Here is a 113828-nt window from a genome sequence, read left to right as displayed (position 1 = left end):
GTGCTGCCCATAGGCCGGAGGTCTACAAAATACCCAAGGTTAGAATGTTTGCAAGATAACTGACGAAAACCGCGGATGTACGGGTCTATACCATGACAGCATAGAAATGTGCTGGTAGCGTTAATCGCTAGCCAGTGTGGTGGAGTAAAAATGTACGTTATGAAACACCATAGCAGGTTACAGGCCTGCTCAAGCTGGCAGGACCAAAGCGGAAACCTAAAGGTATATGGAGAGATAGGATTGTTGGAACGAGGAAAGGCAGTGAGCTTTCTCATTTGAAAGCAAGAGGACGAATCATATAAGCCTTTGAATCACTGCTGAAAAGCAGAGGTCGAACCGATAATGCTTTTTGCGAAAAAGAGAAAAGCACAGGAATGGCCTCAAGTCAGTTAAACAGAAACTCTTAGCACTTAGTCGCAATTAGGATTGCGAGTATGACCAAAAGAAGTCACTCGCCGCAAAGGAGAGTGATGCCTAATGCCAAGTGAGAAACATCCCAAAGCAAAAAGCGTGGAATCCCTCCGCCACGCAGAATACTATGACATGCAGCGTACCTTTGATGAACTATATACCAGGAGTCAGGCCAGAGAAGTATTCGATAACCTGATGGAACTGATTTTGTCGAAAGATAATATCATGCTGGCGTATCGGAACATTAAGTCCAATTCCGGAAGTGCAACCCCGGGAACGGACAGACTGCGAATAACAGATATTGGCAGACTTCCTGCTGATGAAGTTGTTGCAAGGGTACGAAAAATTGTCAGAGGAGGAATAAACGGCTATACCCCCAGAAGCGTAAGAAGAAAAGAAATCCCGAAGCCGAACGGAAAGACCAGACCACTGGGAATCCCGTGCATTTGGGACAGGCTGATACAGCAATGTATTAAGCAAGTCATGGAGCCAATCTGCGAAGCAAAATTCAGCAGTAATAGCTATGGATTCCGTCCGAATAGGTCGGTTGAAAATGCAATCGCTGCAATCTATCGCCTTATGCAGAGGTCAGGACTTTACTATGTAGTAGAGTTCGATGTGAAAGGCTTCTTTGACAATGTAGACCACTCGAAACTGATACGGCAACTGTGGTCGATGAATATTCGAGATAAAGAATTGCTCTACGTTATCCGCAGAATCCTAAAAGCCCCAATTCAGATGCCCGATGGACATCTGGAAAATCCCAAGAAAGGAACACCGCAAGGTGGAATAATATCTCCCCTGTTGGCAAATGTTGTGCTGAATGAGCTTGACCACTGGGTCGAAAGTCAATGGCAGAACCATCCGGTTATAGAGAAATACTCCTACAGGGAAAATGCAGCAGGATGCCCGATACACAGTCATGCGTACCGGGCTATGCGGAATACAAACCTGAAAGAAATGTATATCGTGCGATATGCGGATGACTTTCGGATTCTTTGCAGAACAAAAGAACAAGCGAATCGAACGCTGATAGCGGTAACAAAATGGTTGACCGAACGCTTAAAACTTGAAGTTTCACCAGAGAAAACGAGAGTTGTCGATGTCAGAAGGAGCTATTCAGAATTTCTCGGATTCAAAATCCGATTGCGCAAAAAAGGGAAAAAGCATGTTGTGCAGTCGCACATGTGCGATAAGGCATACAAGCGGGTCAAAGCCGACCTTGTAAAGCAGGTTGGAAATATTAAGTTTCCAAGAGCCTGCCGAGGAGAATCGGGTGAAGTCCACCTGTTCAACTCTATGGTCATGGGAATCCAGAACTACTACCGACTAGCAACAGATATTAGTCTTGACTGCAACAACATTGGCAGAGCAGTCGATATTGTTCTTAAGAACAGGCTGAAAGCCGGAAAATCCCATCGTCTGAAAAAAGAAGGCCGCGACCTGACGAAAAGCGAAATCCAACGATATGGAAAATCTAAAAGGCTGAGATACCTTGCTCAATCCAAGGAGCCGGTTTACCCGATAAGCTATATCCGGTGTAAAAAACCGATGGATTTGAAGCGGAATGTGTGCGCTTATACACCGCAGGGGCGAAGTGAAATCCACAATGATTTGCAAATGGACACCACCCTGCTTTTACAGCTTATGAAAGCTACAGCATACAGCCGCAGCGCAGAATATATGGATAACCGTATCTCACTTTTCTCTGCCCAGCAGGGAAAATGTGCAGTTACCGGGAAAACGTTTGAAAGCGTGTCAGATATTCACTGTCACCACAAAAGGCCGAAGAGCCTTGGAGGAACGGACTGCTATGGAAACCTTGTGCTGGTCTTAGCACCAGTGCATGAATTGATTCACGCAACGAACAAAAGTGCCATTGATTCGCGTCTTTCTGTCTTAAAGCTAAATCGGCAACAACTGGCAAAACTGAATAGGCTGAGGATTTCGGCAGAAGTGAAACCTATTGATTCGGAAGAAATCGCTTTAGAACTCAATTCTCACAATGGTATGACTAAGGAGATTAAGAAAACTGTTTAATTGATGGAACGCCGGATGCGGTGAAAGTCGCTTGTCCGGTGTGAAGCGAGGGAAAAATCGGAGATAATTTCAAAGGTTTACCTATCGCTATTGCCCAGCGACCTTGCCACCTACGGCGAGGATGCCAAAAAGCTGCTGAACAAATTGCAGACCCGGAACGAACGGCTTTTCATGCTGACCTTTCTGGTGCTGAACGTAGCCGACACCAAGCAAAAGCTGGGCAACGATGTGTTCCAAGCGGCAGGTGTGGCCCAGAAGTATAACTGCTCCCTTATCCGGCTGGACTACCAGCAGGAACAGGGCCTTGTGTCCAGCCTGCCGCTGGGCATCAACCAGATAAAGATTCAGCGCAGCCTTACCACCTCCAACGTGGCGGTGTTCGTGCCCTTTGTCACGCAGGAGCTTTTCCAGAGCGGTGCGGCCATGTACTACGGCATCAACGCAAAATCTCACAACATGATCATGCTGGACCGCAAGCAGGCCCGGTGTCCCAACGGCCTAAAGCTGGGTACGCCCGGCAGCGGCAAATCCATGAGCTGCAAGTCTGAAATCGTCAGTGTGTTTTTAACGACTGCTGACGATATTTTTATTTCAGACCCAGAAGCCGAGTATTATCCGCTGGTCAAGCGGCTGCATGGGCAGGTCATCAAACTTTCGCCCACCAGCAAGGACTATGTGAATCCTCTGGACATCAACCTGAATTATTCCGAAGATGACAGCCCGCTGGCCTTGAAGTCGGATTTTGTGCTGTCGTTCTGTGAGCTGGTCATGGGCGGTAAAACAGGTCTGGAAGCGATTGAGCGCACCGTGATAGACCGTGCCGTGAAAGCCATCTACCGCCCCTATCTGGCGAATCCCTGCCCGGAGAATATGCCGATTTTGTCTGACCTCCACCAAGCCCTGCTCGACCAGCACTTGCCGGAAGCGGACCGGGTGGCACAGGCATTAGACCTGTATGTGTCCGGCTCGCTGAACGTGTTTAACCACAAAACGAATGTGGACATCCACAACCGGCTTGTGGCCTTTGACATCAAAGAGTTAGGAAAACAGTTAAAAAAATTGGGGATGCTCATTATCCAAGACCAGATATGGGGCCGCGTCACCCAGAACCGCAGCCAAGGCCGGGCCACATGGTATTTTGCAGACGAGTTCCACCTTTTGCTGAAAGAGGAACAGACCGCCGCGTACAGTGCCGAGATTTGGAAGCGCTTCCGCAAATGGGGCGGCGTGCCCACAGGTGCCACCCAAAATGTGAAGGACCTTCTTTCTTCCCCGGAGATTGAGAACATTCTGGAAAACAGCGACTTCATCACGCTGCTGAATCAGGCATCCGGCGACCGCAAAATCCTGTCGGAACGGCTGAACCTCTCCGCAGACCAGCAAAAGTACATCGACAATTCCGAACCGGGCGAAGGACTGCTGATTTTTGAGAATGTGGTGCTTCCGTTTTCCAACCCCATCCCGAAAAACACCCAGCTTTACAAAATTATGACCACCCGGCTCAGTGAGGTGGTGGAGCTATGAGCTTAACGCATTTCAGCTTGTTTTCCGGCATCGGCGGCATTGACCTTGCCGCAGAAGCAGCGGGTTTCACTTCGGTTTGTCAATGCGAGTGGGCAGCATTTCCCGCCGCTGTGCTGGCAAGCCACTGGCCGGAGGTGCCCCGTTTTCAGGACATCACCACCGTAACAAAGGAGGCTTTCTTTGAAAAAACAGGACTTCGCACCGTCACCCTCATTTCAGGCGGCTTCCCGTGCCAGCCGTTCTCCACCGCAGGGCGGCAGCGTGGCTTCCACGATGAACGCTACCTGTGGCCCGAAATGCTGCGGGTCATCCGGGAATTGCAGCCCCGTTGGGTGCTTGGAGAAAATGTTGCTGGCTTCCTCCGTATGGGGCTCGACAAAACGCTCATTGACTTGGAGCAGGCAGGTTACGATGTTCGGGTTTTCGTATTACCTGCTGCTGCCGTTGGCGCGTGGCACGAACGGAAACGGGTATTCATCATCGGTTCTTCTGCCAACACCTCTTGCCAGCGACACCGGGGATGTGGGCAAGGGGCTGAACATCCAAATCTCTGCGAACGGCAGTTACCGCAAGATGAACAAGGATGGCAAGGCGTGGACGGCGCGGCTTTCCCATGTGGTCTACCGCATGACACCTACCACGCTGGAAAAGCCCTACCTCAACCCGGACTGGGTAGAGTGGCTGATGGGTTTCCCGCGCAAATGGACGGACATTCCCTTTGGGCAGAAGAGCCTGCCGACATCCCGCGTCTGACCGAGGATGTGCCGAACCGCAGCAAGCGGATGAAAACACTGGGCAATGCGGTTTCGCCGCCGCAGGTGTTCCCGATTCTCAAATACATTGCGGACATTGAAACGGGCCGCTGTCCGATGGGAGGTGAAGAACCTTGAAAGAATTGCAGGCAAAAGCCAAAGTCACCCAGACCATGACCCGTGACGGTCTGGTGGTGGAAAATCAAGCGGACGCCACTGTAGAGAATGTTTCCAGTCGGGAGGCGGAACAGGACTACTCCACGGATGCCGAGGGCAAGGCTGAAAAAATCTTAGAACGGGCCGAGGACATCAAGGGCGGGCATAAAAATAAAAAGAAAGCGAAAAAGGCGGCAGAAACCGCAGCCACCGCTGAAAGTGAAGATGGTCTGCACGGTTCCGCTGCCCGTCTGGAACTGACCGAGGAAGAACGGGCAGACCCGGCGTTGCAGCCGTATATCCAAAAGGCGGAAGCAAAGGCCGACAAGCTGGATGCGGCCCGCGCCACTCTGCCGAAAAAGCGCGTCCCGGTCAAGGGAAAAGTCTACGATGCTGTCAGCGGCAAGGCAAAATCCACCCTGCGTTTTGAGCAGCAGGACAAAGGCCCACCCAGCCTGAAACCAAACCCGGCCAGCCGCCCGCTATCAGAAGTGTTGCTGTTCGCTCACGGAAAAATCCATGAAGTCGAACACGAAAATGTGGGTGTGGAGGGTGGCCACAAGGGTGAAGAACTGGTGGAGCATCAGACCGCCAAGGTCATCCGCAGCGGCATCCGGCACCACAAGATGAAGCCCTACAAGGCCGTGGAAAAGGCAGAGCGTCAGCTCATGTCTGCCAATGCAGAATACTTTTACCAGAAATCCTTGCGGGACAATCCGCAAATTGCACAGGCGGCCAGCAACCCCATTTCCCGGATGTGGCAGAAACGGCGTATCAAACAGCAGTATGCCAAAGCTGCACGGCAGGCCGGACAAGCCGCCGCGCAGGGTGCAGCCGCCACCGCAGAGAACGGTTTCCGGGTAACGAAGCTGGCGGCCGAGGGCGGCGAACGGGTAGCCGAATTTGCGGCCCGGAACTGGAAAACCATTCTGATCGTGGCGGTGTTCGGTCTGCTGGCTCTGCTCTTGATAACGGGTTTGCAGTCCTGCACCGTGATGGCGGGCACCGCTGGAACCGGCGTGACGGCATCTTCTTATTTTTCCAAGGACAAGGATATGCTGGGTGCAGAGAAAGCCTACGCCAAGCTGGAACAAAAACTGCAACGGTATCTCGACACCTACGAGGCCACCCACAACTATGACGAGTATCATTTTTATCTGGATGAAATCGAGCATGACCCCTATGTGCTGATCTCGATTTTGTCCGCGCTGCATGACGGCGTGTTCACACTGGCCGAGGTGCAGGGCGAACTTGAAATGCTCTTTGAAAAGCAATACATCCTGACCGAGACCGTGACCATGCAGATACGCTACCGTACAAAAATGATGGTCATTATTGGCCCGTATGGTGTGCCGCAGGTTATCACCTATCAAGAACCGTATGAATACTACATCTGCACGGTCAAGCTGAAGAACAAAGATTTGTCCCACCTGCCCGTGGAAGTGCTGACCGAGGAACAGCTCAGTGCCTATTCGCTCTATATGCGCACACTGGGCAACCGGCCGGATTTGTTCGGCAAAGCGCAGTACCCCAATGCGTCCACCATCAAGCAGCCCACCTACTACGATATTCCCCCGGAAGCACTTGAAGATGATAAGTTCGCTGCCATGATGGAGGAAGCCACGAAGTACATCGGCTACCCGTATGTGTGGGGCGGCAGTTCGCCCAGCACCAGCTTTGATTGCAGCGGCTACATTTCGTGGGTTCTGAATCACTCCGGCTGGAACGTGGGCCGTCAGACCGCACAGGGCCTTTACAACTTCTGTACTCCTGTTTCGACGGCGCAGGTCAAACCGGGTGACCTTGTGTTTTTCAAGGGAACCTACGATACCCCCGGCGTGAGCCATTGCGGCATCTATGTGGGCAATTCCATCATGCTGCACTGCGGCGACCCTATCTCTTACACAAACCTCAACTCAAAATATTGGCAGGAACATTTTTACAGCTATGGGCGTTTACCGTAACGCCAGAAAGGATTTTGTATGGCAAAAAGACTTTCCCGCATTGAGCGCGACATCGAACGGCTCAAAGAAAAAATCGGCGAATACCAGCAGCAGTTGAAAGAACTGGAAGCCGAAAAGACCGAACAGGAAAATCTGCAAATCATTCAGCTGGTGCGCAGCATGAACATGAAGCCGGACGAGTTCGCAGCTTTCCTGCGCAGCGGTGCGCTGAACGCTGCACCCACTGTCACCCCGTACCACAAACAGGAGGATGCCGCCGATGAAACCTGATTGGAGCTGCCGTTTTGCAGTTGGGCTGCTGGCTATCCTGCTCTGCCTCTGCTCCTTTTCCATGCCCGCTTTTGCAAGCGGCTCTGACCCTGCCCCGGAACCTCTGCCGGAGATTGTGGACGAGGAAGCGACTACGGGCGGCATGAAGCCGGAGGGCGTGCCCATCACGCCCAAGGGCAATGCAACACTGGTGGATGATTTTTACGGTGACAAGCAGCTTATCACTGTGACCACCAAGGCCGGGAATTATTTTTACATCCTGATTGACCGCGCCAATGAGGACAAAGAAACGTCTGTCCACTTTCTGAACCAAGTGGACGATGCCGACTTGCTGGCCCTGCTGGATGAAGAACCGCAGGAAGCCGAAGTCTGCACCTGCACGGTGAAATGTGAGGCCGGGAATGTCAACGAAAACTGCCCCTTGTGTGAAAAGAGCCTGCGCAACTGCACGGCCCCGGAAGCTGTGAAAACTGACACCGAAACGCCGGAGGAAAAGCCGAAATCCAGCATAGGCAGTCTGATGATCCTGCTGGTACTGGCTCTGGCGGGCAGCGGTGCAGCACTCTATTATTTCAAGTTCCGCAAACCCAAGGCCGACATCACCGGGCACGATGATCTGGACGAGTACGATTTTGGCGAGGACGAGGATGCAGACGAGGAACCGGCTGAAATTGAGATTCATTCGGAGGACGGACAGGAGGACGAAACATGAGTTTTCAGCTGGTGATTGCCGAAAAGCCCAGTGTGGCCCGTAGCATCGCCGCCGTGATCGGGGCCACTGAAAAGCAAAACGGCTATTGGCAGGGCGGCGGGTATCTGGTCAGCTGGTGCATCGGGCATCTGGTGTCCTTTGCCGAGGCGGGCCAGTACGATGAAAAATACTGTAAGTGGCGGTATGAGGATTTGCCCATCCTGCCCCAGCCGTGGCAGTTCATTGTCCCGGACGAAAAGAAACAGCAGTTTGAAATTGTGCGCTCTCTGCTCAACCGCCCGGATGTGGACAGTGTGACCGCCGCGACCGATGCAGGCCGGGAGGGAGAACTGATTTTCCGTTTCGTCTACCAAATGGCCGGCTGCACGAAACCCGTAAAGCGGCTCTGGATTTCCAGCATGGAGGATGCCGCTATCCGGGAGGGCTTTGCAAACCTGCGCCCGGATTCGGATTATGATGCTCTGTATCAATCGGCCCTCTGCCGTGCAAAGGCGGATTGGCTGGTGGGCATCAATGCAACGCGGCTGTTTTCGGTGCTGTACCACAAGACTCTGACCGTGGGCCGCGTACAGACACCGACATTGAAAATGCTGGTGGACCGGGATGCAAAAATCCTGCGCTTCCAGAAAGAAAAATATTACACGGTCGGTATCCAGTCCGGCAGCCTGAAAGCGGACAGTGAGCGAATTTCGGATGCAGAAGCCGCAAATTTGCTCAAAGAAAAATGCACGGGTGCAAATGCAGTCTGCGTATCCATTCGGCGTGAGAAAAAGACGGAACAGCCGCCCAAGCTCTATGACCTGACCACCTTGCAGCGGGAGGCAAACCGCCTGTTCGGTTTCACGGCCAAGCAGACCCTTGATTACGCTCAGCAGCTTTACGAAAAGAAACTGCTGACCTATCCCCGCACAGACAGCCAATATCTGACCGAGGACATGGGCCGGACGGCACAGCATCTTGTGTCTGACCTACTGGGGCTGCTGCCCTTTGCCCAAGGACTTGCGCTGACTGCGGAAGTAGGCCGGGTGCTGAACAGCAAAAAGGTATCGGACCACCACGCCATCATCCCCACGTCCGAATTTGTAAAGCAGGGTTTCACTGGTCTTGCCGAGAGTGAATGCAAGCTGATGAACCTTGTCTGCTCCAAGCTGCTCTGCGCCGTGGCTGCACCCCATGAGTACGAAACTGTGACTGCTGTGTTCTCCTGTGCAGGGAACGAGTTCGCCGCCAAGGGAAAGACCGTGCTTGTTCCCGGTTGGAAAGAGATCGACCAGAGGTTCCGCTCCACCCTGAAAACAGACGGCGAAGAAGAAACGGAAACCCTGAACACCCTGCCGGAACTGACCGAGGGACAGAACTTTTCCGTGACAACTGACATTTCGGAACATTTCACGTCCCCGCCAAAAGCCTACACCGAAGATACGCTCCTGTCGGCAATGGAGCGGGCAGGGGCCGAGGACATGCCGGAGGACAAGGTGAATTGCTCCGCAGGAGCAAGAGAGGGTGGCCTGGGCCAAGCGGAACGTAAGGGGCTGGGTACTCCCGCCACCCGTGCCGCGATTCTGGAAAAACTGGTGCAAATAGGCTTTGTGCAGCGCAAAGGCAAACAGCTTGTCCCCACCAAGGACGGCATCAATCTGGCGGTGGTTCTGCCGGAAAGCCTGACCTCTCCCGTCCTGACCGCCGAATGGGAAAATCGCCTGACCGAGATTGCCAAGGGCAATGCAGACCCGGACGAGTTCATGGCCGAAATTGAAGCGCAGGTGCGTCAGCTGGTCAAGACCTATTCTTGTATCAGTGCAGATAAGCAAAACCTGTTCCAGTCGGAACGGGTTATTATCGGCAAGTGTCCCCGGTGCAGTGAAAACGTCTATGAGGGCAAGAAAAACTTCTACTGCGGGAATCGTAGCTGTCAGTTCGTGATGTGGAAGAATGACCGCTTCTTTGAGCAGCGCAAAAAGGCGTTCACACCGAAGATCGCCGCTGCTCTGCTCAAAAACGGTAAGGCAAAGGTCAAGGGCCTCTATTCCGAAAAGACAGGCAAAACCTATGATGCAACGGTGCTTCTGGCAGATACGGGAGGCAAGTACGTCAATTACCGGGTAGAGCGCAAAGAGTAAGGCAAAAATACGAGGGCCGGTTATGGTAAGGTGAAGCATTCATTTTGCCATAACCGGCTCTCTCTATCCGTAGGATAGCAAAAAAGGAGTGTGACCAAATGAGCGAATTATTTTCCATCCAGCTGCAAAATCGGCAGCAGCAAGGCAGAGATGGCGTTTGGCTGGACCTGCCTACCACAACCGAACAGGTACAAGCAGCCCTGCGGCAAATCGGCATTTCGTCCGATAATCTGCAGGGCCTTTTCATTTCCGGCTATTTTGCCGAGGAAGAAAAGCGTTTTGCGATTCCCTACAACATGGTACTGGCATCCAATGTGGACGAACTGAACTTTCTGGCATCACGACTGGAAACGCTTTCTACCGGGGAACGCACAGAGCTGAACGCCGCCCTGCAAGTCCCGCAGAGTGAGCTTTCCAGCATCGGGAGAATCACCGACTTTCCCGAAAACGTGGACTATTATGTGCATCTGCCGGATGTGCGCGGCCCTGCCCAGCTGGGAGACTACTACTTGAACCGTTCCGGCATGGTGGATATGCCGGAGGAATGGAAAGGAGGCATCGACACGGCACAGTTTGGCCGGTATGTGGCCCAGCAGGAGCAGGGAGTGTTCACCCAGTACGGCTACCTTGTCAAAAGCGGGGACGAGTGGCAGAAAGTCCACGAGGGCCAGCCTGTGCCGGAAGAATACCGGGTGCTGTCCTTTCCTGTGCCGGAAATCCTGCGGGATGCAGCTAACATCCCGCCGCCTATGCAGAGCGAGCCGCAGCCGCAAAAGGTTCTCCCAATCATTCTGAACGGCAAAGATAGCGCAGAGCGAATGAAAGAAATTACAGACCGGCTGGAAACAGGGATTCAAGAGCTGTTCGACAGCGACCGCTACAAAGCCTACCTCACCACGATGGCGAAGTTTCACAATTACAGCTTCAACAACACCTTGCTGATCGCCATGCAGGGCGGACAGCTGGTGGCGGGTTTCAACAAGTGGAAAGACACGTTCCACCGCACCGTGAAAAAGGGCGAAAAGGGCATCAAGATTCTTGCTCCCGCGCCCTACAAGGTCAAGCAGAAAACGGAAAAACTGGACGAACAGGGCAAGCCCGTTTTGGACAAAGACGGTATGCCACTGACCGAGGAAAAGACGGTGCAGATTCCGGCCTTCAAAGTGGTTTCTGTGTTCGATGTCAGCCAGACCGAGGGCGAACCGCTGCCATCCATTGCGGTGAATGAACTTTCCGGCAGCGTGCAGGACTATCAAGATTTTTTCAAGGCATTGGAGCAGGCATCCCCGGTGCCCATCGGGTTTGAGGACATCGAGGGCGGCGCGCATGGGTACTTTCATCTGCTCGACAACCGCATTGCCATCCAAGAGGGCATGAGCCAGTTACAGACCATCAAGACAGCCATCCATGAGATTGCCCATGCAAAGCTGCACGCCATCGACCCCAACGACCCGGAACAGACCAGCCGCCCGGACAGCCGCACCCGCGAGGTGCAGGCCGAAAGCGTGGCCTATGCCGTCTGCCAGCACTACGGGCTGGACACGTCCGAGTATTCCTTTGGTTATGTGGCTGGGTGGAGTTCCGGCCGGGAACTGGCGGAACTGAAAGCATCTCTGGAAATTATCCGCAGCGCGGCCCATGAGCTGATCTCCGCGCTGGACGAACATCTGGCAGAACTTCGCCAGCAGCGGGAAGCAGACCTTTCCGCTGCACAGGAGGCCGCATTTGCACTGGACAATGGCAATACGCTGTTCATCCAGACCTGCGATTCTGGCTATGACTACACTTTGTATGGCCCGGACCACACGGCTCTGGACGGTGGGCAGCTGGACGCGCCCGGTCTGACCCTGCCGGATGCCGGGCAGGAAGCACTTAATCTGCTGGGGCAGACAGCCGCGGTGGCGGAAGTTCTGTTGGGCGATAAGCTGGCGGCGTTCCAAGAGGCGGCGGAAAAGGCCAACGAACTTCCCGCGCCTGTCAAAATTCCAGACCCTGCCGCAGAGCCCACGGTCACGATTCTGTGGAGCGAAAGCGACAAGCTGCAGGACGGCGAAATCATGCCGCTGTCCGTGGCGAATCGTGTTTTTGAAGAACTGGACACTGCTCAGCACACGGACCGGGAAAAGGACGGCTACACGGGCGGCTGGTACGACAAGACCGCATTCCGTATTGATTTTACCCTGAACGGCCAGCCCGACAACTACGAGGGACGGCAGGATTTTGGTGACGGAGAGGGTTCTTTGGTTCAGCATATCCAGAACTACCACGAATACTATGCCAGGGACGAGAACTGGAAAAATTTTGTTCTGCACAACAAAGGCCCGGAAGCGTGGGAGCAGGACAAGGCAGAGCGGGAAATGGTACTGACCGAGTTTATCCCGTACCTCAAACAGCATTGCAATCTTTCCGCTATGGAGCAGACGGCTACCGCCGCTTTGCGAGAGGGTCAGGATATTTCGCCGGAACAAGCCGCCTATTACAATGCCATTGTAACCTATGTGCAGGACTGCCGCCCGCTGCTCAACCAAGGCCAGTATGACTTGCCGGAACCGCCCAAGCTGGCCGACTTTGACCAGAGTTTGCAGGACTACAAGGCGCAGGTACAGTCCGAGATCGCGCAGGAAGCGGCGGCCGCCGGAATGACCGTAGAGGAATACGCGGCGGCAGGCTTTGAGGCACCGCAGCAGGATAGCTTTTCCATCTACCAGCTGCGCAATGAAGATTCCACCCGCGATTACCGTTTTGAGCCCTACGACCGCCTGCAGGCCGCTGGCCGAACCGTGGATAAGGCAAACTATATGGAGGTGTATGCCGCGCCGCTGACTGTTGGTACCACGTTGGAGGACATCTACCGCACATTCAATATAGACCATCCAGCAGACTTCAAGGGACACTCGCTGTCTGTTTCGGATGTAGTGGTGCTGCACCAGAATGGGCAGGACACCGCCCACTACTGCGACAGTGTGGGCTTCCAGCAGGTGCCGGAGTTCTTACGGGAAAATCCGCTGCGCACCGCAGAGCTTTCCACCGAACAGAACGAAAACATGATTGACGGTGTGCTGAACAATGCGCCCTCTTTAGGTGAGTTGGAAGCCAAAGCAAAGGCCGGAGAACAAATTTCTCTGACGGACCTTGCCGCCGCAGTCAAGGCCGAGGAAAAGGCACCGAAAGCCAAGAAGTCCCGCGCCGCAAAACCGAAAAAGCCGTCCATCCGGGCACAGCTGGATGCCGCAAAAAAAGAGCAGAGCAAGCAAACACAGCCACGGGAAAAGACAAAGGAATTGGAGGTCTGACCATGAATTTCAGCGTGGAAGAAGAAAATTTGATCTGTATGTACCACACCTCTGACCGCCGCCGGACGATGGCGCGGATGCTGGCCGCCCTGCCGGATATGGACACCGAAATGCGGCAACTGGCAAACAGCACCATTGCCAAGTTGGAGCGCATGACCGATGCAGACTTTGACGGGCAGAGGTTTGACTTTGCAGGTGAATAATCCTGCCAGCTTGACAGCCACACATTATTTTTAATCAAAGTAATGTGTCTTTGTCGGCATAGAAATAGCCGGACACGGTGGCCTTGTGGCCGCTGTGTCCGGCTATTTTCATGTATCACTCTTTATCTTTTTTCTCGGTGGGATTTTCTGGCAGTTCGGCGGCATCTTCTACAATGTCGGTCACAAGCTGCTGGAAGTCAAACGCATTTTTTTCTGTGATAACGGGTTTGCCGGTTTCCGCTTCAAGAGCCTGCCGCGCAATGCCGGCCACTTTGCCGCCACGCTTGGCAACCTGCTTGTTTTCTTCAAAGGTCTGCGGCTTTGCAGTCTTGGAAATATCCGTGGTGGAGGCTTCGGCCAGCATGGTCAACACAAGTTCCAAATCAGTCATATTGTCCCGGAGATTTTCTTTTGTCAGACCTTTCAGCCGCTTGTACTGCCCCGTGGTCATGCCGGACCATGCGCGGGAGATTTCATCGGTCAGGATAGCATACTCCTTGCCCTTTTGCACTCCACGCTTCTTCCATTCATCCGTCAGTTCGTTTCGGATGCGGATTGCCAAAAGCCGCTGATGAATCCATTCTTCGGAGTAGCCTTTTTTCAAATAGGTATCAAGCGCGCGGTCGATGGCCTGCTCCGGGTCGATGGTTTCCTCGATGCGTTCCTTGCCCACCATTGCCAGCCATGCCTTGAACGGTTCAGCTTTCGGAGACGGAATGGACTGGATAATGCGTAGGAGCTGTTCAGTGTTAGCAACATCCGTCTTATACCGTTTTCCATCAGGGGATAACATTTTCAGTTGTACGATTTTTTCGTACAACTCATTTGCTCCCTCAGTTTTCAGCTTACGTTTCAGGTCACTCCAATATCGCCGTGGATTTGCTGTTCCAGTTAAAACAGAAATAACATCAATAATTGAAAAATACCATTCTTCCTTTTCTGCATCCCATGCAGTACGGATTTTCTGATCTTCAAAAAGCTGGATAGAGCTGTTATCGTTCACTTCTGCCATAGAGGGTTCCTCGCTTTCGTTGTCTAAGTCTATTTTACATGATTTCGGGCGGAAACGCCACCCGGTCTAAGCGTTTTGGATTCAAAAATCCGAACAATATTTTGTGCAGATTTACCGTTCCTGCATCTGCTCCTTTCCCGGTGCTGTCCGCAGAATGCCGTCCACATTCTGCTTGATGATGTCATATTCCTGCATCTGGCGTTTGGCATCATTGTACTGCCGCTGCAGCTGGTCTTTCTGCTCGGCCAGTTGCTTATACTCGGCTTTCAGGGTGTAGAGGTCGGGCAGCTTTTGAAAGCCCTGTTCTTTCAGGGCCTTGGCCGCTGCTTCATAGAGAATCAGGGTGCCTTCATGCTTGCGCCGGAACTGCTTTTTGTCAGCGGCCCGCTGATACTCCTGCAACAGTGGGCGCAGTTCCTTACAGGTGGTGACATCCTTTATCAGCACGGCCATTTCTGCAAGCCGGCGTTCGGCCGCTTTCAGCGCGGCGGCCGCTTCGGTGCTGGCGGCGGCGATCTCGGCCACCCGGCTTTCCAAATCCGGGTAGCTTTCGATTTCATGCTCAGTCAGGAAGTTCAGCGTCCGGGCAACCTGTTTCAAGTTGTGGAGCTTTGCCCACTTCTCGTACCCTGCGGACTGTTGGACCTTGATGCTGTTTTCCAAATCAATCCGCAGCGAAATTTTGCGGTTTTCTTTGGGCTTCCGCTCCACGAACCGCCCTTTGATGCGCTCGGTGATGGCTTCTTCGGTGTAGGCTTCGCCCAGCGTTTTGCAGCGGGTGAACCGTCCCTGTCCGGGCGCACGGAACGAAACGTACTTGCCCCTCTTGACCTCATAGCTTTGCTCCTGCAGGAGCCGCAGAAAATCGTCAAAATCCTTGGCCTGCGGGATGGCTGCATCTATGGCAGCTTTCAGCTTCGCCTTCCAGCTTGTACCCTTGCGGTGTGCGTCCCACTCGGCATAGCTCTTGCCTCTGTCTTGGCCGGGCATTACCACGGACAGGCCGTGTTCCTTGCAAAGTCGGTCACTGGTGCGCCGGATGTAAGCATAGCTCCGCCGGTTGGAAACATACTTCCGCTGGTTCACCATGTCCACAGCACAGAAAATGATGTGGTTGTGGACATGCCCCTTGTCAATGTGCGTGGTCAGTACATAGGGATATTTTCCTTGCAGGACTTCATCTGCAAGCTGTCGACCAATCTCGTGGGCCTGCTCCGGCGTGGTTTCGCCCGGCGCAAAAGACTGTATCAAGTGGTGGGCCAGATTGTTGCCTTTCTGCATGGCCTGTGACAGCAGCAGTTCAAATTCGATGTCGGCGGTTTCGTAGGAGCAGGCAAAGGAGGACACCAGCATTTTTTCGTCCGTCTTGGCCGGATTCTCGATGTAGTCCAATGCCTTTTTCAGCGTTGACTTGATAGGATGTATCTTTGTAACTGCCATATCTGCGCCAATGCTCCCTTGATGTCCGCAACGTCTTGTGTGTACAGCGGCCCCATGCTGTTCAGCCGCCGCGCGATCTGATTGACGTTGACACCAATCTTTTGCAGTTCGGCGGTTTGCGCCCGGATGTCGGTGGTGTCGATGTGGACAACATAACCATCTATCGCCATCTTTCGCAGATAGGCGGCCATATTCCGGGTTGGTATCAATTTCATTTTTTCTCGAATCAACCTCCGTTCTTCTTCCGTCACATAAAATTTGACCTGCACGGTTCGTTTTCTGCTTTCCATTCGTTTTACTCTCCTTTCCGTTTTGAGGGTTTGGGACACTTCCCAACAAGCTGTTTTGCAGAGCAAAATACGGAAGTGGGTACACACTTCCTATGCTTGCTCTGTAAGTTCTCCCCTAAACCGTCCCCTCTACTAATACTACAATTCAAACCCTGTCTTTTGGCTACATCTTGACTGTGATGCAAAAATAAAGTATCATAATTAGCACAGACTAACCAAAATGGGAGGTGAACCTCATCCTATGACGCACGGAAGTCACTATCTTGGTAAGCTATACAACGACCTGATAGCCAATTCGCCCCAAACAATTTCAATAGATATTCCGTCTGATATGGGGAAAGGACGAATTGCACAGACCCAAATCAAGCACGGCATCATCTTTTCGGATTGGCAAATGTGTTACCAGTCGGATATGAATGTACAGGGAACCGTCAGTAAAGATTATATGCAGATTATCTTCTGCCTGAATGATGGAATCTCTTGGGGCATCATTGATGAAAAGCGTTCCATTACGATTCAAAAAAATGAATCCTGTATCTATGCGGGACATGGAGGAACCGAATATGCCTGCTATAAAAAGGATAGCAATTTTTCATTTAAGAGTATAAAAATTCCGATTGCCTATTTCTCGCAGCTGCTCACAGATTATTTTGATGGGCAGGAAGCAGCGGCTTACGAAAAGAAACTTCTTGATGGCATTTCAAAAGTTCCCGTGACCCCCATCATGGACCAAATTCTAGCGGAAACAAGCCAATTTACACAATACCGCGGAGGATTGGGTTACTTATATCTTGACGGAAAACTTCTGGAGCTATTGTCTATTTATTTAGGCGAAGTCCTTGAATTGGATATTCTAATGGGAAAAAATGTTTCCATGTCCAGAACGGAACGGACTGCCATTATGGAAGCTAAACGGATTATAGACAGTCAGCTTGCGTTTGCCCCATCCTGTGAAGAACTTTCCCATCTGGTGCATTTAAGCACAACAAAATTGACACGCGGTTTTTCATCATTTTATGGTATGCCTATTCATCAATACATAATTGAACAGCGTTTGACACAGGCAGCACAGCTGCTATTGGAGGGGGACCGAAATGTAAGCGAGATTGCAGCAATCGTTGGCTACGGAAAGCCCAGCAATCTTGCCGCCGCTTTCAAAAAGCGATATGGCGTGGCACCAAAGAACTACCGTGAAAGCCGATTTGATACCCATAAAAAGTAGCTTCTGACTGTTTTTGGGTCAAAACGGGTAGGTTTTGGGTTGGATTTGATAATCTAAATTGGTACAATTTGCGATATGGTTAGTTTCAAATAACCACATCGCATTTTTTATTTTCCGATAAAAGCGAGGAGGCATAAAAATGAAACAAAAGTTGAATGCGAAAGACTTTATTCTCATTGGCATCCTGACAGCGCTCATGTGGATTATCTGCATGATTATCAGCACTATTATGAGCGTGGCTGGCCCAGTGACCAACGTGTTTTATCCGTCCGTTATGGCTATTCCGAATGGCATCGTTATGATGCTTCTGCTGGCCAAAGTTCCGAAGAAAGGCGTGTTTACCATTTGTGCCGCAATTCAGGCTATCCTGTTCCTGCTGGTAGGTGCTTTCTGGTTCCTTCCCATCGGCTTGGTAATTGGCGGTGTCATCTGCGATTTTCTGATCATGGGCCGAAATGAAATCACAATGAAGTCCATGATGGCGGCCTATGCGCTGTTCAGTGCTATTTTTGCTTTTAGTGCTATCTGCCCCATCAAATTTCTTCAAAGTGCGTTTGTTGGCGCAATGGAGAAAAACAATATTGCCCCGGAGTACATTCAGGGAATGCTCAATATCACTTCTGTTCCCATGCTGGTAGTCATTGTTGCTGCTGGACTGGTGGGCGGCCTGATTGGCGGATTTATCGGCCAGAAAGCATTGAAAAAGCATTTCATCAAGGCTGGACTCGTTTCTGTAAAATAACAAGAACAGCCCCCTGAAAATCCATCATACAAACGCAGGCAAACGGGCTGCCTGATTTCAGAGCGCGGGGCTGGAAGTAGTCCCGCGCTCTGCTGTTGATAAGGAGGCATCAGAATGGATGAAACACAAATCAAACAAATTATTGAGCGACAGCCCCTTCATGGAACTGCGCTTCTGGACCCGCGCTGCAAAATTCTTCTCTTAGTCTGTATCGGTTTTGTCAGTTATTTTCTGGCCGGAGAAGTGGTCAGCCTTGCGCTCATGCTGGTTTATGGGCTGTTCATTGCCTTAGGTAATGGCGGAAAATGGGCCGCAAAAATGATAATAACTTATATCGTTGTGGCTTATCTTAATGCCTTGCTCCGCTATGTTCAAGTTCCAGTTTTGAGCGTGATTATGAGCGTATTTGGCGTGACCGTTCTGAAACTGATTCCCATTGTAATGATGGGGCTCTGGATATTGCAGACCACTTATATGGATGACTTGATGGTAGCCCTCCAAAGAATGCGGCTGCCGCAGGCAGTTACGATTCCGCTTGTGGTCATGTTCCGTTATATTCCTACCCTACGGATTGAATATCGGCAAATCCGAAGCACAATGGATATTCGCGGTATCAGCGATACAGTGTGGAAGCGGGTATGTCACCCATTAGCAACCATAGAGTACATTTTGATACCGTTGCTGATGCGCTGCTTGAAAGTTACCGATGAACTGGCGGCCTCCGGCACAACGCGTGGTCTGGAATTGGAATGTAAGCGGTATGCACTGCGCCCGATTCGTTTTGCATGGCCGGAAATTGTGGTATCACTGCTTGGTATCCTCTTTTTGGTCGGACTGCTTTTTATTGACCAGACTCAAATCGGCAAAATCATTTTATGGAGGGTATGACGATGATCTCATTCCAGAATTTCAGCTTTCGTTATGAAGAAAGCAAAAATTTTACCCTCCGCGGCATTGACATGACTGTACGGACCGGCGAGTTTATTCTTCTGACCGGGCGAAGTGGCTGCGGCAAGACAACGTTGATTCGTTCCCTCAATGGACTTATTCCACATTTTTACCCCGGTGAAATTAAAGGCGATCTGCTTATGGATGGACATTCGCTTTTGGAAATGAAGCCCTCCGAACTGGCCGGACAGGTAGGAACTGTCTTTCAAGACCCACGCTCACAGTTTTTTATGACCGATACCACACGAGAATTGGCGTTCGGCTGTGAAAATCTCGGACTGGCCCGTGAGGAAACCATTGACCGGATTGCACGAGCAGCCAAAGAATTGGAGTTGGTCGAATACCTGAATCGAAGTATTTTTGCGTTATCCAGCGGAGAAAAACAGCAGATTGTGATTGGCTCTGTTTATGCGCTTGCCCCAAAGGTCTACATCTTTGATGAACCATCGGCCAATCTGGACTATGCCGCCACCAAACGGCTTGCTGAAATCATGGAAAAGCTCAAGAGTGCCGGCTATACCATTTTTGTAGTAGAACACCGCTTTTACTATCTGCGAGATTTGATTGACAGAGCTTTTCTGATACAGAATGGAAAAATTGAGCATGAGTTTACAAGGGAACAGTTTTGCTCTTTGCCCGAAGAAACACGAATTTCTTATGGTCTGCGAACCGCATACCCGGAACGTGATGCAGAGCATTATCAGGAAAAGCCGCATTCTCAAAATACAACGCACTTACTAGAAGTCCACGATTTAGGCTTTGCCTACAAGAAAGGTCCAGAAGTATTCCAAAATGTCAGCTTTGAAGCTCATTCGGGGGACGTGATAGGCATTTTAGGCCATAATGGTGCCGGAAAAACAACGCTCCTGTCTATTCTGACTGGCCTGTTGAAACAGCGGCATGGAGAAGTTCGTCTTGATGGAAAAAAGCTCACACCCCGGCAGCGGCGGTCACTTTCCTATCTTGTTATGCAGGATACAGACTATCAACTCTTTGCCAGCAGCGTGGAAGAAGAACTTTCCCTTGGAATGCAGGAAGATTGCAAAGAAAAAATAGATGCAGTATTGAACGCATTGGAACTGTCGGACTATCGGGAAAGACACCCAGCATCGCTTTCAGGCGGTCAAAAACAACGGGTTACCATTGGAGTGGCAATCGTAAAGGACAGCCCCGTAATCTACTTCGACGAGCCCACCAGCGGCTTGGATTATGATTCTATGGTGCGTGTCAGCAAGCTGATTGAACAACTTTCCGATTCCGGGGTAATCGTGTTCGTGGTTTCTCATGATTTTGAATTTATTGTCCGTACCTGCACAGAGGTTGTGCAACTGGATGATGATGGAACAATTCAAAATCAGCAGTTATCGCCAACGGTTTTGAAATCTCTTTCTGAAAAATATTTCACATGATAGGAGGTTGGACTTATGTTCCAAAAAGTATTTGAATATGCCGGACCTCATAAAAAAGGCCTCTATGTTGCAACAGCCATCGTGCTGGTCAGTGTTCTGCTGGGTGTTTTTCCCTTTGTGCTGGCATATCAGGTAATTGCACCGCTGGTCATGGGGGAGGCAATCACTGCTTCCTTTATCATCCAGCATGTCATACTGGTCTTGGTATGTCTAGTGCTGCAAGCTCTTTTCTATGGCTGGGGCCTGAATCTCTCTCATAAAGCAGCTTATGACACGCTGCTCCGTCTGCGGACGGCTCTGCAAAAACGGTTTGAAAAACTGCCGCTGGGTGTTATTCAGGACAAAGGCACTGGCACCGTGAAAAAGCTGTTCGTGGACGATGTAGACAGTCTGGAAGTTCTGCTGGCACACTCTATGCCGGAGGGCATCGCCAACCTGATGGTTCCCATTGCAGTTTATGTGGCAATGTTCTTTGTAGACTGGAAGCTGGCATTGTTATCTTTGGCATCCATTCCGCTTAGCTTAGTTGCCATGATGACGATGTATTCCGTTGGTATGAAGAAAATGGGACCTTACTATATGGCCGGGCAAAAGATGAACAATACCATTATTGAGTACATCAACGGTATGGAAGTCGTCAAGGTTTTCAATAAAGACGCAGATTCTTACGAACGGTTCCGCAAAGATATATCAGATTATCGGAACTATACACTGGCATGGTATAGGGCGGCATGGCCGTGGATGGCGATTTACAGCAGCCTGCTTCCTTGTACCATCATCCTAACCCTGCCTGTGGGTGCATGGTTTGTCCTCTGCGGCTGGTCGGCTCTGCCCAATTTGATTTTGGTGCTGTGTCTTTCTTTGAGTATCGGTATGCCGCTGCTGAAATCTCTTGGCTTTCTGCCAACCATGCCCCAGCTCAACTATAAAATCTCCGCATTGGAGCAGGTGTTGGATGCGCCGGAACTTCAGCAGACGAATGATCTATTCCATGGAATAGATGACACCATTACTTACGACCATGTTTCTTTCGCTTACCAGACAACACAGCCCGGCCCGGATGGAAAGCCCGCGGTGGTTGAGGATGAAGTTCTCCATGATATTTCCTTTACGGCAAAGGCTGGACAAAAAACTGCTCTTGTCGGTGAATCTGGCTCCGGCAAGAGTACCTTGGCAAAACTGCTGATTCACTATTATGACCCGCAAAAGGGCAGCATTTCCATCGGCGGACAGAAACTTTGCGATATGAGCCTTGAAGCATTGAACAGTCGTATCTCCTATGTGGCGCAGGATCAGTATTTGTTTAATACTTCTCTGCTGGAAAACATCCGGCTCGGTCGGTTGACTGCAACGGATGAAGAAGTAATAGAGGCCGCAAAGAAAGCTCAGTGCATGGAGTTCATTGAAAAACTTCCGCAGGGCATTCACTCCATGGCAGGCGATGCCGGAAAAATGCTCTCCGGCGGTCAGCGTCAGCGTATTTCTCTGGCGCGAGCAATCTTAAAGGATGCCCCCATTGTAGTTCTTGATGAAGCAACAGCCTATGCTGACCCCGAAAATGAAGAAAAGATGGAAGCAGCCATTGCAGAACTTGTAAAAGGCAAGACCCTCGTGGTGATTGCTCACAAACTGCCCGCCATTATGAATGCCGATCAAATTTGTGTCATCGACCACGGAAAATTGGTAGCAGCGGGTAAGCATCAGGATTTGATTCGCTCCTGCCCTGAATATCAGAAATTGTGGAAAGCCGCACAGGACAGTGCCGAATGGAAAGTACACACTGCAAAGGAGGGAGCCTAAATGTTTGCGATGTTTTCAAGAATTTTGAAACTCTCCGGCCGTTATAAAGGCCGTATTCAAGGTGCATTCGTTTGTGCGTTTTTGGAATCCATTTTGTCAAAAATGCCAATCGTTCTTGCCTTTGTAGTTTTAAGCCGCTTTGCAGCTGACACACTAACCAGCCAGACTTGCCTTTATATCGGCCTTGGACTTGCCGCAGCAGTGTTGGTGCAAATGCTTGTTCATTACCTCAGCGACAGCCTGCAAAGTGCCGCAGGATATTTGATGTTTGCGGATAAACGCATGGAACTGGGCAGCCATCTGCGGAAACTTCCGATGGGCTATTTTACTTCCGGCAACATTGGCAAAATCAGCTCTGTTCTTAGCACGGATATGGTATTCATTGAAGAAGTCGCTATGAGTACGCTGGGCAACATGATGGGCTATCTGCTGTCCTCCTTGATTCTGCTGGTATTCATGTTTTATTTGAACGTACAGCTTGGTTTGATTGCTGCTGCCGTCACGGTTCTGGCATGGCTGGTGTCAAAAGGAATGAACAAGGTTTCCCTGCGGGAAGCCGCAGAGCGGCAGGAGCAGAGCGAACGGCTGACCGATGCGGTGCTATCCTTTGTGGAGGGCATTGGCGTCATCAAGAGCTACAACCTGCTGGGCGAAAAATCAGAAGAATTGACTGACAATTTCCAGCGTTCCAGAAACACCTCCCTTGCTTTTGAGCAGAAAATGACACCATGGACAATGAGTCTGAATATCCTTTACGGCATTGGTATTGCGGCGATTTTCGGCTTGTCGATTGTATTGGAACAGCGCGGCGCACTTCCGCTGGCCTATGTGCTTGGTGTTCTGCTGTTTGTGTTTGACCTCTTTGGACCGCTGAAAGCTCTTTATGGGGAAGCATCTCGCCTTACCGTTATGAATGCAGCTCTTGACCGCATTGAAGCAGTCCTGAATGAGCCTGAACTTCCCGACACGGGCAAGCAGCATCTTCCTGCACAGGCACAGCCGGGACAGCCAGAAGTTCAGTTTAACGATGTTGTATTTGCTTATCAGGACAAAGAAGTTCTGCATCATATCAGCTTTGCCATGAAGAAAGATTCTATGACTGCTTTAGTCGGACCTTCTGGCGGCGGAAAGTCTACTATTGCCAATTTACTGGCTCGGCTTTGGGATGTAAAATCTGGCAGCATAATAATAAGAGGTATGGACATTCGGAACGTGCCTTTGGCAGAGCTGATGGAGCAGATCAGCATGGTATTCCAGCGAGTGTACTTATTCCAAGATACCATTTACAACAATATCAGCATAGGCAAACCGGACGCCACAGAGGAAGAAGTCTATGCAGCTGCTAAGAAGGCCCGCTGCTATGATTTCATCATGGCGTTGCCTGATGGATTCCAGACCGTAGTTGGTGAAGGCGGTGCTACACTCTCCGGCGGTGAAAAGCAGCGCATCTCGATTGCACGCTGCATCTTGAAAGATGCCCCTATCATCATTTTGGATGAAGCTACCGCAAGCGTAGATACTGATAACGAAAGCTATATTCAGGAGGCCATCTCGGAACTGGTAAAGGGCAAGACACTTCTCGTAATCGCCCACCGTCTGAATACCATCCAGAATGCCGATCAGATTTTGGTCATTGACAACGGCCAGATTGCACAGCAGGGCACGCACGAAGAACTTTTGAAGCAGCCCGGCATTTATCAGGAGTTTGTCAACATCCGAAAGAATGCGGCTGGATGGAGCCTTGCTTAACAAAATTCAGCGTATGCGATGCGGAGGTTCCATTGTGCGTATATCATAATCCGTCCGCATAGAAACAAATAGGTAAAAAATAACGCGGCCGAGATTGATATATCCGACCGCGTTATTCGTCTTTTTGAAATGCTTCCGCCTGTTTGCAAAGCGCAATATATTTTTCAATTTCTGCCTCGCTTTTCCCGGCAAAGAAGTCTACAACTGTTTTTGAAACCGTCTGATTTACCATGTCTGGAAAAATGGCAGCATCCACGCTGATATTTAACTCTTTGGCGACAAGAGCCACCGTTTCAAATTTGGGGTTACTCTGGCAGGTTTCCAAATCTATGATTGTACGGGCGTTCATATTGAGCCGTTCAGCCAATTTTCTCTGTGTCAAATGCTGCCGCTTACGTTCTGACCGCACTTTCCATGCAAACAAGTCAAGAGGATTGTTCACTATACATCACCTCTACCTCATTGTAGGGTGTGCTATCGCTCATATAAATAACCATACAACTCACATTGTGTGAGTTATAGCTCATAATTTGAAGCAAAGAGCTATATGGATAAGAGTATCAAAATAAAGGAGCGCAAAATAAAATGGGGCTTACCGCCCACTCGAAAAGCCCTAACACCAATTAAAAAAATATTCAAATAACGTAGAGGCGAGCCATACTCATAGAAGTGAGTTGTGGCTCGCTTTTTATATACTTCAATTCACATCCGATAAAGCCCCGCATTTTGACAACCTACGATTGGGTATCGGATGCCGTTCTCCGCCTCGTTTTGCTCCGGCCTATAAACCCGAACAGAACGAAAGGAACAATTCTATGAACGGCAGGAAAAATTTTCATATCAATCTTAAAAATCAGCCAAATGAACCCGTTGGTGAACGAGTAGTGAGCGAAAGGGGAAGAAAAGAGCTGCCTCCCAGCACGAGGGGAGGTGAAAACTTGAAACCAAACCGCTACTACGAACACAAGCAGCACGCCTTTGACAGCTACTGCAAAAAGGTGTTGAAATGCGAGGCATGTAACGGCTATCGGCAGATCAGCCGTCATCAAAAACGTTTTGCATCTTTGGAAGAACTGTCCGGGACAGATGTGGCCCAGCTTGCAGTTTACGATCGTTACTCATGGGAGTATACGGCTTTTCCCGTGGGAAATGCTGTTGTGCTAATCGAGAACGACCGATTGGCCACGGCACTTCTACGGCTGTCACCAAAAGACCGGGAAATTTTTATGATGCACTGGTTTCTATGGATGACAGACGAACAGATAGCAAAGTGCATGGGCATGGCCAGAAGAACGGTCAATACTCGCAGGTATAAAGCCTATCGGCTGCTGAAAAAGCTGATGGGAGGTGAAGCGGATGACTAAATCTGCGCACACACGGGCATCGCTGCTTCCTTACCCGATAATCGCTGCCGCTGTTGCAGGAGACGCCGAAGCAGTGAGCCGGGTAGTCCGGCATTATTCTAGCTACATTGCTGCACTGTCAACTCGGACGAGCTATGGCTCTGACGGCTATCCTCGTCTGCAAGTTGATGAAGAACTGCGCAATCGTCTGGAAGCAAAACTGATAATTGCTATCCTTGATTTTGACTTGACCTGATTCAACGTAGGCATCGTGTGCTGTTCCCCTTTCCATACGATGCCTTTTCTAGTTCTTTGACAAAGAAAGCCCGCAGGATAATGGCGGTGCATCATAGGGCAAACGGACACGTTGCTGTCTGTATCGAGCCGGACGGCGGGTGCGCCAAGATACTTTTCTTTGAAAAGTGGAGCGATCATCACCACGCCGCAATGCAAGCGCGGCTGCTTGCGGGCCATGACATACCGACAGGCTGATACTCCCTTACCGTCAAAGTCCGAGCGTTCAGAGCGTCGCAGGCAATGAGTAGGGCTGCATGAGAAATGCAGGGGTGAGATTCCCGTGGGCTGCTGCCAGCAGCCGTCCGTTGGCTCATTTTTTGATTTTTAAGAAAGGGGATTTTACGATGCAAGCGAAAAAGATAAACCCTGAAAAAACAAAAAATCCAGAGGTGCTTACTCTGGATTCAACTTATCGTATTGGCAATCGCTCCTTTATCGTTGAGCCGGTGTTCAAAGAAGAAAGCTCCCAGACCTTAGGAGAAGTTCTTCTCCGGCTGATGAAATCCGAAAGCGAAAAATTATAATGACCTTTCGGGAGGCAGCGGACAGAGAAAGCGGATTGTGTTATAATATAGGTGTACAAGTGAATTTGCTATTCGACTGTCCCAAGAAAGGAGCGAGTATGAAACAGTCGAGTAACAAGAAATCCCGTGAAGCAACCGCTTTTCTCTATGAGCGTCTTTCCCGTGATGATAATTTGGAGGGCGAGAGTTACAGCATCGGCAACCAAAAGAAACTGCTCACCAAAGTTGCAAAGGAAAAAGGCTATACCAATCTGGTTCACTTTCTGGATGATGGCATTTCCGGCGTGACCATGAACCGTCCCGGTTTCGTTGAAATGATGCAGCAGCTCGAACAAGGGAAAGCCTCCGCTGTGTTCGTCAAAGACCTTTCCCGTCTGGGCCGAAACTATATTGAGGTCGGACGGCTGACAGAAGAATTTTTCCCAGACCATGACATCCGACTTGTTGCCGTTTCGGACAACATCGACACGGCCGAGGGAGAAAACGAACTGGCACCCATCCGAAACCTGTTCAATGAGTGGTATGCCCGTGACATCAGCAAGAAACGCCGTATCAGTAATAAAATCAAAGGCAACTCCGGCGAACCGATGGGACTTCCTCCCTATGGATATATCAAGGACCCGAACAATCCCAAGCATTGGATCATTGATGAAGAAGCTGCACAAGTTGTCCGGCGCATTTTTGATATGACGTTGGAGGGCTTTGGCACGGAACAGATTGCCACCCAGTTTGAAAAGGAAGGCATCCTGACGCCGCAGGCCTACTGGATTCAGAAAGGCATCGGCCGTCCCGGAAAGGCCAAGACGCGCCCCGCCACCAAGTGGAATGGCTCCACGATTACCCATCTTCTGTACCAGCAGGAGTATTGTGGTGATGTTCTGAACTTCAAAACCTACTCCAAGTCCTACAAGAATAAGAAGCGGATTCATAACGACCCGGAAAATTGGGTAGTGTTCCAAAATGTTCACGAGCCAATTATTGAGCGAGCCGTGTTTGAACAGGTACAGCAGAAACGCGGAAAAATGCGCAAACGCCGTACCAGCAACGGAGAACACAATATGTTCTCTGGCTTGCTTGTCTGCGCAGACTGCGGCTGCAATCTGCATTTCCACTTCAATCAGGGCAACCCGGAAATCAAGTATTTCAACTGCTCCAACTACAAGGGCAACCGTGGCACCTGCCAATCCACCCACTACATCAGGGTAGACTTTCTGGAAGAAGTGGTGCTGGGCGAGATTCGGCGGCTGACCAAGTTTGCCAGCCTCTATGAGGACGACTTTTTGAAGGCTATTATCGGGCACTCCCAGCAGGCGGACGAAGCCGACCGCAAGCTGAAAGAGAAAGAGTTGAAAGCACTCCTTGCCCGTGATGAAGAACTGGACGGCCTTTTTGAGCGCATCTATGAGGACAATGTTTCCGGCAAAATCTCTGACGAACGCTTTTCCAGAATGTCCCGGAGATATGAGGACGAGCAAAAGGAGCTGACCGAGAAAATCAAACAGCTCCGCTCCGAAATCGAAAAGCAGAGCAGCCGCACCATGACAACGGATATGTTCATCAGTCTGGTTCGCAAGTACACCAGAGCAAAAAAGCTGACACCCCGGATGCTGAATGAACTGGTGGAAAAAATCGAAGTGTTCAATGCAGAAAAGGTCAATGGTGTATGGGAGCAGCGGCTCCGCATTCACTACAACTGCGTGGGCACCATCGAGATTCCAAGCGCACTTCCTTTACCGACACCCGATGTATCGGTGAATACAAGAAAAGGCGTAGTTGTGAACTACGCCCCCTGTGATGTCGCTATTTAGCAAATAAAAAATGACGAATGTTCTTTGACAGCTAAATGCTGTAAGAACATTCGTCATGGTGCGGATAAGAGGACTTGAACCTCCACCGAGTTGCCCCGATTAGAACCTGAATCTAACGCGTCTGCCAATTCCGCCATATCCGCATATTCTGTTTTGTTCGTGGGCCGTTCGGCTCGGAACGTTAGTTATTATACCATGGAATCCGGAATTGTCAAGCGCAATTTCAAAAAAAGTTGTACTTTTCGGCAGAAAGCGGAAAAACAACGGAAATACGTGTTAAAATGGGCCGGAAAAGCAAAAAATCAGACCGGAAACCTTTCGGCTTCCGGTCTGATCTCTAGCAGGGTGCCTTGTGGGACTCGAACCCACGGTCTCCAGATCCACAATCTGGCGCGTTAACCGACTACGCTAAAGGCACCACATAATATGCGCCCGAAGGGACTCGAACCCCCGGCCCACTGCTTAGAAGGCAGTTGCTCTATCCACCTGAGCTACGGGCGCACGTTGTTATCCCATGGGGTACTTATCTGGCGGCAGTGTGCGTTCGGCACACGCTGCGAGAAGTATAATACCATACGCATAGGCTTCTGTCAAGCGGAATTTCAAATTTTTTTGGATTTTCCGGCGCAGGGGGCATTTTGGGGTCACAGCAGCCACATTCCGGCGGCCCCAAGGGCAAAGCCGAGCAGAGCACCGGCGGCCACATCCCGGACATAGTGCGCCCCGGCAAGCACCCGCAGGGCGCAGATGAGCAGGGCCACCACCACCATGCAGGCCCCGGCGGCGGGGTAGAAGTAGCACCACACAGCGGCCAGCACGGCGGCGCTCAGGGCGTGGCGAGAGGGGAAGGACTTGCCGTGGGTCTCCTTGGGCACCAGCGGCGTGAAGCCGGGCTGCTCATACGGGCGGGGAAAGTTCAGCCTGGCCCGCAGGAGCGTGCCGCCCAGAAAGACGAAGGCCGGCACAAAGACTGCCCGGGCAATGAGCTGCATAAAATCCAGAGCGGCGGCGCGGTTTGCGGAGAGCAGCCGGAACCACCGCACATTCAGCAGCACCAGCAGCAAAGGGTAGCAGGCAAAGGGCACGGCAGGCAGCCAGCGGTTCAGGGCGATCACCAGCTTTTTCAGGGCGGGGCGGGCCTCCAGCCAGCGCAGCAGGGCCTGGTAGCGTTCCGGGGTCATGGTATCCCTCCCTCAAAAACAGGTGTCCAGATAGTTTTCAACATCAAACGGCTCGGGTGTGGAATCTTTGCGCAGGTAGAGCGGGTGATGGGGGTGGCCCTTTTTGCTCCGCTTGCCAAAGGTGACCCACGGGATGTCCCGCTCTCTTGTCAGGGCCACCATCTCCCGCATCAGGCCGGGCAGGTAGTCCCGCTTTTCGATCAGGGTGCCCCATGCGGCCCACATGGTGGGCTCGGTCTCGGCCAGAACGGCCCGCAGCCAGCGCAGGTTCTCGTCGCAGAGGGCGCGGTCCGGCACCCGGTCCATGTCGTTGGGGTCGGTGGCGCGCTGGGGATATACGTTGAACATGATCCAGCTGTCAAAGCCGTTGGCGTTGGCCAGCCGCTCCACACTCTTTAAGGTGGGGTCCAGCGCGCCGGGCTGGGCGGTGCTGGGGTTGATGCCGATGCACACCAGCGGGTGCCTGCCTACCCGGCCCAGCACATAGCGGTAGGGCAGGTAGGTGTGGGGCTCGTAGTACCAGATGCCGCCGGGGTATTCCCCCGCTTCCAGGCGGGGCAGCTGTTCAGTCTGCATGAAAATGTACCTCACAAATATGGTTTCCTATTTATCGTACCTGAAAAAATTCTGTAAATCAACACCTTTGCCGGAGAAAGTCTCCCATAAATCCGAATTTCATGTTATACTGTCCTTAGACCTGTGCCGCAAACACGGCGGCGCGGGCCGGGAAAGGAAAACAGGAGCCATTGAAGAAGGGAGTTCTGCTATGGCCATGATAGAAGATTATAGAAGCGCCCTGCGCGCGGGCCAGCGTGCCTACCGTGCCTGTGTGGCGCGCGGCCAGTCGCCGTACCTTGCGGTGCTGGATGATATCCTGAACGGGGTGAACATCGTTGCCCAGGAGCCGCTGGGGCTGGTGGATATCCCCGCCGAGAGCATTGTGGGCACCAAGACCAGCGGACGGCACACAGCCTTTGCGGCCAACTTTATGCCCCTGCTGGAAGAGGACACCGAGTTTGCCGTCAAGTGGTCGAATCTCTGCGAGGCCCATCTGGAAGAGGGCATCCACACCCCCATCATTGCCTACGAATACCTGAACAAGTTCTATGTGCAGGAGGGCAACAAACGGGTGTCTGTCCTCAAATACTACGAGGCGGTCACCATTCCGGGCACGGTCACCCGGCTTGTTCCGGCCCGGAACGACACGCTGGAAAACAAGATCTATTACGAGTTTCTTGATTTTTATAAGCTGAGCAAGATCAACAATGTCCGGTTCTCCCGGCTGGGCGGCTATGCAAAGCTGCAGACACTGGTCTGCAAGGCCGCCAGCGAGGTATGGTCGGATGACGACCGGCTGAACTTCTCGGCCCTGTATACCATGTTCAGCCAGCAGTTCTATGCGCTGGGCGGCTCCGCCCTGGGGCTGACCCCGGGCGACGCGCTGCTGGTGTACCTCTCGGTCTACCGGTATTCGGATGCCTGCCAGTCCACCCCCAGCCAGGTGCGGGAAAACCTGGCCAAGCTGTGGGATGAGATCAAGATCCTGACGGAGCCCCACGCCGTGGAGCTTTCGCTGGAGCCAAAGCCCGGCAGTGAACCGCTGCTGAACAAGCTGAACATCTTCAGCAAGCCCAGCCAGCTCAAGGTGGTGTTCCTGCACGAGTACAATGCTAAAAATAGCGCCTGGGTGCGGGGCCACGAAAAGGGGATCGAGGCCCTGAAAAAGGCATTCCCGGACCGGCTCGTCATCACCAACCGGGAAAACGTCTCCCCCGAGGTGGACGCGGAGCAGATCATGGAAGAGGTGGCCCACGACAACGCGGATGTGGTGTTCACCACCAGCATCCGGATGCGGCCCGCCTGCCTCAAGGTGGCGGCCCAGCACCCCAAGACCCGGTTCCTGAACTGCTGCCTGAACGCGCCCCATCCGCTGGTACGCACCTATTACCCCCGCACCTATGAGGCCAACTACCTGCTGGGAATGCTGGCGGGTATCCTGAATCTGACCGACCGGGTGGGCTATGTGGCGGCCAACCCCGTTTACGGTGTGCCTGCGGCCGTCAATGCCTTTGCCCGGGGCCTGCGCACCGTGCGGCCCAACAGCCATATCCTGCTGCGCTGGGCCTGCCTGCAGGAGCCGGGGAAACCGCTGGATTTCTCCGACTGCCCGGATATCGAGCTGTTCTACGCCTGCAGCCCCTTTGAGCCCACCGGCAGCGCCAGGGAATACGGCCTGTGCCGCCGGATGCCGGATGGCAGCATCCAGCCGGTGGCGCTGCCGGTCTGGAAGTGGGAAGTGTTTTATATCGGCATCATCCGCTCCATCTTCGAGGGCACCTGGGACAGCGGTTCCAGCGGCAAGGCCATCAACTACTGGTGGGGCTTCCGCAGTGACGCGGAGCGGCTGGATTACTACGAGACCCTGCCCAAGGGCACGCAGCAGCTGCTCGATCTGCTGGAAAAGAACCTTGCGGCCAACGAGTTCCCCATCTTCCCGGCGGGCATCTTTGCGCAGGGGCATATCCCCAAGGCACCCACTGCAGACACCTACACCCCCAAGGAACTGATGGAGATGGACTGGCTGGGCGAGTGTGTGGAGGGCAGCCTGCCCCGGTACGATCAGCTGGATGTCAGAACGCTGGGCCTGCTGGAGATCAACGGCCTGAGCAGCCTGAAAGAGACGACACTGTAAAAAGCTCGACAGAACGGAGTGTTGCGGACGTGAAGATACTTGCAATTTCCGATACCCCCTCCAAGGCGCTGTGGGACTATTGCTCCCGGGAACGCCTGGCTGGGGTCGATCTGATCCTCTCCTGCGGGGATCTGCCAAAAAAATACCTCGAATATATAACAAATTTTACGGCGGCCCCCATTTTGTATGTCCACGGCAACCACGATGGCTCCTACCGCACGGAGGGCGAGCCGGGCGGCTGCATCTGTGTGGACGATCAGGTGTATGTCTGGAAAGGGCTGCGCATCATGGGGCTGGGCGGCAGCATCCGCTACAACTGCGAGGAGACCTTCCAGTACACGGAGAAGGAAATGCGCCGCCGGATGCGGCGGCTCTGGTTCAAGGCCCACCGGGCGGGCGGCATCGACCTGCTGCTGACCCATTCCCCGGCGGCCGGCCTGAACGATGGCAACGACCGGGCCCATAAGGGCTTTGCCTGCTTCAACGACCTGCTGGAGGAGTACCAGCCTAAGTGGTTCGTGCACGGACATGTCCACCTGAGCTATAATGCCAATCTGCCCCGGGTGTGCACCCACGGCCAGACCACGGTCATCAATGCAACGGAGCGCTATACGTTTGAGATCCCGGACCCGGACCCGGTGGCCCGGAAGCGCTTTTTCTGGAATGACCCGGCATTTCCCACCAAAAACTGAAAAAGGAGAAACTCCCAATGGAACAAAATGAGAAGCTGCGGGCGCTGGAGACCCTGCAGAAGAAGCTGTACGCCTACAACTGCGCCTCCAACAGCCTGTATCTGGACGCTGTGACCGTGGCCCCCAAGAACACGGCCGAGGGCCGGGGTGTGGCTCTGAGCATTCTGGCCGGTGAACTGCAGAAGCTGATGACCGCCCCCGAGACCCTTGCACTGGTGGAGGAGCTCTATGCCCGGCGGGAGACGCTGGACACCCTCCACCGCCGCGAGGTGGAAGAGCTGCACCGCAGCTGCCGGCAGCTCACCCGCATCCCCGCCGAGGAGTATATGGCATACAGCGAGCTGACCAACCGCGCCAGTGATGTCTGGCACAAGGCCAAGGAAGAAAACGACTTTGCCTCCTTCTGCCCCATCCTGCAGGAGCTGGTGGAGTATAACCGGAAGTTCGCGGGCTATTATGATGCGGAAAAAGCGCCCTACGATGCCCTGCTGAACGAGTATGAGCGGGGCGTGGACACCCAACAGCTGGACGTGTTCTTTGACACCCTGCGCAAGGGTCTGGTGCCCCTCATCCGGGCCATCGGCGAGAAGCCCCAGATCGATGACAGCTTCCTGCATCTGGAATATCCGGTCGAGCAGCAGAAGGCGTTTGCGGACTATCTCATGGAGGTCATGGGTCTGGACCGGGGCCACTGCGGCCTGGGTGAGACCGAACACCCCTTTACGCTGGAGTTCAACAACAAGGATGTCCGCATCACCACCAACTACGACTTGCACAATGTGGCCTCCTCGATGTACTCCGTTCTCCACGAGGGCGGCCATGCTCTGTATGAGCTGGGCATCCGGGATGACCTGCAGTACACCTGCCTGACCGGCGGGGTGTCCATGGGCGTGCACGAGAGCCAGTCCCGCTTCTACGAGAACCTCATCGGACGTTCCCGCGCCTTTATCGGGGCCATCTATCCCAAGGTGCAGGAATTCTTCCCCGCACAGCTGGGAAATGTGACTGCGGAGCAGTTCTACCGCGCTGTGAACAAGGTGGAGCCCAGCCTCATCCGCACCGAGTCCGATGAGCTGACCTACTGCCTGCACGTCATGGTGCGGTACGAGATCGAGAAGCAGCTCATTGCGGGCACCCTGACGGCAAAGGAGGTCCCTGCCGCGTGGGCAGAGCTGTACAAGGAGTATCTGGGCGTGGAGGTTCCCAATGACCGCGAGGGCTGCCTGCAGGACAGACACTGGTCGGGCGGTTCCTTCGGCTACTTCCCGTCTTACGCTCTGGGCAACGCCTACGGTGCCCAGATGCTCCACAATATGGAGCAGGAATTCGATGTATACGGCGGCGTGGCCCACGGGGATCTCTCCGCCGTCACCGGCTGGCTGCGGGAAAAGGTGCACCAGTACGGCCACCTGCTGGAGCCTGCTGAGGTCGTCAGAAACGCCTGCGGCACCTTTGATGCACACTACTATCTGGATTATCTGACCAAAAAGTATGCGGAACTGTACAACCTGTAATTAACCCGCACAAAACAAAGCCCTCCCGGCCAAATCGGCTGAGAGGGCTTTGTTTATATATGCTGTTGCAAAGGGCAGCGGGAAGCTTTCCCGCGCAAGTGAAACGGGCCATTCCATCGCCCGCCCTATTGCCTGCGGCAACAGGGTCCCACCCCAGCGGACACTTGCTTTGGGAAACTTCCCGCCGCCCGTCTGTTACTGCTGTGCGAAGATCTTTACCTCATCCTTGTCCATAAAGGCGGCACCGGCGAAACCGGAAGCCTCCAGCTGGCCCAGCTGCTTGCCCAGCTTCTTGGCCTGAGGCAGAACGGTGACGTTGTAGGTGTCGCGCAGCTGTGCGGCTTTGGCCAGCACGGCGGGGAAGTCCACATCGCTGTTGTAGAGCAGGGCAATCTTCTGCTTGGCACCGGGGATCTGATAACCCTGCTCCAGCAGGATGCCGCAGACGCGCTCGAAGCCGATGGAGAAGCCCACGGCGGGCACCTTTGTGCCCAGGAACTTGCCGATCATGTTGTCGTAGCGGCCGCCGCCAGCCACTGCACCGCTGAACTGCGGGCAGGTGATCTCAAACACCATGCCGGTGTAGTAGCCCTGGCCGCGCACCAGGCTGGGGCAGTAGGCCACATCGAAGCGGCCGTTGGCCATGGCCTTTGCGGTGGCCAGCACATACTTCAGGTCATCGGCAATGGCGGGGTCGGCACAGCGGGAAGCTACGGACTCCAGTGTCACATCACCGGCGGCAATGAAATCGGCCAGCGCGTTGATGGCAGCTTCGGGCAGCTGCTTCTCGGTCAGCTCGGCCTTCACGCCCTCGGCACCGATCTTGTCCATCTTGTCGAAGGTGATGCAGACAGAGTCCAGTGTGTCGGCGGCAAAGCCCATGCTCTCCAGCATTCCGTGCAGGATGCGGCGGTCATTGATGTTCACGGTGAAGCCGGTAAAGCCGATGCCCAGCAGGGCACGGGCGGTCACATCGATCAGCTCCACCTCTGCGTTGGGGCTCTCGTCGCCCAGAATGTCGATGTCGCACTGGACAAACTCGCGCAGGCGGCCCTTCTGGGGGCGCTCGGCGCGGAACACGCGGTCGGTCTGGATGACCTTGAAGGGGTGGGGGAGCTTGTCCTTGTTGGCAGCGTAGAAACGGCTCAGGGGCAGGGTCAGATCATAGCGCAGGCCCATGTCGGAGAGCTGCTTGGGGTCGCCGGATCCCAGCGCGCTGGTCAGCTTGTCTCCACGCTTCATCACCTTGAAGATGAGGTTCAGGTTGTCGCCGCCGTCGGATTTGTCCAGGTTCTCCATATCCTCCAGCATGGGGGTGGAGATGCGCTCAAAGCCGGAAGCACGGTAGGTCTCCAGGATCTTGCCCTGGATGTAGTCGCGCAGGGTCTGCTCAGCGGGCAGCAGGTCGCGCATACCCTTCAATGCCTGTGATTTCATAGTTGGTTCCTCTTTCTGAAAGTTAAACCCCTCCGTCACGCCTGACGGCGTGCCACCTCCCCTGATAGGGGAGGCCTTGGCAGTCCTCACAAAGTTTCCGGTTTCGCCAGAGGCTCCCCTACTAGGGGAGCTGGCGAGCGAAGCGAGACTGAGAGGTTAATATTGATATAACGTATCTATAATTATAAAGAATCATGCCGTTTTGTCAATGAAAAAGGGCACACTGACAGAACGAGGTGATAAAACAGATGAAGCAGTTTACAGCGCGCCACCCCTGGGCGATCCTGGCGGCGGGGGCGGCCATTCAGATCCTGACGGGCCTGCCTGCGGCGTGGGGCGTGTTCCAGCAGCCGGTGATGGACGAGTTCAGCCTGACCGAGGACGGCGCGGGCTATGCGTTCGGCATCCTGATCGCAGCGTTCGGGGTGGGATGCGTCATCGGTGGTTTTTTGCAGGATAAAAAAGGCCCGCGCTGCGCGGCGCTGTGGGGCACCGGCCTGCTCTGCGGCGGGTTCTTTGCGGCGGCCCTCCTGCCTGGGGAAAAGGGGGCATGGTTTTGGGCAGTGTTCAGCATTCCGGCGGGGCTGGGCACGGCGTTTCTCTACCCGTCCATCCAGTCCTGCGCCCAGAAATGGTACGCCGGGCGCAAGGGTCTTGCCACGGGGGTCATTGGCGGCGCGGTTGGCCTGAGCGGTGCGTTCCTGACCGGATTTGTCCGCACGGCGCTGAAGGGATTTGGCCCGGTGCAGGGGATCCGGGGGGCGTTCTGGGCGCTGGGGGCACTCACGCTGCCGGTCTGCCTGGTGGGCAGTGCCCTGCTCACCGACCCGCCTCCGGCAAAGCAGAAGCCCGAGGAGCAGGGCAGGGGAAAAGGCACCCCGTCCCTCGACCTTGCCCCGCTGCAGATGCTCAGAACAAAACAATACTGGCTCTGTGCCGGGGCGGTCTGCTTTTCCACCCCGGCGGTGCTGCTGTTCAGCCCCATCATCTTAAAGCTGGGCATGGAGCGGGGCCTGGACGAGGGCGCTGCCCTGTGGAGCGTGGTGCTGGGCAGCGTGGGCAGCGCGGCGGGCCGCTTGCTGATGCCCCTGCTCAGCGACCGGATCGGCCGCCGCCCCACTGACCTGATCCTGTTCGGCGTGTCGCTGGGGCTTTCGGCGGTCTTCCTGTTCGCGCAGGGGTGGCTCGTTGTGGCTGTGTACGCAGGGCTTACCTTCTGTTATTCGGCGCTGGCGGCGGTGCTGCCTTCCCTCTCCACCGACCTGTTCGGCCTGCCCCATGCCGGGGTGAACTACGGCTTTCTGGCGCTGGGACAGAGCGTGGGCAGCCTTGCCTTCCCCTTTGCGGCGAACCTGTGGGGTCTTGCCACCGGGCGGCACTGGCTGGCTATGGCAGGCGCGGCGGCGGGCTTTGTGTGCATCTGGGCGCTCCGGCCTGTCAGGGCCCAACAGCTGCCCAGAAAAAACTGAACCGGACAGCGCAAGATATTCCTTTTGACAAATATGATAGAAATGTGACGAACTGGGCGGCGAAAGCGGTGAAAGTGCTAGTTAGTAACAAATAACCGTTAAAAATGCTTGTGAAAAAATCCGCAAAACGTCTTGCAAATTCCGCCAAGGTTCTCTATAATAAAATTATGCGTGGTAGTACCGGCGTGGCGCGGAAGAGAGCGGCGCAGCCGGTCAATGCAAACGGCAGGACACCCCCTGCCAATGGCATCAATTTGTCAAAAGGAGAGTATGATTATGACCTATTCGCAGCAAGTACAGAATATGTGCCCGATCACCAAAGGTCCTAAGCATGGTCCGGCTCCCATCCCCGAAGAGGGCGCATGGGTCAAGGCCTATGAGATCAAGGACATCAGCGGCTACACCCATGGTGTGGGCTGGTGTGCACCCCAGCAGGGCACCTGCAAGCTGTCTCTGAACATCAAGAACGGTGTCATCGAGGAGGCTCTGGTGGAGACCATCGGCTGCTCCGGTATGACCCATTCCGCTGCTATGGCTGGCGAGATCCTGCCCGGTAAGACCATTCTGGAAGCTCTGAACACCGACCTGGTGTGCGATGCCATCAACGTGGCAATGCGCGAGCTGTTCCTGCAGATCGTCTACGGCCGTAGCCAGACCGCTTTCTCTGAGGACGGTCTGCCCATCGGCGCAGGTCTGGATGACCTGGGCAAGGGCCTGCGCTCCATGACCGGCACCATCTTCTCCACCAAGGCCAAGGGTGTCCGTTACCTGGAGCTGACCGAGGGCTACATCAACAAGCTGGCTCTGGATGCCAACGATGAGGTCATCGGCTATCAGTTCGTCAAGCTGGGCAAGATGATGGAGGATATCCGTCACGGCAAGACCCCCAACGAGGCTTACGAGAAGAACGTGGGTACTTACGGCCGCTTCAGCAAGGAGCAGGGCGCTGTCAAGTACATTGACCCGCGTGAGGAATAAGAGAGGAGGAACAACTCATGGCAACTTTTGAATCTATGGATCGCCGTATGCCGAAAATCGAGGCATGCCTGAAGGCCAACGGCCTGGAGTCTCTGGACGCTTGCAACGAGATGCTCCTCGCTAAGGGCATCGACTGCGACAAGATCGTGCGCGGCGTGCAGCCCATCTGCTTTGATAACGCTGTCTGGGCATACACCCTGGGCACCGCCATCGCCGTCAAGCGCGGCCTGACCGACGCTGCCGAGTGCGCTGCTGCCATCGGCGAAGGTCTGGAAGCATTCACCATCCCCGGCTCTGTTGCTGAGCAGCGTCAGGTCGGTCTGGGCCACGGCAACCTGGGCGCTCGTCTGCTGAGCGAGGACACCACCTGCTTCGCTTTCCTGGCAGGCCACGAGTCCTTTGCTGCTGCTGAGGGTGCTATCGGTATCGCACGCACCGCAAACAAGGTCCGCAAGACCCCCCTGCGTGTTATCCTGAACGGCCTGGGCAAGGATGCAGCTTACATCATTTCCCGTATCAACGGCTTCACCTATGTGCAGACCGAGTACGATATCCCCACCCAGACCCTGACCGTCGTCAAGGAGATCCCCTTCTCTGAGGGTGAGCGCGCTGCTGTCAAGTGCTACGGCGCAAACGACGTTATGGAAGGCGTTGCCATTATGAAGAAGGAGGACGTTCAGTGCTCCATCACCGGCAACTCCACCAACCCCGTCCGCTTCCAGCACCTGGTTGCAGGTACCTATAAGAAGTGGGCCATCGAGAACGGCAAGAAGTACTTCTCCGTTGCTTCCGGCGGCGGCACGGGCCGTACCCTGCACCCCGATAACGTGGCTGCAGGCCCCGCAAGCTATGGCCTGACCGACTCTCTGGGCCGCGTCCATGGTGATGCTCAGTTCGCAGGTTCCTCCTCCGTGCCCGCACACGTTGAGATGATGGGCCTGATCGGCATGGGCAACAACCCCATGGTCGGCGCTACCGTTGCCTGCGCTGTTGCTGCTGCACAGGCCAACGCCTGATCTTTTCCTAGTTCGGCAAAGGGGGCTGCCTTCCGAATGGGCAGCCCCCTTTTTATGCTGAGATATGTTCGCGCAGGCTAACTGCCTGCAACGTTGCTTCAACTAAGAAGGAAAAAGAAGAAACCATGAAAAACACGAAGATGAAACAGAGCATTGCAGCGCTGGCTATGGCCGCTGTCGTTGCAGTGAGCCTGCTGGGCTACGGCTGCGGCAGCAAGTCCGCCTCCACCACCGGCGCGGGTGCTACCGGCGATTTTACCGGCACTGCCAAGGGCTTTGGCGGCGATGTTACCGTTACCCTGACCCTGACCGACGGCAAGATTACCGGCTGCACCGCTGAGGGTGCCGATGAAACCGAGGGCGTGGGCTCCAAGGCAATCGAGCAGCTGCCCGGCGAGATCGCCGAGAGCGGCAGCATCGAAGTAGATGGCGTGTCCGGTGCTACCATCACCTCCAATGCCATCAAGGAGGCAGCCGCTGCTGCCATTACCGCTGCTGGTCTGAAGCCTGAGGATTTCCAGACCGCTGTGGAGAACAACGCTGAGCCTGCTGAGGACTCTACCGTTGATACCGACATCGTCATTGTGGGTGCAGGCGGCGCAGGTATGACCGCTGCCCTGACTGCCACCAGCGAGGGCAAGAGCGTTGTCATCGTGGAGAGCCAGCCCGTGGTGGGCGGCAACTCCGTGCGCGCTACCGGCGGCATGAACGCCAGCAAGACCGTGTATCAGGATGAGAACGAGTTCGCTGAGGGCGCAGGTGTCGAAAAGACCCTGAAGGCCGCTGCTGAAAAGTATGCTGACAACGAGACCATCACCGCTCTGGCTGCTACCGTGGCCGAGCAGTGGGCTGCCTACCAGGCCAACCCCACCGGCTACTTTGACAGCGTTGAGCTGATGGAGCTGGATACCATGATCGGCGGCAAGGGTGTCAATGACCCTGCTCTGGTGGAGACCCTGTGCTCCAACAGCGCTGATGCCATCGACTGGCTGGGTGAGCAGGGCATCACCCTGAACAGCGTCTCCTCTGCAGGCGGCGCATCTGTCAAGCGGATCCACCGCCCTGTGAATGAGGAGGGCAAGGTCGTCTCTGTGGGCGCTTACATGGTGCCCCTGCTGGAGGAGGACTGCCAGAAGGCTGGTGTCCAGATGATGCTGAACACCACCGCCACCGAGATCCTGACCGATGACAACGGCGCTGCTGTTGGCATCAAGGCCACCGGCGCTTCCGGTGAGACCATCACCATCAACGCCAAGGCCGTGATCCTGACCTCCGGCGGTTTCGGCGCAAACATGGATATGGTCGTTGAGTACAAGCCCGAGCTGAAGGGCTTTATGACCACCAACGCCCCTGGCATCCTGGGCCAGGGCATCAAGATGGCACAGGCCATCGGTGCTGACACCGTGGATATGGACCAGATCCAGATCCACCCCACTGTCCAGTACGACAGCGCTTCTCTGATCACCGAGGGCCTGCGCGGCGACGGTGCTGTGCTGATCAATTCCGAGGGCAAGCGCTTCATTGACGAAGTCAGTACCCGTGACGTTGTCTCCGCCGCTGAGATCGCTCAGCCCGGCAGCTACAGCTGGCTGATCATTGATCAGAAGATGGTCGATGATTCCAGCGTCATCCAGGGCTACATCAAGAAGGGCTATACCTTCGAGGGCAAGACCTACGAGGAGCTGGCTGAGCAGATCGGCGTGGACGGTGCCGCTCTGGCCGAGACCATGAACACCTGGAACGGCTATGTTGAGGCCAAGAACGACCCCGACTTTGGCCGCACCAGCTTTGCAGACAAGCTGGATACCGCTCCCTACTATGCCATCAAGGTCACCGCAGGCGTGCACCACACCATGGGCGGCCTGAAGATCAACACCAACACCGAAGTCCTGAACGAGAACGGCGAGATCATCCCCGGCCTGTTCGCAGCAGGTGAGGTGACTGGTGGTGTCCACGGTGCAAACCGTCTGGGCGGCACTGCTGTCTCTGACTTCGTTGTCTTTGGCCGCATTGCCGGCGCAGCTGCAAGCAAGTACGCTGCATGAAACGCCTGAAAAGCTGGCAGAAAAATCTGATCTTTGCGGCCGTGGTGCTGGCCGCGGCAGCACTCCTGTTCGTGCTGTACCGCGCCAACGCCCCCAAAGCGGAGCCGCTGGTGGCCGTGGTCGATTTCGGCGACGGCATCACCGAAACGATCCCGCTGGACGAGGACCACGATTATCTGTATGATGTGGGCGATTACATCGTGCATCTGCAGGTAAAGGATGGGGCCATCGCCTTCCTCGACAGTCAGTGCCCGGACCATGTGTGCGAGCAATTCGGCTGGCTGAGCGAGCAGGATGCCTGGGCCGCCTGTGTCCCCGCCGGGGTCTATGTAACGGTGCAGGCCGCAGAAACAGAATAAAACAAAGAGGCCGCCGTGCAGGATCATCTCCTGCACGGCGGCCTCTTTGCATAGGGGGGAAAATGTTATTTCACGTATTTGCCCTCGCAGATATTCTTGCAGCAGGCGCTGATGGGGAACCAGCAGCAATCCCGGCAGATATCGGCCAGCATCTCGGGGGTGGCTTTGGCATCGATCTCCCGGATGAGGGCCTGGTAGTCGTATTCCTTTTCCTCCAGCCCGAAATACTCCACGGTCTTGCGGTCGTACCGCTTGACCTTTTCCTGTGTGTCGCACAGGTCGGTGCCCAGCTTGTTGGGGCAGCAGGAACAGAGGGTGTCGGTGGAGAAGGTGAGCTGGATCTTCGTCCCGGGCACCTCCCGCAGCTGGTGAACGACATCGTTCATGTGCTCCACAAAGGCTTCGCTGTAGCCATGGCCGGAGTAGCCCTGGGTGCAGAGCAGGTGATGCGGGCGCAGTACGATGCTCATGCCTTTTTTACCCCCGGGATCCGCTTCCGGATGTTCAGGCCCAGCACGCAGGCCAGCACAGCCTTGATGATGGCGGTGGGGATGAAGGGAAGAACGCAGGCGGAAACAGCCACAGACACGGTGCTGTGGGCGACGATCACGAACAGGATGACACCCACGATATAGTTGACCACAGTGCCCACGACAACCGCCACGGGGAAAGCACCCTTGAAAGCATCCCTGTGCTCCACGCCCAGGCCGATGATGTAGGCCATGATGGGGAAGGAGATCAGGAAGCCGCCGGTGGGGCCGACAAACTTGTCGATGCCGCCGGAGAAGTTGGCCAGCACCGGCACGCCCACAGCGCCCAGCAGCAGGTAAACGAGCGTGGCAATGGCAGACAGCTTGGAGCCCAGCACCACAGCCGCCAGCGTGATGGCGAAGGTCTGCATGGTCATGGGCACACCCAGCGGCATGGGGATGGAGATCTGTGCCATCACGGCGATGACGGCGGCAAACAGGCCCGCGTAGCAGATATCGCGCACCGAGAACTTACTGGTCTGATTCATGGTAAAAAAATCCTCCTCTGGTTTGGTACAAACAACGTCCCGATTAAACCAGAAAGCGGCGGACAGGTCAACTTGCGATTTGCACAAAGGTTTACAATCTGTGAAAATTTGCTGAAAAGCGTTCAAACGAAATTTGGACGCTTGTGTATCCGGGTAAAATGCGATACACTACACCTATACATAGGAAAGGAATCTGACAGGCCGCCCTATGGCGGGCCTGAATCTGATAGGAGGAACATGATGATCTGGAATAAGAAGAAGGACGGCGCGGAGAACCCGGGTGCGGAAACGCCTGCGGCACAGACAACCAAGGCCCCGGTGCTGTTTTTGCAGAAGAACTGGAAATGGCTCGTGCCGGTGGTCTGTGTGGTGATCGCGGGCGGTGTGTTTTTGCTCAAGCCCAAGAACGCCAGCACCACAGCCGTGGACCCCAGCTATCTGGAGGCCAGCCCTGAAGTGCGGGATGTCTCCAACACCCTCAGCGGCACCGGTACCCTGAACCCTGCCAACACCTACACCGTGAAATCTCTGGTGGAGGGCAAGGTGCTCACCGGCGAGTTTGAGGAGGGCGACGTGCTGGATGAGGGGAGCATCCTCTACACGCTGGACAGCTCGGACGCTTCCACCAATTTTGAAAAGGCCGAGATCGCCATGCAGCAGGCACAGCGCGGCTATGACAAGGTGGTGGACCGCCAGTATGTGCGTGCCGAAGTGGATGGCACCGTGAGCACCCTGAAGGTCGCCAAGGGCGACGAGGTGACCAGCGGGCAGGAGGTCGCCATCATCCGCGACAGCTCCAAAATGCTGCTGACGCTGGAATTCCCCGCCGCCGATGCCGCCAATTTCAGCGTGGGCCAGACCGCCCAGGTGACGCTGGACGGCACCTTTGAGCAGCTGGACGGCACCGTGACCAGCGTGACCGGAACGGATGCCCTGAGCACCGGCAACCTGCTCACCCGCACCGTGACCATTGCCGTGCAGAACGCGGGCGGCCTGACCACCGCGCAGGCGGCCACCGCCTCCATCAACGGGGTCAGCTCCATCGGTTCTGCCACCTTTGGCTATCAGGCGGAGCGCACCCTGACCGCACAGGCTGCAGGCACTGTGACCTCCATCCATGTGCAGGAGGGCCAGACCGTTGCCAAGGACGATATCCTGATCGAGCTGAGCGGCGATGACCTGACCGAGAGCATCCAGTCTGCCTCTGAGACCCTGCGCAGCGCTGAGATCTCCCTGCAGAACCTGCAGGATACCATGGCCAACTATACCGTCACCTCTCCCATCAGCGGCACCATCATTGAAAAGGATGCCAAGGTGGGCGATGCGGTCAAATCCGGCGATACCCTCTGCGTCATCTACGACCTGAGCTATCTGGAAATGGTCATCAACGTGGACGAACTGCAGATCAGCTCCCTGTCTGTGGGCCAGAAAGTGCAGATCACAGCCGATGCCGTGCAGGATAAGAACTATGTGGGCACTGTGACCCGCGTCTCCATGAAGGGCGCTTCCAACGGTGGCACCACCACCTACCCGGTGACCATCCGCATTGACGAGACCGACGGCCTGCGCCCCGGCATGAACGCCAACGCTGAGATCGTGGTGGCTGAGGCTGCCAATGCCCTGACCGTGCCCAATGCGGCCATCGTCCGGGGCGGCTATGTGCTGGTGACCCAGGATTCCCCCAGCGCTTCCAAGGCGGATACCACCATGGAGGCACCCGAGGGCTTTGTCTATGTGGCCGTCAAGACCGGTGTCAGCGATGATGATTACACCCAGATCGTCAGCGGCATCCAGGAGGGGGACGCCATTGGTTACGACCCCAACTCGGTCAGCAGCGACAGCTACTATGACGATGGCAGCAGCATGATGATCTTCTGATGGGAGGATGGAATGAGTGCTCTGATCGAATTTGATGCGGTCTGCAAGTATTACCAGATGGGTGACACCACGGTAAAAGCCGCCGACCACATCACCATGAAAATAGAAAAAGGCGAGTTTGTTGCCATTGTGGGCCAGTCCGGCTCCGGCAAGTCCACCTGCATGAACATCATCGGCTGTCTGGATGTGCCCACGGCGGGCACCTACCGGCTGAACGGCCGGGATGTGGGCAAGATGAGCCGGAACGAGTTGGCCTCCATCCGCAACGAGATGCTGGGGTTCATCTTCCAGCAGTATAATCTTCTGCCCAAATTAAACTTATTGGAAAACGTGGAGGTGCCGCTGGTCTATGCGGGCATCCCCCGCGCCGAGCGCCACCGCCGGGCTCGCGAGGTGCTGGAGCAGGTGGGGCTGGGCGATAAGCTGAAAAACAAGCCCAACCAGCTTTCGGGCGGCCAGCAGCAGCGCGTATCCATCGCGCGGGCGCTGGTGCGCAACCCGGCAATCATTCTGGCGGATGAGCCCACCGGCGCGCTGGACAGCCACACCGGCCGCGAGGTGCTGGGAATGCTGCAGGACCTGCATGGGCAGGGCCATACGGTGGTGCTCATCACCCATGACAACTCCATTGCCGTGCAGGCCGACCGCATCATCCGGCTGGAGGATGGTCAGGTGGTCTACGATGGCGACTCCCGCGCACCGGAAGCCATCGTCCAGCCGACGCTGAACTTTGAACCGGCAGAACAGGAGGGGAACAAATGATCATTGAGACCTTCCGTCAGGCCCTCCAGAACGTGTGGAGCAACAAGCTCCGCACCTTTTTGACCATGCTGGGCATCATCATCGGTGTCATGGCGGTCATCGTCATCGTGGGTCTGGGCAACGGCATGACCCAGAGCATGCGGGACAGCTTTTCGGCGCTGGGCACGAATGCCCTGTCCATTCAGGTCTGGGGCTACGGCTCCCGCACCGCCTCGGTGGAGGATGTGTATAAGATCGCGGATAAGAACAAGGAGCTCATCTCCGCAGTCTCGCCCCAGATCGATTTCAGCAACAACACCCCCAAGGTGGGCACCACGACCTACCGCTACGGCACCAGTGTTTACGGTGTGGACGAGCACTACGCCGAGATGAAAAACTATACCCTCGCCCAGGGGCGCGGCCTGCAGTACATGGACATCAAGGACAACAAGCAGGTCTGCATCATTGGTGATTACCTCAACCGGGCGGCCTACGGCGGCAACGCGGTGGGCCAGACCATCAAGCTGGGGGCCTATAAGTTCCGGATCGTGGGCGTGCTGAACGCCAAGGTGACGGACAAGAACATGCAGCAGGGCTCAGACGATGACTGCGTCTATCTGCCCTACACCACGGCCATGCGGCTCTCCAACCAGTCCAGTGCCAAAAACTTTGTTGCAATTATGACGGACGAGAGCCGGGCCAACGAGGCCAAGGCGGTGGTGGAAAGCGGCCTGTACGACCTGCTCAAGAGCGACAACGCTTATTACATCTACAGCGCCAGCGAGTGGCTGGAAGAGATGAACGAGATGATCAACATGGTCATCATCATCCTTACCGGCATTGCCAGCATCTCGCTGCTGGTGGGCGGCATCGGCATTATGAACATCATGCTGGTGTCGGTGACCGAGCGCACCCGGGAGATCGGCATCCGCAAGGCACTGGGTGCCAAGGAGCGGGTGATCCTGTCGCAGTTCGTGGTGGAAGCTGCCACCACCTCCGCACTGGGCGGCGTGCTGGGCATCGTCCTTGGCTATATCGTGTCCATGGCGGCAAACCGCATCCTGCCCATGATCTCCAGCGACATTGATGTGACCGTCAGCCCCTCGTTCAACTCCGTCGTGGTGGCCTTTGGCATCTCGGTGGGCATCGGCGTGCTGTTCGGCTATCTGCCCGCCAAGCGCGCCGCAAGGCTCAACCCCATTGAAGCGCTGAGATATGATTAAACCTCTCACCGCTTCGGTCTGGCTTTGCCAGTGCCTTGCGGAGCTCCCCTAATAGGGGCAACAACGACGACCGCCGCCAGTGGCGGATGAAGGGAGGAGTTGTTGGGGCCGCGGCCAGCAGGATGCAAGTGCAAGGCTTTGCACGAAGCAGATGCTGGGAGCCGCAACCCGGAATACATTAGAAACTATTTTAAGGAGGATTTTCCATGAAAAAGCGAATCCTTGCATTTCTGCTGGCGGTAAGCATTGCCGTGTCGATGCTGGTGCTGCCGGCATCGGCAGCGGGCAACGCCAACACGGCGGTCCAGCTGTCCATCACGCTGAACGCGATGGACAGCAGCCAGCAGGCTGCTCTGAACGCTGTGGTCACCCGCGGTGCGCTGGCCCGGATGCTGGTGTCCTACTCCACCTACCGCGAGAGCGTGGGCTCTCAGGGCACGGTGGGCACCCTGTTCACCGACCTGCCCGGCACTTCGCCCTATGCCCCCTATGTCCGCATTGCGGTGCAGAACGGTTGGATGAACGGCTACACCGACGGCTCTTTCCGGCCCGACAATGCCGTGACACTGGAAGAAGCGGTCACGGCCATCCTCAAGCTGATGGGCTATAAGATGACCGACCTGAGCGGCTCCTTCCCCAACGCACAGCTGAACAAGGCCAGTGAGCTGGGCCTGCGCAATCAGGTGGACCGCAGCCAGGGCGAGGTGCTCAACTACGAGGAGTGCGCCCTGCTGTTCTACAACGCCCTGACAGCCAACGCCGCCAGCGGCAGTGCCTACGGCAGCAGCCTGGGCTTCACGGTCTCCAACGGTCAGGTGGATACCTCCAGCGTCATGCTCAAGAGCCTGAAGGGCCCCTTTGTGGCGGGCGATACGGTCCAGCTGCCCTTTGTTCCCAAGATGGTCTACCGCAACGATAAAGCGTCGGAATCTGCGGAGCTGAACAAATACGATGTGTATTATTACAGCGAGAGTTTACAGACATTGTGGGTCTACACCCGCCGCGCCGCTGGCCGCATCACGGCAGTTTCGCCCAGTGCCAGCGCCCCCACCAGTGTAACGGTGGCAGGCACCAGCTATACGCTGGGTTCCTCTGCGGTGGCCTCCCAGGTGTCCTCCCTCAACGGCGGCGGCGTGGGCGAGGTCGTCACCCTGCTGCTGGGCATGAACAATGAGGTTGCCGGGATCGTGACCGGCGAGGAAGCCGACAGCGTGTTCTACGGTGTCGTGCAGACCGCCACCCGCAGTCTGGTGGAAGAGAACGGCGCGGATGTTTTGCAGAAGGTCTCCGTCATGTGCACCGATGGCATTGCCCGCACTGTGAACGTGGACAAGAGCCTGAACTTTCCGCAGGGGTGGCTGGTAGAGATCAAGGTCACCCCGGAGGGCGAGAGCGTGGAGCACATCGAGGACCGCCGCGTCAACGGCACCATCAATACCAATGGTACTGCGCTGGGCGCTGCCGCCCTGGCCGACGATGTAGAGATTCTGGATACAACTTCGGAGGGTGTGGCTGGGACGGTTCGTCCCAGCCGCCTATCGGGGGTAACACTGAGTGACCTCGATGTCCGCTACTATACCGTCAACGATGCCGGACAAATCAACCGGCTCATCCTGAACGATGTGACCGGCGACCTGTGGAGCTACGGCGTGCTGGACGATGTGAAAAATTTGGCCATGAATTATTCTGACCTGAAGAGCCTTGTCACCAGCATTGCGGCGGGAGATTCCACTTCCGGCACCACGACCACGACAGGCACCACCACCGGAACGGCCACGGGCGGCACCGACGGCTCCGGCTCCACCTCGGATACCACCACTGTGACCGGTGCCACGGCGGTAGACCGCCTGTCCAACCTGCTGGTGCCCACCACCAGCGAGATCCTGTGGGGCATCGTTTCGGGCGATATCCTGAGCACGGCCTGGCAGAAGCTGACCAGCAACACCGGCTCCCTGATGAGCATTGGCTTCCAGCAGATTGCGGAGATCACGGGCACCCCCTTCAAGCAGATCTTCAATTACATCGGCGGCGGGGCGACCTATATCTGCTACGTCAACGGCGCGGTGGCCAGCTACACCACGGCCATCAAGTATCCGGTGCTGGCGGGCGGCATTGCCGTGCGGCAGGAGACCACCGGCTCTGTCAAGGCCATGATGCAGCTGATGCCCCTGAAGATCGACAAGGTCGGCGCGGCCTCGGTGCTCTCGGGCAATGAACGCTACGAGATGGCAGACAATGTGCAGGTCTACCTGTGGTACAAGGGCCAGTATTACCCCACCAAGCTGGCTCAGGTGGATGCGGACGGCTACCAGCTGACCGGCTGGTACGATAATTTCGGCTGCGCTGCCGGAAAAAAGGTCCGCGTCATCATTGCGGTCAAGAACGACTGATGCTTTATTACAGCGGCCTGAGCCGCACACTGCGGCAGCTGCGCTGGGTGCTTTACCCGCGCCGCTGCCCTTTTTGTGACCGGGTGCTGGGGAACCAGCCTGCCTGCCCGGACTGCGCCGATGGGCTGGCAGAGCTGCGCCGTGCACCCTCCATGCGGCTGCGCGGCTCCGAGCACTACCTGGGGCGGCTGGATGGGGCAGCCGCACCCTACCGATACACCGGCCTTGTCCGCCGCGCGGTGCTGCGGGCGAAATATCAGGGCGCGCCCTGGGCAGCTGTGGAGCTGGGCGTGGAGATGGCCCGCCTGCTCTTTGGCAGCGAGATCAGAATGTGCGGCTCTGAGCCCCTGCCCGAACCGGTGCCGGGCCTGGACAGGGGTTACGACTGCATCCTTCCGGTACCGGCCTCCAGCAAAAAGCGCGGCTACAATGTGCCGGAGCGGATGGCACAGCCCCTTGCCCGGGCGGTGGGGGTGCCGGTGGTCACGGACGCGCTGACCCGTGCCCGCTCCACCCGGCGGCAGGAGGGACTTTCCCTTGACGAGCGGCTGGCCAATGTGGCGGGTGCCTTCCGGGTGGCCCGGCCGGAGGCTGTGGAGGGAAAGCGCATCCTTCTGGTGGACGATGTTCTGACCACCGGAGCCACGGCCTCGGCCTGCGCGCAGGCTCTGCTGGATGCCGGTGCGCAGAGCGTGTTCGCTGTGGCGCTGGCTACGGTGGAGTTTCCGCAGCCGGTGGGCAGCACAACGGCCATTGCCGAAAATGAAGAAGAAATTTGAAAATAGTGCTTGACAAAACACCATTCTTCGGGTATACTGATTGAGCTGTGAGCGACAAGCTCGATCAGATGTCCGGGTGTAGCGCAGTTTTGGTAGCGCGCTTGAATGGGGTTCAAGAGGCCGTGAGTTCGATTCTCGCCACTCGGATTGGAACAAGACCGACGATTTCAAAAGAGATCGTCGGTCTTGATTTTTTATTCGGCTGTTTTCGGTGTGCTGTCCCGGAGGGGCGAGCACCGCTGCAAGGAGGGCGAGTCTATGAATGCTGCACTGCGCCGGGATGCGGATGTGATCCTTCGTTCCAGCCTGAACGCTGTTCTGCCGGATGAGGCGGTGCGCCGCGCGCTGCGGGATCTCCGGCCCGGGAAGGGCCGGGTGCTTCTGGTGGCGGCGGGCAAGGCGGCCTGGCAGATGGCACACGCGGCGGTTGAAACGCTGGGCCGGGTGGACGGTGGTGTGGTCGTGACCAAGTACGGCCATGTGAAAGGTGAGATCCCAGGTGTGGCTTGCTATGAGGCGGGCCACCCGGTGCCGGATGCAAATGGTTTTGCGGCTACCCAAAAGGCGCTGGAGCTGGTGCAGGGGCTGACTGCCGGGGATACGGTGCTGTTCCTGCTTTCCGGCGGCGGCAGTGCGCTGTTCGAGCAGCCGTTCGTTCCCGGGGCAGAGCTGCAGGATATCACGAACCAGCTGCTGGCCAGCGGGGCCGACATTGTGGAGATGAATACCATCCGCAAGCGGCTTTCCGGTGTGAAGGGCGGGCGGTTCGCGCAGCGCTGTGCCCCTGCGCAGGTGTTCAGCATCGTGCTGAGCGACATTCTGGGGGATCCGCTGGATATGATCGCCAGCGGCCCGGCGGTGCCGGATACCTCCACCCGCGCCCAGGCGCTTGCCGCTGCCGAAAAGTATCATCTGGCACTCTCAGCACAGGCCCGGGCCCTGCTGGCGCAGGAAACGCCCAAAACGCTGGACAATGTGACCACCCGGATCACCGGCAGCGTGCGGGAGCTTTGCCGTGCCGCGGCCAGCGCCTGCCGGAATTTGGGATATGAACCGGTTCTCCTGACCGACCAACTCTGCTGCGAAGCACGGGAAGCCGGCAGCTTTCTTGGCTCCATTGTCCGCACCCAGGCAGGGCAGGGGAAAAAGCTGGCCTACATCGCGGGCGGCGAGACCATCGTTCACCTGACCGGAAAAGGGCTTGGCGGAAGAAATCAGGAGCTGGCCCTTGCGGCTGCGCCTGCCATTGCCGGGCTGAACGCGGCGGTGTTCTCTGTGGGCAGCGACGGCACAGACGGCCCCACCGATGCCGCCGGCGGCTATGTGGATGGGGATACCCTTGCCGCGCTGGAGGCCGGGGGCTGGAGCGGATACGCTGCTTTGCAGAACAACGATTCCTACCACGCCCTGAAAGCAGTGGATGGCCTGATCATCACCGGGGCAACGGGCACCAATGTCAACGATGTGGCGGTGGCCCTGATCGGGGAAAAAACACCGCCTGTGAGCCCGGAAGTTTCCCCGGAGTGGTGATTGCATTCCTCCGTTGAGTATGTTATACTGAACAGCGAACTGAATAGAAAACAGCAGGTGCGTACCGCCCGCGGCTCTGACCGGGGGCAGGCACGTTAAAAGGGAAGCGGGTGCAAATCCCGCACGATCTCGTCACTGTGATAAGGGAGTTTACCGCCAGGGTGCAGCTGCACCGGTCACTGGAACCCATGTTCCGGGAAGGCGGCGGTGGATGTTGAGCTTTCAGCCAGGAAACCTGCCCGCTGTTGGTACGGGGGCGCAAGCCCCAGATCACGAGGAATTGGTTGTACCCAAAAAGCCTGAAAAAACTGAAAAGGGCCTTTTTGCTTTGCCATCCCGCAAGCAGAAAGGCCCCTTTTGTTTTGCCGGGCACTCTTTCCTGTACCTTCTGTTCAGCAAAAATCATGTTCAAAAACAGGAAAGGAACGAACAAAAATGAGAAAACGCACCATCCACAAAGCAGCGGCCGCTCTGACCGCTCTGGCCCTCTGCGCCGGTGTACTGACCGGCTGCGGCGGTGCCGCAAGCAGCACCACTGCTTCCAGCACGGCAGAATCTGCTGCCAGCAGCGAGGTTTCCGGCGAGGAGGCTGACGAATTGGCCGCAAAGAATGTTGCAGACCTGATCGATGCCATCTATGTGCAGGAGCGCACCGATGACACCGATGCCCAGTGTGAGGCCGCCAAGGCCGCATGGGATGCCCTGACCGATGCCCAGAAGGAGCTGGTCGAGGGCGAAGAGGCTGACCCTGACTACTTTGGCCGCGACACCGGCGATGCTTCCAAGGACGACAGCCGCAATCAGGACGACATCGGCGAGAATGAGCTGCTGGTGGTCTCCTTCGGCACCTCCTTCAACGACAGCCGAGTGAAGGATATCAAGGGCATCGAGGATGCGCTGCAGGCCGCTTATCCCGATTGGTCTGTCCGCCGCGCCTTCACCGCACAGATCATCATCAACCATGTTCAGGCCCGCGACGGCGAGAAGATCGACAATATGCAGCAGGCTCTGGACCGCGCTGTGGCCAACGGCGTGAAGAACCTGGTCGTCCAGCCCACCCACCTGATGCACGGTGCAGAGTACGACGAGATGATGGAGATGATCGACGAGTACAAGGACAAGTTCGAGAGTGTCGCCGTTGCTGAGCCCCTGCTGGGCGAGGTTGGTGCCGACGCTGCCGTCATCAACGCCGACAAGGAAGCTGTTGCCAAGGCCGTTACCGCTGCCGCTGTGAAGGATGCCGGTTTCGACAGCCTGGAGGCCGCTGCTGAGGAGAAGGTCGCCTTCGTCTTTATGGGTCACGGCACCTCCCACACCGCAAAGGTGAGCTACAGCCAGATGCAGACCGCCATGCAGACCCTGGGCTACAGCAACGTGTTCATCGGCACGGTGGAGGGTGAGCCCGAGGAGACCGCCTGCGAGAACGTCATCGAGGCTGTCAAGGCCGCCGGTTACACCAAGGTCATCCTGCGCCCCCTGATGGTCGTTGCCGGTGACCACGCCAACAACGATATGGCCGGTGCGGATGACGATTCCTGGCTGAGCCAGTTCCAGGCCTCCGGTGACTTCGCGTCCGTGGAGTGCCAGATCGCCGGTCTGGGTGAGATCGAGGATATCCAGCAGCGCTACATTGAGCACACCAAAGCCGCCATTGATTCCCTGAACGGCTAATATTCCGCATTTCAATGCCCGAAGGGAGAGATCTTTTCGGGCATTTTTTATGGAGAGCTTCCCCGCATGAGGAGAAACACTCCCATTTCAAATTCTGAATTTTTGAGGTATTTTGTTTATGCACTGCAAACAGTTTGTTTCCCTGTCCGTTGCTTCTCTGATGCTGGCCGCCGTCCTCACCGGCTGCGGCGGGGCTTCTTCCACTGCTTCCTCTGCTGTCAGCTCGGAAGCCGCTTCTGCCGTGAGCGCTGCCGCCGCTTCCGAAAGCACCGAAGCCGCCCTGCCGGACGGCGTGTACACGGCTGAGTTCGACACCGACAGCGGCATGTTCCACGCAAACGAAGCCTGCAATGGCATGGGAACCCTGACCGTGGAGAACGGGCAGATGACCTTCCACGTCAGTCTGGCCTCCAAGAAGATCGTCAACCTGTACGTTGGCACGGCCGCCGATGCCGAGGCCAACAAGGCAGACTGGCTGCTGCCCACCACCGACACCGTCACCTACTCCGATGGCACCTCGGAGGAGGTCTACGGCTATGATATCCCCGTGGCCGCTGTGGACCAGGACTTCCAGCTGGCACTCCTCGGGACCAAGGGCAAGTGGTATGATCACACCGTGAGCATCCGTAATGCGCAGCCCAAGACGGAAGAAGCCGCCGAGACCCCTGCGGACGGTGAATACAGCGTGAATGTGACCCTGGAGGGCGGCTCTGGCCGTGCCACCGTGGAAAGCCCTGCCGCCCTGACCGTGGCGGACGGCAAAATGACCGCTGTCATCCGGTGGAGCAGCCCCAATTATGATTACATGATCGTGGATGGCGAGAAGTATCTGCCCACCAACACCGAGGGCAACTCCACCTTTGAGATCCCTGTTTCTGCACTGGGCACCCCGCTGGCTGTCACTGCCGATACCGTAGCCATGAGCACCCCCCATGAGATCGAGTATACGCTGACCTTTGCGCTGAACTGATGAAACTGACGAGACAACAATTCCTGCGCGTTCTGCCTGTTACAGTACTGGCCCTGTCGGGTTGCGCCGCCTCCGAGACAGCGCCCGCCAGCACAGAAGAACTGGTCTTTGACCATGCCTGTCCGCTGGATTACGCCACACAGTTTACTGCAGACTGCTATGAGGGCGGCTATACCATGCTGACCCTGACCGAATCGGGGGAGCAGTTCCTTGTGGCCCCGGAGGATGCCGCTGCGGTGGAAGGCCTGCCCGAGAGCGTGACTGTGCTGCGTCAGCCCATCCGGAACATCTACCTTGTCTCCACCTCGGTGATGGACCTGTTCCTCGCGCTGGATGGGCTGGACAGCGTGACCCTTTCCGGTACCCAGGCGGAGGGCTGGTATCTGGATGAGGCCAGAGCCGCCATGGAGGACGGGCGCATTGCCTATGCGGGCAAGTACAGCGCCCCGGACTACGAAAAGATCCTTGCGGCCAACTGCGGCCTTGCCATCGAGAACACCATGATCTACCACACCCCGGAGGTCAAGGAGCAGCTGGAACGGTTTGGCATCCCGGTGCTGGTGGAGCGCTCCAGCTATGAGAGCGGCCCGCTGGCCCGGCTGGAATGGCTCAAGTTCTGGGGCATCCTGCTGGGGAAAGAGGAGCTGGCGGAACAGGAATTCGCCCGGCAGGTGGAGCGCCTTGCACCGCTGGCCGGGCAGGCTTCCACCGGCAAGCGCTGTGCCTTTTTCTCCATCACAGCCAACAACCTTGCCAATGTGCGCAAGGGCGGCGACTATGTGGCCCAGATGATCGAGATGGCGGGCGGTGATTATGTTTTTGCGGACCTGACCGACAACGGCAACAACCTTTCCACCATGAACCTGCCGCTGGAGGATTTTTACGCCGGTGCAAAGGATGCGGATGTGCTCCTTTACAACAGCACCATTGAGGGCGTGGTGCATACCACGGAGGAACTGGTGGCAAAATGCCCCCTGCTGGCCGAGTTCAAGGCCGTGCAGAGCGGCAGTGTCTGGTGCACCACCCAGAGCTTTTTCCAGCAGAGTACGGCGCTGGTCGATTTTGTGCTCGACCTGCACCGTGTCTTTACGGAGAACGACCCCGCCGACCTGCAATTTCTGAGGAAAGTAGAGTAACCTATGACCAGCAAAAAGCGCCTGATCTTCTCTTACGGCATCCTTGCCCTGCTGCTGGCGGTGCTGTTTGCCGCCAACCTGTTCTGGGGCAGTGTGTCCCTGACACCGGGGGCAGTGTTGGCGGCCCTGACCGGCCGCGGGCAGGACGCTTTGAGCGTGGGCATCATCACCCAGCTGCGCCTGCCCCGGGCTGTGATGGTGGTGCTGCTGGGGGCGGCGCTCTCGGCGGCAGGCTACCTGCTGCAGACCTTTTTTGCCAACCCCATTGCAGGGCCCTTTGTCATGGGCATTTCCAGCGGGGCCAAGCTGGCCGTGGCACTGGTCATGGTGGCTTTTCTGAACCATGGCCTGCTCACCAGCTCCCTTACCCTGATCACAGCCGCCTTTGCGGGGGCCATGGCCTCCATGGCCTTTGTGCTGGCGGTCTCCCGGCGGGTGCAGCGGATGAGCATCCTTGTCATCTGCGGCGTAATGATCGGCTACATCTGTTCGGCCGTCACGGAGTTTGTGGTGGCCTTTGCCCAGGATAGCAACATCGTCAACCTCCACAACTGGTCTCAGGGCAGCTTTTCCGGCATGACCTGGGGCAATGTGCGGGCGGCGGCGCTGGTGGTGCTGCCCGCTCTGGCGGCAGCATTCTGCCTTTCCAAGCCCATGGCCGCCTACCAGATGGGGGAGGCCTACGCCCGGAGCGTGGGCATCAATGTCAAAGCCTTTTCCCGGCTGCTGGTGCTGCTTTCCAGTCTGCTGGCCGCCTGTGTCACGGCCTTTGCGGGGCCCATCTCCTTTGTGGGCATCGCGGTGCCCCATCTGGTCAAGCAGCTGTTCGGCAGCGCAAGGCCGCTGGTGGTGCTGCCCGGGTGCTGCCTGGGCGGGGCCGCCTTCTGCCTGCTGTGTGACCTCATCGCCCGCAGCATGTTTGCCCCCACCGAGCTTTCGATCAGTGCCGTAACGGCAGTATTTGGCGCACCGGTGGTCATCTGGCTGCTGGTGCGCCGGGGTCAGGAGGGTGTGCGATGAAATACCGCTGTGAAACGAAAGAACTGGCCATCGGCTATGGCAGCGCGCCCCTTGCTTCCGGCATCACGCTGGGGGCGGTGCCGGGGCAGATCCTGGCCCTCATCGGGCCCAACGGCGCGGGCAAATCCACCCTGCTCAAAACGCTGGCGGGCCAGCTGGCCCCCCAGGGCGGGGCTGTCCTGCTGGATGGCCGCAGCCTGACCGATTACACCGGCACAGCCCGGGCCCGGAAGCTGGCCCTGATGCTGCCCCACACCCGCCGCACCGAGCTGACTTCCTGCTTTGAGTTTGCCGCCGCCGGGCGCATCCCCTATACCGGGCGGCTGGGCATCCTGTCCGATGCCGACCGGCAGGCCGTGCGGGACGCGCTGGAACTGGTGGGGGCTTCCCCTCTGGCGGGCCGGGATTTCAACTGCATCAGCGACGGCCAGCGCCAGCGCGTTCTGCTGGCCCGTGCCATCTGCCAGCAGCCCGGAGTTCTGCTGCTGGACGAGCCGACCTCTTTTCTGGATGTCAAGGGCAAGATCGAGCTGCTGACCATCCTGCAGAAACTGGCCCATGAGCAGGGGCTGGCCGTGATCGTCAGCCTGCACGAGCTGGACATGGCGCAGAAGATCGCGGATGCGGTGGTCTGCGTGTTCCCGCACAGCGTTTCGGGGGTGCTGACCCCAAAGGAGGCCTTTGCCCCGGAGAACATCCGGGCGCTGTACAGCCTGACCAAGGAGCAGTACGAGGCCGTGTTCGGCCCGGAAAAGCCTGCCGGGCCAAAGTTTGAACATTACGTCCGCAGTGGGCAGAAGCTGCTCCGCTGCGGGTACACCACCGGCACCTGCGCGGCGCTGGGTGCGGCGGGGGCCGCGCGGCTCCTGCTCACAGGCCATGCCCCGGAGAGCGTTGCCCTGCGCACGCCGAAGGGCATCGTGGTGGAGGTGGCCCCGCTGTACTGCCGTCCCGCCGGAGCCGGTGCCGAATGCGCCATTGAGAAGGACGGCGGGGATGATGTGGATGTGACAACCGGCCTGCCCGTGATCGCCGCCGTAGAATTGCTGCCCGATACCACCGAGATCCGCATCTCCGGCGGCAAGGGCGTGGGCCGGGTAACCAAGGCCGGGCTGGACCAGCCGGTGGGGGAAGCCGCCATCAACCATGTGCCCCGGCAGATGATCGCCGAGGCCCTGCAAAGGGAAGCCGAGAGCGCCTGCTACACCGGCGGCTTTGCCGTGACCATCTCCATCGAGGGCGGGGAAGAGGTGGCAAAGCGCACCTTCAACCCCCACATCGGGGTCGAGGGCGGGCTTTCGGTGCTGGGAACCAGCGGCATTGTGGAGCCTATGAGCCAGCAGGCGATCCTGGATACCATCCAGCTGGAAATGAATCAGGCCGCTCTCCGGGCGGGCAGCCCCAGGCGGCTCATCCTGGCCCCCGGCAATTACGGGCTGGACTATCTGCACGAAAGATACCCGGAGTTTCATGCTATTCCGGTGGTGAAGATCTCGAACTTTATCGGTGATACGCTGGATATGGCTGCTGCGGCCCGCTTTGAAGAGGTGCTTCTGGTGGGCCATGTGGGCAAGCTGGTCAAGGTGGCGGGCGGCATTATGAACACCCATTCCCACACTGCCGACTGCCGCACCGAGCTGTTCTGCACCCATGCGGCCCTCTGCGGCGCTTCCCGGGAAGTCTGCGCCGCCCTGATGAACGCTGCCACCACCGATGCCTGTCTGGAACTCCTGGACAGCGCCGGCCTGCGGGCTCCGGTGCTGGAAAGCCTGCTGCGGGCAGTCCAGCTCCACCTTGACCGGCGGGCCTGCGGGGCGTTCCGGGTGGGGGCGGTGCTGTTTTCCAACCAGCACGGCCCGCTGGGAGCCACCGACACTGCCGCACAACTGCTGAACGAATGGAAGGAGCATTGAGATGGTACATTTTGTAGGCGCAGGCCCCGGCGCACCTGACCTCATCACCCGGCGGGGCGCGGCCCTGCTGCAGGAAGCCGACTGCATCATTTATGCGGGCAGTCTGGTCAACCCGGCTCTGCTGGGGCTGGCAAAGCCGGAGTGCGCCGTTTACAACAGCGCCGAGATGACGTTGGAACAGGTGCTGGACGTGATGCGCCGGGTGGAAGCCGCAGGCGGGACCACCGTGCGGCTCCACACCGGCGACCCCTGCCTGTATGGGGCCATCCGGGAGCAGATGGACGCACTGGATGCGGATGGCATCCCCTACGATGATACCCCCGGCGTGTCCAGCTTTTGCGGGGCGGCGGCGGCGCTGAACGCCGAGTACACCCTGCCCACCATCAGCCAGACCGTGATCATCACCCGGATGGAGGGGCGCACCCCGGTGCCGGAAAAGGAGAAGCTGGCCAGCCTTGCCGCCCATGGAGCAACCATGGTGATCTTCCTCTCCATCGGCCTCATCGACAAGGTGCAGCAGGCCCTGCTGGCAGGCGGAGCCTACACGCCGGAGACTCCTGCTGCCGTGGTCTACAAGGCCAGCTGGCCGGAGCAGAAGGTGGTGCGCTGCACCGTGGGCACGCTGGCCGGGAGCACCCGCGCCAACGGCATCACCAAGACGGCGCTCATCGTGGTGGGGGAATTTCTGGGCACCCGGTATGAGCGGAGCAAGCTCTACGACCCAACCTTTACGACGGAGTTCCGCAAGGGGGCAGACCAGTGACCCGCGCCTATCTCGCCTTTACGGAAAAAGGGCTGGCGCTGGCCCAAAAGCTGGCCGGTGCCCTGCCCGGCACCGTAGACCGCTGCGGCCATGGCGGGCCTGGCCTTGCCGATTGGGCTGCGGAGCAGTTCGCCCATGCGGATGCCCTGATCTTTGTGGGGGCTGTGGGCATAGCGGTGCGGGCCATTGCGCCCCACTGCCGGAGCAAGGCGGTGGACCCTGCCGTGGTGGTGCTGGACGAGTGCGGCCATTTTGCGGTGCCGATCCTTTCGGGCCATCTGGGCGGGGCCAACGATCTGGCCCGGGCGCTGGCGGCGGTCTGCGGTGCGGTGCCGGTCATTACCACGGCCACCGATGCCAACGGGGTGTTTGCTGTGGATGCGTGGGCCAGGCACCAGAATTGTGCCGTGCTGGAACCGGAGCGCATCAAGCGCGTCAGCAGCAGGCTGCTGGCTGGCGGGCCGGTGCGATACCGCGCGGAATTCCCCATCGCCGGGCAGGCCCCTGCCGGGGTGGTCCCGGCGGGGGAGGCAGAGCGCGCCGACTTTGCCCTGACCCTTTTCCCGGCGGGCGGTGCGCTGCACCTGATCCCGAAGATCGGTGTGCTGGGCATCGGGTGCAGGCGGGGGACAAGCGCCGCACAGCTGGAAGCGGCCTTTGCACAGTTCTGCGCGGCCCACGGCCTTGCGGCAGCGTGCATCACGGCGGCAGCCAGCATCGACCTGAAAGCCCATGAGCCGGGCCTGCTGGAATTTTGCAGAGCCCACGGCTGGCCGGTGCAGTTCTATTCTGCCGCACAGCTGCAGAACGCCCCCGGGCAGTTCACACCTTCGGCCTTTGTCCGGAGCGTGACCGGTGTGGACAATGTCTGCGAGCGGGCGGCGGTGCTGGCGGCAGGCGGCACGATCATTCTTCCCAAACAGGCGGGCAACGGCGTGACCTTTGCGCTGGCGCTTCGTCCCTTTGCCCCGGATTGGAGGTGGCAGGATGCCTAATGTTGTTTTTGTTGTCGGGCTTGGGCCCGGGGATCCCCGGTTTCTGACCGCACAGGCGCAGAGCGCCTTAACGCAAGCCGAGGTGCTGTGCGGCTATACGGTCTATCTGGATCTGGTACGCCCCTACTTCCCGGACAAGCTCTATTATTCCACCGGCATGACCAAGGAGATCGACCGCTGCCGCTGGGCGCTGGAAACGGCCCGGAGCGGCAGGGCGGTGGCGCTGGTCTGCTCGGGAGATGCCGGGGTCTACGGCATGGCAAGCCCTCTGCTGGAGCTGGCCGAGCACTTCCCGGACGTGACGGTGGAGGTGGTGCCCGGCCTGACCGCCGCCCTGAGCGGCGGTGCGGTGCTGGGTGCCCCGCTGGCCCACGATTTCTGCGTGCTCTCCCTCTCTGACCGGCTTACGCCGTGGGAGGTCATTGAGCGGCGGCTGGCGGCAGCAGCCATGGGGGATTTCTGCATCGCGCTGTACAACCCCTCCTCCAAGGGGCGGCCGGACTATCTGGCGCGGGCGGTGCGCATCCTGCTGGCAAACGGCAAAGCACCCGGAACGGTCTGCGGCATTGTGCGGAACATTGGCCGGGAGGGGCAGGAAAGCCGCGTTCTGACGCTGGCCGCGCTGGAAACCACCCCGGTGGATATGTTCACCACCGTGTTTGTCGGCAACGCCCAGACCCGCCAGCTGAGCGGGCGGATGGTCACGCCGCGGGGGTACCGCGCATGAGGGCCGTAATATTCAGCGGCACCACCGAGGGCCGTGTGTTTTCGAAGCAGCTGGCCGCACTGGGGGCCGAGGTACTGGTCAGCGTGGCCACCCCGCTGGGGGCCGAGGAACAGGGCGAAAGGTCCGGCATCACCGTCCACTGCGGGCGGCTGACCCCGGAGGAGATGACCGCCCTGCTGCAGGGGGCTGACCTCTGTGTGGATGCGACCCATCCGTATGCCGTGGAGGCCACCCGGAACATCCGGGCAGCCTGCAAAACAGCAGGCACGGAGTACCGCCGCCTGCTCCGGCCCGAAAGCCCGCTGCCTGCCGGGAGCATGGTGTTTGCCTCCGCGGCCCATGCGGCGGGGTTTCTGGCCCGGACGCAGGGAAATGTCCTGCTTGCCACCGGGGCCAAGGAGCTTTCTGCCTTTGCTGTGCTGGAACCGGCACGGCTTTTTCCCCGTGTCCTGCCCACCCGGGAGGGCATTGCCGCCTGCGAGGGGGCAGATATCCCCCATAAGAACATCATCGCCATGCAGGGGCCGTTCTCCTATGCGCTGAACCGGGCACTGATGGAGCAGTTTGCCATCCGCTTCCTCGTTACCAAAGATGGCGGCGCGGCGGGCGGCTTTGAAGAAAAAGCCCGGGCAGCGCAGGACACCGGGGCACAGCTCATCGTCATCCGCCGCCCGGCCGAGCAGGGCGAAACGGCGGAACAGATCCTGACACATTGTAAGGAGATGCTGCAATGATCACACTCATCGGGATGGGGTCGGGCACGCCGGAAAGCCTGACCGCGCAGGGCCTTGCCGCCCTGCAGAACGCCGGACTGATCCTGGGGGCAAAGCGCCTGCTGGAACAGCTGCCGCAGGGCTGCACGGATCACCGGAAGGCCCTGTATCAGCCTGAGGATGTCCTTGCCGCGCTGGCGGCTGACCCGGAGGTGGATGCTGCCCTTGTGTACAGCGGCGACACCGGGTTTTACTCCGGTGCGGCCCAGCTGCTGCCGATGCTGCGGGCCTTTGGCATCTCCTGCCGGGTGCTGCCGGGGCTTTCCAGCGTTCAGCTGCTGGCCGCTGCGGTGGGCCGCTCCTGGCAGGAGTGGAAGCTGGTCTCGGCCCACGGCTGTGCCTGCGACCCGGTGGCCGAGTGCCTGACAGCCGGGGGAAAGCCTGTGTTTTTCCTGACCGGCGGGGCAGAAACGCCTGCCTCCCTCTGCGGCCGATTGGCTGCTGCCGGGCTGGGCGATGCCCATGTGCTGGTGGGCGAAGAGCTGGGCCGGGCAGAGGAAAAGATCCTGTTCGGCACGGCGCAGGAATTTGCGCAAAAGCAGTTTGCAAGCCTGAGCGTTCTGCTTGTGGAACACGTTCCTCAGCCGCCCCGGCGGGTGCCCGGCTTCCCGGATGAAGCCTTCCACAGGGGAGAGGTGCCCATGACCAAGCAGGAGGTGCGGGCGGCGGCGCTGGCCAAGCTGGCCGTGCAGCCCGGCGATACCTTGTGGGATGTGGGGGCGGGCACCGGCAGCGTGAGCGTGGAGCTGGCGCTGGCCGCACCCCGGGGGCATGTGTATGCCGTGGAGTGTGATCCGGAGGCCTGCGGGCTCATCCGGCAGAACCGGGAAACGTTCCACGCCTGCAACCTGACACTGGTGGAGGGCCGCGCCCCCGCTGCGCTGGCTGACCTGCCCGCTCCGGATGCCGTGTTCATCGGCGGGACCAAGGGGGGCATGGAGGCTGTGGTGGACACGGTGCTTGCCCGGAATCCGAACGCCCGCATCTGCATCTCTGCCATTGCGCTGGAAACGCTGAGCGCCGCCGTGGCCGCACTGACTGCCCACGGCCTTGCTGCGGAGGTGACGCAGATCTCGGTCAGCCGCACCCGGCCTGCGGGCAGGCTCCACCTGCTGATGGCCAATAACCCCATCTTCCTTATCACAGGAGAACGTAAATGATCCAATTTCTTGTGGCCGCGCCCTGTTCCGGCAGCGGCAAAACCACACTGACCTGCGCCCTACTGGCGGCGCTCAAGCGGCGGGGGCAGGACCCCTGCTCCTTCAAGAGCGGGCCGGACTATATCGACCCCATGTTTCACCGGGCCGTGCTGGGGGTGGAGAGCCACAACCTCGACCTGTTTTTCTCCGCGCCGGAGACCGTGCGCGCGCTCTATGCGCAGGCCGCCGCCGGGCACGGGGCAGCCGTGTGCGAGGGTGCTATGGGCTTTTACGATGGACTGGGCGGCGTGAGTGATACCGCCAGTGCCTGGCATCTGGCCGATACGCTGGGCCTGCCGGTGCTGCTGGTGGTCCAGCCCAGAGGGGCCAGCCTGACGCTGGCGGCCCAGATCAACGGACTGAAGCAGTTCCGCACCCCCAGCCATCTGGCGGGCATCCTGCTCAATGACTGCGCCCCCCATTTGTATGCTCTGCTGGCTCCCATGCTGGAACGGGAGACCGGCCTGCCGGTGCTGGGCTATCTGCCCCACCTGCCGGATGCTGCCCTTGAGAGCCGCCACTTAGGCCTGAAAACTGCCGGGGAGATCGCGGACTTACAGCAGAAGATCAGCCGGATGGCCGATGCGCTGGTGGTGGATTGGGAGAAGCTTTTTGCCCTGACCGAAGGCGCAGCGCCTTTGGCGTACACCGACAGGCTCCCCCCTGCGGGAGAGTTGCCGCCCCAGGGAGCAGAGGAACAGCGCCCCCGCGTTCCCATTGCCGTTGCAAGGGATGCGGCGTTTTGCTTCACCTACGCCGAAACGCTGGAAGCACTGGAGTGGGCGGGGGCGGAGCTCTGCTGGTTCAGCCCCCTGCAGGACCCCGCCCTGCCGGAGCAGATCGGCGGGCTCTATCTGCCCGGCGGCTACCCGGAGCTGTATGCCGGGCAGTTGAGCGCGAACCGCTCCATGCTGGCCTCTGTGCGCCGGGCTGTGGAGCGCGGTCTGCCCACGGTGGCCGAGTGCGGGGGCTTTCTCTATCTGGGCCAGAGCCTGGAGGATGCCAACGGGGAACGCTGGCCCATGGCAGGTGTCCTGCCGGGGCAGGGCTTCCGGGTGGGGCGGCTGGTACGGTTTGGATACGCGGCATTGACTGCCCACGCCGACAGTATGCTGTTCCGCGCCGGGGAGCGTCTGCCCGTGCACGAGTTCCACCACTGGGATTCCACAGACAACGGCACCGGCTTTACCGCCGCAAAGCCCAACGGGAAACAATGGGACTGCGGCTTTGCAAACGAGCATTTCTATGCGGGCTTCCCGCATTTGTATTGGGCGGGCACGGCCCTGCCCCGGCGGTTCGTGGATGCCGCAGCACACTATCATCAAGAGGAACAGGACCAATGACAGAGCTTGAACTGAAACAGCTTCTTTCCAAGATCACCCGGCCGGACGAGATCGCACGCACCGCCGCCCATGCTCACTGGGCCAGCCTGGCCAAGCCGCTGGGCGGGCTGGGCAGGCTGGAGACCATGCTGGAGGATGCCGCCGCCCTGACCGGTACGGCAGAGCTGGCGTTTTCCCGCCGGGCCGTGCTGGTGCTCTGCGCCGACAACGGCGTGGTGGCGCAGGGCGTGAGCCAGACGGACCAGAGCGTGACCCGGGCCGTGGCCGAGAACCTTGCCGCCCGGCGCACCAGTGTCTGCCAGATGGCAAAAACGGCCCGCTGCGAAGTGGTGCCTGTGGACCTTGGCATGGCCGGGGAGCCGGTGCCCGGGGTGCAGAACTGCCGCATTGCCGCCGGGACGGCGGATTTCACCACCGGCCCTGCCATGACCCGTCAGCAGGCGGTGGATGCCATTGCGGCGGGCATCGGGCTTGTCCGGGCGCAGAAGGCGGCGGGGGTGCAGCTGCTGGCCACGGGGGAGATGGGCATTGGCAACACCACCACCTCCAGCGCCGTGGCTGCGGTTCTGCTGGGTCAGCCCGTGGAGCGGATGACAGGCCGTGGTGCGGGCCTTTCCGACGCGGGGCTTGCCCGCAAGCTGGATGCCATCCGGCGGGGCATTGCGCGGAATCAGCCCGATGCCGCTGACCCTCTGGATGTGCTCTCCAAGCTGGGCGGGTTTGACATCGCCGGGCTGTGCGGTGTTTTTTTGGGCGGTGCGCTGGAAGGCCTGCCCGTGCTGATGGATGGCTTCATCAGCGGGGTGGCGGCGCTGTGCGCGGTGCGGCTCTGCCCCGCCGCAGAAAAGGCCGTGTTTGCCAGCCACTGCTCCACCGAACCGGCAGCAAGGCTGGTGCTGGAAGCGCTGGGCAAAGTGCCCCTGCTCACCGCCGGGCTCCATCTCGGCGAGGGCACCGGAGCGGTGGCAAGCATCCCGCTGTGGGATATGGCGCTGGCCGTTTACCGCGATTGCTATTCCTTCACGGAGGGCGGCATTACGCCGTACACCCCCCAATGCTGACGCTGGTATTGGGCGGTGCCGCCAGCGGCAAGAGCGGGTATGCCGAGAGCCTGGTGATGAAAACCGCGCTCCCGCGCTATTACATCGCCACCATGCAGGTGTGGGATGCGGAGTGTGCCGCCCGGGTGGAAAAGCACCGGAAGATGCGGGCGGCAAAGCAGTTTGAGACCGTGGAGTGCCCCCTGCATCTGGAGAACATCCGTCTGCCTGCCCGGGGAACTGTGCTGTTGGAGGATCTGGGCAACCTGACCGCCAACGAGCTCTACGACCCCGCCGGGGCGGGAGAAAATGCGGCTTCGGCCATTTTGGAAGGACTGGACCAATTGGCCGGACAATGCGCGCACCTCATCGTGGTCTCCAACGAGGTGTTCAGCGGCGGTGCCGACTATGCAGGCGACACCGGGCGCTACCTGAAAGCGCTGGCGCAGGTGAACAATGCCCTTGCCGCCCGGGCTGACCATGTGGTACGGGTGGTGTGCGGCATCCCGGTCTATTATAAAGGAGTGGAAAAATGATTGGATTGCAGACCATTGCAGTGGCCTTTGCCATGTTTTCGGCTCTGCCGGTGCCGCAGTTCGCGTGGAACCAGAAAAACATGCGGTATGCCATGTGCGCCTTCCCGCTCATCGGGGTGGTCATTGGCGGGCTGTGGTGCCTGTGCGGCGCTCTGCCCCTGCCGATGCCCGCAAAAGCGGCGGGGTTCTGCCTGATCCCGGTCTGGGTCACGGGCGGCATCCACCTGGATGGCTATGCCGACACCTGTGATGCCCTTTCCAGCTATGGCGACCGGGAAAAGAAGCTGGAGATCCTCAAAGACCCCCACTGCGGTGCCTTTGCGGTGATCCGGCTGTGCAGTTATTTTGCGGCCTACCTTGCCCTTTGCGCCTGCGTGGACTTCACGCCCCGGGTGGGCCTGTGCTGGACACTGGCCCTTGTGCTGGAACGGGCCCTCTCGGGCCTGGCCGTGGCATCGTTCCCGATGGCAAAGAACACCGGCCTTGCCCACACCTTTGCCACGGCGGCGGATCGAACTACTGTCCGCCGGGTGCTGATGGTGCTGGCCGCTCTGCTCAGCGCCGCCCTGCTGGCACTGGGCGGCTGGGCGCTGGTGCTGGCGGCGTTGCTGGTGTTTGCACGCTATCATGTTGTTTCGGACAAGCAGTTTGGCGGCATTACCGGCGATCTGGCCGGGTGGTTTTTGCAGAAAGCCGAGCTGTGGATGCTGGCGGCGCTGTGTGCCTGCCAGTGGGGAGGACTGTTATGATCTTTATCACCGGGCCGCTGTACAGCGGCAAGCGCACCTTTGCCCAGCGCCTGCCCGGCACCCGCATTGCGGAGGTGCAGGCCCTGGCCGCAGAGGCCGAGGATCTGGAAAAGCTTGCGGAGGAGCTCTCCGCTTATGATATCGTGATGGCCACCGAGGTGGGCGGCGGCGTGGTGCCCATGGACGCAGGGGAGCGTGCCGCCCGGGAAGCCGCCGGGCGGCTGGCCTGCCTGCTGGCGGCCCGGGCCGGGTGCGTGGTGCAGATGTTCTGCGGCATCCCCACAGTATTGAAAGGAGAACTGCCCCCATGCTGATCTATCTTCTGCGCCACGGCCTGACGGCCTACAACGCCGAAAAGCGCTATCAGGGCCAGCGGGATATCCCTCTGTGCCCCGCGGGCCGCGCCCAGCTGCGGCAGGCTGACCTCCGGCCGGAAACGGTCTATATCACCCCGCTCTGCCGCACCCGGCAGACCGCTGAGGTGCTCTTCCCGGGTGCAAGGCTCGTGGAGGTGAAAGACCTGCAGGAGATGTGCTTCGGCAGCTTTGAGGGCCGCAATTTCATTGAGATGGAGCACGACCCGGATTATCTGGCTTGGGTGAATGCCAACTGCGAAAGCCCCTGCCCGGACGGCGAGACCAAGGCTGTCTTTTCGGAGCGGGTGTGCAGGGCCTTTGCCGCACTGGTGGACAGGGCCCTTGCCGATGGGGAAGAGACACTGGTCATTCTGGCCCACGGAGGCACCCAGATGGCTGCCATGGAGCGCTACGCCCTGCCCCATGCGGATTATTACCACTGGTGCGCCCCCAATGCGGGCGGCTACGTTCTGGATGCAGGAGATTGGGCGGAGCAGCGGGTGCTGCACCTGCTGAAAACTGTGCAGTACACAAAGGAGGATGCCCGATGATCGAATACGCAGTACTCGGCGGTTTTGTGCTGGACTGCCTCTTTGGCGACCCGGCCTGGCTGCCCCACCCGGTGGTGTACATGGGCAAGGCTATCTCGGCGCTGGAAAAGCGCCTGCGGGCCCGCCTGCCCAAAACGCCTCAGGGGGAACTGCTGGGCGGGGCCATTGTGGCCTTCTGCCTGCCGGTGGGTACCTTTCTGCTGACGAGCCTTGTCTGCCTGGGGGCTGCCCGCATCAGCCCGTGGCTGGGGCTGGCCGTCCAGATGTTCTGGTGCGGGCAGGCACTGGCCGCAAAGGGGCTGGCGCAGGAGAGCACCAATGTCTACCGGGAGCTGGTCAAGCCCGACCTGCCTGCCGCCCGCAGGGCGGTCAGCCGCATCGTGGGGCGGGACACCCAGGATCTGACGCTGGAGGGTGTGACCAGGGCTGCTGTGGAGACGGTGGCCGAAAACGCCAGCGACGGCGTGATCGCGCCCCTGCTCTATATGCTCATCGGCGGGGCACCGCTGGCCCTGACCTACAAGGCCATCAACACGATGGACAGTATGCTGGGCTACAAAAATGAAAAATACATCTATTTTGGCCGCATCCCTGCCAAGCTGGACGATGCGGCAAATTACCTTCCCAGCCGCCTTGCCGCCCTGCTGTGGGTGGCTGCCGCGGCCTTTACGCACAATGACGCAAAAGGGGCGTGGGAGATCTGGCGGCGGGACCGCCGGAACCACGCCAGCCCCAACAGCGCCCAGACCGAGAGCGCCTGCGCCGGTGCGCTGGGGGTGCAGCTGGCCGGGCCCGCCTATTACTTTGGCGAATACTACGCCAAGCCCACCATCGGCGATTCGCTGCGTCCCATTGAACCGGCGGATATTCTGCGTGCCAACCGGATGATGTACGTGGCAAGCGCCTTTGCACTGGCATGGGGCGTGGCAATACGGGCTATTTTGTAACGACCTCGCCCTCTCAGTCATGCTTTGCATGACAGCTCCCCCAAAGGGGGAGCCAAGAGCTGGGATCCAGAACCATCCAGGAAAAGGAGAACGAACATGCAACTAGTACATGGCGGCGATTGGGCCGGTTACCGGGCCGAGTTCGGGCGGGATGCGCTGGATTTTTCGGCCAACGTCAGCCCGCTGGGCCTGCCGGAAGGGGTGGCCCGGGCCATCACGGCGGCATTGCCCACGGCCGACCGCTACCCCGACCCCCTGTGCCGGGAGCTGCGGGCAAAGCTGGCGCTCCATGAGGGCGTGCCGGCGGAGCAGATCCTCTGCGGCAATGGGGCGGCAGACCTTATCTTCCGGCTGGTCTGGGCCAAAAAGCCCCGCCGGGCGCTGGTCACCGCACCCACCTTTGCGGAGTATGCCACTGCTTTGGAAAGTGTCGGCTGCACGGTGGAACGCTTCTTTTTGCGGGAGCAGGAGGACTTTGCAGTCACGGATGCGTTCTGTGCGGCCATCCGCCCGGGGGTGGATATGGTGTTCCTCTGCCAGCCCAACAATCCCACCGGCCAGCTGACGGCCCTGCCGCTGATGGAGCAGATCCTCCGCCGCTGCGCGGCGTGTGGAACCCTGCTGGTGGTGGACGAATGCTTCCTTGATTTCCTGCCCGACCATGCCCTGCACACGGCAAAAGGCCTGCTGGGGGAGGGAAATCTGGTCATCCTGAAAGCCTTCACCAAGCTCTACGGCATGGCGGGCGTGCGGCTGGGCTATGCCCTGAGTGCCGATACAGCGCTGCTGGAACAGATGCAGGCCTGTGGCCAGCCTTGGGGCGTGTCCAGTCTGGCGCAGGCGGCGGGCCTTGCCGCGCTGGAGGAGACAGCGTATGTGGAAAAGGTCCGGGCCCTCATTGCCGAACAGCGGCCCCGCCTGACGGCCGGGCTGCGGGCGCTGGGCCTGCGGGTGCTGGACGGCAGGGCGAATTACCTGCTGTTTCAGGCCCCGGAGACGCTGGGAGAAGCCCTGCGGCAAAGGGGTGCTGTGCTGCGCAGCTGTGCGAACTACCCCGGGCTGGGCTCCGGCTGGTACCGCACTGCCGTGCGCACCGGGCCTGAAAACGAACAACTTTTGAAACTTCTTGCGGAGGTGCTGGAATGAGCAAGGCAAAGTGCATCATGGTGCAGGGAACCATGAGCGGTGCAGGCAAAAGCCTGCTGTGCGCCGCCCTCTGCCGCATTTTTGCGCAGGACGGTTACCGCGTGGCTCCCTTCAAGAGCCAGAACATGGCGCTGAACAGCTTTGTCACCCGGGATGGGCTGGAAATGGGCCGGGCACAGGTGGTGCAGGCGCAGGCCGCAGGCATCGAGCCGGATGTGCGGATGAACCCCATCCTGCTCAAGCCCAGCAGTGACGTGGGCAGTCAAGTCATCGTGAACGGCGAGGTGCGGGGCCAGATGCCCGCCGCCGCCTACTTCAAAATGAAAAGAGCGCTCATCCCGGAGATCCTCTCGGCCTACAACAGTCTGGCCGAAACTGTGGATATCATCGTCATTGAGGGGGCCGGAAGCCCGGCGGAGATCAACCTGAAGGCAGACGATATCGTCAACATGGGCCTTGCCCGGCTGGTGGATGCCCCCGTTCTGCTGGCGGGAGACATCGACCGGGGCGGTGTGTTCGCCCAGCTGTACGGCACGGTGGCGCTGCTGGAGCCGGAGGAGCGCGCCCGCATCAAGGGGCTGCTCATCAATAAATTCCGCGGCGATGTGGAGATCCTGCGCCCCGGCCTTGCTATGCTGGAAGAAAAAACGCAGCTGCCGGTGCTGGGGGTCGTGCCCTACCTGAAGGTGGACATTGAGGACGAGGATTCCCTTTCCACCCGGCTGGATGCGGGCAGAACGGTCCACCCGCTGGATGCGGCCATCCTCCGCCTGCCGCACATCTCCAACTTTACCGATTTCATGCCGCTGGAGCAGCACCCGCTGCTGGGCGTGCGGTATGTGCAGAATACCCGCCAGCTGGGCACACCGGATCTCGTCATCCTGCCCGGCACCAAGAACACAGTGGATGACCTGCTCTGGCTGCGGCAGTCCGGGCTGGAAGCAGCCCTGTTGAAGCTGGCGGCCAACGGCACGCCGGTGCTGGGGGTCTGCGGCGGGTATCAGATGCTGGGCGAGACGCTGGCCGACCCTGAGGGCACGGAGAGCGGTACGGCGCAGACCGTGCGGGGGCTGGGGCTGCTGCCCACCCGCACGGTCTTTACCGGCCAGAAGCACCGCACCCAGGACACTGCCGCCGTGACCGCAGCTCCCTTTGGGGGCGCGGCCCTGACCGGATATCAGATCCACACCGGCCGCACCGAGGTGCAGGGTGTGCCCTTCTGCACACTGGCAGACGGCACACCCGAGGGCTGCGTGCAGGACAATGTGTTCGGCACCTACCTGCACGGTCTGTTTGATACCGGGGAGCTCACCGAGAAGCTGGTGGACCTGCTCTGCCGGCGCAAGGGCATTGCGCCGGACAGCGCGGCCCTCATCCCGATGGAGCAGTACCGCCAGCAGCAGTTTGACCTGCTGGCCGATGGCGTGCGCGGCGCGCTGGATCTGGATGCCGTTTACGCGGCCATGGGGTTGGAGAACCCGCGGAGGAATGCACAATGATCCCACAACATCATCTGCCCGCCGACATTGAGCGGACAAGCCTTTCCATCATCACGGCAGAGCTGGAAGCGTTGGGTCTGACCCCGCCGCCCGAGACTGCCGCTGTGGTCAAGCGGGTCATCCACACCACCGCCGACTTTGACTATGCGAAAAATCTGCGCTTTACGCCGGGGGCTGTGGCAGCAGGTGTGGCCGCTCTGCGGGCCGGGACTCCCATCATCACCGACACCAACATGGCGCTTTCGGGCATTTCCAAGCCTGCCCTTGCCCGGCTGGGCGGCAGTGCCCTCTGCTATATGGCGGACCCCGAGGTGGCGCGGATCGCAGCCGAGACCGGAACCACCCGGGCAGTGGCCTCCATGCACCGCGCGGCGCAGGAGCACCCCGGGGCCATTCTTGCAGTGGGCAATGCCCCTACCGCCCTGCTGACCATTGTGGAGGAGATCGAGGCCGGGCTGCGGCCTGCCCTGGTCATTGCCGTGCCGGTGGGCTTTGTGAATGTGGTGGAAAGCAAGGAAGCGCTGTTTGCCGCCTGTGCCGCCAACGGCGTGCCTGCCATCGCGGCCATGGGCCGCAAAGGCGGAAGCACCGTGGCCGCCGCAGTCTGCAACGCCCTGGTCTACTCCGCTGCCGAGATGCTGGACCCAGCGGCAAGAGGGTGGAAATAGGGCGAAACCGGTAAAAACGCCCCTTTTTACGCTTTTGCTTGACTTTTTGGCAGAAACAAGGTATCGTTTAACTGTATGACGATTGATCTATGCGTTGAAGCTTTGCGTGAAAAAGGAAACATTATGGCACAGACGATTTTAGAAGAAAAGAAAAAATCACGGCTAATGACAGAGGGCAGCATCTGGAAGAGCATTCTGCTCTTCTCGGTGCCGCTGATCCTGGGCAACATGCTGCAGCAGCTGTACAACACCGCCGATTCCATCATCGTGGGCAACTTTGTGGGCAGCAACGCGCTGGCAGCCGTCGGCTCCAGCGGCTCGCCCATCTTCCTGCTCATCGGGTTCAGCCAGGGTATTGCCGTGGGTGCCGGTGTCGTGGTGTCCCAGTTTCTGGGAGCCAAGGACAGCGAGGGCGCGCACACTGCGGTGCACACCTCGCTGGCCCTTTCGGCCATTCTGGGTGCGATCCTGACCGTGTGCGGCATTGCCGTCAGCCGTGCCCTGCTCACCGCCATGAACACCCCCGCAGAGGTGCTGGAGGATGCGGTGCTCTATATGCGGCTCTATTTTGGTGGTGTGCTGTTCAGCGTGGTGTATAACATGGCGGCCGGTATCCTGAACGCCGCCGGCAACTCCAAGCGGAGCCTGCTTTACCTGGGCGTTGCCTCCATCACCAACATCGTCCTCGACCTTGTCCTGATCGCCGGATGCAAGATGGGCGTGGCCGGTGCGGCCATTGCCACCGATATCAGCCAGCTGGTGTCCTGTGTGCTCTCCCTGCGGTTTCTGATGCGGGTGGAGGACGATTACCGCGTGACGGCAAAGGAAGTGCGCGTGCACAAAAAGATGGCGGTCCGCATCATCAAGGTGGGCCTGCCCACCGGCATCCAGAACATGGTCATCTCCCTTTCCAATGTGCTGGTGCAGGTCAGCGTCAACGGCTATGGTGCCGCTGCCATGGCAGGCTTTGCCGCCTATATGAAGGTGGATGGCTTCAACATTCTGCCTGTGCTGAGCTTCAGCATGGCGGCCACCACCTTTGTGGGCCAGAACTTTGGTGCGGGCAAGATCGACCGTGTCAAAAAGGGCACCTTTGTCACCCTGGGCATGTGCATCGTTTACACCATCCTGACCGGTATCCTGCTGCTCGTCTTCCAGGATTCCATCATGCACCTGTTCACCGGCGATGAAACGGTCATTGCCTACGGCAAGATCTGTATGCTCTATTTCTGCCCCTTCTACTGGATGCTGGGCATCCTGCAGGGCCTTGCCGGTACGGTGCGCGGCACCGGCAAGAGCGTGCCGCCCATGGTGGTGCTGCTGATCTCCCTGTGCCTGTTCCGTATTGTCTGGATCCAGTTTGCCCTGCCCCTGTTTGCAGGCATTGAGGGTGTGCTGTTGGTCTACCCGGTGTCCTGGGCTGTGGGTGCAGTGTTGATGGTGCTCTACGCCTGGAAGGGCAAATGGATGCAGCTGCCGGAAGCAATTTCGTAAATCAAGCGCACCCGATCCCCCGGTAAAAGCGCATTTTATACAAAAAGTGACGTATGAATGCGTAAAAATATTCGGGGGGGGGGGCTAAAAATCTGCGAAAATCAGTTGATTTCTGCCGAAAAATGCCGTATACTGAATTATAGTTTCAAATCGAACGACGGACTTCGACAAAAGGGGCTGATAAGATGGAGTGCACACAGGCAGAGGCCTTTGAACAGTATATTCGGGATCTGCGCGTTGTGCGCTCGATCTCCCGGCCCAGCTTTCCGGAGGGCAAAGCTCCCACTGCCGTGCTGGAAGAGATCCAGACCAATGCGCTGAGATGCAACGCCCTGATGCGGCAGAATGAGGCACTGCTGGCGCAGTTTGTCTACGACCGTGACCCTGCCTCCCTGACCGAAGAGGATATCCAGGGACTGAGTGCCTTTGCAGGCAGGCTGTTCAACTACGCGAACAGCGAGGATATGGGCGTGGCGTTCAAGGTGCATCAGCTGCTGCTGGCAGCGGCCCGCAGCCGGGAAGACGTGCCCATGATCGTCAGGGAGCTGTACTACACAGGCATCACCCTGCATTATATGAACGTCCGGGATGAGGGAACTGGCATCAACCTGTTGGGAGATGCGATCCAGGTCTATTTTACGGAAGCTGCTGAATACATGTCACGGTATGAACAGCTGGACAGGAATACCCGGCAGTATCTCATCCGCTGTGTGGGCAACACCCGGCTGGGGATGTCCCGCGGCACCCATGCGGAAAGCTGCCGGTATCTGGAGCGGTTCCGCCGCGCAATGGATATCATCCAGTCTGCACATTACCATGCGCTGGACCCGGAGTTCCCCTGGGAAAGCTACATCTATTCCATGCACATGGACCGCATGACCCTGCTGACCCATCTGCGGCAGGAGGAGGATCCCGAGGTGGCGCGGCAGGTGCTGGAATCGGCGGAATACATCTGGGGGCACAAGAAGAAGTACAAGGGTCAGGATGCGCGCCTGCAGAACTGGCGGGTGCCCTATTTTTACGCCGCTGCCCGCTACCATGCCGGGGTGGGCAGCCTGGAAGACGTGGTCAAGATCCTTCTGGAATCGGCGGGAAGCGTGGCGCAGGATGATTATTCTGCCGAGGCCATCAACCGGAAGCTGGTTCTGGCGGCCTATCTCTCGGTCTATGCAGAACGTCTGGACGAGGCGGGAGCACAGAGGTATCGTGCAACCGTGGAGCAGGTACGCCGTTCTGCGGATCAGTATCTGGAACAGATGCCGGCCAGCCAGTATCCCCGTGTGGTAAACTCTGCCGCTTGGGAGTTGAGCAAGATCAGCACCAGCTCAGATGAAACGGCGAACCGCCGGATGCTGGGCAGCATTCTGGCTGGGCACAAGCCGACCTATGTCCACTCGCTGATGGTGGCAGAGCTGACCCGTGCCCTGCTGCAGCGGCAAATCGAGACAAGGCCCGAAACACTGGTTGGCCTGCTGGGCTGCAGGAGCGCGGCCGAGGTGCAGGTCCGGCGGGAAGAGCTCTGCCAGACGGCCTATGAGTGCGGCCTGTACCACGACCTTGGCAAGTGTGCCGTTCTGATGTACATCGACAACAACGCCCGCCGCCTGCTGGATGAGGAGTTTTTCTGCATCCAGAGCCACCCAAGGACCGGCGCTGACATTCTGAATAGAATGGGCTGCGGAAGAACGCTGGCCCTGGCGGCGCTCTATCACCACTGCTATTACAACGGCAAGGGCGGATATCCCAATGATGTACCCTCCTGCCCGCCGGAGATCAAGGGAATCGTGGATGCGCTGAGCGTGGCGGATTCGCTGGATGCCGCCACCGATAATATCGGTCGGTGCTACAACCTTGCCAAGCCCTTCCGCACGCTGCTGGAAGAGCTGCGGGCCCAGAGCGGCACCCGCTATGCGCCCAATGTGGTCGCCCTGTTCGAGGATGAGCGTTTCTGCCAGCAGCTGGCAGAGAACACGGATGACGAGCGCAAAAGGGTGTATCTGCAGGTGTATCACGCCGGAAGGGAAGAAAAATAAATATCATAAGCAAAAGGAGCCTCTTGGGCTCACATCCCCTGTCTCTACAGGGAAATAGGTGTGAGTGCCAAAAGGCTCCTTTTCTTTTGCTCTTATGATATTAGATGCAAAAAGCTTTGTCAAGCACCGGCGGCTGCATCGCTTCAGCCGGGGTACTTAGCCACTTCCAGCAGTTCCTCCGCCCGGCGGACCTGTTCCGCCGTGGGGGGAACAGCATCGGGCAGGGGATAGGAGATGCCCAGCTTCTGCCACTTGAACAGCCCCAGCGTGTGGTAGGGGAGCACCTCCACCCGCTGCACCGTTTTCAGGCTGCGGATGAAATCTGCGGTCCTGCGCAGGCCCTCCTCGTTATCGGTGAGGCCGGGCACCAGCACATGCCGGATCCAGAGCGGAACGCCCAGATCGGAAATATGCCGTGCCATGGCTAAGATGTTGGCATTGTCCCTGCCGGTAAGCTGACGGTGCTTCTCCGGGTCGATCTCCTTGAGATCCAGGATCACCAGACTGGTGGAAGCCATCAGGGTATCGAAGGCGGCCAGGTAGGCGGGGTCATCGGGCTGGAACGGCTGACCGGCCGTGTCCAGCGCGGTGTGTACCCCCTTGGCGCGCGCCAGCTGGAAGAATTTTATCAAGAAGTCCATCTGCCGCAGCGGCTCGCCGCCGCTGACGGTGATGCCGCCCTTCTTGCCCCAGTAATTGCGGTAGCGCCAGACGTGCTGGAACAGCTTCTCCGGAGACCATTCCGTGCCGCCCTCAGCGCTCCACGTTTCGGGGTTGTGGCAGTATTTGCAGCGCAGGGCACAACCCTGCAGAAAGACAACGAACCTGACACCCGGCCCGTCCACCGAGCCGAAGCTTTCCAGCGAGTGGACGAGACCGACAGGATCACAGTGCGGCATGGCAGGTGCGGGAGATCACGTCCATCTGCTGCTCGCGGGTCAGGTCGATGAACTTGACCGCATAGCCGGAGACGCGGATGGTGAAGTTGGCGTATTCTTCCTTTTCGGGGTGCTCCATGGCATCCAGCAGCTTCTCCTTGCCGAACACGTTCACGTTCAGGTGGTGTGCACCCTGATCGAAGTAGCCGTCCATCACCTGCACCAGGTTCTCCTTGCGCTCCTCCTCGCTGTGGCCCAGAGCCTCGGGGTTGATGGTCTGGGTGTTGGAGATGCCGTCCAGAGCCCAGTGGTAGGGCAGCTTGGCAACAGAGTTCAGGGAAGCCAGCAGGCCGTTCTGCTCCGCACCGTAGCTGGGGTTTGCACCGGGTGCAAAGGGGGTAAAGGCGGCACGGCCATCGGGCAGAGCACCGGTGTACTTGCCGTACACCACGTTGGAGGTGATGGTCAGGATGGAGGTGGTAGCCTCGGAGTTGCGGTAGGTGTGGCGCTTCTTGATCATCTCCAGGAAGGTGCGCAGCAGCCAAACGCCGATCTCATCGGCACGGTCGTCATCGTTGCCGTACTTGGGGAAGTCGCCCTCCACCTCATAGCCGGTGGCCAGGCCGGTTTCATCGCGCACGACCTTGACCTTGGCGTACTTGATGGCGCTCAGGGAGTCGATGACGTGGGAGAAGCCTGCAATGCCGGTGGCAAAGGTGCGGCGCACATCGGTGTCGATCAGGGCCATCTCAGCTTCCTCGTAGTAGTACTTGTCATGCATATACTGGATCAGGTTCAGCACGTTGACGTACAGGCCGGCCAGCCAGTCCAGCATCTGGACATACTTGGGCAGGACCTCGTCATAGTTCAGGTACTCGCTGGTGATGGGAGCGTAGTTGGGGCCGCACTGCTCGTGGCTCTTCTCGTCCACGCCGCCGTTGATGGCGTACAGCAGGCACTTTGCCAGGTTGGCGCGGGCACCAAAGAACTGCATCTCCTTGCCGGTCTGGGTGGCAGACACGCAGCAGCAGATGGAGTAATCATCGCCCCAAACGGGCTTCATCACATCATCGTTCTCGTACTGGACAGAGCTGGTGTTGATGGACACCTTGGCAGCGTACTTCTTGAAGTTCTCGGGCAGGGCAGAGGAGTACAGAACGGTCAGGTTCGGCTCCGGTGCGGGGCCCATGTTCTCCAGAGTGTGCAGGAAGCGGTAGCAGTTCTTGGTGACCATGCTGCGGCCGTCCATGCCGATGCCGCCCACTTCCAGGGTGGCCCACACGGGGTCGCCGGAGAACAGCTGGTTGTAGCTGGGGATGCGGGCAAACTTGACCATGCGGAACTTCATCACCATGTGGTCGATCAGCTCCTGGGCCTGGCTCTCGGTCAGGGTGCCGTTCTCCAGATCGCGCTGGATGTAGATATCCAGGAAGGTGGAGATACGGCCCACGCTCATGGCAGCGCCGTTCTGGGTCTTGATGGCGGCCAGGTAGCCGAAGTACAGCCACTGGCAGGCTTCCTTGGCGTTCTTAGCGGGCTGGGAGATATCGCAGCCGTAGGCCTCGGCCATCTTCTTCATGCCCTTCAGGGCGTTGATCTGGCGTGCGATCTCCTCGCGCAGGCGGATCACGTCATCGGTCATGGTGCCGTCGCCGCAGTTGGCGAAATCTTCCTGCTTGAACTTGATCAGGGCATCGATGCCGTACAGGGCCACGCGGCGGTAGTCGCCCACGATGCGGCCGCGGCCGTAGGTGTCGGGCAGGCCGGTGATGATGTGGGTGTGGCGGGCAGCCTTCATCTCAGGGGTGTAGGCATCGAACACAGCCTGATTGTGGGTGCGGGTATAGTCGGTAAAGATCTTGTGCAGCTCCTCGCTGGGCTGATAGCCGTAGGTGGTGCAGGCCTGCTCTGCCATCTTGATGCCGCCGTAGGGCATGAATGCACGCTTCAGGGGCTTGTCGGTCTGCAGGCCGACGATCTGCTCCAGATCCTTCAGGGTCTCGTCGATATAGCCGGGGCCGTAAGCGGTCAAGCTGCTGACGACTTCGGTCTCCATGTCCAGCACGCCGCCCTTGGCGCGCTCTTCCTTCTGCAGCTTCTGCAGGGCACCCCACAGCTTATTGGTGGCTTCGGTGGGACCGGCCAGAAAGCTCTCGTCACCATCGTAGGGGGTGTAGTTCTTCTGGATGAAGTCGCGGACATTGACTTCCTCTTTCCAGATGCGGCCCTCAAAGCCTTCCCACTGTTCAAAATTGATCATTGGAACCTCCTTGCTCCATTCCATGCGCGGGTTAGCGCATTCTAACTGTTGAGCCTTTGAAAAACCGCACTGTATAGGCGGCTTTCTGGGGGCGAAACGGTCTTGAACTGCCGTCTGCGGCAGTTCTAACTACAAGGTGTAGACAAAAATGAAAACCTGCCCACAAAATCTTGCGTTACTATAATAACAAGAACCACTTTAAAAAGCAATAGAAAACAAGTGGGTTTTCTTCCAAAGCAAGGGGGATTCTTTGGGCAGAATGTAGAAAAAAAGCTGAAACCCCGGCGACACACACCTTTTTCGCGGAAAATTGCAAATTGAGGGTTGACAAGACTAACCATCTATGGTATTCTGTTCTCGCAGCGGTGGTTAGCTAATCCTAACCACGATGCACCAAAAAACGGAGCGTCTGCAAGCGCTCCGTTCCATTCCTCCATTCCATACTCTCTTTTTCTTGGCAGGATGCAGCATTCTGGTTTGCTCTGCATCCGCTGCGCGGCACACAGGGCTCTGGTACGGCACTGTGCGCAGATGAAAACAAAAACGGGACACTCAGCTTGACCACCTGAGTGCCCCGATTTTTGTTTTGTCCCGGTCGTTGATCAGCCGCATCCCGGGGAGCGGGCAACATTCTTTACACCACCGCATCCCGCAGCAGCTGGTAGATCGCCTCCGCGTTTCCATCGGGGGAGCGGAGGAAGACGAATTTTCCGTTTACCTGGCAGACCCCGTCTGAATAGACGGTGAAAAGCAGGTTTTGGCTGGCATCGTCTGCAAAGCGCAGGGTGATGGAATGCGCTTCGTAGTCGTGGGAGTAGGAGCGGGCATTCTGGCTGAATTTTTGGTAGCAGCTCGCGTTTTGCAGGATCTCGAAAAATGCCTGATAGGTGTCATCGCTAGCAGAATAGGCGCGGGTGGTGACCACAGCGGGGCTCAGGCTGACGGTATCCTCCACACTGACGGAGACGGAAGTGCTTTTATTGATGTCAGTTTTCAGGTCAACGCGGCGGTTGGAAATGAACAACAGCACGAACAACACGACCCAGAGGGCCATGATGGCATAAAAACGGAGACTTTTGTTTTCCATAAGGCGTTCTCCTTTGGCGGGCCGCACAGCTGGGCGGCCAGAGATCTTCAAAGAGTACGCTTTCATTATAGTGCCGGAATGCGCAGGATGTCAACTGTTCTCCAGATGCTTCTGCGCCGCAAAAGTGCCTGCGGCGCTGGCGGCAAACACAAAATAGTAGCTTGCGATGCGGAAGAGCATCAGGGTGCTCATGGCCTCGCCGCTGGTCATAAAGCTGCTGAACACCAGCAGAAAGGCTGTTTCAATGGAGCCCATGCCTGCCACATTGGGCAGGGCGTTGGAAAGGAAGAGCATCAGGCTGGTGAGCAGCTGTACCTGCCAGAAGCTCAGCCCGCAGGAAAGCCCCATGAACCGGATGCAGAACCACGGCAGAGTGAACATCAGAAACAGCTTGAGGGTCTGCACGGCAAGGATACGGGCACAGCGGCCCTTGTCGGCCAGCAGGAGGCGGCTCTCGGTGGCCAGAGTGTCCAGCTGCTCCAGCCACTTTTCCCGGCGGGTCTGCCACGGTTCTGTTTTGGGCAGAAAGCCCATGGCCCAGCGGGCCAGCCGCTGCACCAGCGGCGAGACACAGAGCAGCACCAGCGTCACGATGACCAGCGCCACTACGCAGTAGGCGGCTGGCAGATAGTGCATCACGCCGGAGGTGTTGGCGGCGAGCCAACGGTGCTGTAGCAGGAGCATCACAGTGGCATAGAGCAGAACGGTGGTCTTGTGGAATACATATTGCAGGGTCATCAGGCCCACACCGGGGCCCAGCGGCAGGCCGCAGTGGTAGAGATAGTAGGACTCCATGGGCACAGCCCCGGCACCCAGGCCGACCACGTTGCCAAAGATGCCCACAAAGGCGGCATCCAAGCCGCGCCGCAGGGTGAAGCCCGGCAGGCGGCAGCGGATGATGAGCCAGCAGACGATTCCCTCAAGCAGGGGGTATGTCAGGCCGATGGCCAGCACCAGCAGCACCTGCCAGAAGGAGAGCTGGGCCAGCGCGGTCGAGATCTCGGCCCAGTGGCTGCTGAAGATGAAAACCACAACGCAGGTCAGCGCCAGCAGCACCAGCAGAGAAAGGATCGCCTTTTTGCGGGAGGGCTGCTGGGGGGTGTTGGTCTGTTCCATGGGACAAGGCTCCTTTCACGATACTGCTTGCAGTATAACACAGCGGAACCTTGTTTTTGTGAACTGAAACAAAATTTTTCTCGTCACTTTGTGTGATATGATAAAAAAAGAACCTCTCAGGCTTACTTCGTTCGCCAGGTTCGGGTTGCGGCTCCCAGCATCCACTTCGTGTTGGAAACAACACTTGTGTCTTGCTGGCCGCGGCCCCAACAGCAACGCCCTTTATCCGCCACTGGCGGCGGTTGTTGCTGTTGCCCCTATGAGGAAAAGTGGCATTGCGAAGCAATGACGGAGAGGTTTTGTGTTACTTTTTCGCTGTCAGATCTTCCACAGCAGCCCGGAGCGTCTGCTCAAAAGCCTCCTTGGAATAATACTGCTCGTACATTTTGCGGCATTCTGTCCGCATGGAGGCCAGTTCTTCCGGGTGTTCAATGGCGTGCTCCAGCAGGACAGCCAGCTGCTGCGGGTCGTCGTCGTGGTAAACGAAGCCGTTCTGCCCCTCGGAGATGAGCCCGGCGGTGCCGGTGTGCTCCGATACGATGGATGGCTTGCCGAAGATCAGACCCTCGGTGACAAAGGTGGGCATGGGATCATCGCGGGAAGCACAGACCAAACCGGTGCACTGCTCCATCAGGCTCTTGATCTCGTCACGGGTGAGCCGCTTGCAGTAGTACACGTTTTCCGGGTAGTCTGCGGTCAGGGCGCGGACGGAGTCCATCATCTCCTTGTCAGCGGCCTGGCCCACAAAGAGGAAGGCGGCCTTCTCCCGTACCTCGGGCGGCAGCAGGCGGATGGCCTTGCAGAAGATATCGTGGCCCTTGCGGCGCTCAAAGGAGCCCACCGTGGCAAACAGCGGGCGGCCGTGGTTGTAGCCCAGATCGGTGCGGACAAAGTTCTCTGCCGCGTAATCAGGCAGGCCGTAGATGAGCGGCCGGATCTCGAACTCGGGCCGCACGGCGTGCATGGCGTTGGCGGCGTGGCTGCCCACCGAGTAGACCCGGACATTCTCTCCCAGCTGGGTGGGGATCTGGTGGGCAATGTGGGGATAGCCTGCAAAGGCATCGTGGAGCCACCACAGCACCGGCACGGCGGTGCCGCTCAGGGCACGGACAGCCCGGGCCATGACCACCGTGTTGGCGATGACGAAGTCGGCACAGAGAGCCATGCCCCAGGCATCGGAGACATTGCGGCAGGACGACCGGGTGATGACCGAGGCCCCGGCATCCAGGAAGAGATGCAGGGAGCCGCCATCACTGGGGCCCAGCACAAGTACCTCATACCCCATGCTGCGCAGCACCGGCACGGCACTCACCAGCACGATGGGCGCACCGGTCATATCCAGCACATGGCTCATAATAAAGGCACGTTTGCCATGGGCCGAAAACGCATCCTCGGCGCAGATGCCGCGCTCGTAGTGGAGCAGGGCCTGCTGAATGAGAGTGGGCTTAGTGCAGAGCTGCGCGGCCAGCGCCAGCAGCTCGGGCACATTTTCGGGGTCATGGGCGGCGGCGCGGCAGCGCTCCAGCAGGGTGCGGCTGACCACGGCGCAGCGGTTCTGCGCCTGCAGCGGCTGGCTCTGATAGAGGGCAGTCGCCCCGCCAAAGCCGAACACAGCGTTGCAGACGACGTAATCCGCCCCATCCTGCAGGGCTTTGGCAAAGTACATCAGGGCGGTGGACATCAGCTCCACGTCCTCGGCGGCCAGAAGCACGCCGTCCACGCTTGCGGTCAGCTCCCCGCCCAGCCGGTCCACCAACCGGAACTTGCGGTGGAGCTGGTCAGTCAGGGTGGCTTTCAGGGCCGTGCTGCGGACCGGTGCGTAGACCAGCAGATAGGTGCTCTGGGTGTTGCTGTACTCCTGCAGGGCCAGCTGACGCTGCTGCAGGGGGGTGTAATTGTTATACATGGCTGTTCCTCCGTTCCGCTTCTCAGTTTCCACGGTGGAACAGGCGCATCAGGCTGCGGATGGGAGCAGTGAGCTTCCAGCTTTTACTGGAAAACACGCTTTCCAGCGAGGTCTCGTAGGCAGTGCTCCGGGCCTGCAGATCGGCGTTTTTCTGGTGCAGCTGTGCGATCTCCTGCTGCAGGGCGGCCACCGTCTGCTGCTGGGCCGCGGCATTCTGCTCCAGCTGCTGGATATGCTGCTTTTCGCAGTCCTTGCGCAGCTGGAGCTGCTGCACGCCCTGCAGCACGGCGCAGAACAAAGGCTCGTCCGTCAGGGTCTCCAGCGGGAAGTAGCCATAGCTCACCACCAGCTTCATCCCGGCGGGGTAGTGGGTGGTGCCCTCCAGCCGGTAGTTGGGGTCATCGCCCAGGAACAGGGTGCTTCCACCGGAAAGGTTCAGGCCGTTGGTGGGCACGCAGATGATGCGGTCGTCTGAAAAGATCAGGTTGGTGATGCAGCAGGGCAGCTCACCCGGGTCGAACCGCAGGGCCTGCACGGCCACCGGCAGCTCAAAGGTCGCGGTCACAGCACCGGTCAGCTCGTCGGTGGTGCAGTCGGGCGCGGTCAGGGTGTCCTTTTCCGAAAAGCCGAAGCCTGCATCATAATAGAGCAGCGGCTGCAGCAGAGTGGGCGAGTCAGTGTGCATCTCGCGCTGGGGGTGTGCCGCAAGGTAGGACTGCACCTTCTGTTCCAGGGAAAGGCAGCGCTCTGCCAGATGGGAAGCACCTTCGTCCGAAAGCTTGAGCTGCTGTTCCAGCTCGGCGATCTTTTCCTGCAGAGCCGCAGTGTTCTCAGGAGCTGCGTTGTTCATAACCGGATTCTCCTCATAATATTATTTCACTTCAGCAGAGGGTGCACCCTCTGCAAAAAATCAGTGTTTTGCCGCAAAATGACGCTCAGGCGCTTCGGTGCGGGCGCTGCGCCGGCGGGGCGCTTCCGCCGCCTTCTGCTCCCGGCGGGAGGTGAGCCAGAACTTCAGGTCCCGGCGGCGCACCAGCAGTTCGCAGATGAGCAGGGTGGAGCCCAGCGAAAGGGTGAACTGCAGCACCATGCCCAGCACCGGGTGAGCCGCAAACTTCTGGGGCATCAGATACCAGGGAATGGCCGTAAGCTCCACGGTGTGGACGCAGAAGATGAACAGCGAACGGCGGCCAATGGCCTGGATGGCGTGGGTGACAACGTTCTCCACCCTGCGCTGGAACCAGATGACGATGGAAAGGATGCCCAGGCCCGTTACGGCATCCAGCAGGATGCTCACGGGGCCGAGGGTCCACTCGGCCATCGAGACGCAGTCGGTGCTCTTGGTAAGAAGCACCAGTGCGGCCACAGCCAGCGCCGCCGCGATCATCCCGCCGCGCAGACGGGGCGAGAGGGGCTGCTCAAAGATCTTATACTTCTTGGCAAGGTGTCCCACATACAGAGCCGGAACAGTGACCATGCCCTGGCCGATGCAAAAAGGGGCCTCCCAGGTGATGCAGATGCCCCAGCCTAACAGCATGGTACCCAGCACCGCCCAGTTTATGTACTGCTCCGGGAAGATATTCAGGATGAGATCCAGCAGGATCCATGCGATCATCAGCGAGAGCAGATACCACATGGGGCCGCAGGAGAAGAACAGCTGGCCGAAATAGGTGGCCGTGTGGGGCAGGCCCAGTGCAAAGCCGCCCAGCACCTTGTAGGTCTCGTAGGTGGCGTTGTGCAGGCTGCCGAACAGGCTGTAATGGATGATAAAATGGAACACGGTGGTGGCAATGCCTGTATAGATGTAAGGCTTGAACAGCGTTTTGAACTGCTGGTCGATACACTTGCCGATGGAGCGCTTGCGGAAGCCGTAGCCGCTGGCAATGTAAAAGGCCGCCATCAGGGATTCGCGGTAGGCGAACATGCAAAAGGTCAGCGGGTTGATGTGGCTGGCATCGCCCATGGGGTAAAGCTCACCGGTGTGGGCAAAGACGATGGTCAGCATGCCGACACCCTTGAGCAGATCGAACATGCCCAGCGAATTTGCGGCACGGCGTTTGGTTCCCTCCATAAAAAGGTCCTCCTCTGCGCCGCACCCCGCCCCGGGATGGCAGAATTGCCGGATTTTTGGCGCATCATGTTAAAAATTAGAGATATTTATAATAAGTATAATGCTTTTTGCCCTTGCTGTCAATCAAACGCAGGGAGAAAGCACGGTGGGCGGATACCGGGAAAAGTGTACCACACTCACGGCCTGCCCGCAACAAAAGGCAGGATTTACATCCGGGTGCACAGATTGACTGCAAGCTTAGGTTGCATATTTGTGCAATTAAATCTTGCATTTAAGCCCTCTATGCGGTATACTCTAGGCTAGAGTGCCCAGAAGATTCCATTTGGAGGAAACAAAAGGGAATAATTTAACAAAAATAAACAGGGAGTGTAAAATAATGGCAAACAAGGCTTGTAACGAAGTTGTGACCGTGGCAAATATGCCGATGACCGTTTTTGATATGATCTCTGCGATGCAGAATAAGTATGCTGACCGTGTGGCGTTCCGCTATGTGGAGGGCAAGGACACGGTGGTGGAAAAGACCTACGCTCAGTATGTGCAGGATATCCGCAAAGCGACCGGCTACCTGCAGCAGGAGCTGGGCGAGCCCAAGGGCAAGAAGATCGTCATCCTGAGCCGCACCAACTATGAGTATGGCGCGGTCGTTTTCGGCACCATGATGGCAGGCGCTGTCATCGTGACCCTGAACCAGGGCAAGACCTGGGCCGAGCTGGAGTATGAGCTGGGCATGGTGGAGCCGGACCTCATCTTCAATGACGGCATCGATTACGGCTATCGCGCCCAGCTGGAAGCACTTTACGGCGCTCGGCTCCGCCCCATGGATGCCTGGACCGCTGCCCCTGAGGCTGAGATGGTCAACCGCATCGACCACGAGGGTCTGCTGATGCTGATGTTCACTTCCGGCACCACCGGCCGCAGCAAGGGTGTGATGCTGAGCGAGAAGAACTACTTCACCGCCTGCCAGATGTACATCGATGGCCTGAAGTCCGTCCTTGACCATGAGGAGCGGCTGGTACCCCAGTACCTCGACCAGACCTTCAGCCACTTTACGCTGGTGCCCATGTTCCATCTGGCCGGTTTCATCTGCTACTTTGTCTATGGCGTGCAGGGCTGGACCCTGAATCTCTGCTGTGATGCCCGCGACCTGCGCCGGGATATGAGCCTGATGCACAGCGATGCCATGTCTACCCCTCCGGTGCTGGTGGAGATGATTTGCAACGAGGTCAAGCGCGGCCATGCCGACCGCCTGAACGGGCTGTGGAACCTGAGCTGCAGCTCTGCCATCCTCGATCCCGCCATCCTGAGCGATCTGGTGAAGAATGGCTTCTACATCAACCAGTGCTACTCCATGACCGAGCTGGCCGGCTATGGCCTGCTGAACGTGACCCAGGAGGGCGACCACCTGCGTGCCCTGGGCAAGCCGGACGGCTTCTGTGAGGTCAAGGTGGACGAGACCGGCGAGATCTGCGTCCGCGGCGGCTGCGTGATGCTGGGCTACTATAAGGACCCCGAGGCCACTGCCGAGACCATCGACAAGGACGGCTGGCTCCACACCGGCGACCTGGCCCGCGTGGACGAGGAAGGCTACTACTATATGACCGGCCGCAAGAAGAACCTCATCATTCTGGACAGCGGCGAGAACGTCAGCCCCGAGGAGCTGGAAAAGCTGCTGGGCAAGTGCGATGCCATCAAGGAGTGCATCGTCAAGGAGATGGGCAAGAAGATCGGCACCGTGGTCTGCTGTGAGGATGACAGGCAGCAGCAGGTGAAGGCTTTTGTCACCGAGCTGAACCGCACCCTGCCCATGTACAAGCGCATCTCCGTGGTGGAGTGCAGCGCCGAGCCCCTGCCCCGCAACGCGCTGGGCAAGCTGCTGCGCAAGTAAAACCAAACGGGAGAAAAAAGGAGCAGACCATGGTAAACAATGTCTATGATCTTGTTACCCGGACAATGGAGCAGGAATTCCCCGGGCGGGTGGCCTTCCGCTGGGTAGAGGATGCCACCGGCACCGTGAAGGAAAAGACCTATGCCGAGTATGCACAGGATATCCGCCGCGCCGCTGCCTGGTTTGCCCGGAACATCCCGGAGGTGGAGGGCAAGCGGGTGGTCCTGTTGAGCCGGAACTGCTATGAGTACGGCGTGAATACCTTTGGCGCTGTGCTGGCCGGGGCTGTTCTGGTAACGATGAACCAGAAAAAGGCCTGGGATGAGCTGAGCTGGGAGCTGGAGCTGGCAGAGCCTGCCCTCATCCTGAACGATGGGGTGGACTACGGCTGCCGTGACCAGCTGGAGGCTGCGTATGGGGAACGCTTGCGGCCGATGGATGTCTGGAAGGACACCGCGCCCGGCGGGCTGGAAAAGAAGATCGACCCCAATGCCCTGATGGTCATGCTGTTCACCTCCGGCACCACCGGCCGCAGCAAGGCCGTGATGCTGGCAGAGCGGAACTTCTTTACCGTGATGCAGATGCACGTTGCCATGGGCGACCACTTGCTGGACTTCAAGCACCGGCAGCTGCCCGAGGACAAAAACGATGTCCTGAGCAACTTTGCCATCCTGCCCCTGTTCCATCTGGGCACCTTTATCTGCCTGTTCTCCTGGCCCTTCAAGGGCTGGGCCCTGAACCTTTGCAGTGATCTGCGGAATTTCTACCGGGATCTGGGGCTGATGCACAGCGATTCCATTGCCGTGGCCCCGGTGCTGATGGAGAGCATCTACAAGGATGTCAAGCGCGGCCGCGCCGATAAGCTGAACGGCCTGTGGAACCCCTGCGGCAGCTCTGCCATGTTCGACAGCGAGATGCTGCTGGGTCTGGTGGAAAACGGCATGTACATCACCCAGTGCTACGGCATGACCGAGACCTGCGGCGATGGTCTGGTGAACTACGCCCAAGCAGAGCCCCATATCCGGGCGCTGGGCAAGCCGGACAGCCACTGCGAGTACAAGCTGGATGAGACCGGCGAGATCTGCATCCGGGGCGGCTGTGTGATGCTGGGCTACTATAAGGATCCCGAAGCCACCGCCGAGATCATCGACAAAGACGGCTGGCTCCACACCGGCGACCTGGCCCGTGAGGACGAGGACGGCTATTACTACATGGTGGGCCGGAAGAAGAACCTGATCATTCTGGGCACCGGCGAGAACGTCAGTCCCGAGGAGCTGGAAAGAAAGCTCAACGCCTGCCCTGAGGTGCAGGAGTGTGTGGTCAAGGAGATGGGCAAAAAGATCGGCGCGCTGATCTGCTGTGCCGAGGAAAAGCAGGCAGAGGTCCGGGCCTTTATCACTGGGTTGAACCGCACCCTGCCGCTGTACCAGCGGATCACGGCGGTGGAGTTCAGCACCGAGCCCCTGCCCCGCAACGCCATGGGCAAGCTGCTGCGCAGGTAAGCGCGGAAATTGTAAAAAAAGCGCAAAACCGGGCGGCCGGTGTGTTGCATTTCCTCCATAAAACAGGTATTATAAAACACAGGAATGCCCCGCCCGCTGGCTAAACCGGCCCGGCGCGTGGCATACTGAAACTGCGCCCTTGCAGGCGATAAAAAATCCCTCACGGAAAGGAAGATTTTTTGATGGAAAGAGCAGAAATCATGTCTCAGATCCTGGCAATTCTGGAGGATGTGGCAGAGATCTCGCCCGAGGATGTCAACGAAAACAGCGTGATGATGGATGATCTGGATCTGTCCTCTATGGAGATCCTGACCGTCGTGGCCGATCTGGAAGAGACCTTTGGTCTGCGCATCCCCGAAAAGGAGCTGCGCAACTTTGTGACCATCGGCGATCTGGCCGATTATCTGGCCGAGAACGCGGGGTAAATTCCGGATGAATGCAGAGCAGCGTGCGGTGTTTCAGGGCATCGTCTACTACTACCGTGAAAATCAGGTCCTCTGCCGCTATCAGGCCACGCTGAAGGAGGCCGTTGACCCGGCCCTTCTGCAGCAGGCACTGGATGCGGCCCGCCCGCTGGCAGAATATTATTTCTGCCATGTGGTGTGGGAAAAGCGGGAGGCCCGTCTGGAGCCCAACACTGCCCCCTGCCGTGTGCGGCAGGGCAGCACCCAGCCAAAGATCCCCGAGGAGACGAACGATTATCTCTTCTCGCTGGGCTATGAGGGGAACACGGTCTATCTGGACTGGTTCCACTTCCTGGCCGATGGCCGGGGCAGCGCGCCCTTTTTCACCCTGCTGCTCAAGCTCTACTGCAACCTGCGCTCCAACGCCGGTTTTGTGTGCGAGGCCCTTGCCTCTGACCCGCCCTACGATGTGGAACAGCTGCTGGCCTGCTACCCGGAGAGCCAGGTGGCCAACGACATGCAGAAGGACGTGCTGCAGATCCACGAGGGCACGCCCCATTTTCAGCGGCTGCGGCTGGACAGGCAGAGCCTTGTGGATCTGGCGCAGAAGGAGGGCGTGAAGCCCTTCAGCGCCCTCATGGGGCTGACCTGCCAGGCAGCGCAGCGGTATCTGGAAAAGAATGATCTTGTGTACAGCTATGCCGCCGACACCCGCGCGGCGCTGGGGGTGCCGCATGCCTTGTACAACTGCATTGCGTCCTTTCAGCTGTCCCTGCAGCTGGAGCCGCAGGCCCGGCTCCACAGCTTTGCAAGGCGGCTCGACCATGAGATCCGGGAAAGCCTGACCCCGGAGCGCCGCCTGTTCCGCATGGCCGAACAGATGGGCTGGGTGTATCAGGTGTTCCGGCAGAAGGCCGCGCTCAAGATCAAGAAGCGTGTGTTCCAGATGGGCGAGTACATCAGCGGCTTCCCGGCAGATTTCTGGGTCAGTTACATCGGCAGCCCGCTGCTGCCGCACAGCCCGGAGCTGGAAGCGTACCTGACCGATTTCCAGACCTGGGTGCTGCCGGACGGTGCGTCCCTTGCAATGGAGGTCACCAGCCTGCACGGCGTGCTGACCTGCTGCATTGAGAACAAGGTGGACAAGCCCGGCTACCTCGAGGCCCTGCGCGACGTGATGGAGCAGGAGGGCATCAGGGTGCTGGAAGCGGTACATATCTCTTAAAAGAAAATGACCCTTTCCGTCATGCGTCGGCGTGGCGGAAGGGGTCATTTTTCATGTTGTGGAGGTGGGCCGGATGCTGACCTCGCCGTGCTGCAGGGCAATCTGCCTGCCGCCCTCGCGCTCCACCACCAGACGGCCCGCATCGTCAATGGAAAGGGCCTTTGCGGCATAGGTCTCGGCCCCGGTGCAGACGGTGACCCAGTGGCCCGGCACAAAACAGCGGGCCCGGTACTCGTCCAGACAGTCGAAGGCCGGGCAGAGGGAGAGCAGCTCCCGGGCAATGGCCCCGGCCAGCACCGTCCGGCTCACGGGTGCGGGGCCGCCGGGGTAAAGGCTGCCTGCCGTGCGGGCCAGCTCCTCGGGCCAGTCGGCAGGGGAGGTGGTCAGGTTGAGACCGATGCCCACCACCAGCCATTCCAGCTGGCCGCTCTCCATGTCGGTCCCGGCTTCGGTCAGGATGCCGCAGACCTTGCGGCCCTGATAGTAAAGGTCGTTCACCCATTTGATGCCCAGTTCCAGCCCGCACAGGGCCTTGACAGCCCGGGCCACGGCCACCGCCGCACTGATGGTCGCGCTCTGGGCATCGGCAGCAGAAAGTGTGGGCCGCAGGATGAGGGAGAGGTAGACCCCCTTCCCGGCGGGGCTTTCAAACCGCCGCCCCAGCCGCCCGCGCCCCGCCTTCTGGTGGGCCGTGAGCACCAGCGTGCCGTGGGGCGCACCGCCCAGCGCCAGCTGCTTGGCCGTCAGGTTGGAGCTTTGCAGTGTGTCGTAGATGTGAATGGGGGCGGGGTAGGGGCCCACCGCCTCGGCGCAGAAGGGGTCACCGCCTGCCAGCCGGTAGCCCCGGCGCGGGGCGGAATCCAGCGCGTATCCCTGGGCCGAAAGCGCCTGTGCTGCCTTGTGGACAGCCGCGCGGCTCACGCCCAGCGCTTCGGCCAGCTGCTGGCCTGAGATATAGGCTCCCTTTGCCGCCGAAAGCGCCTGCAGCAGGGCTTGTTTGGTGCTTCTCCCCATGGAAACCGCCTCCTTCTTGTGCTATAGTAGTAATAGTATAGCATAACTTGAGGCATTGCAAAAGAGACTTGCCCATTATGCCAAGGGCTCCCCCTTCGGGGGAGCTGGCAAAGCCGAAAGGCTTTGACTGAGAGGGTTGGCCTCAAAAGTTTTGCTTTTCATGCAGGAAAACCGCGCTCTGTTTCGTATTCAATTACAGAGCGGCAGGAAAGGAGGGATGCGGACCGTTGACAACACTGGAATTCAATGCGCTGGTGCGGCAGTATCAGGGGCTGGTCTACACGGTCTGCCACCAGCTGGTGCCGGACGAGGGCGATGCCCAGGATCTGGCACAGGAGACTTTTCTGGCCGCATGGCGGGCCATTGACCGCTGCCCGCCCGGGTACGAAAAGCAGTGGCTGGCGCGTATCGCTTCCAACAAAGCCAAGGACTACCTGCGCAGTGCGTGGGTGCGCCGGGTGAACACCCCGGGAGATGATATCCTTGCACTGGAAGGCGCGCCGCCCGGCTCCGACCCGGAGCAGCAGGTGCTGGATGCCATGAGCGAGGAGACCCTGACCGGGAAGATCCTGGGAATGCGGGAGCCGTACCGCACCCCCTGCCGCCTGATGCTGCTGGAGGGCCGCACCGCCGCCGAGGCGGCAGCCCTCTGCGGCAGGCCCCAAAAGACGGTGGAGGCGCAGATCTACCGGGCAAAGAAAATGCTGGCGGAGCAGATCCGTCAGGAAAGGAGGAGCGAAGATGGAATTGTTTCGTGAAGATGGCTGCATGACCGACGCGGGCTTCCGGGCCATGATGAACGGCCAGCTGGATGAGCTGGGCAGGCTGGAAGCCGCCGAACACCTCTCCTATTGTGACCAGTGCATGGACCGCTACACGGCCCTTTTGACCGCCGATGCACTGGAAACACCGCCAAAGAGTGTGCAGGGCGCGGTGATGGGCACGATCTGGGCCCGCCTGATGCAGAATACCTATGGCAGGGCTGCCGTGGCCGGTGTGGCCGCTGTGCTGGCCCTGACCCTGTGGCGGAGCGGGGCGCTGCAGCAGATCATCCAGTATGGTGCCGGGCGGGAGACCGTGCTGGAAACCGACCAGAGCCAGCTCTGGGAACCCGGCCAGAACGACCCGGCTCCGGAGAACACCCTGCAATACCGCCCCATTGAGGACGACCGACCGCAGGCCGCGCCGGAACAGCTGGGGAGACCCGTGGAGACAAAACAGGACCGCCGCTATGCCGGCGAAAGCTCCTCTTTGCTCCACAAGCTGCTCACGGATGTGACCGATAAGATCGCGGGCAACACCCCGAATACAGAGAAATGAGGGAACGATTATGAAGAAAAATGGCATCCTGACCCTGCTGTTCGCCTTTATCCCGGGCGCGGGCCAGATGTATCAGGGATATATGAAGCGCGGCCTTTCGCTGGTGCTGATGGCGGCTGCCATCAGCATGGCAGCCATGCTGATCCCGCCCATCGCGTTTGCGCTGCTGGTGGTGTTCATGTACAGCTTTTTCGACACCTTCAACCTGCGTGCCCAGATCAGCATGGGCACCGCCCCGGAGGACGATTATCTGGTCCACTTCGATCCGCAGGACAAGCGCCTTGCACGGATGATGATGGACAGCCACAAGCTGGTGGGCTGGTGCCTGATCGCCATCGGTGCGCTGATCGCCTACGAGCAGATCATTATGAACACGCTGGGCGATATCCTGTGGCGCTGGGGTCAGAAGGCTCCGGTGTGGCGGGCCATCTATCTGGTGATGGATCAACTGCCCGAGGTGGTGCTCTGCGTGGCGCTGATCCTGTGCGGTATCTGGCTGGTGCGGGGCCCCAGAGCAAAGAAAGCTGCCCCGGAAGCCGCCGCCCCGGAGGAGACCGATTTTCAGGAGTATCAGCCCGAAAAGAAGATGCCCAGCCTGCTGGACCGCTTTGCCCGCAAGGCAGAGCCGGATACGACCGGTGAGGTGACCCTTGACCCGGAGGATGAGGACGATGGACGAGAAGAATAACACAACAGAGCGCCCGGCCCCCAAAGCCCCGGAGAGTGCCCCGGTGCGCCGGGTGGGCACCCTGACACTGGGAGTCTGCCTGATCGCCTGCGGCGTGCTGTTCCTCTGCTATTTCTTTGTGCCGCATTTCAACTGGGAGCTTGCGCTGAAGATCGCCCCGGCGGCAGGGCTGATCCTGCTGGGGTGCGAGGTGCTGTATTTTGCCGCAAGGCCTCAGCGCTGGAAGTACGATTTCCTCTCGGTGCTCCTCTGCATCGTGCTGATGGTCAGCGCCTTTGGCGGGGCCTGCCTGATGGCAGCCTTTGATTTTGCCCTGCACCGGGAGGAGTTCTGGATCGAATACGATGCCCGGCAGGAACGGGACTTGGATGATGCGGAAAGCGACCGCCTGCGCCTTGATCTGGACGAGGGCACCGGCCCTGACCTCGATGAGGAAAATGAAGACAGCAGCGCGGCCTCCCACACGGAAGTGTGAGCCATACAAAAAACATATCACAGCAATACAAAAGATACCTTTTACAGGGGGCACCTGTCCGGGTATACTGAATGTGCACCCGGACGATGGGTGCTCGAAGAAAAAAGTGTAAAAGCGAACCGCCATGGCATCTGTCACCATGGCGGTTCGCTTTTTTGCTGTGTCGTGTATTACTTGCGGGCGATCATCTCGGTGTAGGCCAGCACCAGGGGGCCTACGCCCTTGGCATCGTTGCAGACCACAGGCTCACTGAAGTAGTAGGCCAGGGAGCCGTCGCGGTGGTCCTTGCCGCCCAGACCTGCCACCAGGCAGATGCCATCCAGCTGCAGGCTGCCGTCCGGGTTCTTGGAGAGGTACCTGTCACAGGTGCCGTAGAAGGCTTTCTCAGCCCAGGCAGCCATCCGCTTGGGCAGGTAGCCCAGGCGCACGCCCTTGAGCACCGCATAGGCGAACAGGGCAGTGCCGCTGGTCTCAAGGTAGTTGCCCTCCACGCCGGGGTGATCCATCACCTGCCAGAACATGCCGGTCTCCTCGTCCTGGAACTTGTGCACATCCTCAATGGTCTGGCGGAGCTGTGCCATGATGCCGCGGTACTCGTTGTACAGCTGCTCGTCCATCCGCTCCAGCACATCCACCATGGCCACCATGAACCAGCCCATGGCCCGCAGCCAGAAGTTGGGGCTGCAGCCGGTCACGGGGTCAGCCCAGTACATCTGGCGGCTCTCGTCGTAGCCGTGGTAGTACAGGCCGGTCTTTTCGTCCCGCATGTGTTTTTTGATGTTCATAAACTGCTTGTAGCTGTCAATACAGCCCTGCATCTTGTTGTAGCGGGTCTCGTACTCCATGTAGAAGGGCTGGGCCATGTAGGTGCCGTCCAGCCAGACCTGCCAGGGGTAGATATCCTTGTGCCAGAAGTTGCCCTCCTTGGTGCGGGGCTGGGTGAGCAGCTGGCTGCGGATGGTGTCAATGGCCCGGCGGTACTTCTCATCTCCGAAGATGTCGTACAGGGTGAACAGGTTCTTGCCCTGGTTCACGTTGTCCAGGTTATACTCCTTGGGGTCATAGGTCTTGATGGAGCCATCCTCCTGCACAAAGAAGTCGATGAAGTCCTTGGAGAAGCTCAGGTACTTCTCGTCCCCGGTGGTTTTGTAAAGGCTCAGGCAGGCCGTGATCATGCAGCCGTCGATGTAGTTCCACTTGTTGGGCTTGCCGCTGCGCACCTTTTCAATGTTCCACATGGGGGCTTCGGCGCTGGAATTGGCGATCAGGTAGTCCACATAGTCGCCCAGCAGGGTGAGAATTTCTTCATGGGTCATGGGTCAGTCCTCCTCGAAATGGCCGACATTGGCAAAGCGCAGGCGCTCGCCCTCGTAGCCGGTGATCTTGACGTTGTGCAGGTCAATCTCCTTGACGTTCTCCGCGTAGATGGCCAGCTTTTTCACGTTGGGGCGGTTGTCCGCCATGGCGGCCTGACCGGCTTCGGCGTTGGGGTCAAAGGTGATGGTGACATTCTTCATGGAGATGCGCTCGATGGGCTGCTCCGGCAGGCCGTCGAAGTAGCAGCCCGCGAACTGTGCGTCGGTAGCCACGATATCCTCCATGGTCAGGCTGCCCAGCTTGGGGGTGTACTCATCCACCGGCATAGCATCGCGGCACTGGACATAGGGGCTGTGGCCGTCCGGGTCACAGAAATAGAACATATTGATGACAAAGGGAGTCTTGACGCCCCGCATCTCCACATTGCGGAACACCAGCCCGTCGATGACGGCGGTGTTGCCGCGGCCGCGCCGGGTCTTGACCCGCAGGCCGCGGTCGGTGTGGTCCATCAGGCACTGGGTCACCACCATATCCTTCACGCCGCCGCTCATCTCGCTGCCGATGACGATGCCGCCATGGCCCTTGTCCAGCAGGCAGTTCCGGATCACAGTGTGCTCACAGCTCTTTTTCAGCTTCATGCCCAGGAACACCTTGCTGGCTTTCATGGCAATGCAGTCGTCACCCACATGGATGTTCGCACCGATGATGCGGATGTACTCGCAGCTCTCGGGGTCGATGCCGTCGGTGTTGGGGGCGTTGTAGGGGTTGTTGATGTTGAAGTTCAGCAGATCCAGATGCTTGACAAAGATGGGGTGGATGGTCCAGGAGTAGCTGTTCTGCACCGTGATGCCGTGCAGGCAGACATTCTCACTGTCCACCGCGGCCACCGCGCGGGGCCGCCATGCGATCCGCTTGACCTTCTGGTTGATCCACCAGTCGCCGTTCTGGGCATCGCAGTCCAGCGTGCCCTCGCCGGTCACCACCACGTCGTGCACCTGAGTGATGTTCAGCAGACCGGCAAAGCTGTCCAGCGGGTTGCCCTCCCAGCCGGTCAGGTAGTATTCATCCACCTCGTTCTCACTGGGGATGACACCGGGCAGGATGGGGTAGTGGGTGCGGTCATTGTCGCCCAGCAGCACAGCACCCTTTTCCAGGTAGAGGGTGGTGCAGCTCTTCATAAACAGGCTGGAGGTGCGGTAGCGCCCGGCGGGCACATACACCGTGCCGCCTTTGGGGCAGGTGGAAAGGGCAGCCTGCAGCTTGCCGGTGTTGTCGGTGGTGCCGTCGGCCACCAGGCCGTAGCGGGATGCGTCCACAAAGAAGGTCTCAGCCTCAGTGGTGAAATCGAGGGTCAGGGTCTCGCCCTCAGCCTGCACGGCAACCGTGTAGGGGGTGCCGGGCAGCAGGCTGAACAGGGAGAACACGTTGGTCTCGCAGGCAGTGTAAACGGTCTCGCCGTTCAGCTGAATGGTGAAGGGATGCGCCGGACGATAGCACAGGCCGTTTTCCAGCTCGAACACGGCACTGCGGGTCATGGAACGGATCAGGGAAAGCTTCATAAACAGGATGCCTCCTTGGATGTTGAAAGATTTATGGGTTGCCCACAGGTGACGGGCATGTTTTACACTTGACCATGTAAAGTGTGTTTGAGTAGGGGGTTGCCCACAGGTGGCAGGCATGGTACACTGAGAAAAAGAAACTGTTGAATGGGGTGTGCGGATGAAAGCGGAACGGGAAAAATGGAGCGGCCGGGTAACGGCAAAGGCGCTGCGGTTCCAGACCGGCCAGTATGAGCTGGCCGAGGAGGAGGAGATCTGCCGGATCATTCTGGTGTCCGGCGGCAGCTTTACGCTGGTGCGGGGCGGCGAGAGCCTGCTGGTGAACCCGGGCTGTGTGCTGCTGCTGGGCCCCGGCGGAGGCCTGCTGCAGCAGGCGGGCCACATTGCCCCCGAGCTCCTCGGCTGCCGGTTCCCGGCGGGCGTTCTCCCGGTGCTCAAAAACCTGATGCAGCGGGATTTCATGCCGCTGTTCGAGCCGGGAGCACAAACGGCCCTGTACGGCCCGGTGCAGTGGTCAGGCCGCCTGCGCACCCTGTTGGGCATGATGCAGAGCGCCGAGAGCGAGCCGGAAAGCCCCGGCATGATCTATCTTACCCTCATCCTGCACTATGTGGAGCAGGAGTGCCGCAGTGAAAAACAGGATATCCGCCCCCGCAACGAGACGGTGGAACAGATCTGCGCTTACCTTGCAGCCAACTACCAGCAGAAATTTTCCCTGACAGATGTGGCTGCGCGGTTCTACCTGTCACCCTATTACCTGAGCCGACTGTTCCGGCGGGTCACGGGCCAGTCCATTGTGGATTACATCAATGGCCGCCGCATCGAGGCTGCCCAGCGTCTGCTGGAGAGCACCGACCTGAACATCAGCGCGGTGGCCGAGCAGACCGGCTTTGCCTCCGCCGCCCATTTCCGCCGCGTGTTCCGCGAGACGATGGGAACGGGGCCGCTGCAATACCGCAAGAGCCACCGCGGATAAGAACAACGCCCCCTGTGCTGTGCACAGGGGGCGTTGCTTATTCATCGAAAGTCAATGGTTCTGTCCGCAGAGGGGGTGCTTAGCCCTTGACAGCACCGGCGGAGATACCTTCGACGAACTGATCCTGTGCACAGAAGAAAACGATCAGCTGCGGCAGGATGGAGATCAGGGACAGGGCCAGGATACGGTTCCAGGCAAAGCCGGTATCACCGTCCATGGACAGCTTGACGAACAGGGACATGGGGTACTTTGCAGGGGTCTGCACGTAAAGCAGGGGGCCCATGAAGTCGTTGCAGCTCCACATGAACTGGAACAGTGCGCAGGACACCAGAGCGGGCATCAGCATGGGGACAATGACCTTGTACAGGGTCTGGAAGGAGTTGCAGCCATCAATGGCGGCAGCCTCGTCCAGATCGCGCGGGACATTGCGCATGAACTGCACCAGCTGGTAAACAAAGTAGGTCTCAGTTGCAAATGCAGTGTGGACCCAGATGGCCAGATAGAACGGGCTGTTGACCCAGCCGAACTTGGTGTATAGCAGGAACTGAGGAACGTTCAGAACGACCTGAGGCAGGAACAGGGTGGCCAGCATGATGCTGAACAGGATCTTCCGGCCCGGGAAGTCGAAACGGCCAAAGCCGTAGGCTGCAATGCAGGAGGAGACCACCGTGCAGATGACCTTGGGCAGAACATAAGAATAAGTGTTCAGCATGGCCTGCAGGATGTTGATGGAACCGCCGAAGTTGTTCAGCGCGTTCTTGTAGCCCTCCAGGGTGGGGTTCTTGATCCACAGGCCGATGCCTGCAAAGATCTCGCTGTTGTCCTTAAAGGTAGCGCTGACCATCCACAGCAGGGGATAGATCATGATCAGGCCCACCAGGATCAGGACAAGATACTTAAAAAACGTCGCAATGGCGTTGGATGCTTTCATTCCCATACTGTCACACCTTACCTTTCATCCGAGTAGTAGACCCACTTCTTCTGGCTGGTGAAGGCGATGATCGTGAGGATGCAGACGATCACGAACATGATCCAGGCCAGAGCGGAAGCCATGCCCATCTGGTTGGACTTGAAGGCGTAGTTGTAAACCAGAATGGAGATCAGGGTGGTGGAGTTGCGCGGGCCGCCGTTGGTGATGATGAAGGGGCCGTTGAACTCCTGGAAAGCCTGGCAGATCTGAGTGACCAGGTTGTAGAAGATGATGGGGGTGATCATGGGAACAGTGATGGAGAAGAACTGCTTCCACTTACCGGCACCATCGATGGTGGCAGCCTCGTACAGGTCTGCAGGCACGCCCTTCAGGGCGGCCAGGAACAGCACCATGGCGGAGCCGAACTGCCAGATGCGCAGGAAGCAGATGATCCACAGCGCATAGTTGGGGTCGCTCAGCCAGGAGGGGCCCTGTGCGTGGCCGAAGGTGATGGCGCGGATGATGGTGTTGACCAGACCATCATCACGGAAAACAGCCTTCCACAGCACGGCGATGGCAACGGAGCCACCCAGAATGGACGGGATGTAGTAAACGGTACGGAACAGGTTCACGCAGGCGATCTTGAAGTTCAGGATGTATGCGATGAACAGAGCAAAGATCAGCTTCAGGGGCACGGTGATGAAGGCGTACTTGAAGGTGGTGACCAGAGCCTTGGTGACCTTGGCATCAGAGAAGGCGGTGACGTAGTTCATCACGCCGTACTGGTGGATGCCATTGAAGAAGTTCATGTCGGTGAAACTGTAATACAGCGACTGACCGAAGGGGATGGCCTTGAACACGATAAAGCCGATGATCCAGGGGATCAGGTAGATCAGACCCTGCCACTTATCCAGGAACTTCTGTGCGGGGGTACGCCCGAGAGAGGGCGCTTTGCTTTCTTTCATCCGGGGATCCTCCTTTGGTGAAAATCAGTGCAACAAACCTTATGTCACACTTTGGCAACAGATTTGTCAGAAAATTGTAACCTGTGCCTGAGAAAAAAGGGGCATCGGGCCTACGGGTGGACGATGCCCCTGATATGTAATTTGACTCAGGTCAGCAAAGAAGATCAGACAGTGTAGCCAACAGCAGACATGCCGTCCAGCAGAACGTCAACAACATCTGCGCCGCTCTTGTTGTCGTAGTCAACGGTATCGAACACTTCCTGATAGGTGCCGGTGCCGGTAGCCTTCAAATCGGAAGACTCGAACAGGGGATCCAGCTGGCAGGAAACAAAGCTCATGACCTTGCCGTTTGCCTCAGCGACCAGCTCGTTGATCTTACCGGCAGCCTGAGCGGTAGCCAGACCAGCCTTGGAAGCGGGGATGCCGCACTCGGAACCCATGATGGCAGCGCCGTCGCCGTTCCACAGGTACTCGATCAGGGTAGCAGCCTCAGCGGGGTTCTTGCAGGTCTTGGTGATGGCCATGCCCATGGAGACCTTGGAGAAGCCGCCGTTGTAATCGCCGAACTTGATCTCCTCACCAACGGTGAAGCCGGGCTTGTTCTCCTCGTCCAGAGCGTCCTGGTACTTGGAAGCAGCGGAATCCCACTCGAAGATGCCGGCGATCTTGCCGGTGATCCACTCGTTGGACTGGTGGGTAGCACCGTCGCCGTTTGCACCGTAGTAGGTGGGCAGCGGCATGATGACGTGGCCGTCGACCAGGCTCTTGATGAAGTCGATGCCCTCGGCGATCTCGTCAGCGGTGTAGTTCAGGGTAGAGGTGGTGGGATCTGCCCAGTCCTTGCCGTACTTGGACTCGAGGTAGAACACCATCAGGATCATACGGTCGTATGCGCCCAGGTGCAGGGGATAGTAATCATCGCCCAACTTCTCCTGGAAAGCCTTGCCTGCTGCAAACAGGTCATCCTCAGTGGCGGGAACCTCGGTGATGCCAGCCTTGTTAAAGGTGGTCATGTTCCAGTAGAAGATACGGCCGGTCATGGAGATGGGCACGCACTGCTGTGCATTTGCAACGTTGCAGGCACCCAGCTTTGCGTCGTCCCACTGGGACATATCCAGGTAATCGGTGACGCTGTTCAGATCCAGGAAGGTCTGGCCGTTGCCGGAGTAGTTGTACAGCCAGTTCCAGTTGATCTGGCAGACATCCTCAGCCACGCCGCCTGCAAACTTGGTGGACATGGTGTCCTCCCAGCCGGACCATGCAGCGAAGGTGGGGTTGACGGTGATGGTGGTGTGCTCAGCAGAGAAAGCCTTCAGGGCCTCCTGATAAGCGTTGTGGCGGGACTCGCCGCCCCACCAGCTCATGGTCAGGGTAACGGGATCGCTGCTCAGGCCAGCCACAGAAGCAGCCTCGGCTGCGGAAGAAGCGGTGCTGGAAGCAGCGCCGCCATTGCCGCCGCAGGCAGCCAGCAGACCAGCTGCACCAACAGCACCGGTGACCTTCAGGAAATCACGACGGGAAATTGCCTTGCTCATTGTTGTTCTCCTCCTAATAAATCAAAAAACATCGAGCGGGCCTTTCTGCACAAGGCTCGTTGTATACAAATATGATAACAAAAGGGATGGGAAAAAGAAAGATGTAAATTGAAGTGATACGGACAAAAAACGAACAAATATTGCTCTCGTGATTTGCAGCGATTTGACGGCATTGCCGAAATGAATAAACTTGGAGCGAAAAAATATGCAATCTGCATAATTGGATAGATTGCATAGAAACGGGCCGAGAGAGTGTAGCAGAACCTCTAAAATTGCAATAGTATTGTAACTTGTTGCGAAATTGACGGTATAATGTTGTATACAACGTGTGAAAAAAGTGACGATATCGCTATTTTATAAACTGATATATCAATTGCGCAAAAAACGTTCGCAGTGGGATACAACTGATATATCACTTCAAAAGAGGACGAGCAAAAAAGAGCGCTGCCCGGCTGGGCAGCGCTCTGAAAACTGTAAAAATCTTTTGGGAGATCTGGGATCTCACGCAGGAGAGGGCTCCTGTGCCTGCCGGAGATCGACACTTACTGTGCGTTCCGTTTGGCGTAAAACGCCCGCCGTGCCTTGAAATAGCACTGGGGGCACATGCTGACGTACTGCACATCGTTTTCCAGATCGATGGCGACCTGCTCGCCCTCAAAGACGAACTCCCCATTGACCCTGCGGCAGTTGCAGGTGGCCTTGCGCCCGCAGGTGCAGATGGTCTTCATCTCCTCAATGGTGTGGGCCAGCTCCAGCAGACGGGTGGAGCCGGGGAAGCCCTTGAGGGAGAAGTCTGACCGCAGGCCGTAGCAGATGACCGGGATGTTCAGGTCTACCGTGACCATGAACAGCTGCTCGGCCTGTGCCGGGGTAAAGAACTGGCTCTCGTCGCAGAGAACACAGGCCAGCGGCTGTTCCCCGGCAGAAGCGGCGCGCACGGCCTCGAACACATCCACCTCGGGCGGGATGAGCAGGTCGGCCCTGCGGCGCACGCCCAGGCGGCTGACCAGCTCGCCGCCGCCCTTGGTGTCCACCTGGGGCTTCAGGATCAGCACCCGCATCCCCTGCTCTTCGTAGTTGTGGGCCACCTGCATCAGCGCGGTGCTTTTGCCGCTGTTCATGGCACCGTATCGGAAGTATAGCTTCGCCATAGTTGCTCTCCTCATAAAAAGGCAACCCTCTCTGCTCGTTCGGGGGGAGAGGGCTGCCTGTTTTCTGTGATATGTTATGAATAGATGTTAGATCAGTCCTGATTGCGCAGGCGGTAACCCAGGCTCATCAGGCTGTCGCCCAGGTGGACGTTCTCCACCACCACTTCGGGGTAGGGCACCGACAGGTCATAGTGGGAGAAGTTCCAGAAGCCTTTGATGCCCAGCTCGACCAGCCGGCCGCTGAGCTCCTCCGCACCGCTGCGGGGCACACAGAACACAGCCACCTCAGGCTTATGCTCTGCGCAGAAGGCCTCCAGCTCGTCAACGTGTAAGATCTGGATGCCGTTGATCTCTTTGCCCACCTCGCTGGGGGAATTGTCAAAGGCGGCGATCAGCTTGTAGCCGTTGGTGTCGGTGGTGATGAAGCGGCTGACTGCCTTGCCCAACCGGCCGCAGCCGATGAGGATGGTGGGCAGCAGGTCACCGTTGCCGAACAGCAGATGCTCCAGGATGGAAAGCAGGTTCTCCACCGAGTAGCCGATGCCCTGGCGGCCGTTCACGTCGCCGATGCAGTTGAAATCCTGCCGCACCTGAGAGGCCGTGGTGCCCATCTGGGCGGCCAGCTCGCGGGAGGAGATGCTGGTGATGCCGTCGTTCTTCAGCGTCCGCAGGTAGCGGTAGTACTTGGGCAGGCGCTTGATCACCGGAAGGGAAGCTTTGCCGGGATTGTTCATGGAAATGGTTCTCCTTTCATCCAAAGGGAATGCCGGTCTCTTTGCACCCTGCAAGGTGCACCGGCGATTAAGACAGTTTCTGAACAATAATGATATATACTTGTCAATCTTATTCTTAGTATAAAGTATACTGCAATGAGACAGAATGTCAAATCCTCTGGGCCAATTTTTTTCAAAGTAAAGAAATCTTAGCCGCCGCATATTGCTTCGATCCCCGGGAACACTGAAAAAAACACCCTGAGGAGGAGCCAACATGCCGGAATATGAAAAGGAAACCACCGAACAGCAGCGGCTGGAGAAAGAGCAGCTGGAAGATCTGGGCACGGTGTGGCGCACCCGCGGCCCCCATGCCATCCACTGCCTGACCGTGATCGGCCAGATCGAGGGCCATGTGGAGGCCCCGCAGGGCCAGAAGACCACCAAGTATGAGCATGTGATCCCGCAGCTGGTGGCAGTGCAGGAGGACCCCGCTGTGGAGGGCCTGCTGGTGCTCATCAATACCGTGGGCGGGGACGTGGAGGCCGGGCTGGCGCTGGCAGAACTCATTGCCAGCATCTCGAAGCCCAGTGCCACGGTCGTGCTGGGCGGGGGCCACTCCATCGGCATCCCGCTGGCAGTCAGCGCCCGGCGCAGCTTTATCGTGCCCACGGCGACCATGACGGTGCACCCGGTCCGCCACTCCGGCATGATTTTGGGCGTGCCCCAGACCATGCGATGGTTCGAGCAGATGCAGGAGCGCATCACCGGCTTTGTGGCGGGCCACAGCGGCATTACGGCAGCGCGCTACTCGGAGCTGATGCTCCGCACCGGTGAGCTGGTGATGGACGTGGGCACCATGCTGGACGGCAAAAAGGCCGTAAAGGAGAAGCTCATCGATCAGCTGGGCGGCATCTCTGATGCACTGGAATGGCTGTACCGGGAGATCGAGCGGGCAGAGTGAGAGCACGGGTCTGCCCGGGGCGGTGTCAGGCTTACAGCTCGCCCTTCCGCAGATACTTCACCATCATGGGGGCTTCATAGACCAGCATGAGGATCCAGCCCACAACATAGCTGTACGGCAGGGCCTCGATATCCATCTTCATCAGCAGCACAAAGACGGCAGCGGCCGCCACACGGCCTGCCATGTTGAGCGTGCTGCTGTTCAGGGTGATCTTAAGGTCGCCCAGGCCGCGGAAGCCGCCCTGGATGCCATTGGTCAGCGAGGGCATCAGATAGAACAGGGAGACCAGCTTCAAAAAGCGCACTCCCAGATGCACCACGGCGGCATCGGTGACGAAGAGCCGGATGATGGGCTCGGCAAAGAAGAAGCAGACAGCGGTGATAAAAATGGCGTAGAGGAACTCCAACTTCAGGCCGCAGAAGAAGCTGGCGCGGACACGCTCTTTTTTACTTGCACCGCGGTTCTGGGCCATCAGGGTGGTGGTGGCATGGCCGATGTTCTGCTGGGGCACATAGGCAAAGTCATCGATGCGGCCTGCGGCGGCAAAGGCTGCCATGGCGCTGACACCCATGGTGTTCACGATGGCCTGAATGGCGATCTTGCCCAGCTGAACGGTGGCCTGCTGCATGGCGCTGGTCCAGCCGTAGCTGATGGTCTTTTTCAGCAGCGAGGAGTCAAAAATGAACCAGCGCCTGCCCAGCTGCAACACAGGGACCTTCCAGCGGATATAGATCAGGCAGAACACGCAGCAGAGCGCTTCGCTCAGCACGGTGGAAAGGGCACAGCCCTCGGAGCCCCAGTCCAGCACCTCAACAAAGAACAGGTCACCGCCGATGTTCAGCACCGAACTGATCATCAGAAAGTACAGCGCGCTTTTGCTGTCGCCCAGCGCGCGCATGGTGGCGGCGAGGAAATTATAGAAGAAGGTGAACAGCAGCCCGCCGAACACGATACGCAGGTAGTTCACAGCGATGGGAAGGATCTCTTCCGGTACCTGCAGCAGACGGAGCAGCGGGTTTGCCAAAATCACACAGGTCAGCGAGAACACCAGGGAAAAGACGGAGCCTGCAATGGCGGTGGTGGAGACCTGACGCTCCACCAGCTCGGTGTTGCCTGCGCCGAACGCCAGGCTGACAAGGATGCCTGCACCCAGGCAGACACCGTTGATGAACAGGATCGCCAGCGTCATCAGCGGGTTGGAGGTGCCCACGGCGGCAAGGGCATCCTCGCCCACGAATTTGCCGACAATGATGCTGTCCACGGCGTTATAGGTCAGCTGGAACAGGTTGCCCAGCACAAGGGGAATGGTGAAATTGACCAGCAGCGGTGTGATCGGGCCGGTCGTCATATCCTTGGTCATTTGGAACTCTCTTTTCTTTATAGATTAAATGCCTGCCGTCCGCTGAAGATGGCCAGCGCCGAGCGGCTGGTGCCGGTGGCAATCAGCTGTGCAGCGGCGTGGAGGGCTGCACCGGCGGCAGGGGAGGCGGGAATGGCATCGGTGGCAAGGACCCGCTGTGCAGCGCGGTTGGCATCGGTGCTGGTAACGGCGGCTACATTATCCACAACATAGGCGTTGTAATTGCCCGGCACGATGCCGTAGCCGATATCCGGGATGCCGTGCCCGCCGGTGAAGCCGCCGCCCAGAGCCTGATTCTCAAAGGGTTCCACGGCCACGATGCGGACATCGTTGGTCCAGGCCTTGATGGTCTCGCCTACGCCGGTGATGGTGCCCGCACTGCCCACGCCGACGGTGATGGTGTCCACGAGACTGCGGCCCTCCCGGGAGATGGCCTGCACGATGGCGGGGCCGGTCACCCGGCGATGGTATTCGGGGTTATCGTCGTTGGCAAGCCAGTTCATATAGTACCAGCCCTTTTCGGCGGCGGTGGTCTCTGCCAGCGCCCGGGCCCCCGCAAGGCCCCGCTGGGCGGGGGAATGCAGGATCTGTGCCCCCAGCCGGAGCAGGTATTCCTGCCGCAGGGCCGGGGCATCCTCCGGCATGGTCAGCACCACGGGGTGGCCCGCCGTCCGCCCGGCAAGGGCCAGCGCCATGGCAAAGGAGCCGGAGGCCGCTTCAATGATGGGCTGGCCAGGGAGCAGCTTGTGCTTTTCCGCCGCAAGGGCCAGCATCCCCTCGGCCACCGAATCGCGGGACGTGCCGGTGGGCCCATTATAATCAAGGTAAGCATACAGCCGCCCTTTGAGCCCGCAGGCGGCAAGATAGCCCCGCAGCTCCACGATCGGACAGGGGACCAGGGTCTGGTAGATGTTTGGATAGATTGCCACGAAATTCCTCCCTTACGCAAACCTGAGCAGTCAGCACAGAACTGTCTGCCATGCCAAGGGCTCCCCTGTTAGGGGAGCTGGCAAAGCCATCAGGCCTAGACTGAGAGGTTTAATACCTATAAGGTAGCGCATCCTGTGCCCAGCGTCAAGCCGCAATTGGACAAAATGGAGAAAAATCTGCTGAAAAATCAGCAGAGTGATGGAAAAAAGCCTTGACAAGGAAAAGAATGTCTGCTATACTCCGTATGTAAAGCAAATAAACTTTACAACAAATGGAGGTCAGGGCAGAACGCATCATGGCAAAAGACTTTGAAATGGGCTATCTGCTCGATTTTTATGGCGAGGTGCTCACGCCCAAGCAGCGCGAGATGCTGAACCAGTATTACAACGACGACCTCTCCCTCAGTGAGATCGGGGAAAACTTCGGGATCACCCGTCAGGGCGCACGGGATGCCATCAAGCATGGCGAGACCACCCTGAAAGAGCTGGAAGCCAAGGTTGGCTTTGCAGGCCGCTACCGCCGGGTGCAGGAAAAGCTGGAGGAGCTGGAACAGCTGGTCATTGACGCGCGGTTCGAGTGCACCGGCCCCTATGCCAGGCTCACCACCACTGAGTATGCAGCAACGCTGAACAAGATGCTGGGGCTGATCCGCTCCATCGACGAAGTCAACGAGAGCTGACACCATTACTATTTTGAGAGGAGCACCGAACATGGCATTTGAATCTTTGACCGACCGCCTTGCCGGTGTGTTCAAAAAGCTGCGCGGCCACGGCAAGCTGACCGAGGCCGATATCAAAGCCGCCATGCGCGAGGTGCGGATGGCTCTGCTGGAAGCCGATGTCAACTACAAGGTTGCCAAGGATTTCTGTGCCAAGGTCTCCGAGCGTGCCATGGGTCAGGAGGTCATGGAGAGCCTGACCCCCGCCCAGCAGGTGGTCAAGATCGTCAACGAGGAGCTCGTTGCCCTGATGGGCGGCGAGGAAGCCCCCCGCCTGATCGTCAAGAACAAGGGTCAGACCATCATCATGCTCTGCGGCCTGCAGGGCAACGGTAAAACGACCCACGCAGCCAAGCTTGCCAAATACTTCATCAAGCAGGGCCGCCGCCCCATGCTGGTGGCCTGCGATATCTACCGCCCCGCCGCCATCGACCAGCTGCAGGTGGTGGGCGGGCAGGCAGGTGCACCCGTGTTCACGCTGCCGGGTGCCAAGCCCCCGGAGATCGCCCGCAAGGCGTTGGCCCACGCCAGGGATTACGGCAACGACATCGTGATCCTGGATACCGCCGGCCGTCTGCAGATCGACGAGGTCCTGATGCAGGAGCTCGTGCAGATCAAGGAAGCTGTCCCCGTGGACGAGACGCTGCTGGTGGTGGATGCCATGGCAGGCCAGGACGCTGTGAACGTTGCCAAGACCTTCAACGAGACGGTGGGCATCGACGGCATCATCCTGACCAAGACCGATGGTGATACCCGCGGTGGCGCGGCACTTTCGGTGCTGAGCGTCACCGGCAAGCCCATCAAGTTCCAGGGCACCGGCGAAAAGCTGGACGATCTGGAAGTGTTCCATCCCTCCCGCATGGCCAGCCGCATCCTGGGCATGGGCGATGTGCTGAGCCTCATTGAGAAGGCGCAGGATGCCGCCGATGAAAAGGCCGCAGAAGAGACCGCCCGGCGGATGATGGAAAACAAGTTCGATATGAACGACATGCTGGCCCAGTTTGCGCAGATCCGCAAGATGGGCGGTGCAGGTGCCATGCTGAGCATGATGCCCGGCATGTCCGGCATTGATGCCAGCCAGATCGACGAGAAAGCCTTTGACCGCATCGAGGCCATGATCTATTCCATGACCAAGGAAGAGCGTGAAAAGCCCTCCATCATCAACCCCAAGCGCAAGCGCCGCATTGCAGCGGGCAGCGGCACCCGGGTGGAGGATGTCAACAAGCTGCTCAAGCAGTTTGAGATGATGCAGAAGATGATGAAGCAGTTCAAGAAGAGCCCCAAGGGCTTTGCCCGCCGACTGGGCGGCATGATGGGCAACCCCAATGCCTTCCGCGGCTTCAAATAACAATGGTATACACCCCGCAGGGGTTGTACAGATAGATTTAATCAAACCCCAAACGGGGCACAAACATTTTTGGAGGATATTTACCATGGCAGTTAAGATTCGTCTGCGCCGCGTTGGCGCCAAGAAGGCTCCCTTCTATCGTGTTGTTGTTGCTGACAGCCGCTTCCCCCGCGACGGCCGTTTCATCGAGGAGATCGGCACCTACGATCCCAACCAGGAGCCCTCTGAGGTGAAGATCGACGCTGAGAAGGCCAAGGCTTGGATCGCCAACGGCGCACAGCCCACCGATACCGTCCGCGTTCTGCTGAAGAAGTCCAACATTCTGTAAGTAGGAGGGCTGACTCATGCAGGAGCTGTTGCTGGCAGTTGCCCGCGGTCTCGTGGAGGACAAGGAAGCCGTCAAGGTCACGGTGGACGAGCCCCGCGAGGACGGCACCATCGTCTACCACCTGAGCGTGGCAGAGGGAGATATGGGCCGTGTCATCGGCAAGCAGGGCCGGATCGCAAAAGCCATTCGTGTGGTGATGCGCGCGGCTGCTGTGCGGGTCGATGAAAAGGTCCTTGTTGAGATCGACTGAGCACCCTACGGGCCCTTTGCCGCAAGGCAAGGGGCCTTTTTGTATTATTAGGCAGCTCGCCCTCTCAGGCCGCTTCGCGTCCAGCTTCCCCAAAGGGGGAGCCCTTGGCAAAACCAGAAACTTTGTGGTGACTGCCAAGGCCTCTCCCCTCGGGAGAGGTGGCATTGCGTAGCAATGACGGAGAGGGTGAGGATGCTAAAGGAGTAAAAGCAATGCAGAAATACTTGGAAGCCGGCAAGGTGGTGACCACCCACGGTGTGCGCGGCGAGATGAAGCTGGAGCTGTGGTGTGACGGCGTGGCCTTTCTGAAAAAGGTGGGCCGCCTGTACACCACCCCCCAGGGCGGCAGGTGCTACAAGATCACCTCCATCCGCCCCCAGGGGCAGATGGCCCTGCTCCAGCTGGAAGGGGTCAGCGATATGGATGCCGCCCGTGCCCTGCGGGGGCAGGTGTTCTACTTTGACCGTGACGATGCCACCCTGCCTGCGGGCAAGTGGTATGTGGCCGACCTCATCGGGTGTGAAGTGCGGGATGCCGATACCGGCAAGGTGTACGGCGTGGTGACCAGCGTGGATCACCCCGGCGCACAGGATATCTACACCGTCAAGGCCCCCAGCGGCAAGGAATATATGTTCCCCGGGGTGGATGCCTTTTTGAAAGAGCGCAACCCGCCGGAGGGCTATCTCCTTGTCACCCCCATCCCGGGCCTGCTGGATGACGATTTTGACAGTGAGCGGGAGGAGGAGTGAGCCATGGGGATGCGTGTGGACATTGTGACCCTTTTCCCGGAGATGTGCCAGCAGGTGCTGGATTCCAGCATCATCGGCCGCGCTGCCAAAAAGGGATATATTGAGACCCACTGCCACCAGATCCGGGACTACACCCTGAATAAACAGAAGCAGACTGACGACTATCCCTATGGCGGCGGCTGCGGCATGGTGCTCTATGCCCAGCCCATTGCCGACTGCCTGCGGGCAGTCCAGAAGGAAGTGCAGGAACAGGGACGGCCTGCGCCGCATATAGTATTCCTGACGGCAGGTGGGCAGCGCTATACCGAGGAGCACGCCCGGCGGCTGGCCCAGTATGACAACCTGACCCTGGTCTGCGGCCACTACGAGGGCATTGATGAGCGCGTGATCGATGCCTTTGCAGACGAGGAGATCTCCATCGGCGATTATATCCTCACCGGCGGCGAGCTGGCCAGCCTGGTGGTGGCAGACAGCGTCCTCCGCCTGAAGCCCGGCGTTCTGGCCGAGCAGAAGGGCTACGAAGAGGAAAGCTACTGGGACGGCCTGCTGGAGTACCCCCAGTACACCCGGCCCGAGGTCTGGGAGGGCCGTGCTGTGCCGCCTGTCCTGCTGGAGGGCAACCACCAAAAGATCGATGCCTGGCGGGGGCAGCAGAGCCGGGAGCGCACCCGTCTGCGCCGCCCGGAGCTCTACGAGCAGTGGTGTGAGACCCATCCCCTGACCGAGATCCCCAAGTGGAAGCGGGGCGAGAATGTCCGGCTGGTCAAGACCGCCGAGCAGATGGAGGCTGCCGCAAAGCTGTTTGCGGAGGGCCGCCGGAGCATTTGTGCCGGGGGCTGGGTGCAGGAAGCCCTGGATGCCCTGACCCCGGAGATGTTCCTGCCGCAGCTGCAGCAGGAAAAGCAGGAAGGCTGGGTCTGCTACCTCCACTATACCAAGGATGTGCCGGATGCCACGGTCAGCGTACACCACAAGACCGGGCAGGTGGAGCATCTTTTTGTGACGGAGAGCGCCCGGGGCAGGGGCATCGGCCAGAAGATGCTGGATTTCGCCCGGAAGAAGCTGCCGGAGCATGAGCACCCGGTGCTTACGGTGCTGAACACCAACACCCGGGCACTGGCTCTTTACCGCCGCATGGGCTGGCAGGTAGTGGGCGCAAAGGAGAAATTCGACCCGGCCAAAGACCCGCTGGTGGTGCGCCCCAGTCAGGTGCTGGAAATGCGCTATCAGGGCTGAAAACAGGGTCGAACGGGCCGGGAAACTGTCGAAGGTCGAAAAAATGTTGAAAACTTTTGTATTACCCGGCCAACACTGGGGGAATAATTTTGTTATCTTTGTATAAAAGGCGAAAAAGACCCCCCTCATCATTGGGAAAACCGCCAAAAATGCGTTCTGGGGCTGTACATTGGTTTCGGCTTGCGCTAAAATAGGTACAACGCAACAGGCAAGAAACAAATCGAATTCCCGAGAACGATAATAGATAGGAGCGTTTTACTATGTACGTCAAAGAAGTTACCGTTGAAAATCAGGTTGGTCTGCACGCTCGTCCGGCTACCTTCTTTATCCAGAAGGCTAACGAGTTCAAGTCTTCCATCTGGGTCGAGAAGGAAGAGCGCCGCGTGAACGCTAAGAGCCTGCTGGGCGTTCTGTCTCTGGGCATCGTGGGCGGCACCACCATCCGCATCATCGCTGACGGCGCAGACGAGCAGGCTGCTGTTGATGGCCTGATCAAGCTGGTCGAGTCTGGCTTTGCAGAGTAATTCGAGCCTTTGATTTTTGAGGCGGCGGGATGTTTCCTGCCGCTTTTTGTTTTACCAAGGAGCTGCCATGACCAAAGCAGAACTGTATCAGAAAGCCTGTATGCTGCCGCTTTTGCCCGGTGTGTATATCATCCGGGACAAAAGCGATACCATCATTTATATCGGCAAAGCCAAGCGTTTGCGCATCCGGGTGAGCCAGTATTTCCGCGAGGGTGTGCCCCACGACAACAAGGTCAGCCAGATGATCGCTCACGCCTATGCGTTTGATGTCATCGTCTGCCAGAGCGAGTTCGAGGCGCTGGTGCTGGAAGCCAGCCAGATCAAGGCGCACACCCCCAAGTACAATATCCTGCTGAAGGATGACAAGGGTTACAGCTATATCAAGGTGACCCGGGAAGCCTGGCCCCGCCTTTCCTTCGTGCTGCAAAAGGAGGAGGACGATGCTGAATACATCGGCCCCTATACCTCGTCCTTTGCGGCCCGGCAGATGGCCGAGACCGCGCTGGATGCCTTTTTGCTGCCCCGGTGCAGCAAGCGGTTCCCCCAGGATATCGGCAAGGGGCGGCCCTGCCTGAATGCCCATATCGGCAAGTGCATGGCCGTGTGCAGCGGCAAGATCAGCTGCGAGAACTACAATCAGGCCGTGAAAAATGCGGTGCATCTGATCCGGTACGGCAAAAAGGACATTCTCAAGATCCTGAACGAGCGGATGCTGGAAGCCTCTGACCGGCTGGAATTTGAGACAGCGGCCCTCCTCCGGGACCAGATCAACGCCATCACCAAGGTGACAGCGGGCCAGAAGGTCGTGGTGGACCCGGAGGTGGAGATGGATGTGGTGGCGTTGGCCGGTACCCCCAGCAGTGTCTGCGCGGCAGTCCTGCGCTTCCGGGAGGGGCGGCTGACCGATAAGCGGGAGTTCCTTTTCCACGATACGGCAGATATTGCCGCCGTGCGGGAGGAGTTTCTGCCCCGGTATTATCTGGACGATGAGCAGATCCCAAAGATCATTGCCGTGGACGAGCTGCCGCCGGACAGCGAGGCGCTGCAGCAGGCCCTGAACGAAAAGCGGGGCAGTGAGGTACAGCTCTATGTGCCCCAGCGGGGCGATAAGGCCCATCTGGTGGAGATGGCCCACACCAATGCGGTGGAACGGCTGGCCCGGGAGAGCGGCCGCTACGCCCGTGAGGAGAAGCTGCTGGATGAGATGGCGCAGGTGCTGGGGCTTTCCAAGCCGCCGCGCACCATTGAGAGCTACGATATCTCCAACTGGGGTGATGGCACCAGCGTCTGCGGCATGGTCACCTTCCGGGATGGCAAGCCCTACAAAGCCGGATATCGGAAGTTCCGGATGAAGACCGTGCTGGGGACGGACGACTATGCTTCGCTGGCCGAGACGGTTTCCCGGCGGGCGGCAGAGTATGAGAAATACGCCGCGCTGGCCGCACAGGGGCAGGGCAGCGACAATTATTTCGGGCAGAAGCCGGACCTGCTGCTGATGGATGGCGGCCGGGGACAGGTCAGCGCGGCCAAGGCGGCACTGGCAGGAACTTCGCTGGCCGATGTGCCCCTTTACGGCATGGTCAAGGATGACCATCACCGTACCCGCGCCATCGTGGACAGTGAGGGCCGGGAGATCGCCATCAATATGAACCGGGGGACTTTCACCTTTATCACGGCCATCCAGGACGAGACCCACCGCTTTGCCAATGCCTACCGCAAGCAGCAGATGCGGAAGAAGAGCTATTCCTCCACCCTGACCGAGGTGCCCGGGGTGGGCCCCAAAACGGCCAAGGCCCTGATGACACAGTTCAAGAGCGTGGGTGCTGTGCGGGAGGCCACCCCCGACCAGCTGGAAAATACCCCCGGCGTTGGCCCCCAGCTGGCACAGACCATCTATGATTATTTTCACGCATAACAAAAGGAGGGCGGCTGCATCAGCAGCCGCCCTCCTGGCGTATTCAGGGAAAAATCAATTCTCGGAGGAGATATCCTGACCGAAGTACTTCTCGCTCAGCTCCTTCAGGGTGCCGTCGGCGCGCAGCTCATCGATGGCGTTGTTGACGGCTTCCAGCAGGGTGGCGCTGTTGTCGCCCTTGCGCAGGGGGATGGCAACGTGGGAGGCATCCTCAGTCTGGGCCACGATCTTGAAGTCGGCATCCGGATGGACGTTCAGGTAATCGTAGAAAGAGACATCCGCATTCAGGGTCGCGTCAATGCGTCCGGCAGCCAGCAGCTGGATGGTTTCCTCCAGGGTGTCGATGCCCTGCACGGTGGCACCGTAGCTCTCAGCCAGCTCCATGTAGGTGGAAGCCAGGCTGTTGGCAGTGGTCTTGCCCTTCAGATCCTCGAAGGTCTTGATCTCGTCGTTGTCCTTGCGGACGGCCAGAGCGGTGTGGATGTAACCGTAGGGGGTGGTGAAATCATAAGTCAGGGCGCGCTCGTCGGTGACCTCCACGCCGTTGCAGACCATGTCAAAGCGTCCAGCGTCCAGACCGGCGAACAGGCTGTCCCAATCGCTCTCCACATACTCCGGCTCCACGCCCAGCTTTTCGGCAATGGCGCGGGAGACCTCGACATCATAGCCCACCAGAGTGTCGCTCTCGTCATGGTAGCTCCAGGGCTGCCATGCGCCCTCCAACGCAACAATCAGCTTGCCACTGGCCTGAATGGCAGCCAACTGGTCAGCAGAGGAACCGGCAGCAGAGGATGCACCGGAGCTTGCGGCGGTGGATGTGCTGCTGTTGGAGCAGCCGGACAGGGTCAGAACGCCGGCAGCGGCCATGACACTCATCATCGAAATAAAAGTTCTGCGCTTCATAGTTAAGTCCTTTCATAGAAAAAGCTGTATCAAGAGGACGGCGGGGAGTTTCCTAAGCAAATGTTCCGCTGGGGTGGGACCCTGTTGCCGCAGGCAATAGGGCGGGCGATGGAATGGCCCGAAGCATTTGCGTGGAAAGCTCCCCGTCGGCCATCCCTTATGCTGTGTGCTCGATCTTCCGCAGGAACTCCCGGGTCCGCTCCTCGCGGGGGTGGGCAAAGAATTCGTGGGAAGGGGCCTGCTCCACCACCACGCCGTTCTCCATGAATACCGTCTTGGAGGAGACGTTGCGGGCAAAGCCCATCTCGTGGGTGACCACCAGCATGGTCATGCCCTCCTCGGCCAGATTTCGCATGACCGAGAGCACCTCACCGGTCAACTCTGGGTCAAGGGCACTGGTGGGTTCGTCAAAGTAAATGATCTCCGGGTCGGTGGCAAGGGCGCGGGCAATGGCAACGCGCTGCTGCTGTCCGCCGGAAAGCTGGCGGGGATAGTAGTCGGCCCGGTCGGCCAGACCGACCTTTTCCAGCATCCGTCTGCCGATCTCATCCGCCTGCTCTTTGGGCATCCTGCGGGCAACGATCAGGCCCTCGGTCACATTCTGCAGGGCGGTCTTGTTCCGGAACAGGTTGTAGTTCTGGAATACAAAGGCCGTTTTTTTGCGCAGGCGGGCAATGTCGGCCCGGGAGATCCTGCCAAGATCGAAGGATTCGCCGTCGAACACCAGAGTGCCGCTGTCAGCGGTCTCCAGAAAGTTCAGGCAGCGCAGCAGGGTGGTCTTGCCGGAGCCGGAAGGGCCCAGAATGGCAACAACATCTCCCTTTTCCACACTCAGGTCCACGCCGTTCAGGACGTGCAGTGCGCTGCGCACCCGGCGGGCATTGCCGCGCGGGAAAGGCCCGATGTGGAAGCGGGGCTTATCATCATAGGTGTAAAATGTTTTGTGGATGTCTTTGATCTCTAACATGGCCATACCGTCCACCCCTTTCTCACTGGAAGCCGTGTGCGTTCAGCTGCCGCTCCACCAGTGCCTGCAGCTTGGTGATGATGGTGCAGAACAGCAGGTAGACCACAGCCACCTCGCAGTAGATGGGCAGGAAAATGTAGGTGCGGGCTGCCACACGCTGGCCTGCCATGAACAACTCTGCC

101 protein-coding genes, 4 tRNA genes, 2 pseudogenes and 1 riboswitch (1 of these 108 running past the window's edge) are annotated in these 113828 nt (G+C 58.5%); of the genes and pseudogenes, 75 read left to right on the top strand and 32 right to left on the bottom strand.

The genetic code is table 11. The features are described from left to right. The first annotated feature begins 477 nt into the window (after positions 1-477). The 9 genes and pseudogenes from ltrA (at position 478) to GXM22_RS12365 (ending at position 13445) form a co-directional block, all read left to right on the top strand. Complete coding sequence (gene ltrA, locus GXM22_RS12405) at positions 478-2451, top strand: group II intron reverse transcriptase/maturase (protein WP_005935480.1); 1974 nt, start codon at positions 478-480, stop codon at positions 2449-2451. Positions 2452-2502: 51 nt separating this feature from the next. Further along, positions 2503-3975, top strand: a pseudogene (locus tag GXM22_RS12400) (VirB4-like conjugal transfer ATPase, CD1110 family); the annotation flags it as partial. Continuing rightward, complete coding sequence (locus GXM22_RS12395) at positions 3972-4865, top strand: DNA cytosine methyltransferase (RefSeq protein ID WP_005935488.1); 894 nt, start codon at positions 3972-3974, stop codon at positions 4863-4865. The pseudogene GXM22_RS12400 and the gene GXM22_RS12395, both read left to right, overlap by 4 nt. Beyond that, a complete protein-coding gene (locus GXM22_RS12390; RefSeq protein ID WP_005935491.1) occupies positions 4862-6847 on the top strand; it encodes a C40 family peptidase in 1986 nt (661 codons plus the stop codon). Before GXM22_RS12395 ends, GXM22_RS12390 begins: the two co-directional genes overlap by 4 nt. A gap of 18 nt (positions 6848-6865) precedes the next feature. Then, positions 6866-7117, top strand: a complete 252-nt coding sequence (locus GXM22_RS12385; RefSeq protein ID WP_005935494.1) for a DUF4315 family protein — start codon at positions 6866-6868, stop codon at positions 7115-7117. Further along, positions 7107-7829, top strand: a complete 723-nt coding sequence (locus GXM22_RS12380; RefSeq protein WP_005935496.1) for a DUF4366 domain-containing protein — start codon at positions 7107-7109, stop codon at positions 7827-7829. Before GXM22_RS12385 ends, GXM22_RS12380 begins: the two co-directional genes overlap by 11 nt. After that, positions 7826-9949 carry a DNA topoisomerase 3 gene (locus tag GXM22_RS12375; protein WP_005935499.1) on the top strand — a complete coding sequence of 708 codons (2124 nt, stop codon included), beginning with the start codon at positions 7826-7828 and terminating at the stop codon, positions 9947-9949. Before GXM22_RS12380 ends, GXM22_RS12375 begins: the two co-directional genes overlap by 4 nt. Positions 9950-10047: 98 nt before the next feature. Next, positions 10048-13242: a YodL domain-containing protein gene (locus GXM22_RS12370; RefSeq protein ID WP_005935075.1), complete on the top strand. Its 3195-nt coding sequence runs from the start codon at positions 10048-10050 to the stop codon at positions 13240-13242. Between the two features lie 2 nt (positions 13243-13244). Further along, positions 13245-13445, top strand: a complete 201-nt coding sequence (locus GXM22_RS12365; RefSeq protein WP_005935073.1) for a transposon-transfer assisting family protein — start codon at positions 13245-13247, stop codon at positions 13443-13445. 115 nt (positions 13446-13560) lie between these two features. Here the strand turns inward: GXM22_RS12365 and GXM22_RS12360 are convergent, their stop codons facing one another. From GXM22_RS12360 to GXM22_RS12350, 3 genes are all read right to left on the bottom strand, one after another. Further along, the gene (locus tag GXM22_RS12360; protein WP_005935071.1) at positions 13561-14457 is read right to left on the bottom strand and encodes a BRO-N domain-containing protein; all 897 of its coding nucleotides are present in this window, start codon (positions 14455-14457) and stop codon (positions 13561-13563) included. A gap of 111 nt (positions 14458-14568) precedes the next feature. After that, entirely contained in the window at positions 14569-15897 is a 1329-nt protein-coding gene (locus GXM22_RS12355) for a relaxase/mobilization nuclease domain-containing protein (RefSeq protein WP_035394776.1), read from the bottom strand. Beyond that, complete coding sequence (locus GXM22_RS12350) at positions 15858-16187, bottom strand: plasmid mobilization protein (protein ID WP_005935067.1); 330 nt, start codon at positions 16185-16187, stop codon at positions 15858-15860. The genes GXM22_RS12355 and GXM22_RS12350 overlap by 40 nt, the downstream gene beginning before the upstream one ends. Positions 16188-16428: 241 nt before the next feature. Between GXM22_RS12350 and GXM22_RS12345 the strand changes: the two genes are divergently transcribed. From GXM22_RS12345 to GXM22_RS12320, 6 genes are all read left to right on the top strand, one after another. Then, positions 16429-17409, top strand: coding sequence for a helix-turn-helix domain-containing protein (locus GXM22_RS12345; RefSeq protein WP_005935065.1), 981 nt, complete (start codon positions 16429-16431; stop codon positions 17407-17409). Positions 17410-17548: 139 nt separating this feature from the next. Then, positions 17549-18151 (top strand): MptD family putative ECF transporter S component, encoded by a 603-nt coding sequence (locus GXM22_RS12340; protein WP_005935064.1) that lies wholly within the window; start codon positions 17549-17551, stop codon positions 18149-18151. Between the two features lie 114 nt (positions 18152-18265). Beyond that, positions 18266-19039, top strand: coding sequence for an energy-coupling factor transporter transmembrane component T family protein (locus tag GXM22_RS12335; RefSeq protein WP_005935061.1), 774 nt, complete (start codon positions 18266-18268; stop codon positions 19037-19039). A 2-nt stretch (positions 19040-19041) separates the two neighbouring features. Beyond that, positions 19042-20508 carry an ABC transporter ATP-binding protein gene (locus GXM22_RS12330; RefSeq protein WP_335341481.1) on the top strand — a complete coding sequence of 489 codons (1467 nt, stop codon included), beginning with the start codon at positions 19042-19044 and terminating at the stop codon, positions 20506-20508. 15 nt (positions 20509-20523) lie between these two features. Beyond that, positions 20524-22308: an ABC transporter ATP-binding protein gene (locus tag GXM22_RS12325; protein WP_005935057.1), complete on the top strand. Its 1785-nt coding sequence runs from the start codon at positions 20524-20526 to the stop codon at positions 22306-22308. Beyond that, positions 22309-24057 (top strand): ABC transporter ATP-binding protein, encoded by a 1749-nt coding sequence (locus tag GXM22_RS12320; RefSeq protein ID WP_005935055.1) that lies wholly within the window; start codon positions 22309-22311, stop codon positions 24055-24057. A gap of 112 nt (positions 24058-24169) precedes the next feature. Here GXM22_RS12320 and GXM22_RS12315 read toward each other — a convergent pair whose 3' ends face one another. Beyond that, entirely contained in the window at positions 24170-24499 is a 330-nt protein-coding gene (locus GXM22_RS12315) for a helix-turn-helix domain-containing protein (RefSeq protein ID WP_020990050.1), read from the bottom strand. A 373-nt stretch (positions 24500-24872) separates the two neighbouring features. On the opposite strand from GXM22_RS12315, the gene GXM22_RS12310 reads away from it, so the two are divergent. The 4 genes from GXM22_RS12310 to GXM22_RS12295 all read left to right on the top strand — a co-directional run bounded on the left by GXM22_RS12310 (position 24873) and on the right by GXM22_RS12295 (position 28029). After that, positions 24873-25421, top strand: a complete 549-nt coding sequence (locus GXM22_RS12310; protein ID WP_035394772.1) for a sigma-70 family RNA polymerase sigma factor — start codon at positions 24873-24875, stop codon at positions 25419-25421. Then, complete coding sequence (locus GXM22_RS12305; protein ID WP_020990051.1) at positions 25414-25656, top strand: helix-turn-helix domain-containing protein; 243 nt, start codon at positions 25414-25416, stop codon at positions 25654-25656. Before GXM22_RS12310 ends, GXM22_RS12305 begins: the two co-directional genes overlap by 8 nt. 295 nt (positions 25657-25951) lie before the next feature. Further along, positions 25952-26221, top strand: a complete 270-nt coding sequence (locus GXM22_RS12300; RefSeq protein WP_005935048.1) for a hypothetical protein — start codon at positions 25952-25954, stop codon at positions 26219-26221. A gap of 98 nt (positions 26222-26319) precedes the next feature. Further along, complete coding sequence (locus tag GXM22_RS12295) at positions 26320-28029, top strand: recombinase family protein (RefSeq protein WP_099357285.1); 1710 nt, start codon at positions 26320-26322, stop codon at positions 28027-28029. A 56-nt stretch (positions 28030-28085) separates the two neighbouring features. On the opposite strand, the gene GXM22_RS12290 is transcribed toward GXM22_RS12295, so the two are convergent. From GXM22_RS12290 to GXM22_RS12270, 5 genes are all read right to left on the bottom strand, one after another. Continuing rightward, a tRNA-Leu gene (locus tag GXM22_RS12290) sits at positions 28086-28172 on the bottom strand. A 201-nt stretch (positions 28173-28373) separates the two neighbouring features. Further along, positions 28374-28447 (bottom strand) — tRNA-His (locus GXM22_RS12285). A gap of 9 nt (positions 28448-28456) precedes the next feature. Then, positions 28457-28530: transfer RNA gene (locus GXM22_RS12280), tRNA-Arg, on the bottom strand. Positions 28531-28673: 143 nt separating this feature from the next. Next, positions 28674-29210, bottom strand: coding sequence for a phosphatase PAP2 family protein (locus GXM22_RS12275; RefSeq protein WP_005935044.1), 537 nt, complete (start codon positions 29208-29210; stop codon positions 28674-28676). Positions 29211-29222: 12 nt separating this feature from the next. Next, positions 29223-29786 carry a DUF1643 domain-containing protein gene (locus GXM22_RS12270; protein ID WP_005935043.1) on the bottom strand — a complete coding sequence of 188 codons (564 nt, stop codon included), beginning with the start codon at positions 29784-29786 and terminating at the stop codon, positions 29223-29225. Positions 29787-29976: 190 nt separating this feature from the next. Between GXM22_RS12270 and GXM22_RS12265 the strand changes: the two genes are divergently transcribed. From GXM22_RS12265 to GXM22_RS12255, 3 genes are read left to right on the top strand one after another with little or no spacing between them, the layout of a single operon-like run. After that, positions 29977-31902, top strand: coding sequence for a BMP family ABC transporter substrate-binding protein (locus GXM22_RS12265; RefSeq protein WP_242651692.1), 1926 nt, complete (start codon positions 29977-29979; stop codon positions 31900-31902). 29 nt (positions 31903-31931) lie between these two features. After that, complete coding sequence (locus tag GXM22_RS12260) at positions 31932-32594, top strand: metallophosphoesterase family protein (protein ID WP_005935041.1); 663 nt, start codon at positions 31932-31934, stop codon at positions 32592-32594. A gap of 17 nt (positions 32595-32611) precedes the next feature. Then, on the top strand, positions 32612-34108 hold the full coding sequence (locus GXM22_RS12255) for a carboxypeptidase M32 (protein ID WP_005935040.1): 1497 nt from the start codon (positions 32612-32614) through the stop codon (positions 34106-34108). Between the two features lie 195 nt (positions 34109-34303). Here GXM22_RS12255 and hisS read toward each other — a convergent pair whose 3' ends face one another. Beyond that, on the bottom strand, positions 34304-35545 hold the full coding sequence (hisS, locus tag GXM22_RS12250) for a histidine--tRNA ligase (RefSeq protein WP_035394769.1): 1242 nt from the start codon (positions 35543-35545) through the stop codon (positions 34304-34306). Positions 35546-35793: 248 nt separating this feature from the next. On the opposite strand from hisS, the gene GXM22_RS12245 reads away from it, so the two are divergent. The 5 genes from GXM22_RS12245 to GXM22_RS12225 all read left to right on the top strand — a co-directional run bounded on the left by GXM22_RS12245 (position 35794) and on the right by GXM22_RS12225 (position 41412). Continuing rightward, positions 35794-37014, top strand: a complete 1221-nt coding sequence (locus GXM22_RS12245; protein WP_099357286.1) for an MFS transporter — start codon at positions 35794-35796, stop codon at positions 37012-37014. Between the two features lie 276 nt (positions 37015-37290). Beyond that, positions 37291-37992: an iron-sulfur cluster assembly scaffold protein gene (locus tag GXM22_RS12240; protein ID WP_035394767.1), complete on the top strand. Its 702-nt coding sequence runs from the start codon at positions 37291-37293 to the stop codon at positions 37990-37992. Between the two features lie 17 nt (positions 37993-38009). Further along, complete coding sequence (locus tag GXM22_RS12235) at positions 38010-39008, top strand: GGGtGRT protein (protein WP_005935035.1); 999 nt, start codon at positions 38010-38012, stop codon at positions 39006-39008. 125 nt (positions 39009-39133) lie between these two features. Then, positions 39134-41053, top strand: a complete 1920-nt coding sequence (locus GXM22_RS12230; protein ID WP_005935034.1) for a flavocytochrome c — start codon at positions 39134-39136, stop codon at positions 41051-41053. Further along, entirely contained in the window at positions 41050-41412 is a 363-nt protein-coding gene (locus tag GXM22_RS12225; RefSeq protein WP_005935033.1) for a NusG domain II-containing protein, read from the top strand. The genes GXM22_RS12230 and GXM22_RS12225 overlap by 4 nt, the downstream gene beginning before the upstream one ends. Before the next feature lie 65 nt (positions 41413-41477). On the opposite strand, the gene GXM22_RS12220 is transcribed toward GXM22_RS12225, so the two are convergent. Then, on the bottom strand, positions 41478-41882 hold the full coding sequence (locus GXM22_RS12220; RefSeq protein WP_005935032.1) for a DUF1284 domain-containing protein: 405 nt from the start codon (positions 41880-41882) through the stop codon (positions 41478-41480). Continuing rightward, positions 41879-42430, bottom strand: coding sequence for a biotin transporter BioY (locus tag GXM22_RS12215; protein ID WP_035394764.1), 552 nt, complete (start codon positions 42428-42430; stop codon positions 41879-41881). Before GXM22_RS12215 ends, GXM22_RS12220 begins: the two co-directional genes overlap by 4 nt. 237 nt (positions 42431-42667) lie before the next feature. Between GXM22_RS12215 and GXM22_RS12210 the strand changes: the two genes are divergently transcribed. The 30 genes and pseudogenes from GXM22_RS12210 (at position 42668) to GXM22_RS12070 (ending at position 74500) form a co-directional block, all read left to right on the top strand. Then, positions 42668-44308 (top strand): RND family efflux transporter, encoded by a 1641-nt coding sequence (locus GXM22_RS12210; RefSeq protein ID WP_005935030.1) that lies wholly within the window; start codon positions 42668-42670, stop codon positions 44306-44308. 12 nt (positions 44309-44320) lie between these two features. Beyond that, a complete protein-coding gene (locus GXM22_RS12205; protein WP_005935028.1) occupies positions 44321-45070 on the top strand; it encodes an ABC transporter ATP-binding protein in 750 nt (249 codons plus the stop codon). Beyond that, on the top strand, positions 45067-46272 hold the full coding sequence (locus GXM22_RS12200) for an ABC transporter permease (RefSeq protein ID WP_005935026.1): 1206 nt from the start codon (positions 45067-45069) through the stop codon (positions 46270-46272). The genes GXM22_RS12205 and GXM22_RS12200 overlap by 4 nt, the downstream gene beginning before the upstream one ends. Positions 46273-46478: 206 nt before the next feature. Continuing rightward, entirely contained in the window at positions 46479-48662 is a 2184-nt protein-coding gene (locus GXM22_RS12195) for an S-layer homology domain-containing protein (RefSeq protein WP_005935024.1), read from the top strand. Next, entirely contained in the window at positions 48662-49441 is a 780-nt protein-coding gene (locus GXM22_RS12190) for a ComF family protein (protein WP_005935022.1), read from the top strand. Before GXM22_RS12195 ends, GXM22_RS12190 begins: the two co-directional genes overlap by 1 nt. 72 nt (positions 49442-49513) lie before the next feature. Continuing rightward, positions 49514-49588, top strand: a tRNA-Pro gene (locus GXM22_RS12185). A 111-nt stretch (positions 49589-49699) separates the two neighbouring features. Further along, positions 49700-50971: a glycerate kinase type-2 family protein gene (locus tag GXM22_RS12180; protein ID WP_005935020.1), complete on the top strand. Its 1272-nt coding sequence runs from the start codon at positions 49700-49702 to the stop codon at positions 50969-50971. Between the two features lie 38 nt (positions 50972-51009). Continuing rightward, a riboswitch (cobalamin riboswitch) is annotated at positions 51010-51228 on the top strand. A 178-nt stretch (positions 51229-51406) separates the two neighbouring features. Continuing rightward, entirely contained in the window at positions 51407-52642 is a 1236-nt protein-coding gene (locus tag GXM22_RS12175) for a sirohydrochlorin cobaltochelatase (RefSeq protein WP_005935015.1), read from the top strand. A 118-nt stretch (positions 52643-52760) separates the two neighbouring features. After that, a complete protein-coding gene (locus GXM22_RS12170) occupies positions 52761-53612 on the top strand; it encodes a hypothetical protein (RefSeq protein WP_005935013.1) in 852 nt (283 codons plus the stop codon). Next, entirely contained in the window at positions 53612-54748 is a 1137-nt protein-coding gene (locus tag GXM22_RS12165; RefSeq protein ID WP_005935011.1) for an ABC transporter substrate-binding protein, read from the top strand. Before GXM22_RS12170 ends, GXM22_RS12165 begins: the two co-directional genes overlap by 1 nt. Positions 54749-54751: 3 nt before the next feature. Then, complete coding sequence (locus tag GXM22_RS12160; protein WP_005935009.1) at positions 54752-55768, top strand: FecCD family ABC transporter permease; 1017 nt, start codon at positions 54752-54754, stop codon at positions 55766-55768. After that, positions 55765-56259 (top strand): annotated as a pseudogene (locus tag GXM22_RS15470) (ABC transporter ATP-binding protein); the annotation flags it as partial. The gene GXM22_RS12160 and the pseudogene GXM22_RS15470, both read left to right, overlap by 4 nt. Before the next feature lie 111 nt (positions 56260-56370). Further along, positions 56371-57681: a cobalt-precorrin-5B (C(1))-methyltransferase CbiD gene (cbiD, locus tag GXM22_RS12155; protein WP_417935095.1), complete on the top strand. Its 1311-nt coding sequence runs from the start codon at positions 56371-56373 to the stop codon at positions 57679-57681. Position 57682: 1 nt separating this feature from the next. Beyond that, a complete protein-coding gene (gene cobM / locus GXM22_RS12150) occupies positions 57683-58444 on the top strand; it encodes a precorrin-4 C(11)-methyltransferase (RefSeq protein WP_005935005.1) in 762 nt (253 codons plus the stop codon). Next, complete coding sequence (locus GXM22_RS12145; RefSeq protein WP_005935003.1) at positions 58441-59439, top strand: cobalt-precorrin 5A hydrolase; 999 nt, start codon at positions 58441-58443, stop codon at positions 59437-59439. Before cobM ends, GXM22_RS12145 begins: the two co-directional genes overlap by 4 nt. Then, the gene (gene cobJ / locus GXM22_RS12140) at positions 59432-60166 is read left to right on the top strand and encodes a precorrin-3B C(17)-methyltransferase (RefSeq protein ID WP_005935001.1); all 735 of its coding nucleotides are present in this window, start codon (positions 59432-59434) and stop codon (positions 60164-60166) included. The genes GXM22_RS12145 and cobJ overlap by 8 nt, the downstream gene beginning before the upstream one ends. Further along, the gene (gene cobK / locus GXM22_RS12135; protein ID WP_005934999.1) at positions 60163-60900 is read left to right on the top strand and encodes a precorrin-6A reductase; all 738 of its coding nucleotides are present in this window, start codon (positions 60163-60165) and stop codon (positions 60898-60900) included. The genes cobJ and cobK overlap by 4 nt, the downstream gene beginning before the upstream one ends. Next, positions 60897-62099, top strand: a complete 1203-nt coding sequence (locus GXM22_RS12130) for a bifunctional cobalt-precorrin-7 (C(5))-methyltransferase/cobalt-precorrin-6B (C(15))-methyltransferase (protein WP_005934997.1) — start codon at positions 60897-60899, stop codon at positions 62097-62099. The genes cobK and GXM22_RS12130 overlap by 4 nt, the downstream gene beginning before the upstream one ends. Continuing rightward, positions 62096-63481, top strand: coding sequence for a cobyrinic acid a,c-diamide synthase CobB (locus tag GXM22_RS12125; protein WP_005934995.1), 1386 nt, complete (start codon positions 62096-62098; stop codon positions 63479-63481). The genes GXM22_RS12130 and GXM22_RS12125 overlap by 4 nt, the downstream gene beginning before the upstream one ends. Continuing rightward, positions 63478-64542, top strand: coding sequence for a nicotinate-nucleotide--dimethylbenzimidazole phosphoribosyltransferase (gene cobT / locus GXM22_RS12120; RefSeq protein WP_005934993.1), 1065 nt, complete (start codon positions 63478-63480; stop codon positions 64540-64542). Before GXM22_RS12125 ends, cobT begins: the two co-directional genes overlap by 4 nt. Continuing rightward, a complete protein-coding gene (locus GXM22_RS12115) occupies positions 64536-65057 on the top strand; it encodes a bifunctional adenosylcobinamide kinase/adenosylcobinamide-phosphate guanylyltransferase (RefSeq protein WP_097773382.1) in 522 nt (173 codons plus the stop codon). Before cobT ends, GXM22_RS12115 begins: the two co-directional genes overlap by 7 nt. After that, a complete protein-coding gene (locus GXM22_RS12110; protein WP_005934989.1) occupies positions 65054-65806 on the top strand; it encodes an adenosylcobinamide-GDP ribazoletransferase in 753 nt (250 codons plus the stop codon). The genes GXM22_RS12115 and GXM22_RS12110 overlap by 4 nt, the downstream gene beginning before the upstream one ends. Then, complete coding sequence (locus GXM22_RS12105) at positions 65803-66120, top strand: bifunctional adenosylcobinamide kinase/adenosylcobinamide-phosphate guanylyltransferase (protein ID WP_005934987.1); 318 nt, start codon at positions 65803-65805, stop codon at positions 66118-66120. Before GXM22_RS12110 ends, GXM22_RS12105 begins: the two co-directional genes overlap by 4 nt. After that, positions 66114-66713: a histidine phosphatase family protein gene (locus tag GXM22_RS12100; RefSeq protein ID WP_005934985.1), complete on the top strand. Its 600-nt coding sequence runs from the start codon at positions 66114-66116 to the stop codon at positions 66711-66713. Before GXM22_RS12105 ends, GXM22_RS12100 begins: the two co-directional genes overlap by 7 nt. Then, positions 66710-67660, top strand: coding sequence for an adenosylcobinamide-phosphate synthase CbiB (gene cbiB, locus GXM22_RS12095; protein ID WP_005934983.1), 951 nt, complete (start codon positions 66710-66712; stop codon positions 67658-67660). Before GXM22_RS12100 ends, cbiB begins: the two co-directional genes overlap by 4 nt. 96 nt (positions 67661-67756) lie before the next feature. After that, a complete protein-coding gene (locus tag GXM22_RS12090; RefSeq protein ID WP_005934981.1) occupies positions 67757-68806 on the top strand; it encodes a pyridoxal phosphate-dependent aminotransferase in 1050 nt (349 codons plus the stop codon). Next, positions 68803-70305, top strand: a complete 1503-nt coding sequence (locus GXM22_RS12085) for a cobyric acid synthase (RefSeq protein ID WP_005934979.1) — start codon at positions 68803-68805, stop codon at positions 70303-70305. The genes GXM22_RS12090 and GXM22_RS12085 overlap by 4 nt, the downstream gene beginning before the upstream one ends. Next, entirely contained in the window at positions 70302-70973 is a 672-nt protein-coding gene (locus GXM22_RS12080) for a precorrin-8X methylmutase (RefSeq protein ID WP_005934978.1), read from the top strand. The genes GXM22_RS12085 and GXM22_RS12080 overlap by 4 nt, the downstream gene beginning before the upstream one ends. Positions 70974-71096: 123 nt before the next feature. After that, positions 71097-72467, top strand: coding sequence for an MATE family efflux transporter (locus tag GXM22_RS12075; protein ID WP_050762815.1), 1371 nt, complete (start codon positions 71097-71099; stop codon positions 72465-72467). A gap of 185 nt (positions 72468-72652) precedes the next feature. Beyond that, entirely contained in the window at positions 72653-74500 is a 1848-nt protein-coding gene (locus GXM22_RS12070) for an HD-GYP domain-containing protein (protein ID WP_005934974.1), read from the top strand. A gap of 143 nt (positions 74501-74643) precedes the next feature. Here GXM22_RS12070 and pflA read toward each other — a convergent pair whose 3' ends face one another. From pflA to GXM22_RS12035, 7 genes are all read right to left on the bottom strand, one after another. Next, complete coding sequence (pflA, locus tag GXM22_RS12065) at positions 74644-75399, bottom strand: pyruvate formate-lyase-activating protein (protein ID WP_005934972.1); 756 nt, start codon at positions 75397-75399, stop codon at positions 74644-74646. Next, the gene (gene pflB / locus GXM22_RS12060) at positions 75386-77638 is read right to left on the bottom strand and encodes a formate C-acetyltransferase (RefSeq protein WP_035394757.1); all 2253 of its coding nucleotides are present in this window, start codon (positions 77636-77638) and stop codon (positions 75386-75388) included. Before pflB ends, pflA begins: the two co-directional genes overlap by 14 nt. 634 nt (positions 77639-78272) lie before the next feature. Further along, entirely contained in the window at positions 78273-78725 is a 453-nt protein-coding gene (locus tag GXM22_RS12055) for a hypothetical protein (protein ID WP_050762814.1), read from the bottom strand. Positions 78726-78815: 90 nt separating this feature from the next. After that, a complete protein-coding gene (locus GXM22_RS12050; protein ID WP_005934962.1) occupies positions 78816-79841 on the bottom strand; it encodes a lysylphosphatidylglycerol synthase transmembrane domain-containing protein in 1026 nt (341 codons plus the stop codon). Between the two features lie 304 nt (positions 79842-80145). Then, entirely contained in the window at positions 80146-81747 is a 1602-nt protein-coding gene (locus GXM22_RS12045; RefSeq protein WP_005934961.1) for a glycosyltransferase, read from the bottom strand. Positions 81748-81769: 22 nt separating this feature from the next. Continuing rightward, positions 81770-82597, bottom strand: coding sequence for a hypothetical protein (locus GXM22_RS12040; protein ID WP_005934960.1), 828 nt, complete (start codon positions 82595-82597; stop codon positions 81770-81772). Positions 82598-82657: 60 nt separating this feature from the next. Beyond that, complete coding sequence (locus GXM22_RS12035) at positions 82658-83818, bottom strand: acyltransferase family protein (RefSeq protein WP_005934959.1); 1161 nt, start codon at positions 83816-83818, stop codon at positions 82658-82660. A gap of 376 nt (positions 83819-84194) precedes the next feature. Here GXM22_RS12035 and GXM22_RS12030 point away from each other — a divergent pair, with 376 nt between their 5' ends. The 4 genes from GXM22_RS12030 to GXM22_RS12015 all read left to right on the top strand — a co-directional run bounded on the left by GXM22_RS12030 (position 84195) and on the right by GXM22_RS12015 (position 88834). Beyond that, entirely contained in the window at positions 84195-85703 is a 1509-nt protein-coding gene (locus GXM22_RS12030) for a class I adenylate-forming enzyme family protein (protein ID WP_005934957.1), read from the top strand. 29 nt (positions 85704-85732) lie between these two features. Continuing rightward, a complete protein-coding gene (locus GXM22_RS12025) occupies positions 85733-87205 on the top strand; it encodes a class I adenylate-forming enzyme family protein (protein ID WP_005934956.1) in 1473 nt (490 codons plus the stop codon). A 182-nt stretch (positions 87206-87387) separates the two neighbouring features. Next, positions 87388-87630, top strand: coding sequence for an acyl carrier protein (locus tag GXM22_RS12020; RefSeq protein WP_005934955.1), 243 nt, complete (start codon positions 87388-87390; stop codon positions 87628-87630). A 7-nt stretch (positions 87631-87637) separates the two neighbouring features. Beyond that, the gene (locus GXM22_RS12015; RefSeq protein ID WP_005934954.1) at positions 87638-88834 is read left to right on the top strand and encodes a hypothetical protein; all 1197 of its coding nucleotides are present in this window, start codon (positions 87638-87640) and stop codon (positions 88832-88834) included. A gap of 51 nt (positions 88835-88885) precedes the next feature. Here GXM22_RS12015 and GXM22_RS12010 read toward each other — a convergent pair whose 3' ends face one another. After that, a complete protein-coding gene (locus tag GXM22_RS12010; RefSeq protein ID WP_005934953.1) occupies positions 88886-89848 on the bottom strand; it encodes a biotin--[acetyl-CoA-carboxylase] ligase in 963 nt (320 codons plus the stop codon). 227 nt (positions 89849-90075) lie between these two features. Here GXM22_RS12010 and GXM22_RS12005 point away from each other — a divergent pair, with 227 nt between their 5' ends. The 4 genes from GXM22_RS12005 to GXM22_RS11990 are packed head-to-tail and all read left to right on the top strand — an operon-like array spanning position 90076 to position 92331. After that, positions 90076-90606 carry an RNA polymerase sigma factor gene (locus GXM22_RS12005; protein WP_005934952.1) on the top strand — a complete coding sequence of 177 codons (531 nt, stop codon included), beginning with the start codon at positions 90076-90078 and terminating at the stop codon, positions 90604-90606. Next, a complete protein-coding gene (locus GXM22_RS12000) occupies positions 90590-91168 on the top strand; it encodes a hypothetical protein (RefSeq protein WP_005934950.1) in 579 nt (192 codons plus the stop codon). The genes GXM22_RS12005 and GXM22_RS12000 overlap by 17 nt, the downstream gene beginning before the upstream one ends. A 10-nt stretch (positions 91169-91178) precedes the next feature. After that, positions 91179-91856, top strand: coding sequence for a hypothetical protein (locus tag GXM22_RS11995; protein WP_005934949.1), 678 nt, complete (start codon positions 91179-91181; stop codon positions 91854-91856). Further along, a complete protein-coding gene (locus GXM22_RS11990) occupies positions 91840-92331 on the top strand; it encodes a hypothetical protein (RefSeq protein ID WP_005934948.1) in 492 nt (163 codons plus the stop codon). Before GXM22_RS11995 ends, GXM22_RS11990 begins: the two co-directional genes overlap by 17 nt. Positions 92332-92501: 170 nt before the next feature. Here GXM22_RS11990 and GXM22_RS11985 read toward each other — a convergent pair whose 3' ends face one another. Both GXM22_RS11985 and GXM22_RS11980 read right to left on the bottom strand, forming a co-directional pair. Next, complete coding sequence (locus GXM22_RS11985) at positions 92502-93647, bottom strand: glycoside hydrolase family 88/105 protein (RefSeq protein WP_005934947.1); 1146 nt, start codon at positions 93645-93647, stop codon at positions 92502-92504. A gap of 3 nt (positions 93648-93650) precedes the next feature. Next, the gene (locus GXM22_RS11980) at positions 93651-95207 is read right to left on the bottom strand and encodes a glycoside hydrolase family 28 protein (RefSeq protein ID WP_005934946.1); all 1557 of its coding nucleotides are present in this window, start codon (positions 95205-95207) and stop codon (positions 93651-93653) included. 160 nt (positions 95208-95367) lie between these two features. Here GXM22_RS11980 and GXM22_RS11975 point away from each other — a divergent pair, with 160 nt between their 5' ends. Further along, entirely contained in the window at positions 95368-96183 is an 816-nt protein-coding gene (locus tag GXM22_RS11975) for an AraC family transcriptional regulator (RefSeq protein WP_005934945.1), read from the top strand. Positions 96184-96262: 79 nt separating this feature from the next. On the opposite strand, the gene GXM22_RS11970 is transcribed toward GXM22_RS11975, so the two are convergent. The 5 genes from GXM22_RS11970 to GXM22_RS11950 form a co-directional block, all read right to left on the bottom strand. Continuing rightward, on the bottom strand, positions 96263-97120 hold the full coding sequence (locus GXM22_RS11970; RefSeq protein ID WP_005934944.1) for a carbohydrate ABC transporter permease: 858 nt from the start codon (positions 97118-97120) through the stop codon (positions 96263-96265). Positions 97121-97131: 11 nt separating this feature from the next. Then, on the bottom strand, positions 97132-98058 hold the full coding sequence (locus GXM22_RS11965) for a carbohydrate ABC transporter permease (protein ID WP_005934943.1): 927 nt from the start codon (positions 98056-98058) through the stop codon (positions 97132-97134). Between the two features lie 164 nt (positions 98059-98222). Further along, complete coding sequence (locus GXM22_RS11960; RefSeq protein WP_005934941.1) at positions 98223-99593, bottom strand: ABC transporter substrate-binding protein; 1371 nt, start codon at positions 99591-99593, stop codon at positions 98223-98225. Between the two features lie 542 nt (positions 99594-100135). Continuing rightward, on the bottom strand, positions 100136-100744 hold the full coding sequence (locus GXM22_RS11955) for a thymidine kinase (protein WP_005934938.1): 609 nt from the start codon (positions 100742-100744) through the stop codon (positions 100136-100138). 92 nt (positions 100745-100836) lie between these two features. Further along, complete coding sequence (locus GXM22_RS11950; RefSeq protein ID WP_005934937.1) at positions 100837-101478, bottom strand: redox-sensing transcriptional repressor Rex; 642 nt, start codon at positions 101476-101478, stop codon at positions 100837-100839. Positions 101479-101731: 253 nt separating this feature from the next. On the opposite strand from GXM22_RS11950, the gene GXM22_RS11945 reads away from it, so the two are divergent. Continuing rightward, complete coding sequence (locus GXM22_RS11945) at positions 101732-102418, top strand: ClpP family protease (RefSeq protein ID WP_005934935.1); 687 nt, start codon at positions 101732-101734, stop codon at positions 102416-102418. Between the two features lie 31 nt (positions 102419-102449). Here the strand turns inward: GXM22_RS11945 and GXM22_RS11940 are convergent, their stop codons facing one another. Then, entirely contained in the window at positions 102450-103778 is a 1329-nt protein-coding gene (locus GXM22_RS11940; protein WP_005934934.1) for an MATE family efflux transporter, read from the bottom strand. A 17-nt stretch (positions 103779-103795) separates the two neighbouring features. Further along, the gene (locus GXM22_RS11935) at positions 103796-104707 is read right to left on the bottom strand and encodes a pyridoxal-phosphate dependent enzyme (RefSeq protein WP_005934933.1); all 912 of its coding nucleotides are present in this window, start codon (positions 104705-104707) and stop codon (positions 103796-103798) included. A gap of 296 nt (positions 104708-105003) precedes the next feature. Between GXM22_RS11935 and GXM22_RS11930 the strand changes: the two genes are divergently transcribed. The 8 genes from GXM22_RS11930 (at position 105004) to uvrC (ending at position 111776) form a co-directional block, all read left to right on the top strand. Beyond that, a complete protein-coding gene (locus GXM22_RS11930; RefSeq protein WP_035394754.1) occupies positions 105004-105387 on the top strand; it encodes a sigma factor-like helix-turn-helix DNA-binding protein in 384 nt (127 codons plus the stop codon). Between the two features lie 31 nt (positions 105388-105418). Continuing rightward, positions 105419-106774, top strand: coding sequence for a signal recognition particle protein (ffh, locus tag GXM22_RS11925; RefSeq protein WP_005934930.1), 1356 nt, complete (start codon positions 105419-105421; stop codon positions 106772-106774). An 85-nt stretch (positions 106775-106859) separates the two neighbouring features. After that, positions 106860-107102 carry a 30S ribosomal protein S16 gene (gene rpsP, locus GXM22_RS11920; protein ID WP_035394752.1) on the top strand — a complete coding sequence of 81 codons (243 nt, stop codon included), beginning with the start codon at positions 106860-106862 and terminating at the stop codon, positions 107100-107102. 16 nt (positions 107103-107118) lie between these two features. Then, on the top strand, positions 107119-107352 hold the full coding sequence (locus GXM22_RS11915) for a KH domain-containing protein (protein WP_005934928.1): 234 nt from the start codon (positions 107119-107121) through the stop codon (positions 107350-107352). 212 nt (positions 107353-107564) lie between these two features. Further along, a complete protein-coding gene (rimM, locus tag GXM22_RS11910; protein WP_035393747.1) occupies positions 107565-108101 on the top strand; it encodes a ribosome maturation factor RimM in 537 nt (178 codons plus the stop codon). A 3-nt stretch (positions 108102-108104) separates the two neighbouring features. Beyond that, on the top strand, positions 108105-109337 hold the full coding sequence (gene trmD / locus GXM22_RS11905) for a tRNA (guanosine(37)-N1)-methyltransferase TrmD (protein WP_005931800.1): 1233 nt from the start codon (positions 108105-108107) through the stop codon (positions 109335-109337). Between the two features lie 260 nt (positions 109338-109597). Then, positions 109598-109861, top strand: coding sequence for an HPr family phosphocarrier protein (locus tag GXM22_RS11900; protein ID WP_005920365.1), 264 nt, complete (start codon positions 109598-109600; stop codon positions 109859-109861). A gap of 67 nt (positions 109862-109928) precedes the next feature. Further along, positions 109929-111776, top strand: a complete 1848-nt coding sequence (gene uvrC / locus GXM22_RS11895) for an excinuclease ABC subunit UvrC (RefSeq protein ID WP_005931797.1) — start codon at positions 109929-109931, stop codon at positions 111774-111776. A gap of 54 nt (positions 111777-111830) precedes the next feature. Here the strand turns inward: uvrC and GXM22_RS11890 are convergent, their stop codons facing one another. The 3 genes from GXM22_RS11890 to GXM22_RS11880 form a co-directional block, all read right to left on the bottom strand. Further along, positions 111831-112679 (bottom strand): transporter substrate-binding domain-containing protein, encoded by an 849-nt coding sequence (locus GXM22_RS11890; RefSeq protein ID WP_005931794.1) that lies wholly within the window; start codon positions 112677-112679, stop codon positions 111831-111833. Between the two features lie 157 nt (positions 112680-112836). After that, a complete protein-coding gene (locus GXM22_RS11885) occupies positions 112837-113652 on the bottom strand; it encodes an amino acid ABC transporter ATP-binding protein (RefSeq protein WP_005931791.1) in 816 nt (271 codons plus the stop codon). Between the two features lie 16 nt (positions 113653-113668). Beyond that, positions 113669-113828: the 3' portion of an amino acid ABC transporter permease gene (locus tag GXM22_RS11880; protein WP_005931789.1), read on the bottom strand. It continues 524 nt past the right edge of the window; only the last 160 of its 684 coding nucleotides appear in the window; its start codon lies beyond the right edge, outside the window; it ends in the stop codon at positions 113669-113671.

Source organism: Faecalibacterium duncaniae, from assembly GCF_010509575.1.
GTDB lineage: Bacteria > Bacillota > Clostridia > Oscillospirales > Ruminococcaceae > Faecalibacterium > Faecalibacterium duncaniae.
The sequence above is the reverse complement of the archived record's forward strand: the minus strand, read 5'-3'. Positions and strand labels throughout refer to the sequence as shown.

What these genes read in the sequence shown, in the direction of transcription:
- GXM22_RS12220 (WP_005935032.1), bottom strand. Translation starts at nt 41,882, where the DNA reads ATGAGCATCGTACTGCGCCCGCATCACCTGCTCTGCACCCAGGGCTAC.
- GXM22_RS12395 (WP_005935488.1), top strand. Translation starts at nt 3,972, where the DNA reads ATGAGCTTAACGCATTTCAGCTTGTTTTCCGGCATCGGCGGCATTGAC.
- GXM22_RS11975 (WP_005934945.1), top strand. Translation starts at nt 95,368, where the DNA reads ATGAAAGCGGAACGGGAAAAATGGAGCGGCCGGGTAACGGCAAAGGCG.
- cobM (WP_005935005.1), top strand. Translation starts at nt 57,683, where the DNA reads ATGGTACATTTTGTAGGCGCAGGCCCCGGCGCACCTGACCTCATCACC.
- GXM22_RS12360 (WP_005935071.1), bottom strand. Translation starts at nt 14,457, where the DNA reads ATGGCAGAAGTGAACGATAACAGCTCTATCCAGCTTTTTGAAGATCAG.
- GXM22_RS12040 (WP_005934960.1), bottom strand. Translation starts at nt 82,597, where the DNA reads ATGAACAACGCAGCTCCTGAGAACACTGCGGCTCTGCAGGAAAAGATC.
- GXM22_RS12170 (WP_005935013.1), top strand. Translation starts at nt 52,761, where the DNA reads ATGCACTGCAAACAGTTTGTTTCCCTGTCCGTTGCTTCTCTGATGCTG.
- GXM22_RS12200 (WP_005935026.1), top strand. Translation starts at nt 45,067, where the DNA reads ATGATCATTGAGACCTTCCGTCAGGCCCTCCAGAACGTGTGGAGCAAC.
- cbiB (WP_005934983.1), top strand. Translation starts at nt 66,710, where the DNA reads ATGATCGAATACGCAGTACTCGGCGGTTTTGTGCTGGACTGCCTCTTT.
- GXM22_RS12385 (WP_005935494.1), top strand. Translation starts at nt 6,866, where the DNA reads ATGGCAAAAAGACTTTCCCGCATTGAGCGCGACATCGAACGGCTCAAA.
- GXM22_RS11960 (WP_005934941.1), bottom strand. Translation starts at nt 99,593, where the DNA reads ATGAGCAAGGCAATTTCCCGTCGTGATTTCCTGAAGGTCACCGGTGCT.
- GXM22_RS12175 (WP_005935015.1), top strand. Translation starts at nt 51,407, where the DNA reads ATGAGAAAACGCACCATCCACAAAGCAGCGGCCGCTCTGACCGCTCTG.
- GXM22_RS12245 (WP_099357286.1), top strand. Translation starts at nt 35,794, where the DNA reads ATGAAGCAGTTTACAGCGCGCCACCCCTGGGCGATCCTGGCGGCGGGG.
- GXM22_RS11965 (WP_005934943.1), bottom strand. Translation starts at nt 98,058, where the DNA reads ATGAAAGAAAGCAAAGCGCCCTCTCTCGGGCGTACCCCCGCACAGAAG.
- GXM22_RS11940 (WP_005934934.1), bottom strand. Translation starts at nt 103,778, where the DNA reads ATGACCAAGGATATGACGACCGGCCCGATCACACCGCTGCTGGTCAAT.
- GXM22_RS11955 (WP_005934938.1), bottom strand. Translation starts at nt 100,744, where the DNA reads ATGGCGAAGCTATACTTCCGATACGGTGCCATGAACAGCGGCAAAAGC.
- GXM22_RS12330 (WP_335341481.1), top strand. Translation starts at nt 19,042, where the DNA reads ATGATCTCATTCCAGAATTTCAGCTTTCGTTATGAAGAAAGCAAAAAT.
- GXM22_RS12195 (WP_005935024.1), top strand. Translation starts at nt 46,479, where the DNA reads ATGAAAAAGCGAATCCTTGCATTTCTGCTGGCGGTAAGCATTGCCGTG.
- trmD (WP_005931800.1), top strand. Translation starts at nt 108,105, where the DNA reads ATGGGGATGCGTGTGGACATTGTGACCCTTTTCCCGGAGATGTGCCAG.
- GXM22_RS12295 (WP_099357285.1), top strand. Translation starts at nt 26,320, where the DNA reads ATGAAACAGTCGAGTAACAAGAAATCCCGTGAAGCAACCGCTTTTCTC.
- pflA (WP_005934972.1), bottom strand. Translation starts at nt 75,399, where the DNA reads ATGCCGCACTGTGATCCTGTCGGTCTCGTCCACTCGCTGGAAAGCTTC.
- GXM22_RS12235 (WP_005935035.1), top strand. Translation starts at nt 38,010, where the DNA reads ATGGCAACTTTTGAATCTATGGATCGCCGTATGCCGAAAATCGAGGCA.
- GXM22_RS12310 (WP_035394772.1), top strand. Translation starts at nt 24,873, where the DNA reads ATGAACGGCAGGAAAAATTTTCATATCAATCTTAAAAATCAGCCAAAT.
- GXM22_RS12110 (WP_005934989.1), top strand. Translation starts at nt 65,054, where the DNA reads ATGATTGGATTGCAGACCATTGCAGTGGCCTTTGCCATGTTTTCGGCT.
- GXM22_RS12100 (WP_005934985.1), top strand. Translation starts at nt 66,114, where the DNA reads ATGCTGATCTATCTTCTGCGCCACGGCCTGACGGCCTACAACGCCGAA.
- pflB (WP_035394757.1), bottom strand. Translation starts at nt 77,638, where the DNA reads ATGATCAATTTTGAACAGTGGGAAGGCTTTGAGGGCCGCATCTGGAAA.
- GXM22_RS11985 (WP_005934947.1), bottom strand. Translation starts at nt 93,647, where the DNA reads ATGACCCATGAAGAAATTCTCACCCTGCTGGGCGACTATGTGGACTAC.
- GXM22_RS12320 (WP_005935055.1), top strand. Translation starts at nt 22,309, where the DNA reads ATGTTTGCGATGTTTTCAAGAATTTTGAAACTCTCCGGCCGTTATAAA.
- GXM22_RS11995 (WP_005934949.1), top strand. Translation starts at nt 91,179, where the DNA reads ATGAAGAAAAATGGCATCCTGACCCTGCTGTTCGCCTTTATCCCGGGC.
- GXM22_RS12380 (WP_005935496.1), top strand. Translation starts at nt 7,107, where the DNA reads ATGAAACCTGATTGGAGCTGCCGTTTTGCAGTTGGGCTGCTGGCTATC.
- GXM22_RS12225 (WP_005935033.1), top strand. Translation starts at nt 41,050, where the DNA reads ATGAAACGCCTGAAAAGCTGGCAGAAAAATCTGATCTTTGCGGCCGTG.
- GXM22_RS12045 (WP_005934961.1), bottom strand. Translation starts at nt 81,747, where the DNA reads ATGTATAACAATTACACCCCCCTGCAGCAGCGTCAGCTGGCCCTGCAG.
- GXM22_RS12275 (WP_005935044.1), bottom strand. Translation starts at nt 29,210, where the DNA reads ATGACCCCGGAACGCTACCAGGCCCTGCTGCGCTGGCTGGAGGCCCGC.
- cobT (WP_005934993.1), top strand. Translation starts at nt 63,478, where the DNA reads ATGACAGAGCTTGAACTGAAACAGCTTCTTTCCAAGATCACCCGGCCG.
- GXM22_RS12305 (WP_020990051.1), top strand. Translation starts at nt 25,414, where the DNA reads ATGACTAAATCTGCGCACACACGGGCATCGCTGCTTCCTTACCCGATA.
- GXM22_RS12080 (WP_005934978.1), top strand. Translation starts at nt 70,302, where the DNA reads ATGATCCCACAACATCATCTGCCCGCCGACATTGAGCGGACAAGCCTT.
- GXM22_RS12340 (WP_005935064.1), top strand. Translation starts at nt 17,549, where the DNA reads ATGAAACAAAAGTTGAATGCGAAAGACTTTATTCTCATTGGCATCCTG.
- GXM22_RS12115 (WP_097773382.1), top strand. Translation starts at nt 64,536, where the DNA reads ATGCTGACGCTGGTATTGGGCGGTGCCGCCAGCGGCAAGAGCGGGTAT.
- GXM22_RS12190 (WP_005935022.1), top strand. Translation starts at nt 48,662, where the DNA reads ATGCTTTATTACAGCGGCCTGAGCCGCACACTGCGGCAGCTGCGCTGG.
- GXM22_RS11890 (WP_005931794.1), bottom strand. Translation starts at nt 112,679, where the DNA reads ATGAAGCGCAGAACTTTTATTTCGATGATGAGTGTCATGGCCGCTGCC.
- GXM22_RS12240 (WP_035394767.1), top strand. Translation starts at nt 37,291, where the DNA reads ATGACCTATTCGCAGCAAGTACAGAATATGTGCCCGATCACCAAAGGT.
- GXM22_RS11930 (WP_035394754.1), top strand. Translation starts at nt 105,004, where the DNA reads ATGGCAAAAGACTTTGAAATGGGCTATCTGCTCGATTTTTATGGCGAG.
- rpsP (WP_035394752.1), top strand. Translation starts at nt 106,860, where the DNA reads ATGGCAGTTAAGATTCGTCTGCGCCGCGTTGGCGCCAAGAAGGCTCCC.
- GXM22_RS12365 (WP_005935073.1), top strand. Translation starts at nt 13,245, where the DNA reads ATGAATTTCAGCGTGGAAGAAGAAAATTTGATCTGTATGTACCACACC.
- uvrC (WP_005931797.1), top strand. Translation starts at nt 109,929, where the DNA reads ATGACCAAAGCAGAACTGTATCAGAAAGCCTGTATGCTGCCGCTTTTG.
- GXM22_RS12090 (WP_005934981.1), top strand. Translation starts at nt 67,757, where the DNA reads ATGCAACTAGTACATGGCGGCGATTGGGCCGGTTACCGGGCCGAGTTC.
- GXM22_RS12375 (WP_005935499.1), top strand. Translation starts at nt 7,826, where the DNA reads ATGAGTTTTCAGCTGGTGATTGCCGAAAAGCCCAGTGTGGCCCGTAGC.
- GXM22_RS12255 (WP_005935040.1), top strand. Translation starts at nt 32,612, where the DNA reads ATGGAACAAAATGAGAAGCTGCGGGCGCTGGAGACCCTGCAGAAGAAG.
- GXM22_RS11990 (WP_005934948.1), top strand. Translation starts at nt 91,840, where the DNA reads ATGGACGAGAAGAATAACACAACAGAGCGCCCGGCCCCCAAAGCCCCG.
- GXM22_RS12355 (WP_035394776.1), bottom strand. Translation starts at nt 15,897, where the DNA reads ATGGCAGTTACAAAGATACATCCTATCAAGTCAACGCTGAAAAAGGCA.
- hisS (WP_035394769.1), bottom strand. Translation starts at nt 35,545, where the DNA reads ATGAAATCACAGGCATTGAAGGGTATGCGCGACCTGCTGCCCGCTGAG.
- GXM22_RS12025 (WP_005934956.1), top strand. Translation starts at nt 85,733, where the DNA reads ATGGTAAACAATGTCTATGATCTTGTTACCCGGACAATGGAGCAGGAA.
- cobJ (WP_005935001.1), top strand. Translation starts at nt 59,432, where the DNA reads ATGCCTAATGTTGTTTTTGTTGTCGGGCTTGGGCCCGGGGATCCCCGG.
- GXM22_RS12165 (WP_005935011.1), top strand. Translation starts at nt 53,612, where the DNA reads ATGAAACTGACGAGACAACAATTCCTGCGCGTTCTGCCTGTTACAGTA.
- GXM22_RS12085 (WP_005934979.1), top strand. Translation starts at nt 68,803, where the DNA reads ATGAGCAAGGCAAAGTGCATCATGGTGCAGGGAACCATGAGCGGTGCA.
- GXM22_RS12055 (WP_050762814.1), bottom strand. Translation starts at nt 78,725, where the DNA reads ATGGAAAACAAAAGTCTCCGTTTTTATGCCATCATGGCCCTCTGGGTC.
- GXM22_RS11885 (WP_005931791.1), bottom strand. Translation starts at nt 113,652, where the DNA reads ATGGCCATGTTAGAGATCAAAGACATCCACAAAACATTTTACACCTAT.
- GXM22_RS12125 (WP_005934995.1), top strand. Translation starts at nt 62,096, where the DNA reads ATGATCCAATTTCTTGTGGCCGCGCCCTGTTCCGGCAGCGGCAAAACC.
- GXM22_RS12300 (WP_005935048.1), top strand. Translation starts at nt 25,952, where the DNA reads ATGAGAAATGCAGGGGTGAGATTCCCGTGGGCTGCTGCCAGCAGCCGT.
- GXM22_RS12230 (WP_005935034.1), top strand. Translation starts at nt 39,134, where the DNA reads ATGAAAAACACGAAGATGAAACAGAGCATTGCAGCGCTGGCTATGGCC.
- ffh (WP_005934930.1), top strand. Translation starts at nt 105,419, where the DNA reads ATGGCATTTGAATCTTTGACCGACCGCCTTGCCGGTGTGTTCAAAAAG.
- GXM22_RS11945 (WP_005934935.1), top strand. Translation starts at nt 101,732, where the DNA reads ATGCCGGAATATGAAAAGGAAACCACCGAACAGCAGCGGCTGGAGAAA.
- GXM22_RS12130 (WP_005934997.1), top strand. Translation starts at nt 60,897, where the DNA reads ATGATCACACTCATCGGGATGGGGTCGGGCACGCCGGAAAGCCTGACC.
- rimM (WP_035393747.1), top strand. Translation starts at nt 107,565, where the DNA reads ATGCAGAAATACTTGGAAGCCGGCAAGGTGGTGACCACCCACGGTGTG.
- GXM22_RS12105 (WP_005934987.1), top strand. Translation starts at nt 65,803, where the DNA reads ATGATCTTTATCACCGGGCCGCTGTACAGCGGCAAGCGCACCTTTGCC.
- GXM22_RS12370 (WP_005935075.1), top strand. Translation starts at nt 10,048, where the DNA reads ATGAGCGAATTATTTTCCATCCAGCTGCAAAATCGGCAGCAGCAAGGC.
- GXM22_RS12270 (WP_005935043.1), bottom strand. Translation starts at nt 29,786, where the DNA reads ATGCAGACTGAACAGCTGCCCCGCCTGGAAGCGGGGGAATACCCCGGC.
- GXM22_RS12035 (WP_005934959.1), bottom strand. Translation starts at nt 83,818, where the DNA reads ATGGAGGGAACCAAACGCCGTGCCGCAAATTCGCTGGGCATGTTCGAT.
- GXM22_RS12015 (WP_005934954.1), top strand. Translation starts at nt 87,638, where the DNA reads ATGAATGCAGAGCAGCGTGCGGTGTTTCAGGGCATCGTCTACTACTAC.
- GXM22_RS12210 (WP_005935030.1), top strand. Translation starts at nt 42,668, where the DNA reads ATGATGATCTGGAATAAGAAGAAGGACGGCGCGGAGAACCCGGGTGCG.
- GXM22_RS12070 (WP_005934974.1), top strand. Translation starts at nt 72,653, where the DNA reads ATGGAGTGCACACAGGCAGAGGCCTTTGAACAGTATATTCGGGATCTG.
- cobK (WP_005934999.1), top strand. Translation starts at nt 60,163, where the DNA reads ATGAGGGCCGTAATATTCAGCGGCACCACCGAGGGCCGTGTGTTTTCG.
- GXM22_RS12345 (WP_005935065.1), top strand. Translation starts at nt 16,429, where the DNA reads ATGACGCACGGAAGTCACTATCTTGGTAAGCTATACAACGACCTGATA.
- cbiD (WP_417935095.1), top strand. Translation starts at nt 56,371, where the DNA reads ATGGCGCAGAAGATCGCGGATGCGGTGGTCTGCGTGTTCCCGCACAGC.
- GXM22_RS12265 (WP_242651692.1), top strand. Translation starts at nt 29,977, where the DNA reads ATGGCCATGATAGAAGATTATAGAAGCGCCCTGCGCGCGGGCCAGCGT.
- GXM22_RS12215 (WP_035394764.1), bottom strand. Translation starts at nt 42,430, where the DNA reads ATGAATCAGACCAGTAAGTTCTCGGTGCGCGATATCTGCTACGCGGGC.
- GXM22_RS12050 (WP_005934962.1), bottom strand. Translation starts at nt 79,841, where the DNA reads ATGGAACAGACCAACACCCCCCAGCAGCCCTCCCGCAAAAAGGCGATC.
- ltrA (WP_005935480.1), top strand. Translation starts at nt 478, where the DNA reads ATGCCAAGTGAGAAACATCCCAAAGCAAAAAGCGTGGAATCCCTCCGC.
- GXM22_RS11970 (WP_005934944.1), bottom strand. Translation starts at nt 97,120, where the DNA reads ATGGGAATGAAAGCATCCAACGCCATTGCGACGTTTTTTAAGTATCTT.
- GXM22_RS11980 (WP_005934946.1), bottom strand. Translation starts at nt 95,207, where the DNA reads ATGAAGCTTTCCCTGATCCGTTCCATGACCCGCAGTGCCGTGTTCGAG.
- GXM22_RS12020 (WP_005934955.1), top strand. Translation starts at nt 87,388, where the DNA reads ATGGAAAGAGCAGAAATCATGTCTCAGATCCTGGCAATTCTGGAGGAT.
- GXM22_RS12325 (WP_005935057.1), top strand. Translation starts at nt 20,524, where the DNA reads ATGTTCCAAAAAGTATTTGAATATGCCGGACCTCATAAAAAAGGCCTC.
- GXM22_RS12180 (WP_005935020.1), top strand. Translation starts at nt 49,700, where the DNA reads ATGAATGCTGCACTGCGCCGGGATGCGGATGTGATCCTTCGTTCCAGC.
- GXM22_RS12205 (WP_005935028.1), top strand. Translation starts at nt 44,321, where the DNA reads ATGAGTGCTCTGATCGAATTTGATGCGGTCTGCAAGTATTACCAGATG.
- GXM22_RS12335 (WP_005935061.1), top strand. Translation starts at nt 18,266, where the DNA reads ATGGATGAAACACAAATCAAACAAATTATTGAGCGACAGCCCCTTCAT.
- GXM22_RS11900 (WP_005920365.1), top strand. Translation starts at nt 109,598, where the DNA reads ATGTACGTCAAAGAAGTTACCGTTGAAAATCAGGTTGGTCTGCACGCT.
- GXM22_RS11915 (WP_005934928.1), top strand. Translation starts at nt 107,119, where the DNA reads ATGCAGGAGCTGTTGCTGGCAGTTGCCCGCGGTCTCGTGGAGGACAAG.
- GXM22_RS12350 (WP_005935067.1), bottom strand. Translation starts at nt 16,187, where the DNA reads ATGGAAAGCAGAAAACGAACCGTGCAGGTCAAATTTTATGTGACGGAA.
- GXM22_RS11950 (WP_005934937.1), bottom strand. Translation starts at nt 101,478, where the DNA reads ATGAACAATCCCGGCAAAGCTTCCCTTCCGGTGATCAAGCGCCTGCCC.
- GXM22_RS12010 (WP_005934953.1), bottom strand. Translation starts at nt 89,848, where the DNA reads ATGGGGAGAAGCACCAAACAAGCCCTGCTGCAGGCGCTTTCGGCGGCA.
- GXM22_RS12030 (WP_005934957.1), top strand. Translation starts at nt 84,195, where the DNA reads ATGGCAAACAAGGCTTGTAACGAAGTTGTGACCGTGGCAAATATGCCG.
- GXM22_RS12160 (WP_005935009.1), top strand. Translation starts at nt 54,752, where the DNA reads ATGACCAGCAAAAAGCGCCTGATCTTCTCTTACGGCATCCTTGCCCTG.
- GXM22_RS12075 (WP_050762815.1), top strand. Translation starts at nt 71,097, where the DNA reads ATGGCACAGACGATTTTAGAAGAAAAGAAAAAATCACGGCTAATGACA.
- GXM22_RS12000 (WP_005934950.1), top strand. Translation starts at nt 90,590, where the DNA reads ATGGAATTGTTTCGTGAAGATGGCTGCATGACCGACGCGGGCTTCCGG.